General features: G+C 72.6%; 89 protein-coding genes and 4 pseudogenes (1 of these 93 running past the window's edge). 36 read left to right on the forward strand and 57 right to left on the reverse strand.

Annotated features, from left to right (window positions below; all coding sequences use genetic code 11):
- Window positions 1-37: 37 nt before the first annotated feature.
- The 4 genes from OO47_RS16255 to OO47_RS16270 all read right to left on the reverse strand — a co-directional run bounded on the left by OO47_RS16255 (window position 38) and on the right by OO47_RS16270 (window position 4,847).
- Window positions 38-1,318, reverse strand: coding sequence for an SPFH domain-containing protein (locus OO47_RS16255; protein ID WP_030211721.1), 1,281 nt, complete (start codon window positions 1,316-1,318; stop codon window positions 38-40).
- Window positions 1,319-1,428: 110 nt separating this feature from the next.
- Entirely contained in the window at window positions 1,429-3,642 is a 2,214-nt protein-coding gene (locus tag OO47_RS16260) for a hypothetical protein (RefSeq protein ID WP_030211723.1), read from the reverse strand.
- Window positions 3,643-3,884: 242 nt separating this feature from the next.
- Window positions 3,885-4,283, reverse strand: a complete 399-nt coding sequence (locus OO47_RS16265) for a hypothetical protein (protein WP_030211729.1) — start codon at window positions 4,281-4,283, stop codon at window positions 3,885-3,887.
- Window positions 4,284-4,490: 207 nt separating this feature from the next.
- Window positions 4,491-4,847, reverse strand: coding sequence for a winged helix-turn-helix transcriptional regulator (locus OO47_RS16270; RefSeq protein WP_030211731.1), 357 nt, complete (start codon window positions 4,845-4,847; stop codon window positions 4,491-4,493).
- Between the two features lie 125 nt (window positions 4,848-4,972).
- Here OO47_RS16270 and OO47_RS16275 point away from each other — a divergent pair, with 125 nt between their 5' ends.
- Window positions 4,973-5,896: an NAD(P)-dependent oxidoreductase gene (locus tag OO47_RS16275; protein ID WP_030211734.1), complete on the forward strand. Its 924-nt coding sequence runs from the start codon at window positions 4,973-4,975 to the stop codon at window positions 5,894-5,896.
- Window positions 5,897-5,955: 59 nt separating this feature from the next.
- On the opposite strand, the gene OO47_RS16280 is transcribed toward OO47_RS16275, so the two are convergent.
- The 4 genes from OO47_RS16280 to OO47_RS16295 all read right to left on the reverse strand — a co-directional run bounded on the left by OO47_RS16280 (window position 5,956) and on the right by OO47_RS16295 (window position 8,537).
- Complete coding sequence (locus OO47_RS16280) at window positions 5,956-6,513, reverse strand: hypothetical protein (RefSeq protein WP_030211736.1); 558 nt, start codon at window positions 6,511-6,513, stop codon at window positions 5,956-5,958.
- An 88-nt stretch (window positions 6,514-6,601) separates the two neighbouring features.
- Window positions 6,602-7,387, reverse strand: coding sequence for an SDR family NAD(P)-dependent oxidoreductase (locus tag OO47_RS16285; protein WP_030211738.1), 786 nt, complete (start codon window positions 7,385-7,387; stop codon window positions 6,602-6,604).
- Window positions 7,388-7,398: 11 nt separating this feature from the next.
- Entirely contained in the window at window positions 7,399-7,638 is a 240-nt protein-coding gene (locus OO47_RS16290; protein WP_030211740.1) for a DUF397 domain-containing protein, read from the reverse strand.
- Window positions 7,635-8,537 (reverse strand): helix-turn-helix domain-containing protein, encoded by a 903-nt coding sequence (locus OO47_RS16295; protein WP_030211741.1) that lies wholly within the window; start codon window positions 8,535-8,537, stop codon window positions 7,635-7,637. The genes OO47_RS16290 and OO47_RS16295 overlap by 4 nt, the downstream gene beginning before the upstream one ends.
- 106 nt (window positions 8,538-8,643) lie before the next feature.
- Here OO47_RS16295 and OO47_RS16300 point away from each other — a divergent pair, with 106 nt between their 5' ends.
- Window positions 8,644-9,111: an ATP-binding protein gene (locus tag OO47_RS16300; RefSeq protein WP_030211744.1), complete on the forward strand. Its 468-nt coding sequence runs from the start codon at window positions 8,644-8,646 to the stop codon at window positions 9,109-9,111.
- Here the strand turns inward: OO47_RS16300 and fusA are convergent.
- The 3 genes from fusA to OO47_RS16315 form a co-directional block, all read right to left on the reverse strand.
- A complete protein-coding gene (gene fusA, locus OO47_RS16305; protein WP_030211746.1) occupies window positions 9,071-11,077 on the reverse strand; it encodes an elongation factor G in 2,007 nt (668 codons plus the stop codon). The genes OO47_RS16300 and fusA overlap by 41 nt on opposite strands.
- Before the next feature lie 380 nt (window positions 11,078-11,457).
- Window positions 11,458-12,837 (reverse strand): outer membrane protein assembly factor BamB family protein, encoded by a 1,380-nt coding sequence (locus tag OO47_RS16310; protein ID WP_030211748.1) that lies wholly within the window; start codon window positions 12,835-12,837, stop codon window positions 11,458-11,460.
- A gap of 350 nt (window positions 12,838-13,187) precedes the next feature.
- On the reverse strand, window positions 13,188-13,622 hold the full coding sequence (locus OO47_RS16315; protein WP_030211750.1) for a VOC family protein: 435 nt from the start codon (window positions 13,620-13,622) through the stop codon (window positions 13,188-13,190).
- Between the two features lie 67 nt (window positions 13,623-13,689).
- Here OO47_RS16315 and OO47_RS16320 point away from each other — a divergent pair, with 67 nt between their 5' ends.
- Complete coding sequence (locus OO47_RS16320) at window positions 13,690-14,328, forward strand: nucleoside/nucleotide kinase family protein (RefSeq protein WP_030211752.1); 639 nt, start codon at window positions 13,690-13,692, stop codon at window positions 14,326-14,328.
- A 52-nt stretch (window positions 14,329-14,380) separates the two neighbouring features.
- On the opposite strand, the gene OO47_RS35045 is transcribed toward OO47_RS16320, so the two are convergent.
- Window positions 14,381-15,211 carry a hypothetical protein gene (locus OO47_RS35045; protein ID WP_234323198.1) on the reverse strand — a complete coding sequence of 277 codons (831 nt, stop codon included), beginning with the start codon at window positions 15,209-15,211 and terminating at the stop codon, window positions 14,381-14,383.
- A 129-nt stretch (window positions 15,212-15,340) separates the two neighbouring features.
- Between OO47_RS35045 and OO47_RS38765 the strand changes: the two genes are divergently transcribed.
- Window positions 15,341-15,670 (forward strand): membrane dipeptidase, encoded by a 330-nt coding sequence (locus tag OO47_RS38765; RefSeq protein ID WP_030211757.1) that lies wholly within the window; start codon window positions 15,341-15,343, stop codon window positions 15,668-15,670.
- Between the two features lie 69 nt (window positions 15,671-15,739).
- On the opposite strand, the gene OO47_RS33995 is transcribed toward OO47_RS38765, so the two are convergent.
- From OO47_RS33995 to OO47_RS37815, 7 genes are all read right to left on the reverse strand, one after another.
- The gene (locus tag OO47_RS33995; RefSeq protein ID WP_051736393.1) at window positions 15,740-16,045 is read right to left on the reverse strand and encodes a hypothetical protein; all 306 of its coding nucleotides are present in this window, start codon (window positions 16,043-16,045) and stop codon (window positions 15,740-15,742) included.
- 20 nt (window positions 16,046-16,065) lie between these two features.
- A complete protein-coding gene (locus OO47_RS16340; RefSeq protein ID WP_234323199.1) occupies window positions 16,066-16,626 on the reverse strand; it encodes a S1 RNA-binding domain-containing protein in 561 nt (186 codons plus the stop codon).
- 116 nt (window positions 16,627-16,742) lie between these two features.
- Entirely contained in the window at window positions 16,743-20,735 is a 3,993-nt protein-coding gene (locus tag OO47_RS16345) for a hypothetical protein (RefSeq protein ID WP_158708661.1), read from the reverse strand.
- 129 nt (window positions 20,736-20,864) lie between these two features.
- Window positions 20,865-21,974 (reverse strand): hypothetical protein, encoded by a 1,110-nt coding sequence (locus OO47_RS16350; RefSeq protein ID WP_051715813.1) that lies wholly within the window; start codon window positions 21,972-21,974, stop codon window positions 20,865-20,867.
- Window positions 21,971-23,596 (reverse strand): AbfB domain-containing protein, encoded by a 1,626-nt coding sequence (locus tag OO47_RS16355; RefSeq protein ID WP_106969408.1) that lies wholly within the window; start codon window positions 23,594-23,596, stop codon window positions 21,971-21,973. Before OO47_RS16355 ends, OO47_RS16350 begins: the two co-directional genes overlap by 4 nt.
- A gap of 511 nt (window positions 23,597-24,107) precedes the next feature.
- The gene (locus tag OO47_RS37810) at window positions 24,108-24,653 is read right to left on the reverse strand and encodes a helix-turn-helix domain-containing protein (protein ID WP_234323200.1); all 546 of its coding nucleotides are present in this window, start codon (window positions 24,651-24,653) and stop codon (window positions 24,108-24,110) included.
- Window positions 24,650-25,066, reverse strand: a complete 417-nt coding sequence (locus tag OO47_RS37815) for a cupin domain-containing protein (protein ID WP_234323201.1) — start codon at window positions 25,064-25,066, stop codon at window positions 24,650-24,652. Before OO47_RS37815 ends, OO47_RS37810 begins: the two co-directional genes overlap by 4 nt.
- Before the next feature lie 319 nt (window positions 25,067-25,385).
- Here OO47_RS37815 and OO47_RS16365 point away from each other — a divergent pair, with 319 nt between their 5' ends.
- On the forward strand, window positions 25,386-26,345 hold the full coding sequence (locus OO47_RS16365) for a hypothetical protein (protein ID WP_030211768.1): 960 nt from the start codon (window positions 25,386-25,388) through the stop codon (window positions 26,343-26,345).
- A 110-nt stretch (window positions 26,346-26,455) separates the two neighbouring features.
- Here OO47_RS16365 and treZ read toward each other — a convergent pair whose 3' ends face one another.
- Window positions 26,456-28,207 (reverse strand): malto-oligosyltrehalose trehalohydrolase, encoded by a 1,752-nt coding sequence (gene treZ / locus OO47_RS16370; RefSeq protein ID WP_030211770.1) that lies wholly within the window; start codon window positions 28,205-28,207, stop codon window positions 26,456-26,458.
- A gap of 187 nt (window positions 28,208-28,394) precedes the next feature.
- Between treZ and OO47_RS16375 the strand changes: the two genes are divergently transcribed.
- The 3 genes from OO47_RS16375 to OO47_RS16385 all read left to right on the forward strand — a co-directional run bounded on the left by OO47_RS16375 (window position 28,395) and on the right by OO47_RS16385 (window position 31,095).
- A complete protein-coding gene (locus OO47_RS16375; RefSeq protein ID WP_030211773.1) occupies window positions 28,395-28,943 on the forward strand; it encodes a DUF1707 and FHA domain-containing protein in 549 nt (182 codons plus the stop codon).
- A gap of 466 nt (window positions 28,944-29,409) precedes the next feature.
- Window positions 29,410-30,486, forward strand: coding sequence for a cytochrome P450 (locus OO47_RS16380; RefSeq protein ID WP_030211774.1), 1,077 nt, complete (start codon window positions 29,410-29,412; stop codon window positions 30,484-30,486).
- Window positions 30,487-30,594: 108 nt separating this feature from the next.
- Window positions 30,595-31,095 (forward strand): hypothetical protein, encoded by a 501-nt coding sequence (locus OO47_RS16385; protein WP_030211775.1) that lies wholly within the window; start codon window positions 30,595-30,597, stop codon window positions 31,093-31,095.
- Window positions 31,096-31,142: 47 nt separating this feature from the next.
- Here OO47_RS16385 and treY read toward each other — a convergent pair whose 3' ends face one another.
- Both treY and glgX read right to left on the reverse strand, forming a co-directional pair.
- Window positions 31,143-33,515: a malto-oligosyltrehalose synthase gene (treY, locus tag OO47_RS16390; protein WP_051715817.1), complete on the reverse strand. Its 2,373-nt coding sequence runs from the start codon at window positions 33,513-33,515 to the stop codon at window positions 31,143-31,145.
- A 152-nt stretch (window positions 33,516-33,667) separates the two neighbouring features.
- The gene (glgX, locus tag OO47_RS16395) at window positions 33,668-35,791 is read right to left on the reverse strand and encodes a glycogen debranching protein GlgX (protein ID WP_030211777.1); all 2,124 of its coding nucleotides are present in this window, start codon (window positions 35,789-35,791) and stop codon (window positions 33,668-33,670) included.
- 478 nt (window positions 35,792-36,269) lie between these two features.
- Between glgX and OO47_RS16400 the strand changes: the two genes are divergently transcribed.
- The gene (locus OO47_RS16400; protein WP_030211778.1) at window positions 36,270-37,592 is read left to right on the forward strand and encodes an SAV2148 family HEPN domain-containing protein; all 1,323 of its coding nucleotides are present in this window, start codon (window positions 36,270-36,272) and stop codon (window positions 37,590-37,592) included.
- A gap of 94 nt (window positions 37,593-37,686) precedes the next feature.
- Entirely contained in the window at window positions 37,687-38,412 is a 726-nt protein-coding gene (locus tag OO47_RS16405) for a 3'-5' exonuclease (protein ID WP_030211781.1), read from the forward strand.
- On the opposite strand, the gene OO47_RS16410 is transcribed toward OO47_RS16405, so the two are convergent.
- Together OO47_RS16410 and OO47_RS16415 are read right to left on the reverse strand one after the other, a co-directional pair.
- Window positions 38,409-39,236, reverse strand: coding sequence for an alpha/beta fold hydrolase (locus OO47_RS16410; RefSeq protein WP_030211784.1), 828 nt, complete (start codon window positions 39,234-39,236; stop codon window positions 38,409-38,411). The two genes, OO47_RS16405 and OO47_RS16410, sit on opposite strands and share 4 nt — an antisense overlap.
- Before the next feature lie 126 nt (window positions 39,237-39,362).
- Complete coding sequence (locus tag OO47_RS16415; protein ID WP_030211787.1) at window positions 39,363-40,220, reverse strand: phosphotransferase; 858 nt, start codon at window positions 40,218-40,220, stop codon at window positions 39,363-39,365.
- A gap of 277 nt (window positions 40,221-40,497) precedes the next feature.
- On the opposite strand from OO47_RS16415, the gene OO47_RS16420 reads away from it, so the two are divergent.
- Window positions 40,498-41,049, forward strand: a complete 552-nt coding sequence (locus OO47_RS16420) for a DUF1697 domain-containing protein (RefSeq protein ID WP_030211791.1) — start codon at window positions 40,498-40,500, stop codon at window positions 41,047-41,049.
- A 177-nt stretch (window positions 41,050-41,226) separates the two neighbouring features.
- On the opposite strand, the gene OO47_RS16425 is transcribed toward OO47_RS16420, so the two are convergent.
- Together OO47_RS16425 and OO47_RS16430 are read right to left on the reverse strand one after the other, a co-directional pair.
- Entirely contained in the window at window positions 41,227-42,006 is a 780-nt protein-coding gene (locus tag OO47_RS16425) for a bleomycin resistance protein (protein ID WP_234323202.1), read from the reverse strand.
- A gap of 76 nt (window positions 42,007-42,082) precedes the next feature.
- Entirely contained in the window at window positions 42,083-42,790 is a 708-nt protein-coding gene (locus OO47_RS16430) for a class I SAM-dependent methyltransferase (RefSeq protein ID WP_030211797.1), read from the reverse strand.
- A gap of 181 nt (window positions 42,791-42,971) precedes the next feature.
- Between OO47_RS16430 and OO47_RS16435 the strand changes: the two genes are divergently transcribed.
- Genes OO47_RS16435 through OO47_RS16450 form a run of 4 tightly spaced genes read left to right on the forward strand, consistent with a single transcriptional unit; the run spans window position 42,972 to window position 47,795 of the window.
- Window positions 42,972-44,147 carry a polyprenyl synthetase family protein gene (locus OO47_RS16435; RefSeq protein WP_078489683.1) on the forward strand — a complete coding sequence of 392 codons (1,176 nt, stop codon included), beginning with the start codon at window positions 42,972-42,974 and terminating at the stop codon, window positions 44,145-44,147.
- Window positions 44,144-45,700, forward strand: coding sequence for a phytoene desaturase family protein (crtI, locus tag OO47_RS33385; RefSeq protein ID WP_051715821.1), 1,557 nt, complete (start codon window positions 44,144-44,146; stop codon window positions 45,698-45,700). The genes OO47_RS16435 and crtI overlap by 4 nt, the downstream gene beginning before the upstream one ends.
- Window positions 45,697-46,803, forward strand: coding sequence for a phytoene/squalene synthase family protein (locus tag OO47_RS16445; protein ID WP_078489684.1), 1,107 nt, complete (start codon window positions 45,697-45,699; stop codon window positions 46,801-46,803). The genes crtI and OO47_RS16445 overlap by 4 nt, the downstream gene beginning before the upstream one ends.
- 5 nt (window positions 46,804-46,808) lie before the next feature.
- Complete coding sequence (locus OO47_RS16450) at window positions 46,809-47,795, forward strand: DUF5914 domain-containing protein (RefSeq protein WP_030211808.1); 987 nt, start codon at window positions 46,809-46,811, stop codon at window positions 47,793-47,795.
- A gap of 164 nt (window positions 47,796-47,959) precedes the next feature.
- On the opposite strand, the gene OO47_RS16455 is transcribed toward OO47_RS16450, so the two are convergent.
- From OO47_RS16455 to OO47_RS16520, 16 genes are all read right to left on the reverse strand, one after another.
- Complete coding sequence (locus OO47_RS16455) at window positions 47,960-49,561, reverse strand: FAD-dependent oxidoreductase (protein WP_033209272.1); 1,602 nt, start codon at window positions 49,559-49,561, stop codon at window positions 47,960-47,962.
- On the reverse strand, window positions 49,548-50,762 hold the full coding sequence (locus tag OO47_RS16460) for a lycopene cyclase family protein (RefSeq protein WP_030211812.1): 1,215 nt from the start codon (window positions 50,760-50,762) through the stop codon (window positions 49,548-49,550). Before OO47_RS16460 ends, OO47_RS16455 begins: the two co-directional genes overlap by 14 nt.
- Window positions 50,763-50,927: 165 nt before the next feature.
- A complete protein-coding gene (locus OO47_RS16465) occupies window positions 50,928-51,677 on the reverse strand; it encodes a sirohydrochlorin chelatase (protein WP_030211815.1) in 750 nt (249 codons plus the stop codon).
- 13 nt (window positions 51,678-51,690) lie between these two features.
- Window positions 51,691-52,578 (reverse strand): ABC transporter permease, encoded by an 888-nt coding sequence (locus OO47_RS16470; protein ID WP_030211818.1) that lies wholly within the window; start codon window positions 52,576-52,578, stop codon window positions 51,691-51,693.
- Entirely contained in the window at window positions 52,565-53,359 is a 795-nt protein-coding gene (locus tag OO47_RS16475; RefSeq protein ID WP_030211821.1) for an ABC transporter ATP-binding protein, read from the reverse strand. The genes OO47_RS16470 and OO47_RS16475 overlap by 14 nt, the downstream gene beginning before the upstream one ends.
- Window positions 53,360-53,399: 40 nt before the next feature.
- The gene (locus OO47_RS16480; protein WP_051715822.1) at window positions 53,400-54,539 is read right to left on the reverse strand and encodes an aliphatic sulfonate ABC transporter substrate-binding protein; all 1,140 of its coding nucleotides are present in this window, start codon (window positions 54,537-54,539) and stop codon (window positions 53,400-53,402) included.
- Between the two features lie 211 nt (window positions 54,540-54,750).
- Window positions 54,751-56,094: a sulfate adenylyltransferase subunit 1 gene (locus tag OO47_RS16485; RefSeq protein WP_030211833.1), complete on the reverse strand. Its 1,344-nt coding sequence runs from the start codon at window positions 56,092-56,094 to the stop codon at window positions 54,751-54,753.
- Entirely contained in the window at window positions 56,094-57,029 is a 936-nt protein-coding gene (gene cysD / locus OO47_RS16490; protein WP_030211835.1) for a sulfate adenylyltransferase subunit CysD, read from the reverse strand. The genes OO47_RS16485 and cysD overlap by 1 nt, the downstream gene beginning before the upstream one ends.
- On the reverse strand, window positions 57,026-57,607 hold the full coding sequence (gene cysC, locus OO47_RS16495) for an adenylyl-sulfate kinase (RefSeq protein ID WP_051715825.1): 582 nt from the start codon (window positions 57,605-57,607) through the stop codon (window positions 57,026-57,028). The genes cysD and cysC overlap by 4 nt, the downstream gene beginning before the upstream one ends.
- On the reverse strand, window positions 57,607-58,314 hold the full coding sequence (locus tag OO47_RS16500; protein WP_030211841.1) for a phosphoadenylyl-sulfate reductase: 708 nt from the start codon (window positions 58,312-58,314) through the stop codon (window positions 57,607-57,609). The genes cysC and OO47_RS16500 overlap by 1 nt, the downstream gene beginning before the upstream one ends.
- Window positions 58,311-58,490, reverse strand: a complete 180-nt coding sequence (locus OO47_RS35055) for a hypothetical protein (protein ID WP_030211844.1) — start codon at window positions 58,488-58,490, stop codon at window positions 58,311-58,313. The genes OO47_RS16500 and OO47_RS35055 overlap by 4 nt, the downstream gene beginning before the upstream one ends.
- Entirely contained in the window at window positions 58,487-60,184 is a 1,698-nt protein-coding gene (locus tag OO47_RS16505) for a nitrite/sulfite reductase (RefSeq protein ID WP_030211847.1), read from the reverse strand. Before OO47_RS16505 ends, OO47_RS35055 begins: the two co-directional genes overlap by 4 nt.
- A 137-nt stretch (window positions 60,185-60,321) precedes the next feature.
- Window positions 60,322-60,405: a putative leader peptide gene (locus OO47_RS38595; protein ID WP_310887545.1), complete on the reverse strand. Its 84-nt coding sequence runs from the start codon at window positions 60,403-60,405 to the stop codon at window positions 60,322-60,324.
- A gap of 173 nt (window positions 60,406-60,578) precedes the next feature.
- The gene (locus OO47_RS16510; RefSeq protein ID WP_030211850.1) at window positions 60,579-61,148 is read right to left on the reverse strand and encodes a GNAT family N-acetyltransferase; all 570 of its coding nucleotides are present in this window, start codon (window positions 61,146-61,148) and stop codon (window positions 60,579-60,581) included.
- Window positions 61,149-61,434: 286 nt separating this feature from the next.
- Window positions 61,435-62,727: a helix-turn-helix domain-containing protein gene (locus OO47_RS16515; protein WP_030211854.1), complete on the reverse strand. Its 1,293-nt coding sequence runs from the start codon at window positions 62,725-62,727 to the stop codon at window positions 61,435-61,437.
- A gap of 334 nt (window positions 62,728-63,061) precedes the next feature.
- Window positions 63,062-64,717 carry an acyl-CoA dehydrogenase family protein gene (locus OO47_RS16520; protein ID WP_030211856.1) on the reverse strand — a complete coding sequence of 552 codons (1,656 nt, stop codon included), beginning with the start codon at window positions 64,715-64,717 and terminating at the stop codon, window positions 63,062-63,064.
- Between the two features lie 17 nt (window positions 64,718-64,734).
- Here OO47_RS16520 and OO47_RS16525 point away from each other — a divergent pair, with 17 nt between their 5' ends.
- A complete protein-coding gene (locus OO47_RS16525; protein ID WP_078489686.1) occupies window positions 64,735-65,859 on the forward strand; it encodes a YihY/virulence factor BrkB family protein in 1,125 nt (374 codons plus the stop codon).
- A 613-nt stretch (window positions 65,860-66,472) separates the two neighbouring features.
- Window positions 66,473-66,925: pseudogene (gene rsgA / locus OO47_RS16530) on the forward strand (GTPase RsgA); the annotation flags it as partial.
- Between the two features lie 130 nt (window positions 66,926-67,055).
- On the opposite strand, the gene OO47_RS16535 reads toward rsgA (OO47_RS16530), so the two are convergent.
- Window positions 67,056-68,249 carry an IS110 family RNA-guided transposase gene (locus OO47_RS16535; protein ID WP_030211864.1) on the reverse strand — a complete coding sequence of 398 codons (1,194 nt, stop codon included), beginning with the start codon at window positions 68,247-68,249 and terminating at the stop codon, window positions 67,056-67,058.
- A 340-nt stretch (window positions 68,250-68,589) separates the two neighbouring features.
- Between OO47_RS16535 and OO47_RS35060 the strand changes: the two are divergent.
- A pseudogene (locus tag OO47_RS35060) lies at window positions 68,590-69,343 on the forward strand (transposase family protein).
- Between the two features lie 215 nt (window positions 69,344-69,558).
- Here OO47_RS35060 and OO47_RS36875 read toward each other — a convergent pair.
- The 3 genes from OO47_RS36875 to OO47_RS16550 form a co-directional block, all read right to left on the reverse strand.
- Window positions 69,559-70,203 carry a hypothetical protein gene (locus OO47_RS36875; protein WP_158708663.1) on the reverse strand — a complete coding sequence of 215 codons (645 nt, stop codon included), beginning with the start codon at window positions 70,201-70,203 and terminating at the stop codon, window positions 69,559-69,561.
- Window positions 70,204-70,209: 6 nt separating this feature from the next.
- Window positions 70,210-77,172 (reverse strand): polymorphic toxin-type HINT domain-containing protein, encoded by a 6,963-nt coding sequence (locus OO47_RS16545; protein ID WP_407696312.1) that lies wholly within the window; start codon window positions 77,170-77,172, stop codon window positions 70,210-70,212.
- Between the two features lie 207 nt (window positions 77,173-77,379).
- Window positions 77,380-80,829, reverse strand: coding sequence for a LamG-like jellyroll fold domain-containing protein (locus OO47_RS16550; RefSeq protein ID WP_324606516.1), 3,450 nt, complete (start codon window positions 80,827-80,829; stop codon window positions 77,380-77,382).
- 648 nt (window positions 80,830-81,477) lie between these two features.
- On the opposite strand from OO47_RS16550, the gene OO47_RS34005 reads away from it, so the two are divergent.
- The 4 genes from OO47_RS34005 (at window position 81,478) to OO47_RS16575 (ending at window position 86,437) form a co-directional block, all read left to right on the forward strand.
- The gene (locus OO47_RS34005) at window positions 81,478-82,275 is read left to right on the forward strand and encodes a DUF3592 domain-containing protein (protein WP_158708664.1); all 798 of its coding nucleotides are present in this window, start codon (window positions 81,478-81,480) and stop codon (window positions 82,273-82,275) included.
- A gap of 128 nt (window positions 82,276-82,403) precedes the next feature.
- Complete coding sequence (locus OO47_RS16565; RefSeq protein ID WP_030211873.1) at window positions 82,404-83,159, forward strand: IS5/IS1182 family transposase; 756 nt, start codon at window positions 82,404-82,406, stop codon at window positions 83,157-83,159.
- A 605-nt stretch (window positions 83,160-83,764) separates the two neighbouring features.
- Window positions 83,765-84,934, forward strand: coding sequence for a ribosome small subunit-dependent GTPase A (gene rsgA / locus OO47_RS16570; protein ID WP_030211875.1), 1,170 nt, complete (start codon window positions 83,765-83,767; stop codon window positions 84,932-84,934).
- Window positions 84,935-85,039: 105 nt separating this feature from the next.
- Entirely contained in the window at window positions 85,040-86,437 is a 1,398-nt protein-coding gene (locus tag OO47_RS16575; RefSeq protein ID WP_051715858.1) for a DNA-3-methyladenine glycosylase 2 family protein, read from the forward strand.
- A gap of 3 nt (window positions 86,438-86,440) precedes the next feature.
- Here OO47_RS16575 and OO47_RS16580 read toward each other — a convergent pair whose 3' ends face one another.
- From OO47_RS16580 to OO47_RS16590, 3 genes are all read right to left on the reverse strand, one after another.
- Window positions 86,441-86,842, reverse strand: coding sequence for a PPOX class F420-dependent oxidoreductase (locus tag OO47_RS16580; protein WP_030211879.1), 402 nt, complete (start codon window positions 86,840-86,842; stop codon window positions 86,441-86,443).
- Window positions 86,843-86,956: 114 nt separating this feature from the next.
- Complete coding sequence (locus OO47_RS16585; RefSeq protein ID WP_030211882.1) at window positions 86,957-87,439, reverse strand: DUF456 domain-containing protein; 483 nt, start codon at window positions 87,437-87,439, stop codon at window positions 86,957-86,959.
- A 249-nt stretch (window positions 87,440-87,688) separates the two neighbouring features.
- Window positions 87,689-88,672, reverse strand: a complete 984-nt coding sequence (locus OO47_RS16590; RefSeq protein WP_030211887.1) for a helix-turn-helix domain-containing protein — start codon at window positions 88,670-88,672, stop codon at window positions 87,689-87,691.
- 233 nt (window positions 88,673-88,905) lie between these two features.
- On the opposite strand from OO47_RS16590, the gene OO47_RS16595 reads away from it, so the two are divergent.
- The 4 genes from OO47_RS16595 (at window position 88,906) to OO47_RS16610 (ending at window position 96,787) form a co-directional block, all read left to right on the forward strand.
- Window positions 88,906-92,790, forward strand: a complete 3,885-nt coding sequence (locus OO47_RS16595) for a S8 family peptidase (RefSeq protein WP_037624258.1) — start codon at window positions 88,906-88,908, stop codon at window positions 92,788-92,790.
- A gap of 123 nt (window positions 92,791-92,913) precedes the next feature.
- Window positions 92,914-94,527 carry a protein phosphatase 2C domain-containing protein gene (locus OO47_RS16600; RefSeq protein WP_030211892.1) on the forward strand — a complete coding sequence of 538 codons (1,614 nt, stop codon included), beginning with the start codon at window positions 92,914-92,916 and terminating at the stop codon, window positions 94,525-94,527.
- A 27-nt stretch (window positions 94,528-94,554) separates the two neighbouring features.
- Window positions 94,555-96,297 carry a pyruvate dehydrogenase gene (locus OO47_RS16605; protein ID WP_030211895.1) on the forward strand — a complete coding sequence of 581 codons (1,743 nt, stop codon included), beginning with the start codon at window positions 94,555-94,557 and terminating at the stop codon, window positions 96,295-96,297.
- Window positions 96,298-96,382: 85 nt separating this feature from the next.
- Window positions 96,383-96,787 (forward strand): ATP-binding protein, encoded by a 405-nt coding sequence (locus tag OO47_RS16610; RefSeq protein ID WP_030211898.1) that lies wholly within the window; start codon window positions 96,383-96,385, stop codon window positions 96,785-96,787.
- A 34-nt stretch (window positions 96,788-96,821) separates the two neighbouring features.
- Here the strand turns inward: OO47_RS16610 and OO47_RS16615 are convergent, their stop codons facing one another.
- Both OO47_RS16615 and OO47_RS16620 read right to left on the reverse strand, forming a co-directional pair.
- Window positions 96,822-97,934: a DUF2637 domain-containing protein gene (locus tag OO47_RS16615; protein ID WP_030211901.1), complete on the reverse strand. Its 1,113-nt coding sequence runs from the start codon at window positions 97,932-97,934 to the stop codon at window positions 96,822-96,824.
- A gap of 194 nt (window positions 97,935-98,128) precedes the next feature.
- The gene (locus OO47_RS16620; protein ID WP_030211903.1) at window positions 98,129-98,995 is read right to left on the reverse strand and encodes a (2Fe-2S)-binding protein; all 867 of its coding nucleotides are present in this window, start codon (window positions 98,993-98,995) and stop codon (window positions 98,129-98,131) included.
- A gap of 622 nt (window positions 98,996-99,617) precedes the next feature.
- Here OO47_RS16620 and OO47_RS16625 point away from each other — a divergent pair.
- Window positions 99,618-100,292 (forward strand): annotated as a pseudogene (locus tag OO47_RS16625) (GntR family transcriptional regulator); the annotation flags it as partial.
- A gap of 65 nt (window positions 100,293-100,357) precedes the next feature.
- The gene (locus tag OO47_RS16630) at window positions 100,358-102,025 is read left to right on the forward strand and encodes a WD40 repeat domain-containing protein (protein ID WP_030211908.1); all 1,668 of its coding nucleotides are present in this window, start codon (window positions 100,358-100,360) and stop codon (window positions 102,023-102,025) included.
- Window positions 102,026-102,058: 33 nt separating this feature from the next.
- Here OO47_RS16630 and OO47_RS16635 read toward each other — a convergent pair whose 3' ends face one another.
- Both OO47_RS16635 and OO47_RS16640 read right to left on the reverse strand, forming a co-directional pair.
- Window positions 102,059-102,847 carry a hypothetical protein gene (locus OO47_RS16635; protein WP_030211911.1) on the reverse strand — a complete coding sequence of 263 codons (789 nt, stop codon included), beginning with the start codon at window positions 102,845-102,847 and terminating at the stop codon, window positions 102,059-102,061.
- 323 nt (window positions 102,848-103,170) lie between these two features.
- The gene (locus OO47_RS16640; RefSeq protein ID WP_030211915.1) at window positions 103,171-104,868 is read right to left on the reverse strand and encodes a PucR family transcriptional regulator; all 1,698 of its coding nucleotides are present in this window, start codon (window positions 104,866-104,868) and stop codon (window positions 103,171-103,173) included.
- 309 nt (window positions 104,869-105,177) lie between these two features.
- On the opposite strand from OO47_RS16640, the gene OO47_RS16645 reads away from it, so the two are divergent.
- The 6 genes and pseudogenes from OO47_RS16645 to OO47_RS37825 form a co-directional block, all read left to right on the forward strand.
- A complete protein-coding gene (locus OO47_RS16645; RefSeq protein WP_030211918.1) occupies window positions 105,178-106,068 on the forward strand; it encodes an FAD binding domain-containing protein in 891 nt (296 codons plus the stop codon).
- A 1-nt stretch (window position 106,069) separates the two neighbouring features.
- On the forward strand, window positions 106,070-106,657 hold the full coding sequence (locus OO47_RS16650; RefSeq protein ID WP_030211919.1) for a (2Fe-2S)-binding protein: 588 nt from the start codon (window positions 106,070-106,072) through the stop codon (window positions 106,655-106,657).
- A 2-nt stretch (window positions 106,658-106,659) separates the two neighbouring features.
- The gene (gene pucD / locus OO47_RS16655) at window positions 106,660-109,065 is read left to right on the forward strand and encodes a xanthine dehydrogenase subunit D (RefSeq protein WP_030211921.1); all 2,406 of its coding nucleotides are present in this window, start codon (window positions 106,660-106,662) and stop codon (window positions 109,063-109,065) included.
- A 203-nt stretch (window positions 109,066-109,268) separates the two neighbouring features.
- Window positions 109,269-110,735 (forward strand): NCS2 family permease, encoded by a 1,467-nt coding sequence (locus OO47_RS16660; protein ID WP_030211923.1) that lies wholly within the window; start codon window positions 109,269-109,271, stop codon window positions 110,733-110,735.
- A 40-nt stretch (window positions 110,736-110,775) separates the two neighbouring features.
- A complete protein-coding gene (locus OO47_RS16665; RefSeq protein WP_030211925.1) occupies window positions 110,776-111,912 on the forward strand; it encodes an XdhC family protein in 1,137 nt (378 codons plus the stop codon).
- 167 nt (window positions 111,913-112,079) lie between these two features.
- Window positions 112,080-112,379 (forward strand): annotated as a pseudogene (locus OO47_RS37825) (hydrolase); the annotation flags it as partial.
- Between the two features lie 30 nt (window positions 112,380-112,409).
- Here the strand turns inward: OO47_RS37825 and OO47_RS16670 are convergent.
- Both OO47_RS16670 and OO47_RS16675 read right to left on the reverse strand, forming a co-directional pair.
- Window positions 112,410-113,126, reverse strand: coding sequence for a restriction endonuclease (locus OO47_RS16670; RefSeq protein WP_078489688.1), 717 nt, complete (start codon window positions 113,124-113,126; stop codon window positions 112,410-112,412).
- Between the two features lie 315 nt (window positions 113,127-113,441).
- Window positions 113,442-113,615 (reverse strand): CsbD family protein, encoded by a 174-nt coding sequence (locus OO47_RS16675; RefSeq protein WP_030211931.1) that lies wholly within the window; start codon window positions 113,613-113,615, stop codon window positions 113,442-113,444.
- Between the two features lie 198 nt (window positions 113,616-113,813).
- Between OO47_RS16675 and OO47_RS16680 the strand changes: the two genes are divergently transcribed.
- Window positions 113,814-114,170, forward strand: coding sequence for a hypothetical protein (locus OO47_RS16680; protein ID WP_234323207.1), 357 nt, complete (start codon window positions 113,814-113,816; stop codon window positions 114,168-114,170).
- A 40-nt stretch (window positions 114,171-114,210) separates the two neighbouring features.
- Here the strand turns inward: OO47_RS16680 and OO47_RS38440 are convergent, their stop codons facing one another.
- Both OO47_RS38440 and OO47_RS16685 read right to left on the reverse strand, forming a co-directional pair.
- Complete coding sequence (locus tag OO47_RS38440) at window positions 114,211-114,345, reverse strand: hypothetical protein (RefSeq protein WP_267883696.1); 135 nt, start codon at window positions 114,343-114,345, stop codon at window positions 114,211-114,213.
- 62 nt (window positions 114,346-114,407) lie between these two features.
- Window positions 114,408-114,788, reverse strand: a complete 381-nt coding sequence (locus OO47_RS16685; RefSeq protein ID WP_030211937.1) for a MerR family transcriptional regulator — start codon at window positions 114,786-114,788, stop codon at window positions 114,408-114,410.
- Window positions 114,789-114,881: 93 nt separating this feature from the next.
- Between OO47_RS16685 and OO47_RS16690 the strand changes: the two genes are divergently transcribed.
- Window positions 114,882-115,343, forward strand: the beginning of a protein-coding gene (locus OO47_RS16690; protein ID WP_078489689.1) for an MFS transporter. It continues 786 nt past the right edge of the window; 462 of the gene's 1,248 nt are visible here — the first part of the coding sequence; its start codon is at window positions 114,882-114,884; its stop codon lies beyond the right edge, outside the window.

Consider the following 115,343-nt stretch of genomic DNA (forward strand, 5'->3'; position numbering starts at 1 on the left):
GGCGGGGCGGAGTGCCGTGCCCTGTGTTCCTGGTCCGTCATCGGCGCTCCCTGTCGGATCCGGGTCGGGGGGCGTCCCGCTTGACGGTGCCCCGCACCCTGCTCACCCGGGGCGCCGGCCGGTCGGCGGGCGGCGCCCCGGACGGTCCCCCGGAGGTCGCGGGGGCCGCCGCTCCCGGTCCCGCCGCTGCCCCCGGTCCCGCCGTTCCCGGTTCCGCCGCCTTTCCCGGTCCCGCCGCCGCGCCCGGGCGTGGGCCCGCACCGGCGTCCGGCAGCGGCTCGTCCTCGGGCGGCCCGGAGCGCCCGGCGGCGCGCGGCGCCGGCCCGGGGCCCCGCACGCCGGAGCGGTCCCGGTCCGTGCGCGGACTCCCGGAGACCCTGCCGCGCAGCGGTTCGCGGGGCTCCTCGGCGTCCGGCGCCGACCCGAGGGCCGGGAAGGAGTCCTCGGTACGGGCCAGCGAGCCGCGCAGGCGTCCGCGCCGGGCCGCGCCGTCGAAGAGCCCGCCGTCGCCCCCGCGCAGGACCTCCTCCAGGACGGTGCGCTCCAGCTCGGCCTGTTCGAAGGGCTCCCGGTCCGCGTCGCCGCGCTCCAGGACCAGGCGCATGATCTCGCGCCGGACCGCGTTCTTCTCGGCCTCGTTCTTCTCGATCCAGGTGAGCGCGGCCCGGGGACCCTCCCTCTCCATGATCTCGGCGATCAGGCCGTCGACGCCCTCCTCGCGGATCATGTCGAGGTGGCGTCCGCGCCGCATGCCCGAGAGCCGGGTCTCCCGTACGACGTCGCGGAACTCGCGCCCGCCGGCCAGGATCTCGTCCTCGTCGACGAGGAGTTCGACCTGGATGTTCCGCAGCCGGATCGCGTCGTCGCCGGTGAACCCGGCCACCGTCGCGTTCAGCGCCCGCTCCGCCTCGTGGAACTCGGCGATGTCGTGGTCCCGGGCCGTCTCGCGGAGCGTCTTGCGCAGGTAGCCGAAGAGCGCCCCGCTCATGTCCCGGATCCCGCGCGCCACGACCTGGGCCGGGTCGGCGACCCGGCACACCAGGTCGACCCGGCTGCGGAAGGAGAAGACGGGGTCGCGGCTGAGCAGCGGGATGTCGAGGACGAGCCGGTGCTCGGTCATGTCGACGGTGAACACCCCGGTGTACGTGCCGAAGCGCGGGGACGGGATCTCCTCCCCGCTCCGGACGGTGAGGGACGGACCGCCGTCCCGGACCAGGACGAGCGCGCGGCCCGGCCCGGGCGGCCGCACCGGTTTGGTGAGCCGCCACTTGGGCAGTGTCTCGCTGGACAGCACGGGGTCGTAGGTCTGCTGTTCCACGGGCTCCTCCTCCCTTCTCGAATGCTTCTGTCGTCCCGGACGCCCCGGTCGCGGGCCGGTGGGTGGACCGGGGCGGTCGGACCGGTCCGACCCGCCCGGGGGCGGGCGGTTCAGGTCGTACGGCCGGTCAGGCGCCGGTGCAGCCGGGCCGCGTTGCGGGACGGCCGCTCGCGGTCGTGCGCCCACTTGTCCAGCCACCACACCAGCCGTTCGTGGTGCGAGCCCGGTCTGCGGGCGACGTCCCGGAGCAGGTCGCCGAGGGCGTCGAGGGTGCCGGGGCCGCCCCGGTCGGCGTACACGTCGATCCAGTCGCGCAGCGCGAGGAGCGCGGTGTCCTGCATCGGGCGGCGGGCGAGGGCCCGCGCCCACAGCTCCCCGACGGCCCTGTGGTGCGCGGGCAGGGCGCTGAGCAGCAGCGGCACCCCCGGGACGCCGTCCGCCGGGCCCCCGGCCGTCGCCTCGTACGGCCGGGAGGCCGCGAAGAGGAAGGCGGAGAGGGACTTCACGACCATGGGGGAGAGGTCCTGCGGCTCGGACCACTCCAGATACGCGTCGAGGAGCGGACCGGCCTGCCCCTGGTGGAGGAGGTGGACGCCGCCCCAGGCCACGGAGGGCAGGGTGCCCCAGTCGTCGTCCCGGTCCAGGGCGTCGCGCAGCACGGCCACGGCCCGCCCGGGGGCGGCGCGGCCGAGGAGCCCGCCCGCCGTGTTGGCGGCGGTCCCCGCCAGGCGCCGCTGCCGCGCGGAGCTTCCGCCGCGCGCCCAGCCGTGCAGCAGCTCCCATACGGCTTCGGCCGAGTCGGCGCGGCTGCCCGCCACGCCGAGCGCGGTCGCGGCGGCCTGGCGCAGCGGCCAGGACTCCCCGGCGGCCCAGGCGGTGACGAAGCGGTGCACCGCGTAGTGGTGGTCCACCCAGACGAGCACCCCGGCGGCGACGGCGGCCCGGGCGCGCACCTCCAGGTCGCCGTGGTCGAGGAGCCGGCGCAGCCAGGCGATCAGCGGTTCGCGCCAGCCGTCGAGGCCCGTCCAGGCGTAGACGAGGACGACCTGCCCGAGCATCGGGTTGCGGAAGCGCACCCGGGGCTGTCCGAGGGCGTCGGGGTCGAGGCGGATCCACTGCTGTTCGTCGCCGAGCCGGTCCCTGAACCGCACGTCCGGCGGGGCGGGTTCGGGCGCGGTGAGGGCGGACCGGAGCTTCACGGCGGCCTCGGCGACGGTGAGGTAACCGCTGTCCTCCAGGACGGCGGCGGCGAGCGCGAACGCCACCGCCTCCGGGTTCCGGTGCCGGTCGAACCAGGTCCGCACCTGCTCGCTGGGGTCGCGCAGCGCGGCCGCGGCGGCCGCCACGTCCCGGCCGGCGGCGATGTCGGCGGCCAGCCGGACCGCGTGCCGGGCGGCGGGCATCTCCCGCAGGGCGGCGACGACCCCGCCCGCGGTGAGCCGGGCGCGGAGCGCGGCGCGCTCCTCCGGACTGCCGCCGTGGCCGAGGACCCGCCGTTCGAGGACGGCCAGGGGGTCGACGGGCGTCAGGGCGTGCGTGGCGACCGTCTCGCCGCCGTCGCCCCGCACGGCGACGGCGAGGTCCTGGCCGCCGGTGAGGACGAGGCGGCAGCCCCGGGCGCGCAGGGCGGCGACGACGGCGTGCAGGTGCCGGGGAAGCGCCTCGAAGCCCCGCGCTCCGGTGGGGCCGTCCTCGACGAGGGCCAGGTAGCCGCTGTTCTCGACGGGCGGTTCCCAGCCGGGCGCGAGGACCGCGGCGGGGTCGAGGAGCCGGTGGCAGATCCCGCCGCCCTCGGCGCCGCCCAGCACCAGCGCCTCGGCGAGCAGGTTGACCCCGGCGGCCTCGCGCCCGCTGCCGGAGGGGCCGGTCAGGACGAGGAGGTGCCGCTCGCGGAGGAGGGCGAGCGCGGAGCCGTACCCCTCGGGCTCCACGAACAGCTCGGTGTGGTCGGCCAGTTCGGTTCCGGTGAGCGGCAGTACGGAGCCGCCGTCACGGCGGGACGGACGGCCCGACCCGCCGCTGTGGAAGCCGCCGCCGAAGCTGACGGTGTCGTTGAAGAGCGCGAGCGTCCCGATCCGGGTGCCGGACGCGTCGGCGTTGAGGCGCTGCGCGATGAGGTCCGCGATGGCGCCGGCCTTCAGCGCCTCGGACCGCTCGGCGTCCTCGGCCGCGGCGCCCTCCTGGAGGGAGCGCAGCGCGTCGGACTCGCTGACGGGGCCGTCCTGCTCCGCCCCGCCCGGCCGCTCGCCCTCCGGCGCGCCGGTCGGCGCGCCCGTGGGGGCGTCGGAGGGGGACGGCGGCTCCGCGGTGGCTTCCTCGCTCATGGCACACGGTCTTCCGGGGTGGGACGACGAAGGGCGGCGCGACGGCGGCCCTTCTCCTTACGGCACTACGGGGCGGGAAGGGGCCGCGAAGGGACCCCCTTCCGGACGGGGAACGGGGTCCTCGACACGAAGGAACGGAACGAAAGAACGGAACGAAGGAACGGAACGAAGGAACGGAACGAAGGAACGGCACGAAGGAACGGCACGAGGGAACGACGTGAAAGGACGCCGCGAGGGCGCCGCTACGAGACGTTCCAGTCGCCCTTGATCTCGACCTTCTCGTTGAAGACCTGGGCGTTCTTGATCAGGGCCGCACTGACCTGCGGGCCCCCGCGACCGCCGGCCGCGACCGCCTCGTCGACCATCCGCCGGACGTCGTCCTCGAACTGCCGGTCCCGCAGCATGTGCGCCGCGAGCATCCGTTCCAGGTCCTGCTGCCGGGCCTCGTCGTCCGGCGCGTCGGCCACGCGCTCCAGCGCGGCCTCGGCGTCCGCGTCCCCGCGGAACCGCTCCCTGATCCGGGCGACGAGCCGGGCCCCGCCGGTCCAGCCGCTGCGCCCGGCCTCCTGGCCGGTGGCCTCCAGGGCACCCTTGACGACGAGCGCGACGCCCGCCGCCGCGATGGCGGTGAGTGGATCCATGTGCTCCCCCGATTGTTCTCCGCACACACGTGAGGACATTCAAGTGGTCACAGCGCGTGATGCCAGGGGTTCGGCGAACAATGACCGAAAACCGTCAACCCGGCAGGAAAGCAAGCTCCTTGTGGCCGGTTCCGTACGGCGACGGCGACGGCGACGGCGACGACGGTGAGGGGGAAGGGGTGGGGGAGAGGGAGGGGACACGCGGCCTCAGCCGACGGAGACCTTCTCGGCGCCGATCCGCCGCATCCGCTCGGTGCCCCACTCTCCCAGCGAGGTCAGGGCGGCGTTGAGCGAGACACCGTGCTCCGTCAGGGAGTACTCCACCTTCGGCGGCACCTCGGGGTACACCTCGCGGCGCACGAGCCCGTCCTCCTCCATCTCCCGCAGGTGCTGGACCAGCATCTTCTCGCTGACGCCCGGCAGACCGCGCCGCAGCTCGGCGAACCGGCGGATCCCGTGGTCGTGCAGCTCCCAGAGGATCAGCGGCTTCCACTTCCCGGAGACCACGTCCATCGCCGCGTCGATCCCGCAGAAGTAGGGACCGCGCCGTGCCGATGCCGCCATCAGCCCTCCCTCGAACCGTACTTACCCGAGGGTGAGTACCCCACTAATTAGTCCGTACTGGTCAACCCTACCGGCGACGAAGAGGATCGAGGACGAACGCGGAAGCACGAGAGGAAACCCCGAAAATGACGCCCGAAGGCAACGACAACAGCAACAGCACCGACACCGACGGCATCCGGGTGAGCGTGCTCGGACTGGGAGCGATGGGCGGCGCGCTCGCGACCGCCCTGGTGAAGGCCGGACACGAGACGACGGTCTGGAACCGGTCGCCGGAGAAGGCGGAGGGGCTCGTCGCCCTCGGCGCGCGGGCCGCCGCCACGGCCGGCGACGCGGTCCGGTCCGGAGACCTGGTGGTCGTCTGCCTCTTCGACCACGCGTCGGTCCACGAGGTGCTCGACCCGCTCGCCGGCGACCTGGCCGGGCGGACCCTGGTCAACGTGACCACGACCTCCCCCGAGCAGTCGCGCGAGCTGGCGGCCTGGGCCGGACGGGCCGGGATCACGTACCTGGACGGCGGCATCATGGCCGTACCGCAGATGATCGGCGGGCCCGGCTCCTCGGTCCTCTACAGCGGATCGGCCGACGCCTTCCGCCGGTACGAGCCGCTGCTCGACCTGTGGGGGACCAGCGCCTACTTCGGCGAGGACGCCGGCCTCGCGTCCCTGTACGACCTCGCCCTGCTCGCGGGCATGTACGTCATGTTCGCCGGGTTCGTGCAGGGCGCCGCCATGGTCGCGCCGGCCGGGGTCACGGCGAGCGATTTCGCCTCCAGGGCCGCGCCCTGGCTGACCGCGATGACCGGGGCCTTCCAGGAGTACGCGGCGGTCATCGACGGCGGCGACTACACCGTGGAGGGGCAGCAGAGCCTGGAGTTCTCCGACCTCGGCGACATCCTGGCCGCCGCCTCCGCGCAGGGCGTCGGCACCGGGCCGATCGCCATGGTGCAGGACCTGATCCGGCGACAGATCGAGGCGGGCCACGGGACGGAGGGCTTCGCCCGCATCTACGAGAGCATCAGGCGACCGGCCCAGGGGGCGCCTTCGAACTGAGTTCCTGTCGGACCGACGGCCGGGGCCAGGTGCGGGCTCCGAACGACCTCGGGGCCGGGTCAGTGCGAACCGACCGCCGCGTCCGCCCCGCGCCCCGCACAGTGCGGGCAGCGCTCGCGGCCGTCCCACGCGGACCAGCCGAAGTCGGCCGGGGTGAGGGCGGGGCCTTCCAACTCGTCGCGGACGGCCTCGCGGTAGGCCCAGACGGCTTCCAGATAGGGGTGATAGACGTCGTGGAAGGCCGGGTCCGAGATTCCGGCGCCCCCGGCGACCGCCCTCCGCAGGGCGCGGAGGTGTTCGAACATGGTCTGGCCCGCCCCCGCGATCCCGGCACTGCCGTCGAGGAAGAGGCGCTCGCGCACCTCGTAGACCCGCGCGTCCGTCAGCGCCGAACGGCTCGCCTCCTCCAGGCCGTCCCCACCGCCGTTCTGGGCGAGCCGCCGCAGCTCGGTGTGGGCCGCGCCCGCCGCCGCGATGAACTCCGTGTAGACCTCCCGGCGACGTTCCCGAAGCCCCCGTCGCTGCTCCTGTCCGGTGCGCAGGCGGTCGGCGAGCACCGTGCCCGCTATCGCGATCAGACCGCCGCCCAGCGTGGCGACCAGCGTTCCCCACTCCATGACCGTGTCCCCCGTAGGTGTTCCGGAAGCGCGCTCCCGTGCCGTCCCGTTCCGCAGATCATGCCCGACGGCCGAGGACGAAGCCCGCTCAGTGGACGGAGAGACCGCCGTCCACGAAGAGCGAGTGCCCGGTGACGTACGCGGAGGCCGCGCTCGCCAGGAAGACGGCCGCGCCCGCGAAGTCCTCCGCGAGCCCGTTGCGGCCGACCATCGTGCGGGCGGCCAGCGCGGCGACCTTCTCCGGGTCGGAGGCCAGCCGCTCGTTGAGCGGGGTCAGGACGACCCCGGGCACGAGCGTGTTGGCCGTGACCCCGTACGCGGACCACGCCTCCGCCTGCGAACGGGCCAGCGACTCAAGGCCGCCCTTGGACACCCCGTACGCCCCGCTCTGCACGAACGCGCGGTGCGCCTGCTGCGAGGTCACGTGGATGATCCGCCCGAAGCCGCGCTCGGCCATCCCCGGGCCGAACCGCTGGCCGAGCAGGAAGGGCGCCTCCAGGTTCACGGTCATCGTCGTGTCCCAGACGTCCTCGCCCAGCTCGCCCAGCGGCGGCCGCAGGTTGACGCCGGCCGAGTTCACCAGGATGTCCGGCTCCCCGAACACGGCCGCCGCCTCCTCGGCCCCGGACCTGATCCCCTCCCGGGTGCTCAGGTCCGCGCTCACCCAGGCCGCCCGGCAGCCGTCGGCCGTCAGCTCGTCCGCGGTCGCGACGAGGTCGGCCTCCTTGCGCGCGAGCACGACCACCTTCGCCCCGGCCCGCGCCAGGGCCCCGGCGATGGCCCGGCCGATACCGGAACTGCCTCCCGTGACGAGGGCGGTGCGCCCGTCGAGGGAGAAGAGGCCGGAGAGGTAGTCGGCCGGGGTCGTGCTCATGGTGGCGCCCTTCAGCTCAGCCGGGTCAGGAACGCGGTCCAGGCGGCGGGGGAGAGCGCGAGCTGCGGACCGGTGACGTTCTTGGAGTCACGGACGTGGACGGTGGAGGGGCAGGAGGCGACCTCCACGCAGTCGCCGTCACCGCTGCTGCTGTAGCTCGACTTGTGCCAGGCGAGGGCGACTTCCACGCAGTCGCCGCTGCCGCTGCTGCTGTAGCTGCTCTTGAACCAGGCAAGGTCTGTGGTGCTCATAGTGCTCCTCGGATCTCCCGCAGCAGGCTCACGGACTCCTCGAAGGACAGAGCCTGTGACCGCATCCTGGCATACCGCTTGTGCAGGATGCTGACCTCTTTGCGGTCGGCGATGAGCTGGGCGATGCGCTGTCCTTCGCAGTACGCGTACCACCTGTTCTCAGGAGTTTCCAGGAGTTGCATGGGTCCACCGAGTCCCGCGTGATGTTCCTGTGCCTGCGGCATGATCTGGAACTCGACATTGCGCCGCTCGCAGAGGTCGAGGATGTGGTCGATCTGCTCGCGCATGACCTCCGCCCCGCCCGTCCTACGGCGCAGGACGTGCTCCTCCACGATGAAGCTGTACGTCGTGTCCGGGCGGTCCGTCAGTAACTTCTTCCGCTCGATCCGGGCCGCCATCTGCGCCTTGATCTGGTCCTCGCCAAGCGCCGGGATCTGTTCGTTGAACAGGATGTTCGCGTACGCCGGTGTCTGGAGCAGCCCAGGCACCAGCCGGTTCTCGTACGTGTACAGGGACACCGCGTCCGCCTCCAGCTTGGCCCACGGTCGGAACCAGCTCGCGAGGCCCGGCTTGCGGCTCAGGTGCTTCGCCGCGCCCTTGATCGCCCCGAACGCATCGAGCACCACCTCCGCCTGGTCCACGAAGCCGGGAGGCGGGAATCGGCGTCCCTGTTCGATGGAGGCGATCGTCGGCAGCGAGTACCCCACCGTCGGTGCGAAGGCCTCCTGGGTGAGACCAGCCCGTTTGCGGAAGGCCTTGACCACTTCCCCGAACGTCCTCAAGCTGTCCGACGTCTCGGGTTCGCCCCGTCCTTGGACTCCACCCGCCGCGTCTCCCGGAACCCCGTCCGTCACCCCGGCCACCTCCCGCACCCGTGCACTCGTCTGGAACAGGTCCATCGTCACGGATGGTGACCGATACGGTCCAGAGTGTGAACCCGTACGCTGTCGCAGCGTACGGGTTTCTGAGCTGGCAACCCGCCCCGCACGACGCCACATTGGCCCCATGACCTCCCCCGTGACCCGCGAAGTGCCCGTCACCGTACGTGTGTTCGCGCAGCGTTTCAGCTCGACCCCGCGCGGCGCCCGTCTCGCCCGCCGCCTCGCCGTGCTCCAGCTGGACCGCTGGGGCGTCCCGTACGACTCCGAGACCTCCGAGACCGCCGCCCTGCTCGTCGCGGAACTCGCCGCGAACGCCGTCACCCACGGCCGGGTGCCCGGGCGCGACTGCGAGCTGACGCTCTCGTACGCACCCGGGCGGGTGCTCCGGATCGACGTCTCCGACACCCGGGGCGAGCGGCGGCCCGTCCCCGCCGAGCAGGGGTCGCTGGACGAGGGCGGGCGCGGTCTACTGCTCGTCGAGGCGCTGGCCTCGCGGTGGGCCGTGCTCGACCGCGTACCGGTCGGTAAGACCGTACGGGCCGAGCTCGACCTCAGCCCCGGGCCGGCTCGTACCCGGCCGGGCGGGTGGTGAAGGTGCCCCGGCCCTGGGTGCGGCCGCGCAGGCGGGACGCGTAGCCGAACAGCTCGGCCAGCGGCACCGTCGCCGTCACCACCGCCGTACCGCCCCGGGTCGTCTGGTCCGTGACCCGGCCCCGGCGGGCCGCGAGGTCGCCGAGGACCGCGCCGACGGACTCGGCGGGGACGGTGACGGTCACGTCGGCCACCGGCTCCAGGAGGGTCATGGCACTGGCCCGCAGCGCCTCGCGGAGGGCGAAGCGACCCGCCGTGCGGAACGCCATCTCCGAGGAGTCCTTCGGGTGCGTGGCGCCGTCCGTGAGGGTGACCCGGACGCCGGTCACCGGGTGGCCGCCGATCGGGCCCTCCAGGAGGGCGTCCCGGCAGCCGGCCTCGACCGCGCGGACGTACTCCTGCGGGACGCGACCGCCCGTGACGGTGGAGCGGAACACGAACTCCTCGTCTCCCTCCATCGGTTCGAGGTCGATGACGACGTGGGCGAACTGGCCCGCGCCGCCGTCCTGTTTGACGTGGCGGTGGAGCAGGCCGGTGACGCCCTTCGCCACCGTCTCGCGGTACGCGACCTGGGGGCGTCCGACCGCGACCTCCAGGCCCCGGTCGCGGCGCAGCTTCTCCACCGCGACCTCCAGGTGCAGTTCGCCCAGGCCGGACAGGACGGTCTGGCTGGTCTCCGGGTCGGACCGGACGACGAGCGAGGGGTCCTCCTCGGAGAGGCGGGCGAGGGCCGTGGCCAGGCGGCCGGTGTCCGTGCTGCGGCGGGCCTCGACGGCGACCGAGACGACCGGGTCGGCGGTCGTCGGGGGTTCGAGGACGACCGGCGCGGCCGGGTCGCACAGGGTGGCTCCGGCGCGGACGGACTTCGGGCCGACGACGGCGACGATGTCACCGGCGCGCGCCGAATCGACCTCCGTGGCCCGGTCCGCCTGCACGCGCAGGATGCGGGCGATCCGCTCGGTGCGTCCGCCGACGGCGTCCAGCACGGTGTCCCCCTTCCCGATCGTGCCCGCGTAGACGCGGACGTAGGTCATGCGGCCGGTGGCCGTGGCGTTCACCTTGAAGGCGAGCGCGGTGAACGGAGCCCCGGGGTCCGCCGGGACCTCGCCGCGTACGGGCGGCATGTCGGACGGGGCCGGGAGGTACGCGACGACGGCGTCGAGCAGGGGCTCGATGCCCCGGTTGCGGTAGGCCGAGCCGCAGAGCACGACCACGGCCTCCCCGGAGAGGGTGAGGTCGCGGAGCGCGCCCCGCAGGGTGGCCCCGGCCAGCTCCTCGTGGGTGAGGAACTCCTCGAAGGCGCCGGGGTGCAGCTCCGCCACGGCCTCCTCCAGGCGGCGCCGACGCTGCCGGGCCTCGTCCATGAGGTCGTCCGGGACGGGAAGCTCGGCGTACGCGCCGTCGCCGTCGGCCCACACGTGCGCCCGCATCCGGAGCAGGTCCACGACGCCGGTGAAGCCGTCCTCGCGCCCGATGGGGAGCTGGACGGGGAGCGGTACGGCCCCGAGCCGGTCGCGGATGGACTCCACGGCGGAGTCGAGGTCCGCGCCCGCCCGGTCCAGCTTGTTGACGAACGCGAGGCGCGGGACGCCGTGCCGGTCGGCCTGCCGCCACACCGTCTCGCTCTGCGGCTCGACGCCCGCGACGGCGTCGAAGACGGCCACCGCGCCGTCGAGGACGCGCAGCGAGCGCTCGACCTCGTCGGAGAAGTCGACGTGGCCGGGCGTGTCGATCAGGTTGATCCGGTGACCGGCCCAGTCGCAGCTGACCGCCGCCGCGAAGATCGTGATGCCCCGGTCGCGCTCCTGCGGGTCGAAGTCGGTCACGGTGGTGCCGTCGTGGACCTCGCCCCGCTTGTGGACGGCCCCGGTCAGGTACAGGACCCGCTCGGTGACGGTGGTCTTGCCGGCGTCGACGTGGGCCAGGATGCCGAGGTTGCGGACGGCGGTGGTCTCAGGGGTGCGCACGGTCTCGTGCCTTTCGCTGCTGCGGTGGTGGAACGGGCAGCGCGATTCCCGGACGGCGGACGCCTACGGGTTGCGGGAGGCGTACGGGGTCGTCACGGGCGGCGATGGCGGGCGCGCAGCCGCCACCGCTCGGCCGAGGAGGCGAGGATCACGTCGTACCGGGCACGGGAGGAGGACACGGCGACGGCGGCGTGGCTGCGCACGGTCTTCTCCCCTCGGACGGATGCACGAACGTCTGTCGGCGTCACCGAGCGGTGCCGCCGGGAGGTGAGTGTAGGGAGCCGGACGGGCCGTGCGACAACGGTTTTACGCGGGCCGGGACCGCGGTGCCGGGAGGCCGTTCCCGTCGCCCGGCCCCCTGCCCCGCCGCCCCGTCTCGCTCACCAGCGTTCGTACACGACGAACGGCCGGCCCGGTCCCTTGGTGTCGTAGCGGGAGACGATCAGCAGGCCGTCGCGGTCGAAGAAGCCGCCCAGCCAGCCGTCCTCCCGGTCGACGTCGACGGAGAAGGTGCGGTCGTCCAGCTCCTCGCCGGTGGCGCCGTCCAGGACGTACAGCTGTTCGGTGAAGCTGCCCCGGTCCTGCTGCAGGACGGTGACCTTGCCGTCGTGGACGGTGAGCGCCACGGCCTTGCCCCGACCGGGGTTCGCCTGCCAGACGAGGCGGCCGGTCGCGAGGTCGACGGCGACGGCCCGGGAGCTGGTGGAGGAACTGCCGAACTCGGCGACCGCGTAGAGGCGTTCGCCGTCGACGGCCACCTTGGAGGGCTTGTCGGCGACGATCTTCCCGTGCTCGCCGGAGCTCTCGATCCGGGACGTGCGCCGACCGTCCGCGCCGAAGACGAAGAAGGTGCCGGTGCCGGACCCGACGTCGTACGGGGGACGCACGGACACCACCAGCGGGTCGACGGACACGAGCGCCGTCCGACCCTGGGAGGGGGCGACCGGGCGGCGCGCGTCCAGCGGCTCGTTGTGGAGCAGCGCGCCGGTCGCCGGGTCGAGGACGGCGGCCGTCAGCTCCGTCCGGTCCTCCTTCCCGCAGTGGAGGACCGCGACGACCCTGCGCTCCGAGGCCCCGACGTCGGACGGCCGGCAGTCCTCCGGAACGGTGGCCGTCCAGCGGCGTCCGCCGGTTCGCAGATCGACGGCGCGGATCGCCCTCCGGCCGTCGGCGACCACCTCGCCCTCCCCGTCCGTCCACGTGTCGAGGACGACGGCGAGTCCGCCGCCCGCGGCCACCGCGCCGTTCACGGGGCTGCCGGCGGTGGCCTTGGCGGAGGCCTTGCGGGATCCGCTCCACAGCTCCTTCCCGGTCCTCAGGTCGAGCGCGGTGACGTCGGCGCAGCCTTCGCCCTGGGTGCCGGTGACGTTCTCCCCGTGCACCAGGAGCAGCACCGAGTCGGCGGGGTCGGACGTGGAGCAGATCTCGGACCGGCCCGGCGGCACGTACTCCCAGTGCTGCTTCCCGGTCCGCGCGCCGTAACCGGTGACCGCGTCGAAGCGGCTGCGCACCAGGACGTCGCCGACCACCCAGCTGCCGTTGCCGTGCTCGGCAGCCGCCGAGTCGGCCGGCGCCTCCCAGACGGTGTCCATCGAGTCGCCGGGCATGTTCCCGGTGATCATCAGGACGCCGGAGACGAGGCCGCCGACCAGCGCGAGCACGGCCATGATCACGACCGCCAGGCAGCCGGTCCGCCGGCCCCGGCCGGGCCGGACGCCCGGCCCCGCCGCGTTCTCCGCCCGTACGTCCGTCGTTTCCATCCCCGGCCCCCTCGTCTTCCCCGGTCGCCCGGGCCCCTGTGAAGCCCCCCGGCTCCGACGGCGGTCAGGGTAGACGATCGACGCGTTCCGGTGGTCGGGGTGACGAGCGGAGCCGTCGGGACGACGCCGACCGTGCTCCGGCCGATCCGGCCTTCGGCGTCGGCCCGGTCACCCCGGACGCCCCCCTAGGGCCTGTCCGGCGGATCATGGCCGGGGCCGCGACGCCTGGCACGGCACCTCGCCGCGTTGCCGAAACATCCCGATAGCTCCGCTATCGAGATGCTCCGGCGCCTTGCGAGGCACCGCACCAGACGCCGCGGCCCACCCGACCCTGATCCGCCGGACAGGCCCTAGGCGGGGCTCGGTACGGAGCCGGACGCGTCCGCCGGCTGGAGGAGGTCCCAGCGGTTGCCGTACAGGTCCTCGAAGACGGCGACCGAGCCGTACGGCTCGTGGCGCGGCTCCTCCAGGAACGTCACGCCCGCCGCCGTCATGCGGGCGTGGTCGCGGGCGAAGTCCTCGGTGTGGAGGAAGAAGCCGACCCGGCCGCCGGTCTGGTTGCCGATCGCGGCCTCCTCGGCCCCGTTCTTGGCGCGGGCGAGGAGCAGGCCCGCGTTCCCCAGACCGCCGACCCCGGCGGCACCGCGCGGCCGCACGACGACCCAGCGGGTGCCGTCGCCCCGGTCGGTGTCCTCGACGAGGTCGAACCCGAGGGCGTCGGTGTAGAAGGCGATGGCCTCGTCGTAGTCGCGGACGACGAGGGTCACGAGTGCGATGGACGGCATGGAGCCAAAAGTAATACGTATGGGTCTACCCGCGTCAATCGCCACGCCCGCTGCGACCATGTCCGACATGGACACGCAACAATTCGAGCGCCTCGCGGCCCGCGCGCGGGCCCTGGCGGAGCCCGGGCCCCGAGGGGCGCGACGCCGGATCCTGGGGATCGCCGGGCCGCCCGGCGCCGGGAAGTCCACGCTCGCCGCCCGGCTCGTCGACCGCCTCGGCGGGCTCGCCGTCCTCGTCCCGATGGACGGCTTCCACCTCGCGCGGGCCGAGCTGGCACGCCTCGGCCGGGCGGACAGGAAGGGCGCCCCCGACACCTTCGACGCCGCCGGGTACGCCGCGCTCCTCGCCCGGCTGCGCGCCCCCGAGCCCGGCACCACCGTCTACGCCCCCTCCTTCGAGCGCTCCCTGGAGGAGCCGGTCGCCGGGGCGGTCCCCGTCGGCCCCGACGTCCCGCTCGTCGTCACCGAGGGCAACTACCTCCTGCACGACGAGGGCGCCTGGGCCGGGGTCCTGCCCCTCCTCGACGAGGCCTGGTACCTCGACCTGGACACCCGGCTCCGCGTCCCCCGCCTGATCGACCGCCACATCCGCTTCGGCAAGGACCGCGCCCGCGCCGAACACTGGGTCCACACCTCCGACGAGGCCAACGCCCGCCTGGTCGCCCGGGGCCGGGAACGCGCCCACCTCGTCGTACCGGCGGGTTAGTCCGTCCGTCCCCGGGGCCTCCGAGGTCTTCGAGGCCTTCGACGCCGCGGCGTCAGCTCGCGGCGGGGAGATGGCCCGCCGCCACGAGCCCGGCCATCGTCCGGAGGCGCGTGAAGTAGGAAGCGCAGTACGCCGAGTCGATCAGGGGCACCGCCTTGTCGAGGTCGGCGATGCACGTCCACAGGGTGGCGACACCGTCGCCGTCGAGACCGCCGTCCAGCTCCCGCAGGACGAGGCCGCCGACGTCCGCGTCCAAGAGGGTCAGCTCCACGCCCTCGATGTCGACCCCGCGGAAACCGTCGGGGTACGGCGCGCGCCGGTGTTCCTCCCACAACCGGGCGAGCCGGCCTTCCTGCCGCACCCCGTCCGTGTCGGCGGCCGCCGCTTCCGCCAGGGCCGTCGCGGACGCTCCGGACGGTGGACGGAGCAGCAGGTGAACGGCGTCGAAGACGGCACGCACCATGGCCGCGGCCCCGGTCGGCCCGAGGGCGGCACTCGTCACGGCGCCCCGCGCGAGTCCGTCGCGCAACCGCCGGGCCCGGTCCAGCTCGGCGGCGATTCCGGCCGGGACGAGCCCCGTGTCGGCGGCCCGCTCGATCAGGTCCCGGAGCGGTTCGTCGGCGGCCAGACGTTCGGCGAGGACGCGCTCCAGGGCGAACAGGGAGTGCGCGACGGCGACGGTGGCGAACTCGTACCGGTAGGAGGAGTGCCGGATCAGCTCGCGGGACGTCTCCAGCGCGCTCATGACGTACATCGACGCGCGACCGGGCAGGACCAGGCCCGCCACGAGGGCGTCCATGCCCGCGTGGTCGGGAACGAGGCCGCGGACGCGCGGATCCAGGGCCGGAGGATGGAGCGGGCCGGGCGGCGGTGGAGGGTTCACCGGTGCAGTCTCGCCGTCCCCGGGCCCCGGAGCCATCGTATTTCCCGGGAGAGGAGGCGGAACGCCGCCGGGCCCCGGCCCGGTTGCTCCCGCACGCCCGGCCTCCGCCGCGGCCCCTAGGGTGCCGTCATGACCGACGACCAGGACCGGGAGCGCCGGATCGCCGCGCTCTGGGAGCGCATCGACGCGTACGAGCCCGCCGGCTTCCGGGCCCGCGTGGCCGGGCTGGCCGCCGAGCGGCCGGACGGGGACGCCGCCGCCCTCTTCGAGCAGGGCGCCGTCCACGCCGGTTCCTACGGCACCACCGTCGACACCCCGCACACCATCGGTCTGGAGGGCGCCTCCTGCTACCCCGACCTCATCGCGGAGCTGCTGCACCGCGACTGGTCGGAGGCCGATATCGCGGCGCTGAACTGGGGCAACGCGGCGAGAGTGGTACGGGAGACCAAGGCCCCGTAGCCCACCCGCGTACGGCGAGGGCCGCACCCCCGGATCCCGCCGGGCGGTGCGGCCCTCGACCTCTGCCGCCTAACCCTCCGCGGCCTCCCGGATGGAGCGGGCGATGGCCCGGTCACTGTCCAGGGCGCTCATCCGGACGGGGTCGCGCTCGTCGTCCAGGACGACGGCGCGGATCACCGTGCCCACGGCCGCCTCCTGGTCACCGTCCGGCCAGTTCGGGTCCTTGGCGTTGTCGATCAGCCCGGCAGTGCCGTCCGGGAGCACTACGTCCAGCCCCCAGGGGCGTGCCGCGACCACGCGGACGTCGTCCTCCTGGTGGAGGATCGAGGGCGGGACGGTACGGGAGCCGCCCAGGGCGTCACCGGCTTTCGGCATCGGCACCTCGCCGTCCGTCCTCAGCCGGCCTGGGCCTGGCGCTGCGAGAGGCTCACGGTCCGGCGCAGCCGGTCGACCGCGGTGACCACCACGGTGAGGACGGTACCGGGTGGGAAGGCGTCCTCGGAGGGGTCCACGTCAGGCGGGAGGAGTTCGCTGCGGTGGACCACGCCATGGATCCCGTCCGCCACCTCCACGATGATCCCGAAGGGCAGCACCTTGGTGACCCGTCCCCGCAGTTTCTGCCCTACGGCGGTGCGGTCGGCGAAAGCCCGGAAGGGGTCCGGCCCGGTGCGCAGCGACAGCCGGGCCTCGCCGTTCGTCGTGTCCGCCTGGAGGAACAGGCAGGAGACACGCTGCCCGACGTGCACGATCTCGGAGGCGTCTTCGAAGGAACGCCAGGAGAGTTCGGGCAGGGTGATGAACCCGACGCCGGGGAACTCCGGGTGCTCGGGGCCCTCGTCCAGCGTCACGAACACGCCGGACGACTCGATCGCGGCGATCGTGCCGGACAGGACGTCGTCCGTGCGCAGCGAGTGCAGGAACTCCCATAGCTCGGGGGTCTCGGTCGGTCCGATCACGCGATCCAGCCTCTCATCAGGGTTCTGTGGTCCCGCCGGAGGTTCCTGCGGGCCAGGGCGGGCCGAAGGGGAGCGGCGAACCATGCCGCCGCTCCCCCTTCCCGGTCCGGACGGGGTCAGCGACCGGGCGGGTAGTACTCCCCTGCCGCGGAGTCCCACCACTCCGTCCTGCTGTGGTCGATGTACGAGTTGAACTCGGCCGCCCGGCTGGTGGGGATGCGCCATTCGGTCAGGCCGGGGAAGTTGTTCTTGTTCTCCAGCGGGTACTCCAGGTCACCGAAGGCGGCGCGGAATCCGGGCTTCATCACATAGCGGTGGAACCCGTAGTCGTGGCCGTTCCCCGCGTACTGAGCGGCTCCCTCCGGCAGGTTGGCATAGTAGGCCGTGGGGTAGCTGCCGCCGTGGTTGGCCGGGTTGAGGCCGCGCTCCTCACTGGCGCGCTTCCCGGTGGCCGGAGAGCGGTAGACGACCGTCTCGGCGGTGAGGCACTCGTCGTCATCGTCCGCCTTCGCCGCGGCGGAGCGGGGTGCGAACCCCTTGGGACCGGGCTTCTTCTTTTTCTTGCCGAGGCAGTCGGGGACCTTCTTCCTGACCTTCTCGATGATCTCCTCGGCCTGCTTGAGGCGCTTCTTGGCTGCCGCGGACTTGTCGAGGAACGTGCCGATGCCGGCGATCGCCTTGGTGATCCGCGGCAGCTTGCTCGCCACCTTGACCAGCTTGCCCACCGGAATGCTGCTGATGATCGCCCACAGGCAGGTGGGGATGTCCGGGTCGTCGATGCAGTCCTTGATGTCCTGCAGGAAGAGTTCGACGAGGATCTCGCCGCCGTTCTCCAGCAGATAGTCGATCAGGTTCTGCCCGGCCAGCTCGCGGATCTCCGCCAGCTGCTCCGGCGTGATGCCGGCCTGCCGGAGCGCCTCCTGCTCCGCCTGGGACAGCGGGTCGCCGCTCGGCTGGGCCTCGGACCTGGCGGCGTTCTCACGGGCCTTGCGTTCCAGCTCACGCGCGGCCTCCTCGGCGCGTTCGGCGGCCTTCTCGGCCTCCTCCGCGTGGGCGTCGGCGTTCTTCGCCGCCTCCTCGGCCGACTTGGCGTGGGCCTCGGCGGATTCGGCGAGCCTGCCGGCGTCGGCGGCGTCCTGCTCCGCCTGGGTGGCCGCGCTCTGGGCCGTGGCGGCCTCGCGCCCGGCCAGGGCGGCGGCGCTGCTCGCGGCGTCGGCCTCCTTCTCCGCCCGGGTGGCGGCACCGCGGGCGCGCTCGGCTTCGACCTCCGCCTGGGTGGCGGTGGTACGGGCCGCGGTGGCGTCGGCGAAGGCCTGTTCGGCGGCCTGCCGGGCGAGGGCGGCGTCCGCTCTGGCCTGGGCGTCGGCCTGGTCCGCGCGGGCGGCGGCGGAGCGTGCCCTGGCGCCGTCCTCGGCGGCCTGGGCTGCGGACTTCAGCGCGGCGGCCGAGGAGCGGGCCGCGTCCGCGGAGGATCGGGCGGCGTCCGCCGCGGCCTTGAAGGCGGGCGCCACCTGGGCGTTGGCCCGGTCGGCGGTGGCCTTGGCGGCGTCGGCGGCCTTGACCGCCTCCGCGGCTCGGGCCTCGGCCTTGGCGACCTCCGCCTGGCCGGTCGCGATCGCGGCCTTGGCCACCTCGGCCGCCAGGTCGGCGCCGACGTCGGTGCCGGAGAACGGGGCGGTCAGCGCGATGGCGGTGTTGGCCGGGTCGGCGATGCCGGCGGCGGTGGAGCGGGCGGACGCGGATGCCTGGACGGCGACGGCGGCCTGGAGCTGGGCCATCGCGGCCTCGCGGGTGGCGCCGTCCGCCTCGTCCCGGGTGCGGTGGGCCGCCTGGAGGGACTGGTTGGCGCGGATGGCGGCGAGCCCGGCGAGGCGCACGGCCTCATGGGCGGCCATTCCGGCCCGGCCCTCCTGTGCGGTGGCCTCGGCGGCCTTGGAGTGGGCGCGCAGTGCGGCCGAGTGGGTGGCGGCGGCCTCCGAACGGGCCTTGTTCGCCGCGGCGTTCGCCATGGAGGCGGCCGCTTCGGCCTTGCCGGCTGCGGCGTTGGCGCGGGAGGCGTGCGCGGTGGCCTCGGTGGCGGCGGCCCGGGCCCGGGCCGCGGCGCCGGCCGCCTCGATGGCCGCGGAGCGCGAGCGGAAGGCCGCGTCGGTGGCCGCGTTCGCCGCCGAGCGGGCCGAGCCGGCCGCCTGCTTGGCGGTCGCGGCGTCGGCGCGCGCGGCGTCCGCGGCGGCCCGGGCGGCCTCGGAGCCCTCGGTGCCCCGGGTGGCCGCCTCCACCGCCTCGGTGGCCCGCAGCCGGGCCTGCTGGGCGTTGTTCTCCCGCTCGGCGGCCGCGGCGGCTTCCCGGGCCTTGCGGGCCTTGGTCTCCTCGCCCCGGGCCTTCTCGTCGGCCGTGGCGGCGATGCCCTCTTGGGTGGCGGCCCGGCCCCGGGCCTCGGAGGCCTTGGTCGCGGCCTGCTGGGCCTCAGCCCGCTTGGTGGAGGCTGTACGGGCCTCGGCGTCGGCCCGGGTACGGGCCTCGGCCGCGGCGGCCTGCTGCTGTTCCGCCCGGACGCGGGCCGCGGCGGCCAGCTCCCGCTCGCGCTCGGCGACGCCCCGCTGCTCGGCGGCGATCTTCGCCTGGTTCTGGGCCACCACCCGGGCGTCGCGGGTCTTCTGGGCGTGTGCCCAGGCGTCCTTCTCGGCCTGCTCCGCCGCGATCCGGGCCTGGCGGCCCTTGGCGGCGGCGTCGGCGGCGATCTTCGCCTGGGCCTCGGCCTGCCGGGCCATGGCGGCGGCGGCCTTGGCGTGCTCCTGGGCGTTGGTGCGCCAGGCCTCGGCCTGCTTGGCGTGCAGCTCGGCCTTGTTGGCGGCGTTGAGCCCGGCCGCGTCGGCGGCGGTGGCGTCGATGGCGTGCCGGGCGGTCTGCGCGGCACGGTGGGCGGCGTCGGCCGCGGCGGCGATGCCGATGGCGACCTGGGACCACTGGATCCCGTAGGTCAGTCCGGTCTCCACCAGGATGTCGGCCTGCACCTTGGCCTGCCCGGCGGCCACCTGCGCCTGCTTGGCGGCGGTGTCGGCGAAGCCGACCTGCCGGGCGGCGTCCTTTTTCACCTCGGTGTAGTCCGACAGCCGCTTGCCCGCCTTGTCCGCGGAAAGCATCCGGTCCGCGTCACGGGAGGCGGCGGCCGCCAGGCTCATCGCGTTGGAGGCGTTCTTCAGCGCCCGTACGGCGTCCCCGTGCACTGCGATCAGCTTGGTACGGGCCTGGGCGGCGCGGGCGGTGTCGTCGGCCAGCTTGCGCAGCCGCTCCGCCGCCTCCAGGGCCTCCTTCTGCTCCTTCTCCCGGGCGGCCCGCTCGTCGGCGTCCTTTTGCGCGGCGACCTGGTAGCCCTTGTCCAGGAACTCCGCGATGGCCTTGTCGTCACCGGTGGCGAGGGCGATCCTGGCCGCCCGCTGCACCTCGGGGCCGCCGCTGACGGCCAGCATCTCGACCCGCTTGCGGAGCTCCTGGGCCCGCTTGCGCTCGTTCTCCTCGGTGGTCTTGTCCCGCTGCCGGGCGATCTCCGCGCCGAAGGCGAGGAAGTCCGCGCGGTCCCGGGCGGTGCCCTTCAGGACCCGCTCGACCTCGGCGTTGAAGTACGGCCCGCCGGTGCCGCGCAGCGCCTCGATCTTCTTGCGGTTCTCGACATCGGCGGCGTTGCGCTTGTCCTGCGCCCGCTTGCGGGCCTCGGCCTCGCCGCGCTCCAGGAAGTCGCGGATCGCGTTGGGGTCGGTGCTCTCCAGCGCCTTCCTGGCGACCTCGCGTACCTCCTCTTCCTCGTCGAACTCCGCGTAGTCCTCGACCAGTTGCCGGTCGGCGTCGGCACTGAGCCGGGCCAGTGAGGTCATGGGCGCGCCGGGCGCCGGGGCGTCCGCCTCCGCCCGTAGCGCCGACGCGAGCAGCGCGGCGGTCGACGGTGCGACCACCGGTGCCTCGGGTGCCGCGGCCTGGGCCGGGGTGGTCAACCCGCCCAGCACCGCCGCGGCCACCACCGCCGAGACGGCCTTGGCGGCTGCCCGCAGCCATCCGGCCTGTCGTCCCCCGGTCTCGGCCCGTCTTCCGGCACCTGGCCGGAGTTTCCCCCTCATGGGAGCGTCCCTTTCCTTCTGAATGGATGAAGAAGAACGGGTGCTCCGGCCCGGTGTACGGTCCGGAGCACCCGGTGTGCGGCGGCCAGCCGACCCTCGGCGGAACGGCCGCTCCCGGCGCGGCGGCGGTCAGCCCGCCACCCGGGTCCCGCCCTCGCGGGCCTGGCGGAGGATGTCCTGCCAGAAAGCGGCGGAGCCGACGGCGTCCTGCTCCTCCCGGGACCAGGACCGCTCGTTCTCGCCCGCGGGGTCCGCCATGCGCTTCCACAACTCGTCCGCCGAGCCCCGCGCCAGGGCCTGCACGCCCCGCCAGGTCTCCGCCTGCCGCCCGGCCCGGGCCTGCTCCGCCAGCCACGCCGTCTCGGCGCCCTGCGCGTGCGCGGCCACGGCCTGCCAGGCGCGTTCGGCCTCCGCGCGGGCCGCGGCGGCGTCCAAGGCGCCGCGCAGCGCCTCCTCGGCGTCCACCGCGGCCCTGAGCAGCAGCGTCAGCGTCCGGTGGCGCAGCGCCTCGGACTCCGCGGTCCGCAGCCGGTGCCCCTCCAGGTCCAGCGCCCCGCCACTCACCCAGCCGAACCCGTAGAACTCGCGGACGTCCTCGTCCCCGGCGCCCGGCCGCAGCGCCCACTGGGCCGCCACCCGCACCTGCTCGCCCGGGTCGTGTGCGGCGAGCCCGGCGACGAACTCGCGGTCCTTCGCCCGTACGGCCTGCTGCTCGGTGGCCGCCGCCTCCCGGGCGCTCCGGTCCTTGGCCTGCGCCTGGGCGTAGCCGCTCTTCACGAAGGCGGCCCGGTCGGCGTCCGTACCCTTCAGCGCCTTCTCCGCGCCCGCGCGGGTGGCCGGGGCGAAGGAGGCGGGGTGGGTCGCCACCACGCGCTCGCAGAACTGCCGGTTGCGGGTACGGGTGTCCCGCAGCCGCTGTTTGGCGAGGTCGTACCCCCCGCCCGGTGCCAGCCACTCGGCGATCGCGGCGTCCCCGCGGGTGCTGCGCAGCGCGTTCCACGCCGAGGTCCGCAGCTCGGCCGGCAGTCCCGACAGGGCGATCCGCCGCACCTGCTCGCGCGCCCCGGCCGCCGCCGCGGCCAGCGCCGCCCGCGCCGCGTCGGCGGGTACGTCCGACTCGCTCGCCGCCGCCACCGGCGTACGCGGGAGGCCCCGGCCGTGGGCCGGGCCCACCACCGCCACCGGCAGCACCACCGCGGCGAGGACCGCGCAGGCGGCCGCCCTCGTCCGGGTGCTCACGGCGCCAGGGGAGGGGTGACCTCCCAGGCCGGGTAGGCGGCCAGTAGGTCGCGCCACTCGCCGTACCAGCCGGCGGTGAACAGCTCGTTCCGTGCGTTCACCTTCACCTGGTGGTGCTTCTTGGTGCCTTCCCAGAGGAACCAGGCCGCCGAGGTCTTTCCGGGCACCCAGCCCTGGAGGCCAGGGCACCAGGTGGCGCTGTTCTCGAACGCCGCGGTGTTGTTGTTCGCTCCCAGGACGACCAGGCCCTCGTCCGTGGTGCCCTTGAGGTAGTGGCCGGACTTGTTCGCGGCCTCGAACGAGAAGCAGCCGGCCTTCCCCGACAGCGCCGGCAGCACCAGCCAGGTGGCGGCCCCGCGCAGCGGGATGTTCTGCGGGGACACCGGACCGACGGTGGCCGCCGCGCCGTTGACCCCCGAGTGGTACACCGGCAGCCACTTCTCCGCCGGGCTGCTCTGCACCCGCAGTGACAGCGACTGGCGCCGGGCCCGCCGCTGGCCGGCCTCCGAGAGGAACTCCGCGACCTGCACGTCACCGGCCGCCAGCGCCTTCTCCGCCGACGAGACCAGATGCGGGTTGAACGGGCTCTTCTTCGCGGTGTCCAGGATCTGCCGGGCCAGCACCCGGTTGGCCTCCGCCAGCTTCTCCCGCCGGGCCGCGTCGTCGCGCTTGTAGGCCGCGTCGGCGCCGGTGTAGAGGAAGTCCAGCCAGTCCACGGCCTTGGTGCTGAGCACCGCCTTCTGGGCGGCCCGGTACAGCTCGGAGTCCTTCAGGTCCGCCGGCGCCAGGCGCAGCATCTCGCGGATGAAGTCGTCGTCGCTCATGTCGAGCAGGCTCTGGGAGATCGGGATACGGAACAGCGCGGCCACGTTCTTGCGCGCGGCCTGGTTCCTGCGGAGCTCCGCCTCCTTGCGGTTCTTCTCCTCCAGCTCCTCCAGCTCCTTGGCCACGTCCTTCTTGTGGGCCTCGCGCGCGCCGTTGACGATGAACTCCCGCCAGGCCGCCGCGTCCGCCAGCAGCGCCCGCGTCGCCGCCGCGCGCACCTCGGGACCGGAGGCCTCGTGCCGCAGGATCGCGCGGATGAAGTTGTCGTCGCTGAGCCCCAGCAGCTCCGGGGTGCTCGGGATGCCGATGGCCAGCAGCGCCTGCTGCCGGGCCAGCCGCGCCGCCCGCTCGGCCTCGGCCTTGTCCCGCTCACGCTGCTTGTCCTGCTGGTGCGCCTCGTGGATGCCGGTGACGATGAACGCCACATGGTCCGCGTCCGCGGTGCTCGCCACGGCCTTCTCGGCCGCCGTGCGCACCGAGTCCAGCCGCTCCCCGGCCTCGTTCGCCTTCCGCCACAGCGCGTGGATGAAGTCGCTGTCGGACAGCAGCAGTACGTCCGCGGTGGGGTCCAGACCCACCACCGCCGCCGCGTTCACCCGCTGGGTCTCGTCGGTGCCGATGGTGCCGGCGTCCACCGCCGCCCGCACCGACCGGTCCGCGGCCGCCGGCGCGGCCGGCACCGGCGCGGCGGACACGGTGCTCTGGCCGCTCACCGCGAGGACGGCGGCAACGGCAGTGGTGGCCACGGCGCCGCGCCGCACGGTGGTGCGGACCTGGCGTGGAGCGTTTCTTCGCATGCGAATCTCTCTTTTCTTTGTTCCGTACTGAATTCCTTCAGAAGGCGCACGAGGGCATGGCAAGGCGGCGGCTCGGCACAATTCCGGAAACCGGCAGCCCGGCGAGACGCTCGGGCATGGCGAGCGTCGGGCGTGCGGGTGTGAGGACGGTGTCGGGCTCGTGCGCGACGGCGCGGGAGAGCCCTGATCAGACGTGTATGACCAGGGCCTACGGCGCGGTGAGCGCGCTCCTCGGCAGCCTGGCCCGTGGACGAAGATCCCCCGATGAATTCCGCAACTCGATTCCCCCGAAAATGCGCCCCCCTACAGGAGGGTGGTTCAGACGGCAGGGCGAATGGGCCCCGCGTTCATGCCGCGTAGATGGTCATTCGACGCAGTCGCCGTGACCCTATCAAGATCGGTGATCTCCGGTGGGCGAATATCGGCCACTCTTGTCCGCGAACCCGATGGCGGGCACCCGCGGTCGATACGGGCGGACGTCCGTACCCCCGCCCCGGGCGCCGCCGCCAGTTCAGGCCGCTGCCGACGCGTTCCGCTCGCTCGCCCACTTCCGCCAGTCGCGCGGGGACTGCCCGTACTCCTTGCGGAAGGCCCGGCTGAAGTGGCTCGGGCTCACAAAGCCCCGGCGCCGGGCGACCGCCGCCACACCGTCCCGGGCGGCGGCGGGCTCCAGCAGTTCCTGGCGGCAGCGCCTGAGCCGCTCCGCGCGGATCCGTCGGCCCACTGACGACTCCTCGGCGCGGAACAGCACATGCAGATAGCGGACCGAGATGAAGTGCGCGGCGGCGATGGCGGCCGGCGACAGTTCGGGGTCGCCGAGGTGGCGGACGATGCGGTCCTTCACCCGGACGAGCAGGGCCACGGCCCGGTCGGGCGCCTGCGGGGCGAACCGCCCGCACCACTCGTCGATCAGCATCGCAAGCAGATCCGGCGCCGTCCTGTCCAACTGGTGGCCCACCGCCTCCTCCGACTCGGCCGCGGACCGCCCCAGTCGGGAGAGACAGGACGCCACCAGCCGGTGGCAGCCGTCCGTGCGGGCGAACGCGGTCGCGGTCACCGCCCGCAGGTCCCCGTCCCGTACCCGGAGGTCGGCCCGGGGAACTGGAGGAACAGGAAGCGGAAGGGGCACCGCAGTTCCTCGCGGAACGGCCGCGAGGGGTCGGAGAGCGACAACTCCCCGGGCCCGATCCGCGACTGCCGGCCGTCCCGGTCCTTGAGCGCCGCACCCCGCTGCTGGAGGCTGAGGACGAGGAAGTCGTCACCGTTCCGGGCGATGAGCCGACGGTTGCGCGTCACCGCCTGCGGCCCCGCCTCGACCCGGGACACCTGTACGGGGCCGAGTTGCCGGGTGACGATGCGCCCGGGGGACGGGGCCGCCTCCAGGAACCGCACATCGAGCGGGACGAACGCCCGGGACACCACCTCGTGCCAGAGCTCGGCGAAAGCAGGATCAGGCGACTCGGGGGACACTGTTCCTCCGGTCGTTCCGGAGCGATAGACGACCACATCGGCTCCGGGACCCACCAGGAACGACCACAGGCACAAGCACGGGAAGAAGTACGGGAAGACGTGCGGGGACAAGCACAGGGTTGATCAGGACCCGAACCGTTTCTGATCAGTACAACCGCTCCCTCGCCCACTACGCCCGCGCGCTCCTCACCGCCCCCGACGGCGCCTGAGCGGCCGGTACGGCGAATCCGCCGGAGCGGCGGCCGAGTTGACCCGCCCGTAAGAGGGCCGACACCCGCACTCGCTACCCTGGACCGACGGCGACGGAAGGCGGGCGGACGTGGGCTGGCTGCGGCGGGGACCCAGGCGGGACGGCGAGGACGCGCCGAGGGATCCCGAGTTCGCGTACTTCTCCCGGAACGAGGCCGCGCTCTTCCGCGGCCGGGTCCGGGAGACCTTCGCCGAACTCGGCCTGGAGGTCACCGTCTACGCGGACCACGTCATCGACGACCGGGGGCGCCGCTTCGGCCTCACCAACCTCGCCGCCGTCTGCCACCAGGACCGGCGCGGCCCCCGCGTCTGGCCCGGCCTGATCCGCCGCCACGTCGAACTGGTCGTCCGGGCCATGGACGGCCCCTCCGCGCTCGACACCCTGCCGCCCGAGCGCATCCGCTCCCAGCTCTACCCCCGGGTCGTCAACGGCGACGGCCTCGACGCCGGCTCCTTCGGCTACGCCAGGACCGTCGCCCCCGGCCTGTACGAGATCCTGGCCCTCGACCTGCCCGAGAGCGTCATGATGCTCACCGACGACGCCCTCGCCCGGCTCGGCAGCCACGCCCAGCTCCGCGACCGGGCCCTGCGCAACCTGCGCGGCCTCCCCGTCGAGGGACACGAGACCGTCCGCGACGCCGACGGCATGTGCTTCGAGGTCGTCCTCGGCGACTCCTTCTACACCGCGAGCCGCGTCCTCGACCTCGACGGGGTCGCCCGTCGCGTCACCGGCCTGCCGCTCGGCGAGCACGGCGCCCTGGTCGCCCTGCCCTTCCGGCACCAGCTCGCCTTCCACCCCATCCGGGACACCTCCATCATCCCGGCCCTCGGCGCGATGGCCTCCTTCGCCGCCACCGGCTACGAGGACACCCCGGGCGCCATCAGCCCGTACGTCTTCTGGTGGCGCGACGGCACCCTCACCCAGCTCAGCGAGCACGACGAGGAGCGCGGCGACCTGCGGATCGTCGTCGGCGACGACTTCCAGGAGCTCCTGGAACGGCTCATCGCCCAGGGCCCCGACCGCCGCTGACCGGTCGCGGCCCGGGCCCCCGCCGGGCGGGACGCCGTACGTCCGGGGCGCGCCGCTTCGACGACGCCCCGCACGGGACGGCGGTCGTGGAGCGACCGGGACGGCGGGAATCAGCCGTCCGACAGGACCACCGCCGACTCCGCCGGCACCCGCAGGACCCCGTCCTCCGCCGGCGGGTCGACCGGCTCCCACGACGCCAGGACCCGGTCCCGGCCGTTGGAGCCGAGCGGGATCACCGCCGGCTCCTTGCCCAGGTTCACCGCCACCCGCAGGTCCCCGCGCCGGAAGACCAGCCAGCGGTCCTCCTCGTCGTACGCGACCTTCACGCCCCCCAGGTCCGGGTCCGTCAGGTCCGGCAGGGTGCGGCGCAGCGCGATCAGCTCCCGGTGCCAGGCGAGCAGCCGCCTGTGCGGATCCTCCTCGCGCTCGGACCGGTCCAGGACCGAGCGGTCCCGGGTGGCCCGGTCCTGCGGGTCGGGCACCTCGTTCTCGTCCCAGCCGTGCTCCGCGAACTCCCGCCGCCGCCCCCGCCGCACGGCCTCCGCGAGCTCCGGGTCGGTGTGGTCGGTGAAGTACTGCCAGGGGGTCGTCGCCCCCCACTCCTCGCCCATGAACAGCATCGGCACCGAAGGCCCGGTCAGGACCAGGGCCGCCGCGCAGGCGAGCAGACCGGGGGAGACCGAGGCCGAGAGACGGTCCCCGAGGGCCCGGTTGCCGATCTGGTCGTGCGTCTGCGCGTACCCCAGGAAGCGGTGGGCGGGGGTCCGCTCCCGGTCCACCGGCCGCCCGTGGTGGCGGCCCCGGAAGCTGGAGTACGTGCCGTCGTGGAAGAAGACGTGCGTCAGCGTCTTGGCCAGCGCCGCGATCGGGGCCCGCGCGAAGTCGGCGTAGTAGCCCTGGGACTCGCCGGTCAGGGCGGTGTGCAGGGCGTGGTGGAAGTCGTCGTTCCACTGGGCGTGGAGCCCGACCCCGCCGAGCGTGCGCGGGGTCGTCGTGCGCGGGTCGCCCATGTCGGACTCGGCGATCAGGAAGTGCTGGCGGCCCTGCTCCCGCGCCAGCTCGTCCACGGCCGCCGACAGCTCCTCCAGGAACGTCAGCGCCCGCGTGTCCGCGAGCGCGTGCACCGCGTCCAGCCGCAGTCCGTCGATCCGGTAGTCCCGCAGCCAGGCCAGCGCGCTCCCCAGGAAGTACGCCCGCACCTCGTCCGAACCGGCCGCGTCCAGGTTCACCGCCGCGCCCCACGGGGTGTGGTGGGTGTCCGTGAAGTACGGCCCGAAGGCGGGCAGGTAGTTGCCGGACGGGCCCAGGTGGTTGTGGACCACGTCGAGGACCACGCCCATCCCGAGCCCGTGGGCCGTGTCCACGAACCGCTTCAGGGCCTCGGGACCGCCGTACGGCTCGTGCACCGCCCACGGCGCCACCCCGTCGTACCCCCAGCCCCACGTCCCGGGGAACGGGCACAGCGGCATCAGCTCCACATGGGTGATGCCGAGGCCCGCCAGCTCACCGAGGCGTCCGGCCGCCGCGTCGAGCGTGCCCTCGGGGGTGAAGGTGCCGACGTGCAGCTCGTACAGGACGGCCCCGCGCAGCCGCAGCGCCGGGGCCTCGTTCCGCCAGGCGTACGCGGAGTGGTCGACGACCGCGCTCCGGCCGTCGGGCCCGTCGGGCAGCCGGCGGGAGCGCGGGTCGGGCAGCACGGGGCCGTCGTCCACGGCGAAGCCGTACCGGTCGCCGTCCCCGGCGGGCACCACGCCCGTCCACCAGCCGTCCCGCTCGGCGTCCCGCTCCAGGGGGTGGCCGGTGCCGTTCAGCTCCAGCGTCACCCGGTCACGTGCGTTCGGCGCCCACACCTCGAAGAGCACGGGAATCCCCTCGTCGTCTGAAGTCTTCCGACTTTCTTGAAGTCGTCGGAGCCGGTCGGCCGTGCCGGTGGCCGCGACCGGTCACCGCGACCATCCTGGCAGCCGGGACCCCCGCGTGCCCGGTGCATCTCCTGCGCGGCGGGGCCCTTCTGGACACTTCGGGCCCGCCGGACCGACAATCTCGGGTGTGACGACCCCTTTCGAGCTTCCGGCGAACTCCCCTCGGCTGACCGACGCCGAGCGGGACCGCGCGCTGGTGCTGCTCCGTGAGGGCGCCGCCCAGGGCCGCCTCTCGCACGACACCTTCCTCTACCGGATGGAGCGCGCGCTCCAGGCCCGCCGGCCCGACGAGCTCGACCTGCTCGTCGCCGATCTGAGGACCGAGGGGACCTGGACCCGGCGCGTGGTGGGCGTGGTGGAGCGGATGTCCGCGTTCACGGCGAAGCTCGGGCGCGCCTGGCACGCGGAGCGGCTGCCGAAGCTGCTCCTTCCGCGCCCCGGCCCGCACCCGCTGCGGATAGGGCGCGACCCGGTCAACGGACTGCGGCTCAGCCACGAGACCGCCTCCCGGCTGCACGCCGAACTCTCGCTCCAGGGCGGGATGTGGGTGCTGCGCGACCTCGGTTCGACGAACGGCACCACCGTCAACGGGCGCCGGGTCACCGGCGCGGTGGTGGTGCGCCCCGGGGACGTGGTCGGTTTCGGGCAGATGGCGTTCCGCCTCTCCCACGACTGAGCCCTCCCCGACCCCTCCGGGCCCTCCGGAGGTTCACCCGTTCGGCGGTGCATGGGTGGGCGGCGGGAAGCCCCGGATGGTGGGCTGGACCGGACGCGCGCCACGTTCTCCGGCCCGCGGCACCCACCGCCGACCGACAGGGGGCGTGATGACCGCCGAACCGACCCGAGGCATACGCGACGACCGGCCGGAGGGCCGGAGCACCCCCGACGAGCGGCCGGAAGGCCGGAGCGCCCCCGACCACGGACCGGAAGGCCCGGGGATCCGCGACGACCGGCCGGAAGACCGGAGCACCCCCGACCGCCGGCCGGAGGGCCCGGGCATCCGCGACGACCGGCCGGAAGACCGGAGCACCCCCGACCACGGACCGGAAGGCCCGGGCATCCGCGACGGCCGGCCGGAAGACCGGAGCGCCCCCGGCCGGCGGCCCGAAAGGTCCGGCGGGGCCTGGACCCGGCTGCCGGCCATGAGCCCGGCCGCCCCCTCGGCGGCCGCCTCCTCGGCACCGGGGCCGGACCGCGCCACCTCCCCCGTACGGACCGCCCGGGGCGCCGCGCCCCTCCCCGGCCGCGTGCGCACCGCGCCCGTACCGGCCACCGGCGACTCCGCCCGCACCGGCGGCGCCGGCGGGCGGACCGTCGCGCCGAGCCCCCTCGACCCCGGCGCTTCGCAGGACCCGCACGGCATCCACCGCAGGCTCCGCGAGGAGTTCCCGCTGACCTACGACCCGCTGCTGCGGGCCTGGGTCCTCAGCCGGTACGCCGACGTGGCCACGGCCCTCACCGACGGCCGCTTCACCCACGGCCACCGCCCCGGCGACCCGCCGTGCGCCCGCGCCCACGTCGACGTCGACACGGCCGCGCTGCGGTCCGCCACCGAGCGCACCGCACACGTCCTCGCCCGCCGGATCGCCGAGCGGCCGCAGGCCGACCTGGTCGCCGACTTCTGCCACTGGCTGCCCGCCGGCACCGTCGCCGCCGCCGTCGGCGTCCCCTACCGGGACATGATGCGGCTGGTCCGGGGCCGGGCGGCCGGGGCCCTCGCCGGGGAGTGCGGCACCCAGATCGCCGTACGGGAGAAGGCGCTCGCCTCCTTCCTCGGCAACGTCCTCTCCGACCCCGACCAGGTCGCCGCCCTCCGCGACGCGCCCGCCGCGCTCGTGGCCCGCGCCTGGACCGAGTCGCTGCGCCGCGATCCGCCCGTGCAGATCGCGGTCCGCCGCACCGCCGCCGAGGTCCCGGTGAGCGGCGGCACCATCCCGGCGGGCTCGTCCGTCGCGCTGCTCGTCGGCTCGGCCGGCCGGGACCCGGAGCGCTTCCGGGACCCCGACCGCTTCGACCCGCTCCGCGACGACCCGGGCCAGCTCACCTACGGCCCCGGTTTCTGCCCGGCCGTCCTCCTGGCCGGCATCGAGGCCGAGTACGCCCTGCGGGCCCTCTTCGCGGAGATGCCCCGGCTGCGCCTCGCCGACGGCTTCCGGCCCACCGCCGCCGGGCTCATCACTCGCGCCCCGCGCACCCTGATCGTCCGCCCCGGGGGCTGAACCCGAGGCCGGGCCCGAGGCTGCGGCGCGACCCCGTCGCCACTGCTAGGGTGTCGTGCGCTCGTCAACCGAGCCATATTTGATACCACTTTCAACGGGGTTTGAAACATGAATAAGCGTCATATCCGCGCGCTCGCCGTCTTCGGCATCGCCGTCGTCGCCCTGACCGGTGCCCGCGGCTCGGGCGGTGGCGGCTGCGACAACCACAGCAGCTCCGGCTCCAGCAGCTCCAGCAGCTCCAGTGGCGGCAGCGGCACCCACCACGACAACGACGACAACGGCAGCACCTCCGGCGGTTCCGTGCCCGGCGGTTCCAGCAGCGCGAACCAGGCCCTGCGCGACATCACCATCGACAAGTGCGCGTACGACGCGGCGACCAAGAACCTCACCGCGAAGATCACCATCAAGAACGACGGCGTGCTCGACTACGACTACGACGTCACGCTGAAGTTCAAGGGCACCTCCGCGGTCTCCGCCACCGCGACCACCACCGACGTCGCGGTCGCGGCGGGCGCCTCCAAGAGCGTCGACGTGGCCACCGCGTACCCCGGCACCGGCGACGGTTCCGAGTACACCAAGTGCGAGGTCACGCGGGCCAGCCGCTCCTGACCCACGGAAGGGGGGCGGGGACGCGATCCGCCCCCGCCCCCCTTCCGTCATCCCGCCTCGTCCGCGATCCGGGCGAGCAGCGCCACCGGCCGCTCCTCGAAGAGCTCCGCCAGCTTCAGCTCCGTCGCCGGGCCGCCGGTGAACTCCCGCACCCCGCCCAGGGCGTCGGCCCAGCGGCCCTCCGGCAGGACCAGCTCCGTGTCCTGCCAGCCGCCCGCCTCCGCGAGCCGCAGCGGGAGCCGGGTCACGGCCGTCACCACTTCGCCCCCGCGCGCGAAGGCCAGGCAGTGGGCGGCGGCCGGCCCCTCGGCCGCCAGCGGCACGTACGCCCCGCCCGGCCCGAAGGCCCCCGGGCGCTCGCGCCGCAGCCGCAGCGCCGCCCGGACCAGGGCCGTCCGGTCGTCGTCCGGACCGGCCGCGAACGGCGCCCGGTTGTCCGGGTCCACGAGCGCCCGGTACTCCCGCTCCGTGTTCTGGTACAGCTCCGGCACCCCCGGCATCGTCAGCTGCGCGAGCAGCGCGCCCAGCGCGTGCGCCCGGATGTGCGGCTCCAGGGCGAAGGCCGCCTCCGAGGCCGCCCGGAGCGGGATCCGGCCGGGCCCGGCCGCCGCGAACTCGGCCACCGCCCGCTCGTACTCCTCGTCCGGCTCGGTCCAGCTGGTCCTGAGCCCCGCCTCCCGCACGGACTTGAGGAGCGCGGGCACCAGCCGGTCCGCGTCCGGGGTGCCGAGGCCGAAGGCCGTCTGCCACGCCGTCCACGCCAGGTGCTGGTCGGGCGCGGGCACCCCCGCGACCTCCTCCAGGAGCTCCGCCCACACCTCCGGGCACTGGGCCAGGACCGCGATCGCGGCCCGCACGTCCGCGCTCCGCTTGGTGTCGTGCGTCGACAGGACCGTGCCCGTGGCCGGCCAGTCCCGGGCGATCCGCAGGCAGTACGCGTGGAACTCCTCCACCGGCACCGCCGGGCGCCCCGCGTCCCCGCCCACCTCGTTGGCCGAGAGCAGCGGCGTGTACCGGTAGAAGGCCGTGTCCTCCACGGACTTGGCCCGCAGCGCCGAGGAGGTCTGCGCGAACCGGGCCCGGAACGCCCGGTGCTCGGGCCCGTCGCCCCGCAGGCCGAGCGCCAGGTCCCGTACGAGGTCGACCGCCGACGCCTCCTCCTCCACCGCGAACGCGGCCTTCGCGCCGCGCGCCGCCTCCGGGGTGATCACCTCCTCGCCGCCGGTCCGGTACGTCCGGTAGACCGGGACCCGGACGAGCAGTTCCCGGATCGCGGTGCGCAGCGCCCAGGGCGCGTGGTCCCGCAGGTCCGGGTCGGCGGCGCAGATCCGCTCCGCGATCCGGGTCAGCGCGGCCGTCTCGGCGGCCAGGTCGTGCCCGACCACCTCGTACGCGGCGCGCCGCTCGGTCGCCTCCCAGCGGCCGCCCCGGTCGGCGGCCTTGCCGACGTACCCCCGGTACAGCTCGGCGAGCGTGTCGGCGCCCACGGGATCGGTGAAGACCCCGTCGAGCCGCCGCAGCGCGTCGTACCCCGTGGTGCCCGCCACCGGCCAGGCCCCGGGCAGCTCCTCCGTACCGGTGAGGATCTTCTCCACCACCGTCCAGCAGCGCCCGCCGGTCGCCTCCGCCAGGTCCTCCAGATAGCCCTGCGGGTCCGCGAGGCCGTCCGGGTGGTCGATGCGCAGCCCCTCGACCACCCCGTCCGCGACCAGCTCCAGGATCTTGGCGTGGGTGGCCTCGAAGACCCCGGGCTCCTCCACCCGCACCCCGATGAGGTCGGAGACGGTGAAGAAGCGCCGGTAGTTGAGCTCGGTGCGGGCGAGCCGCCACCAGGCGAGCCGGTACCACTGGGCGTCCAGCAGCTCGTCCGGCGGCAGCCCCTCCGTGCCGGGGCGCAGCGGGAACTCCTGCCCGTCCAGGCGCAGCACCCCGCCGGAGACCCGGAACCGGTCCCGCACCTCCGGGAGCCGCGCGGGCAGCACCGGGAGCAGCAGCCGGCCGTCCCCGGCCCGCCAGTCCACGTCGAACCAGCGGGCGTACGGCGAGTCCGGGCCGTCGCGGAGCACGGCGCGCAGCGCGTGGTTGTGGACGGGGGAGGCCGCCATGTGGTTGGGCACCAGGTCCACGACCAGGCCGAGCCCGTGCGCCCGGGCGGTCGCGGCCAGGGCCCGCAGCCCCTCCTCGCCGCCCAGCTCGGCCCGTACGGACCGGTGGTCGGTGACGTCGTAGCCGTGGGTCGAACCGGGCACCGCCTCCAGGACGGGGGAGAGGTGCAGATGGGAGACCCCGAGACCGGCCAGGTGCGGCACGGCGCGCTCGGCGGCCGCGAACGGGAAGTCCGGCTGGAGCTGGAGCCGGTAGGTGGCGGTCGGCAGGGCGGTGAGGCACGAGAGCGGGGGACGGGCCGGAAAGGAGGTCATGCGAACGTACGTACCCGGCTGGAGGGCTTCTCTGTCATCGCCTCCGCGTCCATCCGTGCCCACCGCCCGGGATTCCCCCGAAAGGATGACGCCGAACGGCCCCGCCGGGTGACCGGCGGGGCCGTGGTCCTCACGCGGTGCTCAAACGGTGCTCAGGCCGGCCGGCGCAGCACCGTCAGGCTGAGCGGCGCGAGCGTCACCCGCTCGCCGCCCGCCAGCTCCGGCCCCTCGTGCGGCGGCATGCCCTGCGGGTCGGAGGTGTCCACGACCATGCGCCAGTAGTGGCCGTGGCTGTCGGGCACCGAGAACTCCAGCTCCTTCGAGGAGGCGTTGAACATCAGCAGGAAGGAGTCGTCGGCGATCCGCTCGCCCTGCGTGCCCGGCTCCGAGATCGCGTTCCCGTTGAGGAAGACGGTCAGCGCCTGGGCGTGCGCCGCCTGCCAGTCCCGGGAGGTCATCTCCTCGCCCTCGGGCGTGAACCAGGCGATGTCGGTCAGCTCGTCGTGGGTGCCCTCGACCGGCCGCCCGTGGAAGAAGCGCCGCCGCCGGAAGACGGGGTGCTCGCGGCGCAGCCGCACCATCGCCCGGGTGAAGCGGAGCAGCGTGGCCTCGGCCTCGCTGTTCTCCTTGGGCCACCGGACCCAGGACACCTCGTTGTCCTGGCAGTACGCGTTGTTGTTGCCGCCCTGCGTCCGCCCGAACTCGTCGCCGTGGCTGAGCATCGGCACGCCCTGCGACAGCATCAGGGTGGCGAGGAAGTTGCGCATCTGGCGGGCGCGCAGCTCGTTGATCCCGACGTCCTCGGTCTCGCCCTCCGCTCCGCAGTTCCACGAGCGGTTGTGGCTCTCGCCGTCCCGGTTCCCCTCGCCGTTCGCCTCGTTGTGCTTCTCGTTGTAGGAGACGAGGTCGCGCAGGGTGAAGCCGTCGTGGCAGGTCACGAAGTTGACCGAGGCGAGCGGCCGCCGCCCGTCGTCCTGGTACAGGTCGGAGGAGCCGGTCAGCCGGGAGGCGAACTCCGCGAGGGTGCGCGGCTCGCCCCGCCACAGGTCCCGCACGCAGTCCCGGTACTTGCCGTTCCACTCGGTCCACAGCGGCGGGAAGTTCCCCACCTGGTAGCCGCCCTCGCCCACGTCCCACGGCTCGGCGATCAGCTTCACCTGGCTCACCACCGGGTCCTGCTGCACCAGGTCGAAGAAGGACGAGAGCCGGTCCACCTCGTGGAACTGGCGGGCCAGGGTGGCCGCCAGGTCGAAGCGGAAGCCGTCCACGTGCATCTCGGTCACCCAGTACCGCAGGCTGTCCATGATCATCTGGAGCACGTGCGGGGACCGCATGAGCAGCGAGTTCCCGGTGCCGGTGGTGTCGAAGTAGTGCGCGGGCGCGTCGTCCACGAGCCGGTAGTACGAGGGGTTGTCCAGGCCCCGGAAGGAGAGGGTCGGGCCCAGGTGGTTGCCCTCGGCGGTGTGGTTGTAGACCACGTCGAGGATGACCTCGATGCCCGCCTGGTGCAGGGCCCGGACCGCCGACTTGAACTCCAGGACCTGCTGGCCCCGGTCGCCCCAGGACGCGTACGCGTTGTGCGGGGCGAAGAAGCCGATCGTGTTGTAGCCCCAGTAGTTCGAGAGGCCCGCGTCCGCGAGCCGGTGGTCGTTCACGAACTGGTGGACGGGCATCAGTTCGAGCGCCGTCACCCCCAGCTCCTTCAGGTGCCCGATCACCGACGGGTGCGCCAGGCCCGCGTACGTGCCCCGCAGCTCCTCGGGGAGGTCCGGGTGCAGCATCGTCAGGCCCTTCACGTGGGCCTCGTAGATGACCGTGTGGTGGTACTCGGTGCGCGGGCGCCGGTCGTCGCCCCAGTCGAAGTACGGGTTGACCACGACCGAGGCCATCGTGTGCGGGCCGGAGTCGAGGTCGTTGCGCGCGTCCGGCTTCCCGAACGGGTAGCCGTACACCGCCTCGCTCCACTCGATCCGCCCCGACATCGCGCGCGCGTAGGGGTCGAGCAGCAGCTTCGCCGGGTTGCAGCGCAGCCCCTGCTCCGGGGCGTACGGGCCGTGCACCCGGAACCCGTACCGCTGTCCGGGCATCACGCCCGGCAGATAGGCGTGCCGCACGAACGCGTCGGTCTCGCGCAGCTCCACCGCCGTCTCCGAGCCGTCGTCGTGGAGCAGACACAGCTCGATCCTGTGGGCGGCCTCCGAGAAGACCGCGAAGTTGGTTCCCGCACCGTCGTAGGTGGCGCCCAAGGGGTACGCCTGTCCCGGCCAGACCTGCATGGATACGACTATTCCTCTTCTGTCCGGGTTCTTCTGGATGGTCTTCGGCCAGATCCTGCCCGAAAGAGCGGCCGGCTCCTAGGACTTCGCCGTGTCCTACCGGGTGACCGCCGACCGGAGGGGGACGGGGGAGGAAATGTGTGCGAAACGACGTACCGCCGCTCGGGGGAACGGGCAACTCGGGAGACTCCGGACGGACCGCCTCCGGAGTCAACATCGGGTTCCGCCGCGTCGCCCCGCGCGGGGTCCGCCGGCCGGCCCCGGTCCACCGGCGGACCCCGCCGGCGCCCGGGGGCGCAACCGCTATGAATCAGCTCACTCCACCCGATCTCGCCCCACGGAACGAGCGCTTCCGGCTTGGCAGTTGAGGAAGGAGGCCGACGATCCTGCTGCATCGCCTCCCGCTCCCGGAGTACCCTTCCTTGATCGTTGTCGGAGTGGTCGAAACGAGCGTCCAGGAGCAGAAGGCGGTGCGCGGGTGAGCTCGGGAGGTCTGGAGCTGCCCCCAGGGGACGCGGGTCGGGACGGAGGTCCGGCCGGCCCCGCCGAGGCGCCGCCCGGGGCGGCCGCGCCCCCGGGGGCCGGCGCGCCGCCGGGCGCGGGCACGCCCCCGGGCGCCGGTGCGCCGCCCGGCACGGTGGCCGTGACCAGGCCGGTCGAGATAGGGGTCGAGCTCGACTGGGACGCCGAGGCCTGGAGCGAGGTCCGCACCCGGGCCCAGCGCGCCGGCCGCGCCTACATCTGGCTGAATCTCGTCGAACAGCGCCTGCGGGCCGTCGTCGCCGCCGTCCTGCGGCCCGTCTACGAACCGGTCCACGGCGAGGAGTGGGTGGTCGCCGCCGCCGGACCGGCCGGCCAGGAGTGGGTGCAGCGCGCGGTCGCCGTGCGCGAGGTCTCGCGGCGCAAGGGCTACCTCCTCGACCCGGCCGACGACAACGTGCTGAGCTTCCTCACCCTCCCGCAGCTCCGCGAGCTGATGGTGCAGCACTGGCCCTGCTTCGAGCCCTACTTCGACGACCGGCGCGAGGTCGAGCTCGCCCTGGACGAGCTGGAGGTCACGCGCAACGTGGTCTCCCGCAACCGGGCCCTCTCGCTGACCGTCCTCGCCCAGTCCGAGCGCGCCTCCGCCCGCATCCTGGAGATCCTCGGCAGCGGGGCCGGGGTCCCGTCCGCCGACCGGCTGCCCGTGGACGCCGTCGAGGACCTCGTCGGCGACCGGTACGCGGACGTGGTGCAGGTCCACCCCGACCGGGTCCGGCTCCAGCGGCAGCTGCCCGCCGAGGACCTCTTCGGCGGGGCCCGCCGCCTCGACGCCACCGGCATAGGCCTGAACCTGCTCGTGCAGAACTTCTCCGGGCGCCGCATGGTGCGCCTCGCCGAGTCCGGCTGCCGGACCCGGCTCCTCTTCCTCAACCCCGCGAGCAGCGCGGTCAAGCGCCGCGAGCGGGAGCTCGGCCTGAAGAAGGGCGAACTGAGCCGCTCGGTCGAGATGAACATCCTGCACATGCGCCGGGTCCGCTCCAAGCTCCGCGACCCCGGCGCCTTCCAGATCCACGTCTTCGACGAGACCCCCCGCTTCACCGCCTACCTGGTGGACGGCGACGGCCCCGACGGGGTCGGCGTCGTCCAGTCCTACCTGCGCCGCGCCCGGGGCATGGAGGCCCCCGTCCTCGTGCTGCGCGGCGGCGGCCGGAACGTGGTCCGCCACGACCGGCACGCCCGCGACGGGGACCACGGGCTGTTCGAGACGTACCGGGAGGAGTTCGAGTCGGTCTGGCTCGACTCCCGGCCCGTCTCCTGACCTCCCCGGGCGGAGAAGGGGGACCCGGGGCGGTTGTCAGTGCGGCGTGCGAGGGTGGTCAGTACCACGGGGGAGATCACGTAAGGAGGACCCGATGGCTTGGCACGGCGAGACGCTGGTCGGCTTCGACCTGGAGACGACCGGCACCGACCCGATGGAGGCCCGCATCGTGACGGCCTCGGTCGTGGAGGTGGACGGCGGGGGGACCGTCGCCCGGCGGCGGGACTGGCTCGCCGACCCGGGGGTCGGCATCCCCGACCAGGCCGCCGCGATCCACGGCATCACCACCGAGCGCGCGGCGGCCGAGGGCCGGCCGGTGCGCGAGGTGGCCGACGAGATCGCGAAGGCCCTCACGGAGTACTGGGAGGACGGCGTCCCGGTCGTCGCGTACAACGCCTCGTTCGACCTCACCCTCCTCGCCGCCGAGCTGCGCCGCCACGGGCTGCCCTCGATGGAGGAGCGGCTGGGCGGGACCGGGATCGGCCCGGTGGTCGACCCCTACACCATCGACCGCGCCGTCGACCGCTACCGGCGCGGCAAGCGGACCCTGGAGGCGGTCTGCGGCGAGTACGGCGTCGTCCTCGAATCCGCCCACGAGGCCGCGGCCGACGCGCTCGCCGCCGTCCGGGTCGCCGTCGCGATAGCCGAGCGGCACCGGCGGGTGGCCGACCTCGACCCGGCCGAGCTGCACGCGCGCCAGATCGACTGGTACCGCGCCTGGGCCGAGGACTTCCAGGCCTTCCTGCGCCGCAAGGGCGACGCGGAGGCGGTGGTCGACGCGGCGTGGCCCCTGCGCGACGCGGTGGTGCCGGCGCGCTAGTTCTCCTTGAGGAAGGAGAGCAGCAGCTCGTTCACCTTCTCCGGGCGGTCGAGCTGGAGCCAGTGGCCCGCGTCCTCGACCCGCTCGTAGCGCCAGTCCCCGGCGACGTGCTCGCCCGTGCGGGACATCGAGCGCTCGGTGAGGAAGCGGTCGCCCGTCGACCAGACGCCCAGCACCGGAACGGCCTCCGGAAGCGGCGGCGCCGACCTGTCCGCGCCGAACAGGACCTCCGGCGGCAGCCCCGCCCGGTAGATGTTCAGCGCGGCCGTCAGGGCGCCCGGCGCCCGCAGCGGCTCGATCACGGACTCCGCGTCCGGGTGCTCGGCCAGCATCTCGCGCAACCGGGCGAAGTCGTTCCGCGCGAGCCAGTCCTCGGCCACCCCGGCGAGCTGGAACAGCAGCATGTACCAGGAGCGCTGCCGCTGCTCCCAGCCCGCCTCCAGGTTCGCCGTCAGGTGCCCCACCGACAGCAGGCTCAGGCTCCGCACCCGGTCCGTCACCGCGTGGGCGAGGCCCTGGGCGACGCCCGAGCCCCAGTCGTGGCCGACCAGGTGGAAGCGGTCCACGTCGAGCCGGGCGAGGAGTTCGAGCAGGTCGCCGACGTGCTTCGCCGGGTGGTACGCCTCCGGGCCGCCCTCCGGCCGGTCCGACGCGCCGAAGCCCCGCAGGGTGGGGGCCACGCACCGGAAACCCGCCGAGGTCAGGGCCGGGACCTGATGGCGCCACAGGTGGTGGCTGTCGGGAAATCCGTGCACGAGGAGGACGGCCGGCCCCTCACCGCTCACCTCGACGTCCAGCGTGACCTCCGGCAGCTCCACCCGCATCGCGACTCTCCGTTCCCGGCACCCGGTTCGACGGGGCCATGATGGCAGAACGGACGGGGCGTCAGGACGGGCGGGCCGTCAGGGCGGGCGGGGCCGTCGGGGCCGGGCGCTGGAACGGTCCCGGCGTCAGAACGGGTACCAGCGCACCTCGGGGTCGCCGTCCCGCAGCGAGGCCACCCGCCGCCCGAACTCGGCCAGGGCCTTCGGGTTCGACGGCGCGTGCTGCGCCACCCACGCGCAGCTCGCGGTCTCCCGCGCCCCGCGCAGCACCGCGCACCCCTCCCACTCCCGCACGTCCCAGCCGTACGCCTCCGTGAAGGCGTCGTACGCGGCCGGGTCGAGGCCGTACCGGTCCCGGGAGAGGGCCAGGACGACGAGGTCGTGCTCGCGCAGGTCCGAGGAGAAGGTCTCCAGGTCGACCAGGACCGGACCGTCCGGACCGACGTGGACGTTCCGGGGCAGCGCGTCCCCGTGGATCGGACCCGGCGCCAGGCGCGGGGTCAGGGCGGCGGCAGCCGGGGCGAAGGAGTCGCGCCGCTCGCGCAGGAAGGCCGCGTCCGCCGGGTCGATCGCGTCCCCCGCGAGCCGCAGCCACCGCTCGACCCCGCCCAGCAGCTCGCGGCGGGGGAGCGCGAAGCCCTCCGGCTCCGGCAGGGCGTGGACCCGCCGGAGGAGCGGGGCGAGGTCCCGGGGCTCGGACGGCCGGACCGCCGCGGGCAGCCGGTGCCAGAGGGTGACCGGGTGGCCCGCCACCAGCCGGGGCTCCTCCTCCGCCGCCCGCACGGCCGGGACGCCGGCCTCCGCGAGCCAGGCGGCGAGCGCCAGCTCGCGCTCCGCCCGGCCGAGCAGCTCGGCGTCCCGGCCGACCTTGACCACCAGATCGCCCACGGCGAAGACCGCGTTCTCCCCGAGTGCGAGGAGCTCGGCCTCCCCGGTCGGCAGCCCCGCCCCGTCCAGGACCTCCCGGGCCCGCGCCTCGTCCATCGACCTCTCCCTCACCTGTGCGTTCGCGTCGAAGTCTCGCACCCGCCCCGCGCGTCCGCCCGGGCGCCCGCCCGCTATCGACGCGAATGGGCGGTTCGCGGGCGGCCCGCCCTTACGAAACCTTGTTGAAAAAGTCACAGTAGGGTGAAGGCCCTTCTCCCGCTCCCCTCCATCGGCCAGTGTTCGAACCGGCCACCGTGCCGCCCCCCACGAGGCGCGGTGGCCTCTTTGTGCCCGGCGGTGTCCGGACCGCGCCCGGGCCCGTAGGTTGGGGGGCATGATCCAGACGTACGCGGCGCTGCTCCGGGGCATCAACGTGAGCGGGCACCGGAAGGTCCCCATGGCGGAGCTCCGCGCCCTCCTCGAAGGCCTCGGCCACCGGGACGTCCGCACCCACCTCCAGAGCGGGAACGCCGTCTTCGCCACGGACACGGGCGCCTCGGAGGACGAACTCACGGCCGCGCTCGAAGCCGCGGTCGAGGACCGGTTCGGGTTCCGCGTGGACTGCCTCGTCCGGGACGGCGCCTACCTCGCCGCCGTCGCCGACGCCTGCCCGTTCCCCACCGCCGGGATCGAGGGCAAGCAGCTCCACGCCTTCTACTTCTCGGGTCCTCCCGACGCGGAACGCTTCGCCGCGATCGACCAGGAGGCCTACCACCCGGAGGCCTTCGCCCTCGGTGACCGGGTCCTCTACCTGTACGTCCCCGACGGCCTCGGCAGGTCCCGGCTTGGGGACGTCGTCTCCCGGCCCTCCCTCTCCAAGGGGCTGGTGGTCACCGCCCGCAACTGGAACACGGTCCTCAAACTGGTGGAGATGACCCGGGGGTGACGGGGAAGCGGCCCACTCCGGAGGCCCGCCAACGGACCACGGAGGAGGGTCGACCGCCGCCCGGATGCGGCGCCGTGACCGCCACCGGTCAGGAGCACGCCGGTACCGACGGCACCGCCGCCCCGTGCCGCACCGCCGTCGACTTCCCCTCCGGCCCCGCCTGCCCCTCCGCCCGGATCACCTCCCGCCGGATCCTTGAGGACGAGCGCCACCGGGGCCTCGGCTTCTCCTGGTGTCGCCAGTGCTCCTCCGGCCCCGGCCCTGCAGTTGCCCGAGGAGTTCGAGGTCGTCGTGCGCGGAGGACCGTTCCTCCGCGGTGAGGTGGACCGCGGCGGCCTCGGCGAGCGCGGACGCCGCCATCTCCTCGTCGCCGAGACGGGTGGCGACGTCGGCGCGCAGCACGAGCAGGCGGAGCAGCTGCACGGGCGTGGGCCGCTCGTCCCGCAGGCGCAGCGCCCGGTCGACGATCTTCGCGGCGCCCGTCAGGTCCTCCTTGGAGTCGGCGAGGAGGGAGGCGTGGTGCAGGGCCCGGGCGAAGGTCTCCTCGGGGGCGGGGCGGTGGTGCTGGTCGTCGCTCGTCCGCTGTCCGACGCGGATGCAGTTGCCGCCCGGATCGGTCATGAGGAACTGCCGCACGCCGTGCGACGTGTCCTTCGGCGGCCCGATCCGCGGCAGCCCGCGGTTCGGCACGCGTCCGTACGCCGCCTTCAGCCGGGCCCGGAAGGCCTCGTACAGCCCGTCGACGTCATCGGTCCGGACGACGCACGTGCTGAACGACTCGGCCGGCTCGTAGTGCTTCATCCCGAAGAAGTGGAGCTCCATGCCGCCGCGCCGGACGACCGCGTACGGGTTGGGACTCCTCTGCTGGAAGGTCACCTCGAAACCGAGGACCGCATAGAAGTCGAGGACGGGTTGCAGGGTCCGGCACGGCAGGATCGGAATCGTCGTCTCGTTCACGCCGGCCACTCTAGTCAAATTTGAACAGAAGGGTGAGGGGTGCGCCGGAGACGCGCTCGCGGCGACCGGGCGCCCCTCAGGGCGCGACCCCGGTGAACGTGTGCGTGATGCCCGTCTGCCAGCCCGGCTGCGGAAGCGCCCGCACGTGCGTGAAGCCCGCGCGGCGCAGCCGGGCGGCGAAGGCGGGTGCCGTGTCGAAGTCGAGGACGCTGTGCCACAGGTGCCGGTAGAGCGCCCCGTCCCCGTGGCGGCGGCCCCACGGCAGGACGACCGCGCCCATCACCGCCGACCACGCCGCCCGGTCGACGGCCCTGCCGCCGAGGGCGTACTCGTGGACGACCAGGCGCCCGCCCGGCCGCAGGACCTCCCGGACCCGGGCGAGGACCCCGTCGGGATCCGCGACGTTGCGGAACAGGTACGCGGCGAAGACCGCGTCGTACGGGCCGCGCACCCCCGCCTCCGCCATGCCCTCCACGGACGCGTGCACGAAGGAGACCCCCGGCGGCCACGGCTTGTCCCGCGCCCGGCCGAGCATCCCGGCGGACGCGTCGACCCCGGTGACGGACGCCCGGGGCGCGGCCCGGAGCAGCGCCCGCGTCGACGCCCCCGTACCGCAGCCGAGATCGAGCACCGACCACCCCCGGCCGCCGTCGGGCAGGGCCAGGCGGCGGGCGGAGCGCAGCAGGTGCCGGTGGTAGCCGGGGCTCGCCGAGGTCATCCGGTCGTAGGTCCGCGAGGCGCGGTCGAAGGCGTGGGCGAGGTCGGCGTCGCGCAGCAAGGTCATGAACCGCTCCTCCGTCATGGGCTCCCGCACCGGGTCCCGCCCGAAGTGTCACCCGGCGCGGGGCGGGCGGGGGCGATGATTGGGCCGGGCGGCCCAAGAAACGATGCATCCGATGTCCCCGGCGGTACTGAATGACCCGTGAGGACGAAGAGATGCCGCCCGGCGAGCGAGGGGTGAACCGATGCGCGTGCCCGATCCACCGCAGGTAGACGAGGGGGTGCCGGCCGCCGTCGAGGAGCACCTCGCCGCCGTTCTCCGGCAGCGGGTGGCCGACGCGGCGGACGCCGACCCGGACTTCGCCTCCGACATCGCCGACCGGGTCGCCGCCTTCGCCCTGGGCGGCGGGCGGCGGCTGCGCGCCGAGTTCCTGTGGTGGGCGATGCGCGGCAGCGGCGGCGGGGCGCGCGAGACACCGGCGGCCCTGGGGGTCGCGGTGGCCCTCGAACTCGTCCAGACGTGCGCCCTGATCCACGACGACGTGATGGACGGCTCGCCCCTGCGCAGGGGCCGCCCCGCCGTGCACGTGCAGCTCGACGCGCGGTTCGGCACGGGGGAGCGCGCACTGCCCTGCGGCACGTTCGGCGGCGCCGCCGCCGTCCTCGCCGGAGACCTGGCCCTCGCCTGGGCCGACGACGCCTTCGCCGAGTCCGTCGCCGGGCTGCCGTCGGCGCCCCGGGCCGCCGGGGTCTGGCGGGTGATGCGCACGGAGATGGTCGCGGGCCAGTACCTCGACCTGCGCGCCCAGGCCACGGGCGACGGCTCGACCGACCGGGCGGCGCGCACGGCCGTCCTCAAGACGGCCCTCTACTCGATGGGGCACCCCCTGGCCCTGGGCGCCACGCTGGCCGGGGCGCCCGAGGGCACGGTCCGCGCGCTCCGCGAGGCCGGGCGGTCCGCCGGGCTCGCCTTCCAGCTCCACGACGACGTACGGGGCGCCTTCGGCGACCCGGCGGCCACCGGGAAGCCGGTCGGCGAGGACATCCGGGAGGGCAAGGCCACGTACCTCCTGGCCGTCGCGCGGGAGCGGTGCGCCGAGCTGGGGGACCGGGCGGGGCTCCGGCTCCTGGGGCGGATCACCGGCGGAGCCCGTACGTCGGAGGAGGACGTGGACCGCGTCCTCGACCTGCTCGTCTCCTGCGGGGCCCGCGACCGGGTCGCCCGGCGGGTCGAGGAGCTGTGCGCCCGGGGCGCGGGGACGGTGGCGCGCGCCGGGCTCGCCCGGGAGGCGGCGGACCGGATCGGGGCGCTCTTCGGGGCGGCCTGCGGACTGGAACCGGGACGCGGCACCGCGCCGCCCGAACCACCCGCACCACTCGTACCGCCCACCCTGCCCGTCCTGATCGGGGAGGCCCGATGAGGACGATCAAGGGACCGACGGACCACGTCGTCGTGGTGGGCGCGGGACTCTCCGGGCTCGCCGCCGCCCTCCACCTCCTCGGCGCCGGACGCCGGGTGACCGTCGTCGAGCGCGACCCGCTCCCGGGCGGCCGCGCCGGCCGCCTCGACCTCGGCGGCTACCGGACGGACACCGGACCGACCGTCCTCACCATGCCCGACCTCCTCGACGAGGCGTTCCGGGCGGTCGGGGACTCCCTGCGCGAACGGGTCGACCTCGTCCCCCTCCACCCCGCCTACCGGGGCCTGTTCGCCGACGGCACCCGCATCGACGTGCACACCGACGCCGACGCCATGGAGGCGGAGGTGGCCGCCTTCGCCGGCCCCCGCGAGGCCGCGGGATACCGCCGGCTGCGCCGCTGGCTGGAGGAGCTGTACGCGCTCCAGAAGCGCCGCTTCATCGACGCCAACTTCGACTCGCCCCTCCAGCTCCTCCACCCCGACCTCGCCCGGCTCGCCGCCGTCGGCGGCTTCGGCCGGCTCGACCGGGCCGTGGGCCGCTTCCTGTCGGACGAGCGGCTGCGGCGCGTCTTCTCCTTCCAGGCCCTGTACGCGGGCGTGGCGCCCTCCCGGGCCCTGGCCGCCTACGCCGTGATCGCCTACATGGACACGGTCGCCGGGGTGTACTTCCCGCGCGGCGGCATGCACGCCGTACCGGCCGCCATGGCGGACGCGGTGGTGCGGGCCGGCGGCACCGTCCGGTACGACGAGCCGGTCACCGCGCTCGAACGCCGGGGCGAGCGCGTCACCGCCGTCCTCACCGAACACGGACGGATCCCCTGCGACGCGGTCGTCCTCACGCCGGACCTGCCCGTCACCCACGGCCTCCTCGGCCGCGCGCCCCGCCGCCCCGTCGGGCTGCGGTACTCCCCGAGCGCGGTCGTGATCCACGCGGGAACGGACCGCACCTGGCCCGAACTCGCCCACCACACGATCTCCTTCGGGAAGGAGTGGGAGGGCACCTTCCGCGAACTGATCGACCGGGGGCGCCTGATGAGCGACCCCTCGCTGCTCGTCACCCGCCCCACGGCCACCGATCCGACCCTGGCCCCGCCCGGCCGCCACCTGCACTACGTCCTCGCCCCCTGCCCGAACACCCGCGTCGGACCGGACGCCGCCCACTGGGGCGAACTCGGCCCGCGCTACCGCGACGCGCTCGTCCGCGAGCTCGAACGCCGGGGCCTGGAGGGGTTCGGCGACGCGATCGAGGAGGAGAGCCTGGTGACCCCCGCGGACTGGACGGCACAGGGGCACGCCGCCGGCACCCCCTTCTCCGCCGCCCACACCTTCGCCCAGACCGGCCCCTTCCGGCCCCGGAACCTGGTGCGGGGCACGGCCAACGCCGTTCTCGCCGGCTGCGGCACCACCCCCGGCGTCGGCGTCCCCACCGTGCTCCTCTCCGGGAAGCTCGCGGCGGCCCGGATCACCGGCGGCCCCGCCCGCCCCGGCCGTCGCCCCGCCCCACCGGCGGCGGACCGGAGCCGGGTGCCCGGAGCGAGCGGGGCCGCGCGATGACGGCCCGCGAACTGGACGCGGCCGGCATCACCGACCCGCGCCTGCGGGCCGCGTACACCGTCTGCCGGCGCCTCAACGCCCGCCACGGCAGGACGTACTTCCTCGCCACCCGCCTCCTGCCCGTCGACCGGCGCGCGGCCGTCCACGCCCTCTACGGCTTCGCCCGGCACGCCGACGACATCGTCGACGACCTGGGCACCGACGCCACCACGGAGGAGCGCGCCGCCGCCCTGGACGTCCTGGAGAGCCAGTGGCGGCACGCCGTCCAGGGCGGGGAGGTCCGCGAACCGGTGGTCATGGCGGCGGCCGACGCCCGCGCCCGCCACCACATCCCCGAGCGGCACTTCACCGACTTCCTGACGTCGATGCGCAGCGACCTGACGGTCGAGCGGTACCCGACGTACGCCGACCTCCACGCCTACATGCACGGCTCGGCGGCCGTCATCGGGCTCCAGATGGTCCCCGTCCTCGGCACCGTCGTCCCCCGCGCGGAGGCCGAGCCGTACGCGGCGGCCCTCGGCCGGGCCTTCCAGCTCACCAACTTCCTCCGGGACGTGGGCGAGGACCTCGACCGGGGGCGGGTCTACCTGCCCCTGGACCTCCTCGCCGCGTACGGGGTCGACCCCGACCTGCTGATGTGGAGCAGGATGACCGGCTGCCGGGACGCCCGGATCACCGACGCGCTGCGGGCCGCCGCCGCCCTGACCCGGGGCGTCTACCGCGAGGCGGAACCCGGCATCGCCCGGCTCTCCCCCGTCTCGGCGCCCTGCGTCCGCACCGCCTTCGTGCTGTACCGCGACATCCTGACGGCCATCGAGCGCGACGGGTACGCGGCGGTGCACCGCCGGGCGGTCGTCGGCCGCCGCCGCCGGGCGGCCGTGGCGGGGCGCGGGCTGGTGGCCGCCCTCGCCGCCCGCACCCTGCCGGGCGGGTCCCGCACCGTCCCCGCCGTGCCGACCCCGTCGCGCACGGACTCCGCCACGACGTGGGCGAGGAGCGGGGCCGAACTCGACCGGACCGCACGCACGACGGAGACGACGCGTACCGCGGAACCGACGCGCACCACGGGCACGACGGAGACTCCAGGGGGCGGCGAGCGGTGAGTGCGATGCGGAGGCCCGAGATCCCGCTGCGGCTGCGCCGGAACGCCGTCGCCTGGGAGCGGCAGCGGCCGACCTGGCGGGACGCCAAACCGGCCCTGATCGCCGAGGCCCTGGACCGCGCCCGGGCCCGCCCCTCGGGCAACTGGTTCGTCGTCGGCGCCAGCCGCGACCTCCGCGACGACCGGCCGCTCGGGCGGACCGTGGCGGGCACCGAGCTGGTCCTGTGGCGCGACGCGGACGGGACGCCCCACGCGGGCCCGGGCGCCTGCCCGCACCTGGGCGCGCCGCTCAAGGACAGCGTCGTGCGGTGCGGGACGCTGATCTGCCACTGGCACGGACTCCCCCTGGACGGCGGCCCCTTCGCGGGCTGGGCGCCGTGGCCCGTGCACGACGACGGACTGCTGCTCTGGGTCAGGCTGGACCGGGTGGGCGGCGAGACCCCGACGGAGCGGCCCTTCGTGCCCGGGCGTCCCGCGGCGGACGGAGCGGTCGGCGCCGTCTACACGGGCGTGGGGACGTGCGAGCCGGAGGACGTCGTCGCCAACCGGCTCGACCCCTGGCACGGCGCCTGGCTCCACCCGTACTCCTTCGTCGACCTGGAGGTGCTGCGGACCCCGACGGAGGAGGACGACGCGCTGGAGGTGGAGGTGTCGTTCAAGGTGGCCGGACGGGTCGTGGTGCCCGTCCGGGCCGTGTTCACCGCGCCGGACCCGAGGACGGTCGTCATGCGGATCACGGCGGGCGAGGGGACGGGCTCGGTGGTCGAGACGCACGCCACCCCCCTCACCCCGGCGGGCGCCCGGCGCCCCCGCACCGCCGTCGTGGAGGCCGTCGTCGCCGGCTCGGACCGGCGGGGGTTCGCCCTGGCCCGGCTTGCGGCCCCGCTCCTCCGCCCGGCGATGCGGGCGGCGGCGGGCCGCCTGTGGCGCGACGACCTGGCGTACGCGGAACGGCGCTGGTCGCTGCGGGCGCGGGGGCTGTTCCCGGGCTGACGGCGGGGGCGCTCCCGGGTCTACGGGGGCGCCGTTCCCGATGAGGGCCGCTCCCGGGCCGACGGGGGTGTCCTTCCGGACGGGGGCCGCTCCCGGGCCGACGGGCGCGCCGTTCCAGGGCCGGCGTACGGCCGTGGTCCGGCGCCCCCGTCACCATGCCCCGTTCAGTACTCCCCGTACGCCCGCGCCATCGCCCTCAGCACCGCCGACCGCCCCCGCCGCGGCACCGTCCACAGCGTCTGCCCCCGCAGGCCCCAGCGCCGCAGATGCGCGTCGGCGGCCAGGAAGCCCGTCGTGGCGGCCCGCTCCATCAGGGCCACCGGGAGATCGGTGCGGACCAGGTCACCGGCGACGGTGACGGTGGGGTCCGGGGTGTCGACGGCGGGCCGGTCCGCGTGGCTCCCGACGGCGAAGAGCGGGCAGTCCTGCCGCCATTCGTCGCGCCGGTCGACGATCCGCGCGGCCGCCGTCTCCGGGTACACGCGGTGCAGCCGCTCGACCAGCTCCCGCGCGACCGGTTCCGGACCCGCCGCCGCGTCCGCCGCGTAGGCGTGGAGCTCGACCACGGAGCCGCCGGTCTTCCCGGCCCAGCGGGCGGCCTCGCCCTCCCACCGGTCGAGGACGCTGATGTTGTCCAGCGGGCCGTGGCCTCCGGTCCCGAGGAAGCCGGGCCGGCCCGGGGCGACGGGACGGTCCAGCCAGAGCCGGGTCACCAGGAACGGCGGGGCCGTGCGCAGGGCGGCGACCCGGGTGCGCCAGGCCTCGTCGCACAGCGTGGGCGAGGCCGCCGCGACGGATCGGAGCCCGGCGGTGTCGAGCGCCAGGACGAGCGCGTCGAACCGCTCCGTACCGCTCGGGCCGTGCACCAGGTGGCCCCCGCCCGACGCGCTCTCGACCCCGGCGACGGGGGCGCCGGCGCGGATGTCGACGCCGTGGCCCTCCAGATAGCGGGCCAGGGGCTCCCAGAGGGCCTGCGGATAGGGCTCGTCGGGCACGTCGAAGAGCAGCCCCTCGGAGGAGCCCAGGAAGTAGATGTGGAACATCAGGGCGAGTTCGGCCGCCGACAGCTCCCCGGGGTCGGCGAAGAAGCTGCGGGAGAAGACCTCGAAGGCGAGGTGCCGGGCCTTCTCCGGGAAGCGGATCCGGTCGAGCAGTTCCCGGGCGCTCATGCCGTCGTACCGGTCGTGGACGCCGGGCAGGCGCACGTCCAGGAGCGGCAGCGCCGCCCGGGGGTTCATCCGGGCCAGGTCCCGCACGCCGAAGCTGGGGCTGAGCGCGGCGAAGCCCAGGGCGCTCCACGGCGGTGTACGGGGGACGCGCGCGAAACTGTCGTACAGGCCCGAGCCGTGCAGCAGGGGGTAGTCGGGCAGCGGCCGCAGCCGCTCCAGGCCCGGATCGACCCGCCTCAGCAGCCCGCGCAGGTTGTAGTACTGCCGGAAGAAGGCGTGGAAGCCGCGGCTCATCGTCGCGGCCGAGCCGTCCGCCAGCTCCACGGGCCAGCCGGCGAGCCGCCCGCCGAGCGACGCCTCGCGCTCGTACAGGGTGACGCGTACCCCGCGCTCCGCGAGGAGGGTCGCGGCGGCGATGCCCGCGATCCCGCCCCCGACGACGGCGCAGCGCGGCCCGTCCCGGTCCGCCCGGTCCCGCCCGGGGTGCGCGGGCAGGACGACCGCCCGGCGGTCGCGGCCGCGGCGCGGGGCCGGGGCCCGCTCGGAGGCCCGTCCCGGGAAGCTCCTTGGTACGGGGGGAAGTTCAGAGCCGTTCATCGGGGGCCTCCAGGTGCGGTCCCGGGCGGGCGCGCCGGGGGAGTAGGGGGACTTCGGCCGCCGTGCGGAGCATGGCGGGGACGGGCGTGCGCAGCCCGATGGAGAACTCCTCGGCCGGGCCGGTGGCACCGTCCAGGAAGCGGAGCAGCCGCTCGCAGGGGACGCGGGCGAAGAGGCCGGCGAAGAAGGCCGGGCCGTCGATCCGGCCCGTGTCGAGGCCCCGCAGCAGGACGGAGTCCATGGCCAGCGCCCGGGAGGAGTACGCGGGCGGGGGCACCGGGCGCCGGCCCCGGTGCACGGCGTCCGCGACGGCCCGGGCCTGCCGCTGGATCGCCGCGAAGGCGTATCCGGTGGAGGGCCGGACGGCCCCGCCCGCCGCCCCGATCCGGAAGACGTGCCGCCCGGCCCTGCGGGGGTGGCGCCCGTCGCTCATCGGGATGACGCCCTGCTCGGTGCCGAGCACCCGGAAGGGCCCGAGCCGCAGCACGTCCCGGGTGTACCGGTCCAGGGCCCGGTCGTAGGCGGCGGTCGTCAGCGGGGCCCGGTCGAACTCGGTGTACTCGACGAGGGCCTCGTACGGGCTGACCGGGAGGACGTACCCGAAGGAGAGGCCGTGCGCGGGCTGGGGCGTGCGGAAGTCCATCAGCTCGACGGCGTCCGGCGCGAACACCGGCCGCCCGGTCCGTACGAACCAGCCCCGGAAGTGCTGGAGCAGCACGGTCCGGGCGGGCGGCGCGACGGCGGGCGGCCGGGAGTCGAAGACCCAGCGGGCCGGGAGCCGCGAGACGGTCCCCCCGGCCGTGCGGCAGACCACGACGGCGCCGTCCGGCCCGTCGGCGACCTCCTCCACGACGGCCTCGACCCGGCGCAGCGCGGAGAGCCGCGGCCGCAGGCCCCGCTCGAAGTCCCCGGAGCGCAGCATCTTGTACCGCAGGCCGCCCAGGGACCGCACGGGGCCGGACCCGTCGGGCCCCCGCACCCGCAGCCCGCCCCAGCTCGCGGTCAGGAGGGAGTCGTACGCGCCCGGCCCGGCCTCCCAGAAGCACCAGGTCCGCTCCGGGGGCCGCAACGGCCCCGGCGGAGCCTCCACGAGGGTGACGCGGGGGACGGGGACGCCGTCCGGGGGCGAGAGCAGCCGCCACGCGAGGGACAGCCCGGCCGCGCCGCCCCCGACGACGACCACCTCGGCGCCGGTGTCCATGGACGCCCGTCACCTCCCTCACCTCGCCTCGGAAGCGTTCCCGGTGGATGTACCCGGGAACGCGGGGCGACGCGCGGCCCCGTGCTGCATTCGGCCCATCCGGGGGCCGCGGATGCAGCGGATACGGGGGAGTGCGGGGAGTACGGGGGAGGGGTGCCGGGAGGGTCAGACGGCCGCCGCCGCCACCCGCTCGGCCGCCCGGGCCGCCCCGTCGTAGCGGGCGAGCAGCAGCCGGGCCAGCTCGGGAGAGGGGCCCAGGACGTCCGCCAGGACGTCCGCCTCCGCCGCGCCCGCGGCGATCCGGTCCGGGAGGCGGCCCGGCGCGATCACGTACGGGGCGACCGCCACCCGCCGGACGCCCGGCTCGGCGCGCAGGGCCCGTACGGCGTCCTCCGTGGGCGGAAGGGATGCGGAGGCGAACGCGGGCCGCACGGAGCACCAACCGGTGCGCCGCAGCTCCCGCGCCGTTTCTGCGATCACCGCGATCGCCTCCGGGTCGGTGGAGCCCGCCGAGGCCAGGACGACCCCGGTCGCGCTCTTGTCGCCGGGCGCGAGCCCGGCCTCGTACAGCCGCCGTTCCACCGCCGCGATCAGCAGCGACGACGGGCCCAGGACCTCCGCCTGCCGGATCCGCAGCGGGGCGGGGGCCTGCCGCAGGACGGCCGGCACGTCCGCCTTCGCGTGGAAGGCCCGGGTCAGGAGCAGCGGCAGCGCCACCACGTCCCGTACCCCCTCGGCGGCGAGCCGGTCCAGGACCCCCGTCACCGACGGCAGGTTGAAGTCCAGGAACGCCGTCTCCACGCGCAGCCCCGGCCGCAGCGCACCGGCCCGGCGCACCAGCGCCTGGACGGTGGCCGCGTGCCGCGGGTCGCGGCTGCCGTGGGCGATCACGAGGAGGACAGGGAGGTGGTTCACGGGAGTCCAGAGCTCACTTCACCAGCAGGCCGCGGCTGCGGAGCACCCACCGCTCCAGCGGGCTGAAGATCAGCAGGTCGATCGCGATGCCGACGATCAGGATCAGCAGGATCGCCAGGAACACGCCGGGCAGGTCGATGTTGTTGCGGCCGTTCTCCAGGAGCTGGCCCAGGCCGAGGCCCAGGTCCGGCGAGGAGGCGATGATCTCCGCGGCCATCAGCGAGCGCCAGGAGAACGCCCAGCCCTGCTTCAGGCCCGCCAGGTAGCCGGGCAGCGCGGCCGGCAGGACCACGTGCCAGGTGCCCTTGAGGCCGGTGGCGCCCATGGTGCGGCCGGCCCGCAGGAACAGCGGCGGGACCTGGTCCACGCCGGACACCAGGCCGTTGGCGATGGACGGGACGGCACCGAGCAGGATGACGGTGTACATCATCGCGTCGTTCAGGCCGAACCAGAGCACGGCCGGCGGCACCCACGCCACCGAGGGCAGCGACTGCAGACCGGACAGGATCGGGCCGATCGCGGCGCGCACGAACTTCACCCGGGCCACCAGCAGGCCCAGCGGGGTGCCGATGGCCAGGGCCAGCAGGAAGCCCGCCAGGCCCCGGGACACGCTGGTCCAGATGACCTCCAGGAGGGTGCCCTGGAGCCACATGTCGGCCAGACCGTCCCACACCGCGGACGGCGCGGGCAGCTTGGTCTCCTCGGTGACCTTCGCCGAGACGAGGACCTGCCAGACGACGAGGACCAGGGTGACGGCGAGGGTCGGCGGGAGGACCTTCTTGACGAGGACCTCGCGGACCGGGGCGCGGCGGATCTCGACCGCGTCCAGGGCGTCGAGCCCGGCCTCCAGGCCGGCGAGGTCGTCCGCCTTGGCCTTCGGGGCGGTGTCAGTGCTGGCCATGGCGGCGGATCTCCCCACGCAGGTGTTCAGTGATCTCGACGGACAGCTCGGCCACGTCCGCGTCCTCGATGCGGCGCGGCTGCGGGATGTCCACGGTCCACTCCTTGGCCACCCGGCCGGGCCGGGAGGAGAGCAGGACCACGCGCTGGGCGAGGCGCACGGCCTCGCGCACGTTGTGGGTGACGAAGAGGACGGACAGGTTCGTCTCCTCCCAGATGCGGGTGAGCTCGCCGTGCAGCACGTCCCGCGTGATGGCGTCCAGGGCCGCGAACGGCTCGTCCATCAGGAGCAGCTGGCTGTCCTGGGCGAGCGCCCGGGCGAGGGCCACCCGCTGCCGCATGCCGCCGGACAGCTCGTGCACCCGCTTGCCGTACGCGCCGCCGAGCCGGACCAGTTCGAGCAGCCGCTCGGCCTCCGGCCTGCGCTCCGCCCGGGGCACCCCGCGCAGCCGCAGGGCGAGTTCGATGTTCTTGCCCGCGGTCAGCCACGGGAAGAGGGCGTGCTCCTGGAACATCAGGGCCGGCCGGCCGCCCGGGGTCGCGATGGACCCCTGGGTCGGCCGGTCGAGCCCCGCGACCAGGTTGAGCAGGGTGGACTTGCCGCACCCCGAGGCCCCCAGGATGGTGACGAACTCGCCGGGCGCGACGTCGAGACTGACGTCGTCCAGGACGAGCTGGGTACCGGCCGGGCCGGGGAAGGACTTCGAGACGTGCTCGATCCGGGCGGCGTGCGTCTGCTCCGCCGCGATGCCCTCGGCCGCCTTGGCGAGCGTGGTGGCCATGGTCGTCACCTCCTGGGGTTCGTGGATTCGCCGGCGCGGGTTACTTGGCGCCGAGGCCGGCGTCGGAGACCTCGGGCTTGCCGGCGGCCTTCAGCACCTTGTTGAGGAGCGTCAGGTCGTAGATGCCGGCCAGGTCGGGCTGCTTGATGAGCCCGGCCTTGACGGCCCACTCGGACTGGGTCTTCAGCGTCGAGGCCAGCGGGTCGTCGGTGATCGCGATGCTGGGCCACGCCGGGTCGATGACCTTGGCGTCCAGGGCCTTGCCGCTGAGGCTCTTCAGGGCCGCGTTGGCGGACTCCTTCGCCTTCTCCGGGTTGGCGTTGATCCACTCGTTGGTCTTCACCGTCCCCTTGAGAACGGCCTCGACCACGTCCGGGTGCTCCGAGAGGAACTTCTGCGACACGATGACGTTCGTGATCACGAACTTCTTGTCGGGCCACAGGGCGGTCTCGTCCAGGAGGACGGAACCGCCCTGGGAGACCAGCTTGGACGCGGTCGGCTCGGGGACCCACGCGCCGTCGATCGAGCCGGACTTGAAGGCGTCCGGGGTGACCTTGTTGTCCGTGCGGACAACCGAGACGTCGCCCTTGCCGGACTCCGGGTCGACCTTCCAGCCCTTCTCGGAGATCCAGTTGAGGAGCGCGACGTCCTGCGTGTTGCCCTTCTGCGGGGTGGCGATCCTCTTGCCCTTGAGGTCGTCCAGGGTCTTGATCCTGTCCGGGTTCACGACCAGCTTCACGCCGCCGGAGGCGGAGCCGGAGACGATCCGCAGGTTCTTGCCCTTGGACTTGACGTACGCGTTGATGGAGGGCGAGGGGCCGATGAAGCCGATGTCGAGGGAGCCGCCGTTGAGCGCCTCGATCTCCGACGGGCCCGCGTTGAAGGTCTGGGGCTTCAGCACCGTGCCGCCCAGCTCCTTCTGGATCAGACCGTCCTGGACGCCGATCAGCGCGGTGGCGTGCGTCAGGTTCGGGAAGTAGCCGATCCGCACCTCGGAGGCGGAGAGCTTCTTCGCGTCGGCCGCGACGGGCGCCTTCTTGTCGGCGGACTCGTCCTTCGTGGCCTGCGAGCCGTAGCCGCAGGAGGCGAGCGCGCCGATCAGCAGGGGCAGGGCTGCGGCGGCGACGACGCCGCTGCGCAGCGGCTTACGGGTGGTGCGGGAGTTTCCGGTGGCAGACACGCGGGGCTTTCCTCTCGGCACGTGGTCTCATGACGCACGTCTTCGGCGGTGGAGCGGAGGCGGGTACGGCTCGTGGGGGGTGTGGGCGCGCATGCGGTGCGCGTACGTCATCGCGCACATCGCGCCACCCCTCCCTGGCCGCTGCCGAGAGTGCCGCTGCCGACGCGGCCCCCCTCCTTCGCGAAGGTCGAGTAGACGTCGGGGAGCATGTCTAGAAGTCCCATCCGTCCTCGTCCTCGGCCGCCGCGACGGCCTTGGCGGTGGCGAAGGACTCGCCCGCCATGCCGGCCGCGAGCGTGGTGCCGTCCGCCGGGTCGATCAGCAGGAACGAACCGGTGCGGCGGGAGTCCGCGTACGCGTCGAGCGCCAGCGGCTCGGCGGTGCGGACCACGACCCGGCCGATGTCGTTGGCGACCAGCTGCCCGGGGGCCGGGTGCTGGGAAAGGTCGTCCAGGGTCAGCCGCGAGGGGATGTCCTTGACGATCGCCTTGACCGTGCGGGTGGTGTGCTTGAGCAGGACCCGCTGGCCGACCGCGAGCGGCCGGTCCGCCACGTGGCAGACGGTCGCCTCGACGTCCTGGCTGGTGGCCGGGGCGTCACCGGTCGGGGCGAGCAGGTCGCCGCGCGAGATGTCGATGTCGTCCGCGAGCCGGATCGTCACCGACTGCGGCGCCCACGCGATGTCGACGGCCTCGCCGAGCGCGTCGATCGCCGTGATCGTGGAGGTCTTCCCGGACGGCAGTACGGTGACCTCCTCGCCGACCCGGAAGGCGCCGGCGGCGATCTGCCCGGCGTAGCCCCGGTAGTCGGGGTGCTCGGCGGTCTGCGGCCGGATCACGTACTGCACGGGGAACCGGGCGTGGCAGGCCGTCAGGTCGTGGCTGACCGGGACCGTCTCCAGGTGCTCCAGGACGGTGGGGCCGCCGTACCAGTCCATGTTCGCGGACGGCTCCACGACGTTGTCGCCGGCGAGCGCCGAGATCGGGATCGCCGTGATCTCCGGGACGCCCAGCTCCTTGGCGTACGTGGTGAACTCCTCGGCGATGGCGGCGAAGACGGGCTCCGCGTAGTCGACGAGGTCCATCTTGTTCACGGCCAGGACCACGTGCGGGACGCGGAGCAGGGCGGCGACGGCGGCGTGCCGGCGGGTCTGCTCCACGACGCCGTTGCGCGCGTCGACCAGGACCACGGCCAGCTCGGCGGTGGAGGCGCCGGTGACCATGTTCCGGGTGTACTGCACGTGCCCGGGGGTGTCGGCGAGGATGAACCGGCGCCGGGGCGTGGCGAAGTAGCGGTAGGCCACGTCGATCGTGATGCCCTGCTCCCGCTCGGCCCGCAGGCCGTCGGTGAGCAGCGCCAGGTCGGGCGCCTCCTGGCCGCGGGAGCGCGAGGCGTGCTCCACGGCCTCCAGCTGGTCCGCGAGGACCGACTTGGAGTCGTGCAGGAGCCGGCCCACCAGGGTGGACTTGCCGTCGTCGACGGAACCGGCGGTCGCGAAGCGCAGCAGGGTGGTGGCCGCCGTCAGGTCGGCCGGCTGCTCGGTGGACGTGCTCATCAGAAGTATCCTTCGCGCTTGCGGTCTTCCATCGCGGCCTCGGACAGCTTGTCGTCGGCCCGGGTGGCGCCCCGCTCGGTGAGCCGGGAGGCGGCGATCTCCGCGATCACCGCGTCGAGCGTGGTGGCGTCGGAGTCGACGGCGCCGGTGCAGGACATGTCGCCGACGGTCCGGTAGCGGATCAGCCGGGTCTCGACCGGCTCGGTCTCCTTCGGGCCGCCCCACTCGCCCGCCGTCAGCCACATGCCGTTGCGGGCGAACACCTCGCGCTCGTGCGCGAAGTAGATCTCCGGCAGCTCGATCCCCTCGCGCTGGATGTACTGCCAGACGTCCAGCTCGGTCCAGTTGGACAGCGGGAAGACGCGGACGTGCTCGCCGGGGGCGTGCCGGCCGTTGTAGAGCTGCCACAGCTCGGGGCGCTGGCGGCGCGGGTCCCACTGCGAGAACTCGTCGCGCAGGGAGAAGACGCGCTCCTTGGCGCGGGCCTTCTCCTCGTCGCGCCGCCCGCCGCCGAAGACGGCGTCGAACCGGTGCTCCTGGATGGCCTCGGTCAGCGGCACGGTCTGCAGCGGGTTGCGGGTGCCGTCGGGGCGCTCGCGGAGCTTCCCGGCGTCGATGTACTCCTGCACGGAGGCCACGTGCAGCCGCAGGCCGTGCTCGGCGACCGTGCGGTCGCGGTACTCGATGACCTCGGGGAAGTTGTGCCCGGTGTCGACGTGGAGCAGCGCGAACGGCACCGGAGCCGGCGCGAACGCCTTCAGCGCCAGGTGCAGCATGACGATGGAGTCCTTGCCGCCGGAGAACAGGATCACCGGCCGCTCGAACTCGCCCGCCACCTCGCGGAAGATGTGCACCGCCTCGGACTCCAGGGAGTCCAGGTGCGACAGCGCGAACGAGCCGTCGGTCGTGTCGTGGACGTGGGCGACAGTGGTCACAGCAGACCCTTCTCGGTGAGCAGCGCGTGGAGCTGCGCCGCGGACTCCTGCACGGTCTGGTTCTGGGACTCGATCCGCAGGTCGGGCGCCTCGGGGGCCTCGTACGGGTCGTCGACCCCGGTGAGGCCGCTGATCTCGCCCGCCGCCTGCTTGGCGTACAGGCCCTTCACGTCGCGGACGGAGCAGACCTCGACGGGGGTGGCCACGTGCACCTCGACGAAGGCGGTGCCCTCGGCGTGGTGGCGCTTGCGGACGGCCTCGCGGCTGTCGGCGTACGGGGCGATGACCGGGACCAGGACCTTCACGCCGTGCGAGGCGAGCAGTTCGGCGACGAAGCCGATCCGCTGCACGTTGGTGTGCCGGTCCTCGCGGGTGAAGCCGAGGCCCGCCGAGAGGAACTCGCGGATCTCGTCGCCGTCGAGGACCTCGACGCGGTGGCCCTCGTCGCGCAGCCGTCCGGCCAGCTCGTACGCGATCGTCGTCTTGCCGGCGCTCGGCAGGCCGGTGAGCCAGATGGTGGCACCGGTCACGTGGTTCTCCCGGGAGGTCTGTGAAGGGGGGCGGGGGGTCGTGGTCATCAGCCGTGCAGCCCGCACTCGGTCTTGGCGCGGCCCGCCCAGCGTCCGGCGCGGGCGTCCTCGCCCTCCAGGACCCGGCGGGTGCAGGGGGCGCAGCCGACGGAGGCGTACCCGTCCATCAGGAGCGGGTTGGTGAGGACGCCGTGCTCCGCCACGTACGCGTCGACGTCGTCCTGGGTCCAGCGGGCGATGGGCGAGACCTTGACCTTGCCGCGCTTCTCGTCCCAGCCGACGACCGGGGTGTTCGCCCGGGTCGGGGACTCGTCGCGGCGCAGGCCGGTGGCCCACGCGCGGTACGGGGTCAGGCCCTCTTCGAGCGGGGCGACCTTGCGCAGCGCGCAGCACCGGTCGGGGTCGCGGTCGTACAGCTTCGGACCGTACTCGGCGTCCTGCTCGGCCACGGTCCGGCGCGGCGTCAGGGTGATCACGTTGACGTCCATGACGGCGTCCACGGCGTCGCGGGTGCCGATGGTCTCCTCGAAGTGGTAGCCCGTGTCGAGGAAGACGACGTCCACGCCGGGGCGGACCCGGGAGGCGAGGTGGGCGACGACCGCGTCCTCCATGGAGGAGGTGACGCAGAAGCGCTCGCCGAAGGCGTCGACGGCCCAGCGGAGGATCTCCGTCGCGGGGGCGTCCTCCAGCTCGCGGCCGGCCCGTTCGGCGAGTGCCTTGAGGTCGGCCGCGGTGGCGTCCTGAGCGATCGTCATATCTCTTCCCTTCCAGAAGGGTCGCCCGAAGTCGCCGGGGCCAGCAGCCCCAGGAACTTCAACTGGAAGGCCCGGCTGCACGCGGCGCATTCCCAGGCGCCGTGACCCCGCTCGTTGGGACGCAGGTCCTCGTCGCCGCAGTAGGGGCAGAAGAACGGTGCGGCACGCTCGCTCACGACAGCGCCTCCTCGGAGGCCCGCGCCGCCCAGGTCGCGAAGCGCTCGCCAGTTTCGCGCTCCGCCTGGAAGCGCTTGAGGACCCGCTCCACGTAGTCGGGGAGCTCGGCCGCGGTGACCTTGAGACCGCGTACCTTGCGGCCGAAACCGGCCTCCAGACCGAGCGCGCCGCCCAGGTGCACCTGGTAGCCCTCGACGCGGTTGCCCTCGTCGTCCAGGACCAGCTGGCCCTTGAGGCCGATGTCCGCGACCTGGATGCGGGCGCAGGCGTTCGGGCAGCCGTTGATGTTGATGGTCAGCGGCTCGTCGAACTCCGGGATCCGGCGCTCCAGTTCGTCGATGAGCGAGGAGCCGCGGCCCTTCGTCTCGACGATCGCCAGCTTGCAGAACTCGATGCCGGTGCAGGCCATCGTGCCGCGCCGGAAGGGCGAGGGGGTGACCCGCAGGTCGAGCGCCTCCAGGGCGGCGACCAGCGAGTCGACCTGCGCCTCCTCGATGTCGAGGACGAGCATCTTCTGCTCGGCGGTGGTGCGGACCCGGCCGGAGCCGTGCGCCTCGGCGACCTCGGCGATCTTCGTCAGGGTGGCGCCGTCGACGCGGCCGACGCGGGGCGCGAAGCCGACGTAGAAGCGGCCGTCCTTCTGCCGGTGCACGCCGACGTGGTCGCGCCAGCGGCCCGCGGGCTGCTCGGGGGCCGGGCCGTCCGTCAGCTTCCGCTTGAGGTACTCGTCCTCCAGGACCCGGCGGAACTTCTCCGGGCCCCAGTCGGCGACGAGGAACTTCAGGCGGGCGCGGTTGCGCAGCCGGCGGTAGCCGTAGTCGCGGAAGATCGAGATGACGCCCTCGTACACGTCGGGCACCTCGTCGAGGGAGACCCAGGTGCCGAGGCGGACGCCGAGCTTGGGGTTGGTGGAGAGGCCGCCGCCGACCCACACGTCGAAGCCGGGGCCGTGCTCCGGGTGGCGCACGCCGACGAAGGCGATGTCGTTGATCTCGTGCGCCACGTCGAGCAGCGGCGAGCCGGAGACCGCCGACTTGAACTTGCGGGGCAGGTTGGAGAAGTCCTTGTTGCCGACGATCCGCCGCTGGATCTCGTCGATGGCGGGGGTGCCGTCGATGATCTCGTCGGCGGCGATGCCGGCGACGGGGGAGCCGAGGATGACGCGCGGGGTGTCGCCGCAGGCCTCGGTGGTGGACAGGCCGACCGCCTCCAGGCGGTTCCAGATCTCGGGGACGTCCTCGATGCGGATCCAGTGGTACTGGACGTTCTGCCGGTCCGTGATGTCGGCGGTGCCCCGGGCGAACTCCTCGGAGATCTCGCCGACGACCCGCAGCTGCTCGGTGGTCAGCCGGCCGCCGTCGATGCGGACCCGGAGCATGAAGTACTCGTCGTCCAGCTCCTCCGGCTCCAGGACGCCGGTCTTGGTGCCGTCCAGGCCCTGCTTGCGCTGGGTGTAGAGGCCCCACCAGCGCATGCGCCCGCGCAGGTCGTTGGGGTCGATGGAGTCGAACCCGCGCTTCGAGTAGACCGTCTCAATGCGTGTCCGCACATTGAGACCGTCGTCGTCCTTCTTGAACTGCTCATTGCCGTTGAGGGGGGTGAAGTGCCCCACGGCCCACTGACCCTCGCCACGGTGACGCCCGACCTTGCGGCGGGCGGCGGCGGGGGTGGGGTTTTCCGGGGTGGCGGCCATGGCGTTTCGTCCTTCGGGACTGCGAGAGGGCGGCTCTGACCTGCACACTCGCGCTCGGGTCAGAGGGTGGCGCGGCAGTGCGCAGCAGGGTGGGGCAGAGTCGGGTGGAAAGGGTGATCGCGGCGGTGCTGGTTCTCTCAGCGCGCCGGACAGATGGCGCTGGACATGCGGCCGAGGTCGACGTGCCGCCGACTCACCAAGGCAATTCCAGTTCCAGGCATGGCGGAAGCGTGTCACGGGACTTTGGAACCAGTCCAGCATCGTCCAGGATATGGACATTGTCGTCTCGGACAGCGAGACAATGTGTTCTGGGTCACGAACGGGGGGCCGGGAGGGGCCTCGCGTGTCCCCTCCTCCCGGACCCCCTCCGCCGACCGGCCTCGGGCGGCCGGCCTCAGGCGTGCGCGCCGGGCCACGGGCCGGGCGTCTCGGTCTCCTCGACCTGTTCCACCTTGGTGTCGAACAGCCGGAAGCCGCGCCGCTCGTAGTTGGCCATGGCGTGCGGGCCGTCGAGCGAGCAGGTGTGCAGCCAGACGCGGCTCGTGGCCTCCCGCCCGGGCCAGCGGTCGGCCAGGTCCCAGGCGCGGGCCGTCGCGTACGACAGGAGGTGTCCGCCGATCCGGCGCCCCCGGAAGGCCGGGATCAGGCCGAAGTAGACGATCTCCACGACGCCGTCGGCCTGGGCCTCCAGCTCCACGTATCCGGCCGGCGTCCCCTTCTCGTACGCCACCCAGATCTCGGAGCCCGGCTTCTCCACGATCTCCTGCCACTGCTTGTACGTCAGGGACAGGCGGTCGGACCAGCGGATGTCGCCGCCGACGGCGGTGTAGAGGAAGCGGCTGAACTCCGCCGACGGCACCTCGGCGCGCCGGATCGCCACGTCGCCGCCCTCCGGCGGGGCGGCGGGGCGCAGGTCGGACGGGGAGGTCTGTTCGAGGGACCAGGTGGTGAGAGTGATGCTCATGGGGCCATCGCATCATGCGGAGCGCGGGATTCCCAGGGCGGCCCCGGGGGAGGGGGAGGCCCGGGGGAGACGATTGTCCGCATGGTGGACAGGGAGGGGTGCCGCACGGGACGGGGCCCGTGACACCGGAGGCCGGGGACCCGGCCCGTACCGCCGGCCGCGCGGGCTGTCCCACCGCCCCGGCCCGTACCGCCGGCTGTCCCGTCACCCCGGCCCGTACCGCGGGCTGTCCCGTCACCCCGGCCCGTACCGCGGGCTGTCCCGTCACCCCGGCCCGTACCGCCGGCTACCCCGTCACCCCGGCCCGTACCGCCGGTGCCGTCGAGTGCGGCAGCAGGTCCGCGGGCGACTCCGGGCGCAGGACCTCCACCACCACCTCCTCGCGGAAGCGGTACGGGCGGTGCGCCAGGACCCCCGCCAGGGTCCGGCGCACCCGGGACATCTCGGCCCGCACGGTCACCGTCCTCGTGCGGTCCCCGAACACGTCCTCCGCCAGCTCCGCCGCCGTCCGCCCGTCCCGGTGCAGCGCCAGGACGTAGAGGAGCTCGGCGTGCCGGGGGCTGAGCTCCTGCTGCCAGCCGCCCGCGGGGCCCGAGACGGACACCGTCCAGCGGCGCGGCCGGCTCAGGTCGAGGACCACCCGCTGCGGGGCCTCCGCGCCCGCCTCCCCGGTCCCGGCCTCCTCCTCGACCCGCAGCAGCCAGCCGCCCGGCAGCGGCTCCACCGCGCAGGTCCCCAGCGACGGCAGCCAGACCCGGCCGGCGCGGAAGGACCTGGGCAGCGGGACCCGGTCCACCGGCGCGAGCCCGGTCACCGCCGCCGTCCAGCCGTACGCGTCCACCGCGACGGCCCGGCCGCCCACCCGGCACAGGATCGGCGCGGCGACCGCCCGCAGCCGCTCGACCGACCGGCGGTGCCGCTCCCGCATCTCGGCCTCGGCGAGCTGTGCCACCGAGTCGACCAGGGCCAGCATCGCCGGGTGGAGGGTGGACGCGGGGCCGCTCACGTCGAGGATGCCCAGGAGCCGCCGGTCGCGCGGGTCGCGTACGGGCGCGGCGGCACAGGTCCAGTTGTGCAGGGTGTGCAGGTAGTGCTCGGCGGAGTGGACCTGCACCGCCCGGCCCAGGGCGAGCGCCGTGCCGACCGCGTTGGTGCCGGTCGTGCGCTCCGTCCAGGCCGCGCCCTCCTCCAGGCAGATGCCGTTCGCCCGCCGCAGCACCCCGGAGTTCCCCTGGCGCCACAGCACCCGGCCGTGCTCGTCGGTGACGACCATGATCTGGAGGGAGGCGTCGGCGATGTCGGCGAGACCGCCGGTCAGCGTCTGCATGACCTCGGCCAGGAGCGTGGTCCTGCGCCGCTCCTCCAGCTCGTCGCGGTGGAGCAGCACGGTGCTCGTGCCCTGGTCGGGGTCGAGACCGAGCCGGACCATCCGCCGCCAGGACGCGTCGATGACCGGACGGGGCGCGATCGGCGGCGTCCGGCCCGCCAGCGTCTCCTCGCGCACCCGGTGCAGCAGCCTGGTGGCCCGGGCGGTGTCCATGGCGGCCAGCCGCCCCATGTCGAGCTGCGTGTTCTTCATCGGTCTCTCCCAGCCACCCGGGGTGCTGTATCGGTTCTGCACGGGGCAGACGACCGGAGTTCCGCGCGAGGGCGGACGTCCGGAGCGCCGATGCCCATCGTGCCGCCCGGGAGCGTCCGGCGAGGCCCGGTTCGGGTAATCCTGCAACCCTTTGCAACTCTCGCCCTCGCCCGCCCTCCTGGGCGAGCCTTGGACGAGCGGCGGGTGGTGCCGTGTCGGCGCAGCACCACCCCCGCTTTTCCGCGTGTACGGGTGCAGGGGCACGCCCGCACCCGCCCGACACCTGCCCACGTACACGTACACGTACGGGTACAGGCACAGCCGGGCGCGACGCCTACACCTCCACCCGCGCCCGCTCCACCACCGCCCCCAGGTCCAGGGTGTGCGGCAGCGTGCCGAAGGCCGCGCCGCCGTCGCCGCCGAGCCGCGCCGCGCAGAACGCGTCCGCGACCTCCGGCGGGGCCCACCGCACGAGCAGCGCCCCCTGGAGCACCAGGGCCATCCGCTCCACGAGCCGCCGCGCCCGCGCCTCGATCCCGTTCAGGTCGGCCAGTTCGGCGAGCAGGTCCCGCACCGCCCGGTCGAAGCGGTGGTCCGCGCCCCGCGCCGCCCCGACCTCCCGCAGGAACGCGTCGAGCGAGAGCGGCTCGGTCCGCAGCACCCGCACCACGTCCAGGGCCTGGACGTTCCCGGAGCCCTCCCAGACCGAGTTGAGCGGGGACTCCCGCAGCAGCCGGGGCATCCCGGACTCCTCCACGTACCCGTTGCCGCCCAGGCACTCCAGGGCCTCGGTCACCACCGGCGTACACCGCTTGGTCACCCAGTACTTCGCCACCGGCACCGCGATCCGCAGCAGCGCCCGCTCCCGGTCGGCGTCCGCCCCGCCGTCCTCGGCCGCGTCGTACGCCGCCGCGAGCCGCATCCCCAGGACCGTCGCCGCCTCCGACTCCAGGGCGAGGTCCGCGAGCACGTTCCGCATCAGCGGCTTCTCGGCCAGCGGCCCGCCGAACGCGCTCCGGTACGAGCAGTGGTGGACGGCCTGCGCCACCGCCTGCCGCATCAGCGCCGCCGAGCCGAGCACGCAGTCGAGCCGGGTCGCCGCCACCATGCCCATGATGGAGCGGATGCCACGCCCCTCCTCGCCGATCCGGCGCGCCCACGTCGTCCCGTCGAACTCGACCTCGGCCGAGGCGTTCGAACGGTTGCCCAGCTTGTCCTTCAGGCGCTGGATCGCGAAGGCGTTGCGCGAGCCGTCCGGGAGCACCCGTGGCAGCAGGAAGCACGTCAGGCCCGCCGGGGCCTGCGCCAGGACCAGGAAGGCGTCCGACATGGGCGCCGAGCAGAACCACTTGTGCCCGGTCAGGACGTACTCGCCCGCCGCCGCCAGCGGACGCGCCCCGGTCGTGTTCGCCCGGACGTCGCTGCCGCCCTGCTTCTCCGTCATCGCCATCCCGAGCAGGGCGCCCGGCTTCTCCGCGACGGGCAGCAGCGCCCGCTCGTACACGTGCGAGCGGGCCGCCGGCTCCCAGACCCCGGCGAGCTCCGGCTCGATCCGCAGCGCGGGCACGGCGGCGTGCGTCATCGACAGGGGGCAGCCGTGCCCCGCCTCCGCCTGCGTCGCCACCAGGAACCCGGCGGCCCGCCGCACGTGCCCGCCCGGCCGGTCCCACGCGTCCGTCAGACCGGCCGATACGGAACGCCCCAGGAGCCGGTGCCAGGCGGGGTGGAAGTGGACCTCGTCCACCCGGTGGCCGTAGCGGTCGTGGGTCCGCAGCCGGGGCGGGTTCTCGTTCGCCTGCTCGCCCCACTCCCGCACCTGCTCCGAGCCCGTCGCCCGGCCGAGCAGCGCCAGCGACTCCCGGGCCTCCTCCAGGAGCCCCGGATCGAGGTGCCGCTCGACCGCCTCGACCAGGGCACGATCGCCCGTGAAGACGTCGTACCCCACCAGGGGAGGGGGCTGATTGGTCACTGTGTGGGTGGTCCGCGCCATACGGATACGGTAAGCAGGTGCAGGCAGCAAGAGAAACACCCGAACGGCCAGAGCGGCGGCCCTGGAGCAGGCTCCACCGCGCCCGCGTCCTCTACCGCAACGTCTCGAAGCGGAAGATGGTCTGGCTGCTCCTCAAGGACACCGTCAACTCGTGCATCGAGTACCGGATCCTCGGTCTCGCCGCCGAAGCGGCGTTCTTCACCCTGCTGTCCCTGCCGCCCCTGCTCCTCGGCCTGATCGCCCTCCTGGGCTACGCCGACGACTGGACGAACACCGACACCGTCACCAGCATCCAGGAGAACATCCTCCGCGCCGCCGGGACGGTCCTCTCCGACCGGGGCGTCGAGGAGATCGCGAAACCGGTCCTGGACGACGTCACCCGGGGCAAACGGCCCGACCTGATCTCCCTGGGCTTCGCCATCGCCCTCTGGTCCGGTTCGCGCGCGGTGAACGTCTTCATCGACACCATCACCGTCATGTACGGCCTCGACGGCCACCGCGGCATCGTGAAGACCAGACTCCTGGCCTTCCTCCTCTACCTGGTGGCCCTGGTCATCGGCGCCGTCGTCCTGCCGCTCGCCGTCGTGGGCCCCGACCGGGTCGTCGAACTGATCCCCTGGGGAACGGAGGTCGTCTCCGTCCTGTACTGGCCGGCCGTCATCCTCCTCTCCATCGCCTTCCTCACCACGCTCTACCACGTGTCCGTGCCCGTCAGGTCGCCGTGGATCGAGGACATCCCCGGCGCCCTCGTCGCGCTCGCCATGTGGGCCCTCGGCAGCTTCCTGCTGCGGATCTACCTCACCAGCCAGGTCGAGGGCCCCACCATCTACGGCTCCCTCGCCGCCCCCATCGCCGTCCTCCTCTGGATCGGCGTCTCCGCCTTCGCCGTCCTCGTCGGCGCCGCCGTCAACGCCGCCATCGACCGCGTCTGGCCCTCCGTCGCCACCGCCGCGGCCCGCGAGGCCAACGAACGCGCCCGCGCCGTCCAGGCGGCGGAACTCGTCGCCCGCGTCCGCGCCGAGGCCGACGAGGTCGACGAGGACGACCCGGACATGCCCTCCGAGTTCCCCGAACGCTGGTCGAGGTTCCTCCCCCCGGACGACGTGAAGTCCCGCCTCCACTCGGGCTGGGAGAAGGACTGACTGAGGGGAGGCCACGAGGAATGTACGAGGAGCGCCCGGCCCTCCTCACGGGAGCCGCCCTGTGGACCGCCGGGACCGAACTGAGTGCGGCTCTGTGCCGAGCACGTCGAGCCGCGGGCCGGGTCCGTCCCGTTCTTCCCGTCGGTGCTACGACGTTGATCACCCTCCACCGTGAAGACGAGGTCGGATTCGATCTCGAAGTCGGCCGTCCGAAGCGGTTGGGGCACAAGCCCTTCCACTCGTCCGCACCGCCTTCGTGCCGTCCGGTCGGTTGCGGTCGATCACGGCACCCGTCGCTCCCACGTTTCACGCCCCGGCCCTGAGAGTGGTCCCGCGGTCGGCAGGTGGGGCGTCGGTGAGACCGCTCGTTTAATTCAGTGGTGCCGTATGGGAAGGCGGGTTGTGGTTCTGGCCGTTCGTTCCCAGAGGACGGCAACAGGTCTGTCGAGAAGTCGAGAAGAAGCCGGAGGTGAGGACATTGATGACTGTCACGGTGACGGGCTCTGCCCGCATTCAGGAGTTCATCGTTCCCACCCCTGTGGCCTCCGGCTGACACCCACTCGATCCGCGCGCTCGGAGCGCGCCGCCGGGGCCGCCCTTCGAAGGGTTCCCCTTGTCTTTCCCGCTTTCCTCCCGCACCTCCGACTCCTCCCTCCTCGTCGCCCACGGCTGGGACGAGGGCTGGGCCACCGCCTTCGAGCCGTACGCCGCGCAGGGGCTCGTCCCCGGGCGGGTCGTCCGGGTCGACCGGGGGCAGTGCGACGTCGCCACCGCCGCCGGGACCGTCCGGGCCGACACGGCGTTCGTGACCCCGCACGACCCGCTCCGGGTCGTGTGCACCGGGGACTGGGCCGCCGTCGACCCCGAGGGCGCCGGCGATCCCCTGTACGTGCGGGCGTGCCTGCCGCGCCGTACCGCCTTCGCGCGTTCCACGTCCTCCAAGCGGTCCGAGGGGCAGATCCTCGCCGCCAACGTCGACCACGCCGTCATCGCCGTCTCGCTCGCCGTCGAACTCGACCTCGGCCGGATCGAACGCTTCCTCGCCCTCGCCTGGGAGAGCGCGAGTAATACGCAACAGTGTTCACCTGCACAGATGTAGTTCGGAGCGGCCAGATCCGTTCTCTCAACGGCACAGGAGCCTCGTATGTTGCGGGACTTCAGCCCGTCACCCGATCAGTGATTCCTAATGTCGCCTGTCAAGCCGAGAGGGTCGTCAGTGGCGCGAGCTCGTAGCACCGTCCGTCGCGGAGGAGGGCCCAGAGGACGTTGACCCGGCGGCGGGCGAGGGCGAGGACGGCTTGGGTGTGGTGCTTGCCCTCAGCTTGTTTGCGATCGTAGAACCGGCGTGACTTGTTGCTCCGTCGGATGCTGAACAGCGCGGAGGTGTAGAGGACGCGCTGAAGCCTTCGATTGTAGCGTTGCGGCCGTCGCAGGTTGCCGCTGATCATTCCGGAGCCACGCGGGACCGGCGCGATGCCGCCGAAACCGACAAGACGGTCGGCGGTCCCGAAGATGGACATGTCGCCACCGGTGGCGGCCAGAAACTCGGCACCGAGGATGATGCCGAGGCCAGGCATGCTGGTAATCACCTCGAAGTGCCGGTGGCCGCGAAACCGGGCCTCAATGAGCTTGTCGACCTTGGCGATCTGTTCGTTGAGGGCCGACACCTCCTTGGCCAGGGTGTGCACCATCTGCGCGGCCAGCTTCTCGCCGGGCAGACTGGTGTGCTGGCGTTCGGCCGCTTCGACCGTGGTCTCGGCGAGCTGGTTCGCGCGGAGAACCTTGCGGTTGCGCAGCCAAGTCTCCAGGCGTCTGGCGCCGAGCCGGCGGATCGCTGCGGGGGTCTGGTAGCCGGTCAGCAGGGTCAGCGGACCCTTGTTGGTGAGGTCCAGGGCCCGTTCCAGGCCGGGGAAGATCCCGGTCAGCTGGGCCCGGAGCCGGTTGACGGTGTGGGTGCGGTCGGCGACCAGGTTCATGCGCCGACTGGTGAGGGTCTTGAGGTCGGTGACGGTTTCATCGTTGGGGTGCAAGGGGTGCAGATCGCGGCGGATGCGGGTCTGGTCGGCGATAATGGCGGCGTCCTTGGCGTCGGTCTTGCCTTCGCCGCGGTAGCTCTCGGAGGCGCGGTGGATGGCGCGGCCGGAGATGTAGTGCACCAGCTGGACGTGGTTGAGGAGGATGCCTATGACCAGGGCGGCTCCGCCGTCGGCCAGGTCGATTCCCCAAGTTACCTTGTCACCCAGGGCCATGACATCGGTGGTGAGCTCGAGAAGTTCGGGCTCGTCATTGGCGATGCGCCGCGACAGCAGCCGGCGGCCACTCTCATCGACCGCGACGCAGTGGTGGTGGGTCTTGCCTGCGTCGATGCCGGCCCAGATCGCGGCCGTCATGCCTCCGTGCGGTGGGGTGTGCTGGGTGCCTCCTGACGGACGACCTCGCTGTCGATTTCCTACGGAGCGATCATTCGCAATTCCTAATTGGCAGCCGAGTCGTCGTGGGGCGCCGGGCAGCCAATCACTGGAAGCCACAAGCGGCAGAGCTTTTTGAACCACACCCGGCACTCCTGGATGGGAGAACCATACGAAGGATTCGCCCTGCCCCGGTGTATAACATAGGGAGCCTTTTCCAAGCTGGCTGTGCTGAACGCTAGTTGGACAGCCCTGCGTAACGATGGAGCTCCTGTTAGACGGGTTCTCGACCAAGATTACCCGTGTCCGCCAGGAGCTTCGCGTGCTTGTCTACCCGTCCTCGATTGATCTGTCCAGCCGCACCTTGCGGTTCCTGACCGGACAACTGAAGGCCAGGCGGCATGACATTGGGAAGCGGTGGCTACACCTTCCGCCTGCGACAGGCCCTGTTCGCCCTGGCCCACCTGCGGTGCGGTGACACCTACGTCCAACTGGCCGCCGGGTTCGGCATCGGGATCGCGACCGTCTACCGCTACATATGTGAAGCCGTCGAGGCCCTGGCCATCCTCGCCCCGCCCCTGGCCGAGGCGATGCGGACGATCCGGGAGAAGGCGTTCGTCATCCTCGGCGGCGCCCTGCCGCCGATCGACCGGATCGCCGCCGACACCCCCTACTACTCCGGGAAACACAAACGCCACGGCATGAACGTGCAGGTCCTCACCGATCCGTTCGGACGGCTGCTCTAGGCTTTGTCGGCTCTACCCGGCTCGACTCACGACCTGACCGCCGCGCGATACCACGGGATCATCGAAGCCCTCACCGAAGTAGGACTCAGATGCTGGGCGGACAAGGCGTATCAAGGCGCCGGCGGACCCGCCCGCGTACCGTTCCGAGGTCGCCGGCTCAAGTGGTGGAAGCGCCGCCACAACACTACCCACGCCAAGATCCGTTGTCTCGGCGAGCAGGTCATGGCCACCCTCAAGGGCTGGCGCCTCCTGCGGAAGCTCCGCTGCAGCACTAACCGAATCACCGACGTGGTGAAGGCCGTCCTCGTCCTACACCACGCATCAACGTGAGGTTGGAAAACGCTCACGGAACCAACAGAGCCCACGGCTGTCGGCAGTGTCGAGTGGAATCAACACCGCCAGCGACCGAGGGCTCTGCCACGTCACCACCCTAGCTGGCCAGGCCTTATATCCTTTCAGAGGCGAGACGGAAAAGGTTCCTTTTCGGTCCCCTGAGGGAGAATCACCAGGCAGCCGTCAAGGATGACTGCGTTGGAGACTAATTCCTACTTCTGTCGAACTAGCCATTCGATACCAGTCGGCGAGTTGAGGGAAGCGATCGATTCTCTCGAACTGGCACCCACGGTAATCGAAAATGAATCCGGAGTCCACTTGCTAGGCCCCGCATCCGCGACCATTCCGTCTGCGATATAGAAGGCCCATCCGGGAGAAGGCCACATCGAATCCGTAAATGAAACCTTTCGAAAATTCGAGAGGACTTCATTCGCGGCTTCGGCGGAAGCGTTTGATGACCACTGCGTGAATGGAGCATACTCGACCGCTTCGCTGAATGAGTGCCAAAGAAGCATCTCACTCCAATCCGCATTAAGTCGCCGCCACGGCTCGTCATCCTTCGCTTCAAAGATGAAGGATGGCTCGGTCAAGTCGAAAGACCATGCCCATCCGCCCTGATCCATTAGGAAGATGAACTTTCCTTCTTCTTCCAAAATCTCGGAAGGAGGGATTAGCCGCTTCACTCCCTCGACCGGAATTTCCCACCGAGAGGTGATTTCATACCACTTTTTCAGCCCGGCCGGGATCCAGTCAAACTCAGGGCCGATTTCCTTCGCGCTCGACTTGGCCGGACCGAACCACGACGATAGGAACGAATCCATCTCGATTTCCGCCGGACTCAAAGCATCCGCTTCCATGGGTAATCAATCCCACCAATCTCGACTGAGGTACGTCTCTCCGTACACTTCTCCCTCTTTCCTGTAGTAGACAGTAAGTGACGACTTGGATGGAAGCATATCTGGAACCGTAGAACTGCACATGCTACACGTCCAGTTACCCGTGTGGTAGAGAGTACCTTCCTTCAGGCCTTTCTCCCGCATGATGACAGCAACCTGGGCCTCGAGATGGTCGCCGTTCTTAGTTGCGCCCGGTGGCGGCGCATACCCCTTCGGAAGGTTGCGCTCACCTGAGATCAATTTGACTGGGGAGTGATTATCCCAAGATTCGGAATGGGGATAGAAGGCCCCCCCGATAGATTGCCTCTTATGAGTCAGCGACTGGATAGCCGCCTCAGCAGCCTTAAATCCTTCGGCATGGCACGTGTTGTGCACCAGGACTGGCGTCCTGCCGGCCAGCACGTAGTACGTGTGCAGATCGTCAACGGTGAAGTTGTACGTCTTCACGTACTTGGTGAATGGAACGTTTCTGTTGACGGCAACAGTCTCGCCCTTGTCGGTGAGCAGGGTCATGCCCGGCTTCAGGTCCTTCGCAGCAATCCAGGCGTGCTGCGAGGCTGACCAGAAGGGGTGCTCAGCTGTTGCCGTGAGGTTCTCCGTGCCGTCGGGGGTGGCGATGGAGAGTGTGTTGAGGTGCTTGGTTTCCTCTGTGCGGATCAGTTGAGTGACGGGGCGAGCGCCCGTTTCTCCGGTTTCGGGATCAGTCGCGAGAACCTCGTCGCCGATCTCGACGTCCTGGATCTCCTTCGTGCTGCCGTCGCCCATGAGGACGAGCGTGCCGGCGAGGAAGTACTGGCCACCGGTCAGCGGGGTTGACTTGCGCGGGGTTGTTCCTGCGCCTCCGCCAGCGCGGCCGTGCGCAATCATTTCCCCGATGAAGCCCGGTACTTGGTACCAGTCGGACGTCGAGTCCACGCCTTGCTCAAGGACCCACTGGTCGAAACTTGCACCGTAGTCGCAGCCTGGGGCACCGGCTCCGCCATTCCAGCAATCGGAGTCGCCTAGCACCCCGAAGAGGGATGCTGTGTGCGCGCCGATGCTGACTGTGCCCCAGAATGCTTCGCTGAAAGGATTCGACCAGGAGAGGTCGTAGTTTTTCGTAGGGGCAGTTCCACCGCCACCGCCACCGCCACTGCCGCTTCCGCCGCCACCTCCACTGCCGGAGCTAGCTGTTCCAGATGCCTCTCCTGCCCCGGCGGTGACGGTTCCAACGTCGGTGCTGTCGCCTTCAGAGGGCTTCTGCACGTCTCCTGGGACTGCGCCCGTGAGTTCTGGTGCGGTTGGGATGCAGGAGTTTCCGTAGGCTCCGCAAACCTCTCTGAGACCGGTGGGGTCCGAGGACGTGGTGGGATGTTGATTGGCGTAACTGTAGCCGTTGAGAGATTGGTGCTGGTCGGTTGAGAGGATGGGGTCAACGCTGATGAACTGACCGATTTTTGGGTCATATTGGCGCGCGCCGATGTGTGTCAGGCCCGTGGATGCGTCGGCGGTCTTGTTGAGGAAGCCCTTGTCTGTGGGCCAGGTGCCGACCGCTCCGCCACGCTTTGCCCCGAACGGGGTCATGTAGCGCTTGGTGGGCCTCTGCGTGGTGTCCGAGGTGACAGCCAGGCTTTGGGTGCCGTGGCGATCGCCCGCGAGGAACTGGAGCTGAGTCGTTCCGGTCTCGTTCGTGCGGACGGCGATCGGGGTGCCGTCGGCGGTGTAGCTGCGTTGTGCCCAGGTGGTGCCGTTGTCGCGGCGGTGGAGTTCTGTCGCACCGACGTACAGGACGCGTTCGCCGGCCTTGGCATTACGGATCAGCAGAGCGCCGTCAGCGTCGTACACGTAATCGGTCGACTTGGTGCTTTCCGTGAGCGTCGCGAGCTGGCCTTCGGGCGACCAGGTCAGAGTCTGCTGCGTGGTGTCACCGGGGCGCTTGGTGGTGTTGCCCGTGGTGTCGTAGTCGTAGACCTTGTCCTTGGTGGGGTCGGCGGCGGTGCCGCATGTGGTGCGTGGGGTGGTGTATCGCAGTGCGTGCGGCTGCTTGGCCGGGTCGTAGCAGTATGTTGTGGTCGTGTTGCCTGTGGAGAGGTGCTGTGTCTCCGTCTTGCGCTGACCGGCGGTGTTGTAGGTGTACGACGTCCAGTACGGGGCGGGGCCGTCTAGGGCGCTGGCGTTGCGCGGATCGCCGCAGTTCTGGGAGGCCGGGGTCCAGGCTTCGGTCAGGCGGCTGTGCCCGTCGTAGGCGAAGCACTGGGTTTCGGCCTTGGTGGTGCCGCCGAGGGTCGTGGGGTCTGCGATGGAGGTGACGTTGCCGGCCTGGTCGTAGGTGTAGGTGAGGTGCTGCAGCATGTACGGGTGTGTCTGGTCCGTGACATGGCTGAGGGTCAGGCGATCTGTTCCTTCCTCATACCCGTTGGTGATGTAGACGTTGCGGTCACCCGTGCCGCCCTTGCCGAGGGTGAGCTGCAGGACCTGGCCGGTCTCGGAGTAGTCGGCCTGCTGCAGGTAGCCGTTGAGGCCCTTCACAGACGTGAGCTGGCCCAGGGCTCCGTAGCCGTACCCGATGACCTCGCTCGCCAGACCGCCCAGAGCGGGCTCGCTGGTGCTGCCCACAGTCCCGTCGATGCGGTAGGTGGACTGATAGGTGAGTTTCCCGCCCGGCACGGACGGGGTGATCGGGTCCATGGCGGGGAGGGTCAGCTCGGTCGTCGCGGGCCGGTTGAGGACGTCGTATGCCGTGACCGATTTGGTGTACGCCTTGCCGGTCTTGCCTCCGACGTAGCGGGTTGAGGTGGCGGGAAGACCCTTGAGGGGGGTGTCGTAGGTGCGGCTCGTCAAAAGCGTGGCGTCCGATGCCATGTCCGACCAGGTGTTGGTCGGACGGCCGAGAACGTCGTATCCGGTGACGACCGTGGAACTTCCGGTCATCACCTTCACCGGCCGGTCAAGGCCGTCGTACTCAGTACGGGTCGTACCCTTATCAGGGTCCTCCGTGGTCTTCTGCCGACCGTACTGGTCGTAGATGTACTTCCACACGGCGCCGTCCGGCCCCGTGATCTTCGACTGCTTTCCGTCACGGGTGTACTCGAACTTCGTTGAGGTGTATGAACTTCCGAGCGTTGCCCCGTACTCGGCGTCCGCCGGGTTCGGTCCCGCGTACGCGCGGGTCTCGGTCGTCCGGCCGAGGGCGTCGGTGATCGTACGAGTGGCGGAGCCGCCGTCGAGCGCGGTGGTGGCGGTGGAGTCGCCGGTGTAGGTGGTGCTGGTAGTCCACTTCAGCGTGCCCTTGACGTATAGGGCATTGGATGTGGGCCGCCCTGCACCGTCGAAGACCGTCTCGGTCTGCTTCGGTGCTCCTCCATACATCGCCCGCGCGTACTTCGAGACCGGTGCGTTCGTGTCGAAGACGTCGGAGTAGGTGGCGTAGATGCTTCCCAAGGTGTTGTAGCGGGTGTCCGTCAGCAGGCGCCCGCCCTGGGGGGTTGGGGTCTGTGTCTGAAGCGGTCGCAGTAGCGAGTCGTAGATCGCGTAGCTCGTGTTGTACGTTTCGCCGTCGGCCTTGAGGCTTGCCGTCGAGACCCAGGACTCTGTGGTGTTGCTCAGCGAGTACCTGTACTGGGTGTTGGGCGACTGTGTGCTGCGGTTGCGGTTTGGCAACCACACGTCGGTCAGGCGGCCCATTGCGTCGTAGGCGAGCTCGGTCTTCTTCAGGTTTGCGTCGTAGGTGCGCTGGGCGAGGCCGCGCCGCGGGTCGAGGTAGCTGGTGACCTTGTGGGCCAGGGGATTGGTGACGGTCGTTCTCGTCAGCGGACCTGAATCCACGGGCGAGTACGCCGTAGTCATGGTGCTTCCTTGGGCGTCGGTGACCGTGGTGGGCCGACCGAGAATGTCGTAGGCGGTGACGCTGGTCTTCTGCCACGTTACAGCTCCGCCGGTGCCGTATGCGGAGGCGCGTCCGGTCCATGTGGGGCGACCCTTGACCGGCTTCATCGTCGTGGACCAGGCGATGTTGTCGTAGGAGATTGCCGTGTCGGCCATGACGTTGGAGCGCGTGCCGTCGGCCGCGGAGAGCTGGAGGTCGGCTTCGGTGTAGTTGCAGTCGAGGCCCACGGTGCGCACACGCGAGACGAGGTTGGTCAGTCCTGCGTCCACATTGCGGGCATACCAGGTCTCTGTGCAGACCTCGTCGCCCTGTTTGTCTTCGTCGCCCAGGTCGACAGCCTTGGTGGGCATGCCGTAGTCGTCGAACGAGATGGTCGACGTGGCACGTGAGCGCCAAGAGTTGGATGCGGTGAGGTACGTGTAGGACGTCGTGCGCTGGGTGCGGACGAAGCGGGAGACGTGGTCGCCGGCGTCGGGAACAGCGGTTTGGCGTGCGGTTTCGCGCGACCAGGGCCGGTTAGCTATCGCAGAGATCGGAGTTGTGCCGTCGTAGGTCACCTGCTCGCGCAGTGTTCCCGCGTAGTAATCAGAGTCCGGCACCGAGATGATTCCGACTGCTGGCTGTGTGAGCGGGGCGATCGACACGGACTTGGTCGTGCCGTTCTTGTTTCTGTCACCGTTCATGCCCTGCATGTACAGCGACACTGTCTTGGTCCGGTTAACGCCGGTTTTGACCGCGCCCTTATAGACGGTGACCTCACGGTAGCCGCGCCAGTCCGACCAGGTCCGCTCGTTCTTCGGCGTGAACGGGTCATCGTTGTAGTGCCAGGCAGCGCCGCTGTAGACGTACTGGTTCTCGACGGGCTCGTTCCAGCCTGCCAGGTCGGACGTCAAAACACCGATCACACGGTACTTGTGGAACCAGTCGACCGATGCCGTGGAACTGCCATTGATGTTCCAGTACTGCGGATAGCAGTTCCGGGTGTTGGTGTCCTCGGCGGCGGTGAGAACCTGGCTGCGTACGCACTCCGCAGGGGACATCTCCACGGTGGTGATGCCGCCGGTCTCGGAGACGATCGTGCGGATCCGAGGGCGGGTCAGAGGCAGGATGTGGTCGGTGTCGTCATCCACTCGGTTCGGACGCATGTCGTAGGTGAAGACCACCGGGTCCGACTTGATGGCGGTCGTCCCGGCCTTTGCGGTCCGTGTGATCGACTTCAGTGTGAGGACGTGGTCGGAGGTGTCACCGATGTCGCCTCCGTCCTGGTACTCCTGAACGAGGTCCCAACTGTCGACCGCGTCGTAGGTGCCTGTGGCCGTGTTCCACGAGTGAGTGTCAATGCCGGTCAGCCGCTTGCGAGTGAAGAACGACGGCGACTGGGACAGACACTCGGTGGAGCCACTGGCGCAGATGGCGTCGAAGGGCACGTCCGGCCAGGTCTCAGCCGTCTCCTTCGTCAGCGACGAGCATGCTCCCTCCGTGCAGCGCTCGGCGTAGCCGAAGGTCACTTTGGCGTCTGCGTCGTCCGTGAACAGGGCACCCTTGCGAAGGCCGTACTTGATCTCCTTCAGGTATCCGCCGCGTACGTATTCGGCATCGGCCTTTGTGGCCTTGTTCTTCTTGTAGTAGTTCTTCTCTGCCGTGTACCAGTAAGTAGTGGCGTTCCCGTGGGTGTCCTCGACGTAGTCGAGGTTCCAGCGCCAGGCCTGCTTCGCCGACCGTTCGGCGAACGTGGCACCCGCGTCATGGCCGGGCTCACCGACGTCGTCGCCGAATACGGGCGTGGTCCAGGTGGAATTGGTGCGCTCGGTGGTAGCACCGTCGAGTTTGTCACGGCCGAACACGTACTTCGTTCCGTCGCCGGTGATGACGGTCCAGTACTCGCCGTTGTCATCGTTGTTGTCGGCGCCGGTGGAACGGGTCACCTTCGACGCGTCGTCGTTCTCCAGCTTCCACTCACTTGTGGCGGCGCTCGGGTTGGTTGCGTCGGCCTTCACCAGGCGGGACGACTTGCCGTTCAGCACGATCCGTGCGTTGTCGTACTTCCAGCAGCGGTCGAACACATCCGTGTGTCCGTCTTTGTCGCAAATGCCATATGAGCGTTCGATGTAGGACTCGGTGAGGGAGAACCCTTCGCCGATGGTGGTTCCCTGGTTATTGGTGGTCGCGGTGCGCCCATCGATGCTGCCAGAGTCGTAGCCCAGGCTGAGGGACGGAATCGGGCCTGCGGCTGCAGGCGGGAGAGTGAGACCGTACGACCAGGTGAACGAGCCGGAGCTGCCTCCGGCGGACCACGAGGACGAGGCTGAAAGCGGTGTCGCGCTGTAGTCGCCGGTGCCGTTCGCCGCTGCGCCATTGGCGCCGGCTGCGGTCAGGGCCATGACTGTCACGCCAGAGGTCGAGGACCCGAGCTGGGGTTCGACACCCTCTCCGTCGGCGCTCTGGGCGAGAGGGACGCGGGAAATGACGGTCTGGTTCTTCGGGTCGTTGCGCGAAGGAAGGGGGGTTTGGGTCCGGCACTCGGCCTTCTGTGGCGTAGTCAGGGAGCACGTCGGGAGTTGCACTAGCCGGAGTCGGCCAGCCCAGCCGCCTCCGATAGCGGACGCGAAACCGCCGTAGCCGATGCTCACCTCGGCCCCGCCGGCTCGTTCTGCCTCGGCAGTCAGCACAACTCCGGATATTCCGAGTTGGTCTGCGGCCTTCTGGTCCAGCACCGTGACCGTCGCATGACCGCCCGCCTGGAGAGCGTTCCTGGCGCCGAAGCGAGCGAGGGTGACAGGTAGGCCACCGGGTGCGATCTTGGTGCGCCCGGCCGTTAGTGCGACATCGGCACTGCCGGCCGCGGGCCAGGCCGGTCGCAGTTGCTCGGCCCGGGCGCGCATCACCTGGGTCGTGCTCTCCTGCAGTTCCTTCGCAACCTGTTCCCGGGCCTTTTTGGCGCCCGGACCCGAGCCCTCATGGATCTTGCCGACTCGAGGCTTGGGCACGTCCGGTCGGTCCAGGCCGCCTGTGCCTTCGGCAGCTACAGGGGTAAGGCCGATCGGGATCGACAGCGCCAGGGCCAGAGGCACGATGACGAGCGCTCTGCGGCGTCTACGCCGCGGCCTTCCCTCTTGCGTACTTGTTCTGCCTATTACGGGTTTCACAGATATTCTCCCCACCCCTTCGAACCGCGGATTGATAGAAGCCATGGGCTCCTTGCCCTGGCTTGAAGAGCAGGAGTGGGCGGCACCAGGCACACGGTGCCGCCCACTCCTTGCCTAGCTGTGCCGTCAGGAACCGATCAGCGCGTCGATCTGGGTCTCGTTGTGTACAGCTCCCGACCACACCCGTATGTCGGATACGCGGGCTGCGAGGAAGTGCTTCCAGGTTCCGGTGGACAGTCCCTTGGCGATCGTGAGCTCTCCGGTGCCGAGTTTGGCCGTGAACGTCTTCGGAACAGCGTCGAGTTCCGTGCCGACGCGGAGTGAGATCGTGGCGGCCTGGGCGTCATAGACCCCGGTTAGGCGGACAGGGGTATCCAGTTCGGACTCTTTTTCGGACCGGACCGAAGAGAAGGTGCCATCCGCGTTGAGCCGTCCGAAGTGCCAGTAACCTACCGGCACTTCTTTCTCGACCATGTCCTTCGTTCCATCCGGGAGCGTGATCTCGACAAGGTCCAGCTTGGTTTCAGCGGCTTGGTACCACAAACCCCAGGCTGAGCCGTCCGCGGTGCGCTGTCCGAGAACCTGGCCGACATAGCCCATGCTCTTCGCGTTGATCTCGGTTTTGTCCAGAGCCACCTGCGTCGTCACCGTGAACGACCCCGTGTCATCGACCAACGGGCCCTTGTACGTGGCAGCGCCGTCGACGCCGTCGAAGACGATGTCTTCACCAGCCACCGTGGCGCCGCCCGTCAATGTCAGAGCCTTGCCGTAGCCGGATGTTGTGTCGGAGACAGTCGTTCCGGAGGCTCCGGAAGCGGACCAGTCGGCCACCAATTCGGCCGCGTTGAAGCCGCCTGGCAGGAGGGCCCGGGCTTCGTCAAGGATCTCTGACTCGTCCAAGGCGTTCTGCCATACGGTGACTTCGTCAATCGATCCCTTCCAGTGGTCGTAGTACGCACCGTGCCACCAGACGCGGCCGATCTGGAACTTTCCCGTGGACGCCCACGACGGGGCAACCTTGTCCGTTCCTTGCAACTCGCCGTTGACGTAGAGTCTGATCTCCGTTGCAGGAGCGTCGTAGACGGCTGTGAGGTGAGTCCATACGCCAAGGGTGGCGGGTTGCTTGGACTGCACCAACTGGCTTGTGATGTTGCCATCGGCGGCGTCCTTCGGCGACGTGCGCATCTCCCACTTTTTCGACTCCGAGCGGTACCCGAGATAGAAGGCGCTGTACCAGCCACCGGCCATCATGCCGTCCTGTCCCAGTGCCGTACGGTTCCCGCTACCGTCCTCCAACCTGACCCAAGCAGAAATCGTGTAGGAGGAGCTAGTCGTCACAATGGGCCCAGCAGTGGAGGCATAGCCGGTGGTGCCGCCGAGTGAAAGACCCCTGTCCACCACCTGCGGATCCAGAACTGCCCCCTCCTTGTCATGGGTGATCACTCCACGGCGGCCGCGGTTGTCGCGAGTCACGGCCCCGTACAGGGTCGCGTGGGACATGCCCCCGTCCGGTGCATCGTCGAGAGCTGCGCCGGATGTCTCCGTGAACTGCCATCGGCCGACAGGATCCGCACCTTTGGCCACCTTGAAATCGAACGCTGCCTGGGTGCCCCATCGTCCCAGCGGGTCCTCGGCTCGGACGAACAGTGTGTACGTACCGGCCGCAGGTGGCTTGATCGTCGCCGTCACACTTGAACCCGACAGCTCAGCCCAGTAACCGTTGGAGAGACGGTAGTGGTACGACACGATGGTGTCGCCGCTGGCAGGCTTGAAGGAAACCGTCCCAGGTACACCGGGGGCACCGTAGAAGGGGCAATCGTCGGGGTCAGAGCATGGTTTGTAAGGGTTTCCGAAAGTAATAATGGGCGCCTTCGGTGCTGTCGGGTCGACCTTGAAGTAGCACCAGATCGGGTATCCCGAGGCAGATGCCTGAACGTTGGCGTCGGTGAATACCTGGGTGGCTGCCGAGTACCGGTAGAGGCGCCCCTCGACCAGCTTCGTGGGCCACATTGCTGTGGTCTTCCAGTTGTCCGGAACGGTGCTCGTACTCGGACTGGCTATCCCCATCCCAGACCATGTCCCGTCAGCAGCTTTCGACTCAAGGCGCATCCACGTCCTCAGCTTGGCCTGAGATTCGCCGCCAGGAGCGGTCTGCGGGGTCGCAGTGAAGGTGGGCTGCGGATTATCCATCACTGTCGGGTCAGCGGCGTTGGTGTCGCATATGCGGCTGCTGCCGCTCACAATTCCGACGTTGGTCGGTGGGGCTGGCTTGGCGACATACAGCACACGCAGGACAGCATCATTTCTGAAACGCTTCCACGCAGAGGCGTCGGTCTCATTCCCCGCCCGGATCTCCAAGGTCAGCCGCGAGAACTTACCTGCTGCAAAAGCCTGCACAGTCGGCGTGAGGTTCTCGTTCGGCTCCTGAGGGTTGTCGTTGAACTCGATAGGAGCGTCCGGAGAGTCCGGATCACACAGTGATCCACGTCCGGCCGAGACCCACAGGTCGACCATCCAGTCGAGCTCAGCAGGCCGACTCGCCCAAGTTGTGGCCGAGGAGATGTTGTTCGTCCGGACCAGGTCGACCTGTCGCGGATCGCACTGGAACGACCACGGTTCTGTGACCGCGAACGTGGCGTCCAGTACCTGCTTGCCCTTGAGTTGGTCGGGAGCAAACTCGAAGTACAGACGCTGAACGTAACCAGGTCCACAGTAGTAGCCGTTCCAGCTACCACATTTACCCACACCTTGACCCCGGTTGTCGTCACCGTTGCCCCACCCGTAGGACTCATAACCGTCGCTGCGAAGCTGCGTCCGCTCCGATTCGCCCCATGTGACTGTTGGGTCGATGAACACCGGGTAGTCCTCGGATGCGGTACTGCTTAGCATCCCGGCGTCCGGAACAACAGTGAGCGCAGTTGCCTTGACGTCGACGTCCATGCGGGCGACGTTGTCCCCCTGCCCCGGCTGCAAACCGGTACCGGAAGGCGCCTGCTCAGACGGGTCAGCAGAATCCGACGGCGCGCCATTCGCCGCTACGGCAGCCTGCCGCACCAGTTGTGGTGCCAAGTCAGGCGCATCATCAACTTTCCCGGCCGAGTCCCACATCCGAGCCGGCGGAGCACGGAAGACAGTGGCCCCGCTGCCGTCGACTGCAGCAAGACTCCCGGCAGCACCTTCCCGAACAGTCAGGGCATGTGCCTTCAGACCAAAAGTGAGCTCCTTGAGTGCCGGGTTCGCCGCTGCTGCCGGCGTCTTGACCACCAGTACTTGCTGGAAGCTCTCAACTGTTGCGGTCAGCCTCAGGTCGACGTCAGGCAGCACATCACGGTAGACCGCGTTCGCTCCGTCGACTTCAGGAACTGGCAGATCGCCCGGCCAATCGAGCTCAAGCGAACGACCACGATCGGCGATCTCGACCAGCGGGGCAGCGTCGCCGCCCCCAGAGAACGACATCACCGCAGACGCGGCTTTGGGGCCAATCGATCCGTCCTCACGCCTCTCCAGCGTCGGGTCCGGTACCTGCCAGCCACCACCGGGTTTCGCCACGCGCACCGGCACCGTGTGCTGTTCCAACGTGAAAGTGAACCCGTCGGAGTTCGCGAACACGCTTGCTCGCTCGGAGCGCTTGCTCTCGACCTCGACACGTTGGCCGGACTCCTTGGCCGTCTTCAGAGCGAGGTCCGCCTCGCCAAGAACGGGCGAATCAACGGTTGGCGCGGCTGCCCGTGCTGCAGGAGACGGAACCACCATCCCCATAGCCAAAGCGGACAAGACGACTCCCGCGCTCCAGGCACGTTGATACGCCCGGTGTCTCTTCACAATCCCCACCCCTGCTTAACATAACGCTCACAGTAGGTGGGTCACCCAACGCTCTGATCAATGGCAGGTCAAGGCGCGTTCAGTGAATATGGCAAGTTGAGCGAGGAACGTAGCAGTCCGGCACCCCGTATCAGGTCGAACTCGTACATTGAGCATTTTTCAACCTGCTCCTGGTGTCAGCCAGTTGTGCCGGAAACGTGGTGAAGCCCCGCCTCGCCGTCCCCGTCGCCCCCTGCGCCTCAGCGCAGGGGGCTTCGTCGTTTCCAGGCCCGCCGCGGCTCGCCCGTCCGGGTGCTCGCATGTGTGGGGCCGGTACGGCGCTGAGGGGCGTGACGCCCTGCGGTAGGTTGACGCCGGTGTGACGGCAGTCGGGCCGTGGCCGGTTGGCAGGGGATGAAGACGATGGTCTCTGCACAGATCTTGATCGGCGGCGATGGTGCCGAGACCGTGCTCGATGACGGCGGTCTCCGGATCGTCGACAGCCGCACCCGCACGGAGATCCCCCTCGCGGTGGTCCAGGAGGCCCGTACCGACGGCGGACACCACGTCGAAATCGTGCTCAGCGACAGCGCCGTGCACTGCGTGGACGCCGGGAACCCGACGGCCGCCACCACCTTCGTCGCCGCTCTGACCGCCGCACTCCCCGCACAGCGGGATCCCGCCGGTAGCGCCCGCATCACGGTCACGCAGCTGGCGTCGCCAGAGGACGCGGAGAAGCCGGCGAAGGATCCGAAGTACCTGCGCCGGATCATCATCATGATCGCTCTCGCCGCCGCCTACCTCGGCTACGTGATCTGGGTCGGCGCCGGCCAAGGGGCAGAGGTCATCGCCCCCATCGTCGCGACCGTCCCGCTCCTCTTCGGACTCGGCCTGATGCTTGTCGGCGGGCAGAGGACGCTGCTTCATGTCGTACTCAAGCGGCGCGGGGTCACCGTGCCCGCCACCCTGGACTTCAAGACGACGGACGGGGCGGCCTGGTACAAGTTCACCGACGCCGACGGCGCCGAGCGGACCGCGCGGAGCAAGCACGTCGGACCGGTGGCCCGCGCCACGTACGACCCGGAGAACCCTGCCGACCAGCTCGCCGTCGAGATCTCGGGAAAGAAGCACCTGTTCTCGGCCGGGATGTGGGTCCTCGGTTCGCTGCCGCCACTGGCCGGCGGCATCGCCCTCGCCCTGACCCCGTTCACGATCGGCTGAGCGGCGCGGCCACGGAGCCGTTTCCAACCCGGCGGCCTTGGCAGCGTGTTGGACGGATCTGCAGAACGTCGAAGCTCCTGGTAGACGGGTTCTCGACCAAGATCGCCCGCAGCCACCAGGAGCCTCGCGTGCTTGTCTACCCGTCATCGATCGACCTGTCCAGTCGCACTCTGCGGTATTTGACCGGACACCTCGCTGTGCGTCGAAGGGAGATCGGGACCCGATGGCGGCTTCTGACCGCCGGTCGTCAATCTCTGCTCGCCCTGGCCCATCTGCGATGCGGCGACACCTACGCCCGGCTCGCCGCCGGGTTCGGTATCGGCATCGCGACCGCATACCGCTACATACGCGAGGCCGTCGACGTGCTGGCCGCGCTCGTGCCGACCCTGGCCGATGCGATGCGCATCGCGCGGACCAAGGCGTTCGTGATCCTGGATGGCACTCTGCTGTCGATCGACCGGATCGCCGCCGACACCCCGTACTACTCAGGCAAACACAAGCGGCACGGCATGAACATCCAAGTCCTCACCGACCCGTTCGGCCGCCTGTTGTGGGCCTCGCCCGCGTTGCCCGGCTCCACCCACGACCTGACCGCCGCCCGCACTCACGGGATCGTCGAAGCACTCACCGACGCCGACCTCAAGTGCTGGGCCGACAAGGCATACCAGGTTGCCGCCAGCTCCACCCGGGTGCCCTTCCGCGGCCGTCGCCTCAAGCGGTGGCAGCGCCGCCACAACAGCACACACGCCAAGATCCGCTGCCTCGGCGAGCAGGCCATGGCCACTCTGAAGGACTGGCGTCTCCTACGGAAGCTCCGCTGCAGCACCAACCGCATCACAGCGATCGTTCAGGCCGTCCTCGTCCTTCACCACGCGTCAGCGTAGGTTGGAAAAGGCTCATTGCCTCTCTGGATGCAACCTGGCGTGCGTGGAGGACGCATCGGGTTCCGGCTGTCGGACTTCCCGAGCTGGGAGCGATCTTCCTCTTGTCGGCGTATCGGAACTCGCTGCCGAGCTGCCGGTGTTGGCTGCCGCCCTGGACACGGCTGCTGTTTCGGTCGGGGGTGTACTCCGGTACGGACTGGTGGGATTCACCATGCGCTCCGGGAACACGGTGAGCTACAGGCGGCCGATAGTTGAGGCTGGCAAGCCCCAGGGGCTCGCCCAGGACCCTGTACGACTTGCCGCGTGACGCTGATCCGCTGGTTGTCGGTGTCGTGCAGGTGAGGGCCCGAATTTAATCGGTGGTGTCGCGTCCTGGGGTGGGGCTATGGTTCTGCTCGTTCCAAGGCGCGGCTGTGTCGTTGCCCAGGGCACGGTGTTGGTTCGTTGAGAAGAAGCAGGAGGTGAGGACATTGATGACTGTCACGGTGACGGGCTCTGCCCGCATTCAGGAGTTCATCGTTCCCACCCCTGTGGTCTCCGGCTGACACCCACTCGATCCGCGCGCTCGGAGCGCGCCGCCGGGGCCACCCTTTGAAGGGTTCCCCTTGTTCAACGCTCCGCTCCACCCGTCTTCCCTCTCCGCTGTCCAGCACCCGCTCGCCGTCTACGGCTGGGACGAGGGCTGGGAGGCCGAGTTCGCCCCGTACGCCGCCCAGGGGCTCGTTCCTGGGCGGGTCGTCCGGGTCGATCGCGGTCAGTGTGATGTGGCCACCCCTGACGGTGTCGTTCGTGCCGATACCGCGTTCGTCGTTCTTCATGACCCGATGAAGGTCGTGTGCACGGGGGACTGGGTCGCCGTCGACCCCGAGGGCGGTGATCCGCGGTACGCGCGGACGATCCTGCCTCGGCGGACCGCCTTCGTCCGGTCGACGTCGTCCAAGCGGTCCGAGGGCCAGGTGCTGGCCACTAACATCGATCACATCGTCATCTGTGTGTCGCTCGCGGTCGAACTCGACCTCGGGCGGATCGAACGGTTCCTCGCGCTCGCGATGTCCAGTTCGAGCGGTGAGGCACTGCTGCGTACGCCAGCGGACTCCTGGGAGTCCGGCGCCCAGCCGATCGTCGTCCTCACCAAGGCGGACCTCGTCCCCGACCCCGTCGGTCTCTCCTACCTCGTCGAGGACGTCGAGACCGTCGCCCCCGGCGTGCAGGTGCTGCCCCTCAGCTCGGTCACGGGCGAGGGGACCGACGTGCTCTCCGCCGTGCTGGCGGGCGGTACGACCGTACTGCTCGGAGTCTCCGGCGCCGGCAAGTCCACCCTCGCCAACGCCCTCGTCGGCGAGGACGTCATGGCCGTCCAGGCCGCCCGCGACGTCGACGGCAAGGGCCGGCACACCACCACGACCCGCAACCTCTTCGTCCTGCCGGGCGGGGGCGTCCTCATCGACACCCCCGGCCTGCGCGGCGTCGGACTCTGGGACGCCGAGGCCGGCGTCGGCCAGGTCTTCTCCGAGATCGAGGAACTGGCCCGGGACTGCCGCTTCCACGACTGCGCCCACGAGGCGGAGCCGGGCTGCGCCGTGGCGGCCGCCATCGAGGACGGCACCCTGCCCGTCCGCCGCCTGGAGAGCTTCCGCAAGCTCATGCGCGAGAACCAGCGCCTCGTCGCCAAGACCGACGCCCGTCTCCGCGGCGAGATCCGCAGGGACTGGAAGCGCGCGATGGCCGCCGGCCGTGCCGCCGTCGAGTTCAAGCGCAACGGGCGTCTGCGGTAGCCCGTACGCGGCAGCGGTCCGTATGGGCGGGGGCGTACGGCTCCGGGGAACGTGGTGTCCGAAAACCGCGAGCCCCGGGCCGTCCGCCCCCGCACACTGGAGACCGTGAGGGACGACGACACCCGCTACGAGGCGGTCAGCAGCAGGGACGCGCGGTTCGACGGAGAGTTCTTCTTCGCCGTCCGGACCACCGGCATCTACTGCCGCCCCAGCTGCCCCGCCGTCACCCCCAAGCGGCGGAACGTCGCCTTCTTCCCGACCGCCGCCGCCGCCCAGGGCCACGGCTTCCGGGCCTGCCGCCGCTGCCGCCCGGACGCCGTGCCCGGCTCCGCCGAGTGGAACGTACGGGCCGACGTCGTCGGACGCGCCGTGCGCCTGATCGGCGACGGCGTCGTCGACCGCGAGGGCGTCCCCGGCCTCGCCGGACGCCTCGGCTACAGCACCCGGCAGGTCCAGCGCCAGCTCACCGCCGAACTCGGCGCAGGACCCGTCGCCCTCGCCCGCGCCCAGCGGGCCCACACCGCCCGGCTGCTGCTCCAGACCACCGGACTCCCCGTCACCGAGATCGCCTTCGCGGCCGGCTTCGCCAGCGTCCGCCAGTTCAACGACACGATCCGCGCCGTCTACGCCCGCACCCCCACCGCCCTGCGCGCCGAGGCCGGGACCGGCGCGGGAGCCCGTACCGCCCTCGCCGCCGGGGTGCCGCTGCGGCTCGCCCACCGGGGGCCGTACGCCGCCGGCGAGGTCTTCGACCTGCTCGCCGCCGAGGCCGTGTCCCGCGTCGAGGAGGTCACGGGCGCCCCCGGCGCCCGCACCTACCGGCGCACCCTCCGCCTCCCGTACGGCACCGGGATCGTCTCCGTGGACGAGCGCTCCGCCGGGCGCTGGCTGGACGCCCGCATCCACCTCACCGAGCTGCGCGACCTGACCACCGCCGTGCACCGCCTCCGTCGCCTCTTCGACCTGGACGCCGACCCGTACGCCGTCGCGGAACGCCTCGGGGCCGCGCCCGGCCTCGCCGCCGAGGTGGCCGCCCGGCCCGGTGTGCGCTCCCCGGGCACGGCCGAGCCCGAGGAGTTCGCGCTGCGGACCCTCCTCGGCGCCGAGGAGTCCGCCCGGGCCGTCGAGGAGCACGGCACCCCCCTGGCCACCGCCTGCGGCGCCCTCACCCACCTCTTCCCCGCGCCCCGGCACCTGACCGGCCACCCCGTCGCGGGGCCGCTGGCCCGCGCGCTCGCCGACGGAGCCGTACGCCTCGATCCCGGCGCCGACCGCGACGAGGCCGAGCGCGCGCTGCTCGCCGTCCCCGGAGTGACCCCCGGGGCCGCCGCCCTGATCCGGATGCGGGCCCTCGGGGACCCCGACGTGTTCCCGGGGGCCGGCCCCGATGCCGCCCTGGCGGAAGGGCCGGGCGGCCCGGAGGCCGAGGCGTGGCGGCCCTGGCGCTCGTACGCCGCCCGCTACCTCGGGGTTCCCGTCACCCCGGGCCCCCGCCCCGCGTGATCCTCAGGAGCCCGCTCCCCGGGGGTCCTCAAGGCCCCAGCTGTGGATCCGGTGCGGGCGGATCCGGACGACCTCCTCGCTGAAGTGCGGCCCCAGGCCGTGCGGACCCACCAGCAGCTCCGCCTCGCCGCGGATCTCGACGCCCCGCACCCGCCAGGGGCGGACGCTCACCACGTCGTCCACGACCAGGGCCACCTTCGGGTTCTCCCGCAGGTTGCGCCACTTCTTCGTACGGCCCATCGCGAACCCGCCGATCAGGACGGTGCCGTCCTCCTGCGGGAAGAACCCCACCGGGTTGGCCTGCGGCTGCCCGGACGGGTCGACGGTCGCCATCCGGCCGAGCCGCCCCCGGTCCTCCGTGAGGTAGGTCCACTCCGTCTCGCTAAAACCCTCGAAATTCCTCATGGGTCCAGGGTCGCGCCGATCCCGGCCCGGCGGATCGGCGGCGGGACCGACACCGCCTCCGCCTCCGGGACCAGGACCGCCGGCCTCGGGCCTCCGACCCCGGTCCCGCGGGCCTCAGCCCCAGAGCACCGCCCCCGCCCACGCCCCCACGATCAGCAGACAGGCGAACAGCTCCACGAGCACGCTCGTGCCGGCCGCCCGCATCACCGTCCGGGTCGCCGCCCTGGCCTGCCCGTGGCCGCCCAGGCGGAGCCGTTCCGCGAGGTAGATCCCGCCGATGAAACCCGGCACCGCGCCGACCACCGGCACCAGGACGAAGCCCAGGAGCGCGCCCACCCCGGCGTACGCCACCATCCGGCGCGTGATGCCGACCCCCCGGAACCGGCGCGCCGGCAGCTGCCAGACGATCACCTGGGTGAGGAGCAGCAGCCCGGTCGAGGAGGCGAGCAGGAGCCAGGCGAGGTCCGTCCGCTCGTGCAGCGACCACCAGAGCATCGCCGCCCACACCAGCCACGTTCCCGGCACGCCGGGCGCCAGGACCCCGAACAGGCCGAGCAGCATCACCGTCGCGACCATCAGGAGCTGCCACACACCCACGCTGCCCAGCCTGCACGACACCGCGGATTCCCGCAGGTCGCGACGGGCGGACGGGGGACGTGGGCGGCGGGCGGCGGGGGGCGGCGGCGCACGGGTTGTGCGGGGCATACAAGGTGTACGGGGCGTACAGGGTGCACGAGGTGTACAGGGTGCACGAGGAGTACAGGGTGCATGAGGTGTACGGGGACCATGGGGCGTACGAGTTGTGCGTGGCATACGGGGCGGGCCCGCCCCGGCCACGGGCCCGCCTCACCTCCGCGCGACCCACCCCTTCTCGTACGCGTGCCACCCCAGCTGCAGCCGGGTCGAGACCCCCGACAGCTCCATCAGCCCCTTCACCCGCCGCTGCACCGTCCGCAGCCCCAGGTCCAGCTGCTTCGCCACGCTCGCGTCCGTCATCCCGGCCAGCAGCAGGGAGAGGATCTCCAGGTCCACCGCGTCCGGGCCCGGCGCCTCGTCCTCGGTGATCTGCGCGCCCGCCCCCAGCCGCAGCGGCAGCGCGTCCCGCCACACCGACTCGAAGAGCCCCATCAGCGACTCCAGGAGCCCGCTCGCGTGCACCACGATCGCCGCCGGCTCCACGCCCCGCCCGGTCAGCGGCACCATCGCCAGGGACCGGTCGGCGACCACCAGCTTCGTGGGCACCCGGTCCGCGACCCGGATGAGCTCCTCGCGGCCGAGCGCCGCCGACAGCTCCATCAGCCCCGTCGGCAGGGACAGCACCTCGCGCTCGATCACCACCCGGTAGCGCACCCCGCGCCCGGCCGCCTGCTCCTCCGCGTCGTTCTCCAGGCCGGAGACCGCGATCGGCTTGCCCGTCACCAGGGCGCAGACCTCCTCCGTCGCGCCCAGCTGGAGCTGGAGGAAGCGGTGGGTCACCGCGCTCGCCCCGGTCACCACCTCCACCAGGTCGTGCACGGCCGCCTCCGCCGCCTCCGCCCGGTACTCCTCGGCGAGCAGCGCCGCCGCCAGCTCCGCCTGCTCCAGCTCGTGGCGCTGCTGGGTGAGCAGCGCGCCCAGCGCCACCCCGGGCGGGGCCGCGACCCACCGCCCGGTGCGGGCCGAGGACTGGGCGGCGAGCCCCTGCGACTCCAGGCGGCGCAGCGCCCGCTCGGTCTCCCGCTCGGGCAGGGCGAGCCGATGGGCGAGGTCCGTGACCTCGGCCGCGCCCAGTGCGACCAGAGCGCGGTACGCCGATTCCTGGCGCTCGTCGAGTCCTATCGCTCCCAGCATGGATGCCCCACCCCTCGCCGCACCTCCGCCGGGCGTCCCGCGTCTTCCGGGGACGTTCACCGGAGGCTTTCGTTCCGTTGGTGACCTGGCGGGAAACGGCCACGGCGTATTCCCGCCGGGCTCATCATCCCTGCACCGCCCTCACCTCTGCCAATGTGGCGCCACCGCAGCACCAACAGCCTCCGGGAACGGGCGACTTGCACCGCCGTGCCCGGAATCAGATGGGGAGAGCGATGCGTCCGATTTCGCGTACGGTCCTGGGGGCGGCGACCGCCGCCGTCCTGGCCGCCACCGCGGTCGCGCCGTCCGTGGCGAACGAGCCACGGGACGGCACGGCCGGCAAGCGACCCCTGGTCGGCGGTGAGGCCTCGGCCCGCACCGGGGCACGGACCGCCACGGTGACCCTGGTCACCGGCGACCGCGTCCTGGTCACCCGCGACGCCGCGGGCAACCCGGCAGCCGCGGCCCTGCCCCGCGAGGACGGGACGGTCCCCTTCGTCCAGACCCGCCGCACCGGCCAGGACCTGTACGTCTACCCGGAGACCGCCACCGCCGCGCTCGCCGCCGGACGCGTCGACGAGGAGCTCTTCAACGTCACCGGCCTGATCCGCCAGGGCTACGACGACGCCGCCACCACAGCCCTCCCCCTCATCGCGGTCTACGGCTCCGACGTCGCCCGCTCCGTCCCCCTCGCCCCGCGCGGGGCCCGGCGCGGCCAGGTCCTCAAGGTCGTCGACGGGGTCGCCCTCCAGGCCGAGAAGAAGACCGCGGCCACCTTCTGGGCCGAGGTCGGCCTGTCCGGCGCCGACGCCCCGAAGGCCCGCACCGCCTCCGGCACGAAGACCGCCTCCGGCACGAAGACCGCCTCCGGCACGAAGACCGCCTCCGGCACGAAGACCACCTCCGGCACGAAGACCACCTCCGGCACGAAGACCGCCTCCGGCATCGAGAAGCTCTGGCTCGACCGCAAGGTCGGGGCCACCCTGGAGCGCTCCACGAAGCAGGTCCACGCCCCCGAGGCCTGGGCCGCCGGCTACGACGGCAAGGGCACCAGGGTCGCCGTCCTCGACACCGGCGCCGACGCCGACCACCCCGACCTCAAGGGCCGCGTCGTCGCCTCGGAGAACTTCACCGACTCCGACACCGCCGGCGACCGCCAGGGCCACGGCACCCACACCCTCTCCACCGTCGGCGGCTCCGGCGCCGCGAGCGGCGGCAGGAAGAAGGGCGTCGCGCCCGGCGCGGAACTCCTCAACGGCAAGGTCCTCGACGACTCCGGCTCCGGCGCGATCTCCTGGATCATCGCCGGCATGGAGTGGGCCGTCGCCCAGGGCGCCGACGTCGTCTCCATGAGCCTCGGCAGCCCCGTCCCCACCGACTGCACCGACCCGATGAGCACCGCCGCCGAGGAACTCGCCCGGAACGAGGGCACCCTCTTCGTCGTCGCCGCCGGAAACACGGGCCCCTCCCTCAACACGGTCTCCTCGCCCGGCTGCGCGCCCGGCGTCCTCACCGTCGGCGCCACCGACCGCGACGACTCCACCGCGTACTTCTCCAGCCGCGGCCCGACGCTCGTGAACCACACCCTCAAGCCGGAGATCGCCGCGCCCGGCGTCGCCATCTCCGCCGCCGCCGCGGGCGGCCGGGGCGTGTACGCCTACCAGTCCATGTCCGGTACGTCGATGGCCACCCCGCACGTCGCGGGCGCCGCCGCCATCGTCAAGCAGCGCCACCCCGACTGGACCGCCCAGCAGATCAAGGCCGCGCTCGTCGCCTCGGCCGAGAGCGACGTCCCCGGCGATGTCCGCGAGGTCGGCGGCGGCCGTCTCGACGTCAAGGCCGCGATCGACCAGAAGGTCCTCGGCGCCCCCGCCGTCCAGGGCGGCACCTTCCACTGGCCGCAGGACAGGACCGACCGCACCATCGTCTCCGTCCCGTACACCAACACCTCCGGCGCCCCCGTCACCCTGAACCTCTCCGTGGAGAAGGTCACCGGCAACGACGGCTCCCGCGTACGGAGTTCGGTCGCCCGCCTCGGCAAGCGGACCGTCACCGTCCCCGCCGGCGCCACCGTGAAGGTCCCGCTGGAGCTCGACCCCGCCGCCCGCCTGGACCGCGCCCAGTACGGCGACGTCACCGGCCGCGTGATCGCCACCGGCAAGGGAGGCGTCCACGTCTCCACCCCGTTCTCCCTCCACGTCGAGCCGGAGACCGTCACCCTCCGCGTCAAGCTGATCGACCGCCTCGGCGAGCCCGCCTCCGGCGCCTCCTCCCTCGACGTCATCGGCACCGACGACGCCACCGGCGAGCGCCGCTTCAACGAGGGCGCCACCGACCAGGTCTTCCGCCTGCGCCCCGGCAGCTACTTCCTCTCCTCCTACGTCACCACGCCCGACCCGGGCGAGGGCGCGACGCTGAACGACTCGCTCAGCTACCTCGGCCGCCCGCAGCTGGAGCTGAACAAGGACACCACCGTCGTCCTCGACGCACGCAAGGCCCACAAGCTCTCCGTGCGGACCGACAAGGACACCGAACTCCGCGGCGCCACCCTCGCGTTCGCCCGCTCCTGGGACGACACCTGGACACACGCCAGCACCGCCGCCGGACCGCGCACCCTCCGCGCGTACTACGCCTCGGTCGAAGGCCGCGCCGACGACGGAGACTTCGAGTTCGGCAGCTACTGGCGGGCCGCCGCCCCGCAGATCACCTCGCTGCGCACCACCGACGGCCTGACCCTGCACCCGCTCACCGGCTCGATCGCCTCCGACAACCTCGACGGCACCGGCTCCGCCCGCCTCGTCGACGCCGGGACCGGCACCCCCGACGAGCTGAAGGCCGCCGACGTCAAGGGCCGCGTCGCCCTCGTCCGGCTCCCCGACGACAGCAACCAGGCGAGCACCCTCGCCCGCGACGCCAAGGCCGCCGGAGCCGTCGCCGTCGTCGCGCACCACACGGCCCCCGGCCGCTGGTACCCCGGCGGGGGCTTCATGGGCAACGGCCTCCCCGTCCTCTCCGTCCCCTCCACCGAGGCCGCCGCGCTCCTGAGAAAGCTGGCCGCCGGCCCGGTCACCCTCGCCTGGAAGGCCACCGCGAAGAGCCCGTACGTCTACAACCTGGCGTTTCCCGAGACCGGCACGATCCGCTCCGGCAAGGAGTACCGGGTCCGCGACCGCGACCTGGGCCGCACGGAGTCCGCGTACGGCTCCGCCGGTACCGCCGCCGACTTCCTCGACAGCCCCGCCGCGTACCGCCCCGACGGCACCCGCGTCTTCTTCGGCTCCCTCGAATCGGTCCCCGTGCCCGGCACCCGCACCGAGTACTACTCGACCGGCGACACCGCCTGGGAGCAGCTGATCGGCAGCAACTTCCCCTTCGGCGAACTCATGGTCGGCACCCGTCACGCCTACGAGCCGGGGGAGAGGCGCACCGAGCGCTGGTACGACGGCGTCCTCGCCCCCACCGCCCCGCGCGACGCCACCGGGAAGCCGGTCCTCGTCTCCGAGCGCCAGGGCAACCTCATCGGCTTCGCCGCCGCCATGTGGGGCGACGCCACCCACCACGCCGAGCCCGGCTCCTTCGGCGACATCGGCAACCTCCGCCTCCACCGGAACGGCGAACTCCTCGGCGAGACCGGCTGGCCGTTCGGCGTCTTCGAGGTACCGGCCGAAGCCGGGACGTACAGGCTCGAACAGAACACCATGAAGATCGGCAGCAAGGTGTGGGCCCGCTCCACCTCCGTCAACTCGGTGTGGGAATTCACCTCCAAGCTTGACGAGAACGTCTATTCTCAGGGCATCCCGATTCTCTTCCCCCGGTACGACCTTCCGGAGGACGGCCTCAAGACCCTCGCCGCGACAGACGGCCAGCACATCGGCCTCACCGCGACGGGACACGCGGGCTACACCCCCGCGGCGCTCACCTCGGCCAGGCTCTCGTACTCCTACGACGGCGGTACGACCTGGACCGAAGCGCGGGTCTCCCAGCAGGGCGGCCGCTGGACCGCGACCGTGAACCACGCGGGCGCGACCGGCGAGCAGGTCACCCTGAGGACCGAACTGACGGACGCCAGGGGCAACTCCGTCACCCAGACCGTGGTCCGCGCTTACGACGTGCGCTGACCACGCCGGTCCGCCGGGCGTCCTTCCCGTGGGGGGTGGGGTCGCCCGGTGGACCACCCATTCGTCGCAACGCTTTTTCCGATGTGCCGTTTTCGGGCCCCTCGCGCGGTGGACAATAAGGGCATGACTCAGCAGGGGGACAGCTGGTGGGACAAGCTCTACGACGAGTCGGCGCCGGACACGGGCCCGACGGCCTCGGGTGACACGCTCGACGACCGCTTCGACACGGCGGCCCGCGCCACGACGGGCCCACCGGGCGGGGCGCCGGCCGACACGACGGTCCCGCCCGACGCGAAGAGCCCGACCCGCCCGGCGGGCCCGGGCCCCCGGGCCGCGGCACCGGCTCCAGCGCCGAAGAGCACCGCCCCGGAGCCCGTGCCACCACCCGTACCGACCGCGCCGCCCGCACCACCCGTACCGACCACACCACCCGCACCACCAGCACCGGTCGCCCCACCCACGCCGGTCGCGGCCCCCGAGCCGCCCGCTCCCGCACCGCACGCTCCCGGCCCGCCCGTTCCCGGGCGGGCCCCCTGGGAGGCCGCCGAGACCGGGCCGCGGACCTTCCCCGCCCCGCCGGTCGAAGCGCCCACCGTCCAGGTGCCGGTGCCTCCCGACCCGCCGGGGCAGGACCCGGACCCGGAACCGGAACCGGGGGAGGAGAAGGAACGGGACCCGGAGAAGGAGCAGGCGTCGGCCCGCACCGACCACGCCCCGACCGTCCAGGTCCCCGTCCCCCGCCCCCGTACCGGCTTCGTCGGCAGCAGACCGCCCACCTACGACCCCGAGCCCACCGCCCTGCCCGTCGCCCGCCCCGGCGAACTCGCCGACGTGGTCGCGGACACCGTCCTCGACGGCGCCCGGTACGGCACCTGCACGCTGCGCGCCGCCTCCGTGCGCGGCGACTCGGCCCGCTTCCGGGGCGAGCCCCGCCGCGACGCCCTCCTCACCGCCCGCTTCGGCCACGACGAGGCCGCGCTCGTCCTCGTCGCCGTCGCCGCCGGCTCCCGCGCCGCCGAGGACGCCCACCTCGCCGCCGCCGACGCCTGCCGGTGGATCGCGGAGGCCGTCTGCCGCAGCCACAACCGGCTCTCCGAGGACATCAGGTCCGGCCGTCGCGGCGACCTCAAGTCCGGACTGCACCGGCTCACCGACCGCACGTACGGCAAGCTGCGCGCCCGCGCCGCCGAGCGGGACCTCGCCCCCGACGAGTACACCGCCTCCCTCCGCTGCCTCCTCCTGCCCGCCGACCCCGGCTGCCGCACCCGGGTCTTCTTCGGCATCGGCGGCGGCGGGCTCTTCCGGCTCCGCGACGGCGCCTGGCAGGACATCGAGCCGCTGCTGCCCGAGCGGGCCGCCGTCACGGGCGCCCCCGTCGTCGGCTTCGGCTCCCCGCCGGCCACCCCGGCCACCCCCGAGGCGACCGAGGAGGGCGACCGGCTCACCATGGACCTCGGCATCACGACCGCGCCGGGGCCGCTCGTGGAGGAGCCCGTGCCGCCGCCCGCCGAGCCGTTCCGCTTCCGCGCCTCCGTCGCCCGTCCCGGTGACACCCTGCTGCTCGCCTCGCCCGGCCTCGCCGAGCCGATGCGCGGCGAACCGGACCTCGCCCGCGAGCTCGCCGACCGCTGGGCCGGCGCGGAGCCGCCCGGTCTCGCCGCCTTCCTCGCCGACACCCAGCTGAGGGTGACCGGTTACGCCGATGACCGTACGGGGGTGGCCGTCTGGGAGGCGTGATCCACCGGGCCGTGTGTTGATGGGACCATGGCCAAGCAGAACGTAGCGGAGCAGTTCGTCGACATCCTCGTGCGCGCGGGCGTGAAACGCCTCTACGGCGTGGTCGGCGACAGTCTGAACCCGGTGGTCGACGCGATCCGCCGCACCAAGGGCATCGACTGGATCCACGTCCGGCACGAGGAGGTCGCCGCCTTCGCCGCGGGCGCCGAGGCCCAGATCACCGGGGGCCTCGCCGCCTGCGCGGGCTCCTGCGGGCCGGGCAACCTGCACCTCATCAACGGCCTGTACGACGCCCACCGCTCCATGGCCCCGGTCCTGGCCCTCGCCTCGCACATCCCGTCCAGCGAGATCGGCCTCTCCTACTTCCAGGAGACCCACCCCGACCAGCTGTTCCGCGAGTGCAGCCACTACAGCGAGCTGATCTCCAGCCCGAAGCAGATGCCCCGGCTGCTCCACACGGCGATCCAGCACGCCGTCGGCCGCGGCGGCGTCAGCGTCGTCTCGCTGCCCGGCGACGTCGCCGACCAGCCGGCCCCGGAGAAGGCCGTGGAGTCCGCGCTCGTCACCACCCGGCCCACCGTCCGCCCCGGGGACGCCGAGGTCGACGCCCTGGTCCGGATGATCGACGCCGCCGACCGGGTGACGCTCTTCTGCGGCAGCGGCACCGCCGGGGCGCACGCCGAGGTGATGCAGTTCGCCGAGCGGGTCAAGGCGCCGGTCGGCCACGCCCTGCGGGGCAAGGAGTGGATCCAGTACTCGAATCCGTACGACGTCGGCATGAGCGGGCTGCTCGGGTACGGCGCCGCCTACGAGGCCACCCACGAGTGCGACCTGCTGATCCTGCTCGGCACCGACTTCCCGTACAACGCCTTCCTGCCCGACGACGTCAAGATTGTCCAGGTGGACGTCAGGGCCGAGCACCTCGGGCGCCGCTCCCGGCTCGACCTCGCCGTCTGGGGCGACGTCCGGGAGACCCTGCGCTGCGTGATCCCCCGGGTCCGGGCCAAGAAGGACCGCCGCTTCCTCGACAAGATGCTCAAGAAGCACGCCGACGCCCTCGAAGGGGTCGTCAAGGCCTACACCCGCAAGGTCGAGAAGCACGTCCCCGTCCACCCCGAGTACGTCGCCTCCGTGATCGACGAACTCGCCGACGAGGACGCCGTCTTCACCGTCGACACCGGCATGTGCAACGTCTGGGCGGCCCGCTACCTCACGCCCAACGGGCGGCGCAGGATCATCGGCTCGTTCAGCCACGGCTCGATGGCGAACGCGCTCCCGCAGGCGATCGGCGCCCAGTTCACCGACCTGAACCGGCAGGTCGTCTCGCTCTCGGGCGACGGCGGGTTCTCCATGCTCATGGGCGACTTCCTCACCCTCGTGCAGTACGACCTGCCCGTGAAGGTCGTCGTCTTCAACAACTCCTCGCTCGGCATGGTCGAGCTGGAAATGATGGTCGCCGGCCTGCCCTCGTACGGGACGACGAACAAGAACCCGGACTTCGCCGCCATCGCCCGCGCCGCCGGCGCCCACGGCATCCGGGTCGAGAAGCCCAAGCAGCTCGCGGGCGCCCTCAAGGAGGCCTTCAGGCACAAGGGCCCGGCCCTGGTGGACGTCGTCACCGACCCCAACGCGCTCTCCATCCCGCCCAAGATCAAGGCGGACATGGTGACCGGCTTCGCGCTCTCCGCCAGCAAGATCGTCCTGGACGGGGGCGTCGGGAAGATGCTCCAGATGGCGCGTTCCAACCTGCGGAACGTGCCCAGGCCCTGACCCTCCGCCACGACCCATGTGTGCCGACGGTCCTGTGGGGCATTCATCCCCGTGAGCCTGTTCGACGCGACCACGGGTGGGGGACATGACCGGGGAGTCACGACAGCCGACTCAACTGCTCAGAAAGGTGGGCTGCGCGGATCTCACGGCCGTACCGGAAGTACGGCACGCCTTACGCGAACTGCTGCGGAAGTGGGGCGGTCCTGGCGCCTCCGACGTGGCCGAACTCCTCACCAGCGAGCTGGTGACCAACGCCCTGGTGCACACCGACCACGGGGCCGTCGTGACCGCGACGGTCGTCCCCGAGCAGCTGAGGGTCGAGGTCCGCGACTTCGTCCCCGGCCTGGACGCGCCGCACGCGCTGCCCGACGACGACCGTACGAACGGCCGGGGGCTCGTCCTCGTCCAGGCCCTGGCCGACTCCTGGGGAGTCGAGGACCAGGGGGTGGGCAAGGTGGTGTGGTTCGAACTGAACGGCGGGGCCGCCTGAGGGGGCGACCCCGCCGTTCTCCGTACTTCCTCGCTCAGCCGAACTGCTGCTCCAGGTCCTTGAGCTTGCGCTCCAGGGAGTCGAGACGGGGCAGCGCCTGGGTGTCGTCCTCGGCGGTGAGGTCCACCGTCCGGGAGTCTCCCGTCCGGGGCTCATCGCCCCTCACGGCTTGCAGGGACGGCCGGGGGCGAAGGGGCAGCTGTCCGGGGTCCGCTATGGCGGGCTCCACGACGGGTGCCTGGACGGCGCCCGTCGTGGAGCCCGACCCGGAGACCTGGGCGGGCGCCGAGCCCGGGGCGGCCGTGGCGTTCAGCGCCGCCATCTCGACCTGGCGGCCGCCGCCGCGGCCGATCCCGAAGGAACGGTGCTGGCGGTTGATCGCCTTGAGCCGGGCCCGGTCCAGCTTCACCTGGTCCCGCCTGCGGATCCGGTTCTGCTCCTTCTCCCTGCGGTCCTCCCGGACCTCGTCGACCGCCTCGTCCAGGGTCCGCACGCCCTCCAGGAGCATCAGGGACCAGGCCGCGAAGGTCTCCCGGGGAGCCCTCAGCCAGCGGACGATCCGGATCTGCGGCAGCGGACGGGGCACGAGGCCCTGTTCGCGCAGCGCGGCCCGGCGGGTCTGCTTCAGCGCCCGGTCGAAGAGGACCGCCGCCGAGAGGGACATGCCCGCGAAGAAGTGCGGGGCCCCGTCGTGGCCGAAGCCCCTGGGCGCGTGCACCCAGTTGAACCAGGCCGCCGCGCCCGCGAACAGCCAGACGAGCAGGCGCGAGCCGAGGGCCGCGTCGCCGTGGCTGGCCTCGCGGACGGCGAGCACCGAGCAGAACATGGCGGCGCCGTCGAGGCCGAAGGGCACCAGGTACTCCCAGCCGCCGGAGAGGCTGAGGTTCTGGCGGCCGAAGCCCACGAGCCCGTGGAAGGAGAGCGCGGCCGCGACGGCCGCACAGCAGAACAGCAGGCCGTACGAGGCGAATCCGTAGACCGCCTCCTTGCGCCTGCGGCGCTCCTCGCTGCGTTCCCAGGAGTCCTCGGCCGGGGCCTGGTCACCGGCGCGCTTCCCGCGCGCGAGCACCGCCACCGCCGTCAGGACTCCGGCGACCATCACGCCGCCCGGGAGCAGCCAGTCCAGCGATATGTCGGTCAGTCTCATGCGGTGTCCCTTGCATCGCGGTAGGGCGTTCGGTCGCCCATACTGACCGACCCCGCGCGATGCTCACGCCGTTTCGGGGCAAGAGCACGCCATCGGGGTGCGGGGCCATACGAATAGGGGCGATCTGGTCGAACGCCCTTGCAAGGGAAGGGAGTTGTGTTCGATTGACGTCACCCTTCCGGGTGGTGTGATCGTCAGGCGGCCGCGGTCAGCCGCTGGACCCGGTCGGCGTCGCAGGTGCGCGGGCAGGTGACGCAGGTGTCCTCGGGGCGCAGCGTGTAGAAGAAGCAGCAGGTGGCCCGGTCCCGGGTGGTCAGCGGGGCGCCGTCCGGCCCCTCGGCGCCGGGCAGCTCCCGGAAGCCCGCGGCCCCCGCGTACGGCTTGTACGGCTTGGCGGTGCCCGGCATGAGGAGTTCCAGCTCCTCCGTCGCGCGCCGCTCCTCGCCGAGCAGGGTGCCGACGTACCAGAGGCCCTCGACGATCTCGTCCGTCGCCATCCCCCACAGGGCCCGGCGGCCGCGCCGCATCCGGGAGCCGAAGCCGTCGAGGACCGCCTCGAAGTGTTCGGCGAGCGAGGAGCGCACCTCGGCCCGCAGTGCCTCCTCGTCGGCGACGACCCGGGCGCCGGGCAGGGCCGCGGCGGGGTCGTCCGGCAGGCAGGCGAACTCCTCGATCCGGACCGCCATGCGGCCGAGGGCGCGCTGGAAGGCCACGTTCCGGACGGGCAGGCGGGGGACCCGGCGGTGCAGGAACCAGGGGACGGTGACCAGGAGGCAGGCGGGCCAGGCGTAGCGGTGCAGCCCGAAGCCGGCGACGACGTCGGGACGGGCCCGGGTGCCGTAGTCGCGCAGCACCTGCTCGTCGTCCCAGGCCAGGAAGGCGTCCAGCTCGGCTCCGCCGGCCGCGAGCGCCTCGGCGCCGACCCAGCCCTCGCCGCGCGGCAGGAGTGCGCCCGGGGCGTGTTCCTCTATGCGCAGGTACGAGAAGACCTCGGCGAGGCGGGCGTAGGAGGCCGCGACGGGCGAGGCGGGCGGGGCGGACAACAGGGCGGGGACGGTCATGCGGACCACCGAATCGCGATCGTTGGCAGGTAAGGCTTACCTTACCCGATTCGATCGGCTGTCTCACCACCAGCACACCGTTCCGACCTGCGAGGCGTCTCTCACACCCCTGACGGCGGCTCGTTCGCCTATGGTGCACAGAGGTCCCGCGCGACGCGAGCCGGGACCGGCACGAGGCCCCAGGAGGACCCGGGTGGAGCAGGGAGCGGCGCGCGAGCGGACGACGGAGACCCCGTCCCCGGCCTCGCCCCCCGCCGACGCCGCGCACGACCGGCCGACGGCCCCGGCCGGGCCCGCGCGACCCTCCCGCGTACCGGACCAGGCCCGGAGCCCGGAACCGGGCCGGGACCAGGACGCGGATCGCGAGCGCGAAGCGGCCGCCCCGGTCCCGCGCCCGGACCGGGGACGCGACACGGAGCCGCGCCCGGACCGGCGCCCCGGCCGGGACCGGGCCACGGCCCCGGACCCGGCACGGACCGCGGAGCCACGTCCGGGCCGGCACCCGAAGCAGGGCGCGACCCCGCACCCCGGGCGGCGCCCGGGGCGGGGTCGGGGCACGGCCCCGGGTCGGAGCGCGGACCCGCGCCCCGGGCAGGGGCGAGACGCGGTCCCGGAGGTTCCGGACGCGCGGGGCGAGCACACCCACGGTGAGGCGGTCGGGCTCGTGCCCCGGCCCGTGCGGCGGCACTCGGTCCGGGGGCAGATCCTCGAAGCGCTCCGCACCGCCCTCGTCGGGGGCGAACTGGTCCCCGGCGAGGTGTACTCCGCGCCCGCCCTCGCCGAGCGCTTCGGCGTCTCCGCGACCCCCGTCCGCGAGGCCATGCAGCGCCTGGCCGTCGAGGGCGCCGTCGAGGTCGTGCCGAACCGCGGCTTCCGCGTCGCCGAGCGCACCCCCCGCGAACTGGCCGAGCTGGCCGAGATCCGCGCGCTCATCGAGGTCCCCGTCATGCTGCGGCTCGCCCGCACCGTCCCCGCCGCCCGCTGGGCCGAGCTGCGCCCGCTGGCCGAGGCCACCGCGACCGCCGCCGCCCGGGGCGACCGCGCCCACTACGCCGAGGCCGACCGCGCCTTCCACCGGGCCGTCCTCTCCCTCGCCGGGAACCAGCAGCTCCTCGCCGTCGCCGACGACCTCCACCGCCGCTCCCAGTGGCCCCTGATCAGCGCCCCCACCCTCCGCCACGGCGTCCTCGTCGCCGACGCCGCCGAGCACACCGCCCTGCTCGACGCCCTGATCGCCCAGGACCTGACGGTCGTCCGGGCCCTGGTGCGGGAGCACTTCACCGGATCGGAGTGCTGAGCGCCCGGGACGACTAAGGTCATGGGCGTCAGCCGCTCGCACCGTGCCGTCCGTGAGGTGTCCCCATGCCGTCCGCGACCCCGTCCCCGGCCTGGGACGGACGCCGGCCCGCCACCGGTACGGAGCCCGGGGCCGCGGCCCTGCTCGGCTGGCTCACCGACCCCGACGCGCCCCGGCTCTGCCTCGTCACCGGCGCCCCCGGCAGCGGCAAGACCGCCCTGCTCGGCTGGCTCGCCGCGCACGGCCCGCGCTCCGGCCGCACCCGCCGCCGCCCCGCCCGGGTCCTCGTCCCGCTGGCCGGACAGAGCGCCCTCGGCGCGGCCTGGACCGTCGCCGACCGCCTCGGCGTGGTCGCCGGAACCCCGGGCGACCTCGTCGACGCCCTCGCCACCAGCGAGGCGCGCCCCACCGGCCGGGCCGTCCTCCTCCTCACGGACCTGCACGCCGCCGCCGAACCCGACGCGCTCGCCCGGCTGGTCACGGAACTCGCCGGGGTGGGCCGGATCCGCCTCGTGGTCGAGGCCCGCGACGACACCCCCGCCCTCGCCGCCCTGCGCGCCGGCCGCCGGGCCGCCGTCGTGGACCTCGACCGCGACGGCGGCCCCCTCGACCCGCCCGAGGAGCCCGCCCGGCCGCTGCCGGACCTCTCCGACCCGGCGGCCGTCTGCGCCGCCGACCCGCTGCTCGTCACCACGGCGTACGTCACCGGCTCCGCCCCGGCCGGCGTGCCCGGCACCCTCGACGGGCCCGAGCCGTCCGGCCGCCCCGGCGAGACCACCACCGACGACCACGGCGGGCTGCGCACCGCCTGGATGCGGGCCGGGCAGTCCCTCTGCCGGGCCCAACCCCCGGCGGACCGGGCCCTGGTGCTGCTCGCCGCGCTCGGCGACGGGGCCGACCCGCGGCTGCGCCCCGCCCTCGCGGAGCTCGCCGCCGCCGCGCCCTGGCGGCTCCGCTGGGCCCGCCACCGGGGCGACCTGACCCCGCCCTGGCCGGGACCCGTCACCGTCCTCGGCTCGGCGGGCGGCCCGCTGGAGGGCACCCTGCTCGTGGGCGACCGCACCGGCACCGTACGCCTGCTGCACGAGGCCGACGCGACCTCCGCCGGGCGCCTGGCGCACACCGTCCCCGGCCGGCCCACCGCCCTCGCGCCCGCGCCGGACGGCACGGTGCTGATCCTGGACGACCGGGGCCGACTGCACACCGTACGGGGGACGGCGCCCCGGCCCCCGTACCTGGAGCGCCTCACCGAGGCGGTCTCCGCGACCCTCGCCCGCCACCCCGGCACGGCCCTCGCGGCGATCGGCGGGTCGGTGGTGGTGGGGGACCGGCTCGGCTCCGTGCACGCCTTCGGCCTCACCGGACTCCACCAGGCGGCCTCCCACAGCGGCCGGGTCACGGCGGTCGCGGCGGTGGAGTCCGAGACCCCCTTCGTCTGCTCGGGCGGCGCCGACGGGACCGTACGGCTCTGGACCCCGGGCCGCGATCCGCGCCCCGAACCCCTCGCCGAGCGCCGCTCGCCGGTGGTCTCCCTGCACGCCGCGGAGACCCCGAACGGCCCCCTGGTCGCCGCGGCCTGGGGCGACGGCCTCGTGGAGCTGCACCGGCCGGAGGGCGGTCCGAAGCTCTCCTTCCGGCCGGGGCCCCCGGTCCGCGCCGTCGCCGTCACCGGCTCCGGGTCCCTCCTCGTCGGCACCGACGAGAGCCTGCTCTGCCTCGCGGCGAAGGAGTGACGTGACGTCAGAACTCCTCGGTGCGAAGGCCTTTCAGGTGGCCGGGTGGGGAGTGAGCTGGGCCGCCAGCCAGGTGGGCACCCCGCCGAGCAGCCGGAACAGGCGCCTCGCCTCCGCCCGCAGCCGCCCGGCCTCCGGCTCCGTCTCCGTGGTGGCCAGGGCCGTGAGGGCCGGAGCCGTACCGACCAGGTAGCCCAACTCCTCGCGGATCCGCAGCGATTCGGCGAAGCCGTGTCTCGCCTCCGCCAACTCGCCCTCCCGCAGGGCCAGTCCGGCGAGGTGACGCCAGGTGGAGGAGAGCAGCAGCGCATCGCCCTGGGCGGCCGCCCCCGCGTGCGCCCTGCGGTACGCGGCGCGGGCCGCCTGCGGGGAGTCGCCGAGGTTCTGGGCGACCAGGCCGCGCCGGAAGTCGAGCAGCGGCCGGCCCTCGGCGGCGGGGGCGATCAGCGCCGCCGCCCGGCCCAGCGCCATCCGGGCCTCGTCGGCCCGGTCGCGGACCCCGAGCAGGGTGGACGCGTAGGCGAGGTAACCGCGTTCGCAGGCGGCGGCCCCGCGCTCCTCGTCGGTGCGGGCGACCGCCTCGGCCGCCCGCAGCGCCTCCTCGGCGTCGGCCCAGCCCTTCTCGGTGTAGAGGCAGCGCTCGATGAGCAGCGCGGCCCGTTCGAGCGCGGCGGCCGGTTCGGCGGCGCGCGGCGCGAGCAGCGCGGCCGCGTCCGTCCAGCAGCCCCGGGAGCGGAGACGCCAGACGGCCGTCTCCACGGGGGTCTCCTTGCCGTGGGCGAGGGACGGATCTTCGCCATCCCTTGATTCGGAACCAGACATGGCGGTATCCGCCACATTGCCCTCCCCGAGCGCGCCATCGAGCTGTTGAGTAGACCCGCATCTCAGCACGAAGGGGCATTCCCGGCCAAGGGGTCGGGTGAAAGATTTCACAAAGGGGCGATCGGTGGGGTGACCACCCTTCGGAGGGCCCCCGACGGTCCGTCAGATCGCCGCCGGGCCCGGGATCGGGCCCCGGCGCGACCCGTCGGCCGATCCGGCCGACGGGCCCCCACCAGGCCGTACGCCACTCCTTCGGACTCCTCCGGAGGAGTGAATTTCCGGATGCTTTTCCGGGTCTTCGCCGAAGGCGTGGACGCGGCGCCTCAGCTCATCCGCAGCGCCAGGAAGAAGTCGAGCTTGTCCTCCAGGCGGGACAGGTCGCGGCCGGTGAGCTGCTCGATCCGGCCCACCCGGTACCGCAGCGTGTTCACGTGCAGGTGGAGCCGGGAGGCGCAGCGCGTCCAGGAGCCGTCGCAGTCCAGGAACGCCTCCAGGGTCGGGATCAGCTCCGCCCGGTGGCGCCGGTCGTAGTCCCGCAGCGGGTCGAGCAGCCGGGCGGTGAACGCCCGGCGGACGTCGTCCGGCACGAACGGCAGCAGCAGCACGTGCGAGGCCAGCTCGTGGTGCCCGGCCGCGCAGACCCGGCCCGGCCGGGCCGCGGCGACCCGGCGGGCGTGCCTGGCCTCCTCCAGGGCCCCGCGCAGGCCCTCCGCCGAGTGCACGGCCGCGCTGACGCCCAGGGTCAGGCGCCCGTCGTCGGCGAGACCGGCGGAGAGCGGGGCCCGTACGGCGGCGAGCAGCGCGTCCGCGTGCAGGCCGGAGGCGGGGGCGCCGTCCTCGTCCTCGCTCTCCGGCAGCGGCCCGGCGGCCAGCGGCACCAGGGCGATCGCCTCGTCCCCGCTGTGCGCGACGGCGATGCGGTCGGCGGACTCGGCGCCGACGGCCGCCGGGTCCACGAGGATCTCCTCCAGGAGCGCCTGCGCGACCGGGCCGCCGTCCACCGGGGTCCCCTGACCGGCCTCCTGCTCCCAGTCCACCCGGGCCACGACCACCTGCCAGTGCGGGGCCGTGCCGAGCCCGGGCAGCAGCACCGGGGCGGCCACCCGCAGCCGGGCCGCAATCTCGGCGGGCGCGGCGCCCGTCTGCACCAGCTCCAGGACCTCCTGGGCCAGCCGGCGCCGTACCGTACGGGCCGCGTCGCGCCGGTCCCGCTCGACCGCGATCAGCTGGGTCACGCCCTGGAGCAGGTCGAGCCGGGCGGCCGGCCAGTCCCCGGCGTCCGCCTCGACGGCGAGCAGCCAGTCCGAGAGGACCGTCTCGCGCACGTCCCGGACGGCGGGGGCGGCACCCCGGCCGGTGTTGCGGATGGGGAAGAGCGAGTACGTCGTGCCGCCGCCGGAGACCCGGTGCGGGCCGCGCCGGCCGGTCCGGACGGCGGCCAGGTGCTCTCCGGCCAGGGAGGCGGCGAGCCTGCCGTCCAGGGGCTCTCCGGCGCCCGCGATCCGGCGGCCGGTGGGGGAGAGGACCCAGGCCCGCAGGTCCAGGTCGGAGCCGAGCAGGTCGAGCACGACCTCGGGGCCGCCGCCCGCTGGGCCGGAGGTCATCAGGCGCCGGTGCCGGTCCACGACGGCGGCCAGGTCCCCGGCCCGCTCGCCGGACACCTGTCGAACAACGTGCTCGGTGATCGTCGCGAACGCAACGGATTCGTTGACCGCGAAGAGCGGCAGCCGGTGGCGCGAACACGCCTGTACGAGATCGTCGGGGATGTCCCCGAGCTCCGCCTCGCCCGCCGCGAGCGCCGCCACCCCGGCCGAGGCCAGGATCCGGACGAAGGGCTCGGCGTCCTCGGGCTCCCGCAGCCAGGCGAGACCGGTCAGCACCAGCTCCCCGCCGGACAGGTAACGGCTGGGGTCCTTGAGGTCCGTCGTCATCACGCCCCGGACGGTGCGGTCCAGCTCGTCGTCGCCGCCGAGCAGGCGCAGCCCCAGAGCGTCGTTCTCCAGCAGTGCGCGCAGCCGCATGATGTCGCCGCCGTCCTTCTCGTCAGTGGTCGTGGTTGTCGCGTTGTCGACGCTCGGTGGTGCCACGGTTTCCATGGGGAAACGGTGAGGTTTCCGTTCTCCGTCTTTCGTTCGAATCTACAAGACGACAGTGGGCACCAGCCAACTCCTTCATGTTTTCGGTGACTGCACCCGGGCGATCGTGGCCTTGTGTACTAGGCCACACACCGCGTGAACAGCACATGAACAAGTCGAGGGCCGGCCGTCTTCCCGGGCCCATCCGCACCGCACTGATCATCCGATCACCAGAATCACTAGAAGAGAGCCACCATGGACTTCCTTCGCCCCGCCAGCTGGGAGGAGGCGCTCGCCGCCAAGGCCGAGCACCCCACGGCCGTGCCCATCGCGGGCGGTACCGACGTCATGGTCGAGATCAACTTCGACCACCGGCGTCCCGAGTACCTCCTGGACCTGAACCGTATCGAGCTGCTGAGCGAGTGGGAGGTCGGCGAGGAGAACGTCCGGCTCGGCGCCTCCGTCCCGTACACCCGGATCATGGAGAACCTGCGGGCCGAGCTGCCCGGCCTGGCGCTCGCCTCGCACACGGTGGCCTCCCCGCAGATCCGCAACCGCGGCGGCGTCGGCGGCAACCTCGGCACCGCCTCGCCGGCCGGCGACGCCCACCCGGCCCTGCTCGCCGCGGGCGCCGAGGTCGAGGTCGAGTCGGTGCGCGGCAGCCGCTTCATCCCGATCGACGCCTTCTACACGGGCGTGAAGCGCAACGCGCTGGAGCCCGACGAGCTCATCAAGACCGTCCACATCAAGAAGGCGGACGGCCCCCAGCAGTACTCCAAGGTCGGCACCCGCAACGCGATGGTCATCGCCGTCTGCGCCTTCGGTCTCGCGCTCCACCCGGAGACCCGGACCGTGCGCACCGGCATCGGCTCCGCCGCGCCGACCCCGATCCGCGCCAAGGAGGCCGAGGCCTTCCTGAACGCGGCCCTGGAGGAGGGCGGCTTCTGGGACAACGGCAAGATCATCACCCCGTCGATCGCGAAGCAGTTCGCCGACCTCTGCTCGGGCGCCGCGAACCCGATCGACGACGTCCGGGGCACCGCGAAGTACCGCCGCCACGCCGTCGGCATCATGGCCCGCCGCCAGCTCGGCTGGGTCTGGGAGCAGTACCGCGGCACCGGCCGCACGCTTGAGGGAGCTGCATAACATGCGCGTCAATTTCACGGTCAACGGACGTCCGCAGGAGGCCGACGACGTCTGGGAGGGCGAGTCCCTCCTCTACGTCCTGCGCGAGCGGATGGGCCTGCCCGGCTCCAAGAACGCCTGCGAGCAGGGCGAGTGCGGTTCCTGCACGGTCCGCCTCGACGGCGTCCCCGTCTGTTCCTGCCTCGTCGCCGCCGGCCAGGTCGAGGGCCGCGACGTCGTCACCGTCGAGGGCCTCGCCGAGTACGCCAAGGAGCGCACGGAGCACGGCTCCTGCGGCACCGGCGCCTGCGGCACCCCGCTCGACGCCGCCAAGAAGTGGCAGGCCAAGCCCACGCAGGACTCCCAGACCGGCGAGGGCGTCGAACTGAGCCCGATCCAGCAGGCGTTCATCGACGCCGGCGCCGTCCAGTGCGGCTTCTGCACCCCCGGTCTGCTGATCGCCGCCGACGAGCTCCTGGAGCGGCAGAGCGACCCGTCCGACCAGGACATCCGCGAAGCCCTCTCCGGCAACCTGTGCCGCTGCACGGGCTACGAGAAGATCCTCGACGCGGTCCGCCTCGCGGCCGCCCGCCAGGGAGAGGCGGTCTGACCATGGCGCAGAACACCCGTACCGTCCCCGCCGGTACGCCCACCAACGTCACCCAGAACCACACCAAGGGCGGCATCGGCGAGTCCACGCTCCGCCCCGACGGCACCCTCAAGGTCACCGGCGAGTTCGCGTACTCCTCGGACATGTGGCACGAGGACATGCTCTGGGGCCAGACCCTCCGCTCCACCGTCGCCCACGCCGAGATCGTCTCCATCGACGTCTCCGAGGCCCTGGCGATGTCCGGCGTGTACGCCGTCCTCACCTACGACGACCTGCCGGCCGAGACGAAGAACTACGGCCTGGAGATCCAGGACACCCCCGTCCTCGCCCACGGCCGCGTACGCCACCACGGCGAGCCGGTCGCCCTGATCGCCGCCGACCACCCGGAGACGGCCCGCCGCGCCGCCGCCAAGGTGAGGATCGAGTACAAGGAGCTGCCCCTCGTCACCGACGAGGCCTCCGCGCTCGCCCCCGACGCGCCCCTCATCCACGAGGGCCGCGACGACCACCACGCCGGACACGTCCCGCACCCCAACATCGTGCACCGCCAGCCGATCGTCCGCGGAAACGTGGAGGAGGCCCGCAAGCGGGCCGACGTGATCGTCGAGGGCGAGTACGTCTTCGGCATGCAGGACCAGGCCTTCCTCGGACCCGAGTCCGGCCTCGCCGTGCCCGCCGAGGACGGCGGCGTCGACCTGTACGTCGCCACCCAGTGGCTCCACTCCGACCTGCGCCAGATCGCGCCCGTCCTCGGCCTGCCCGAGGAGAAGGTCCGCATGACGCTCTCCGGCGTCGGCGGCGCCTTCGGCGGCCGCGAGGACCTGTCGATGCAGATCCACGCCTGCCTCCTGGCGCTCCGCACCGGCAAGCCGGTCAAGATCGTCTACAACCGCTTCGAGTCCTTCTTCGGCCACGTGCACCGCCACCCGGCGAAGCTCCACTACGAGCACGGCGCCACCAAGGACGGCAAGCTCACCCACCTCAAGGCCCGGATCGTCCTCGACGGCGGCGCCTACGCCTCGGCCTCCCCGGCCGTCGTCGGCAACGCCTCCTCGCTCGGCGCCGGCCCGTACGTGGTCGACGACGTCGAGATCGAGGCCGTCGCCCTCTACACCAACAACCCGCCCTGCGGCGCGATGCGCGGCTTCGGCGCGGTCCAGGCGTGCTTCGCGTACGAGGCGCAGATGGACAAGCTCGCGGCGAAGCTGGGCATGGACCCGGTCGAGTTCCGGCAGATCAACGCCATGGAACAGGGCACGCTCATGCCCACGGGACAGGTCGTCGACTCGCCCGCCCCGGTCGCCGAGCTGCTCCGCCGGGTCAAGGCCCGCCCGATGCCGCCCGAGCGCCAGTGGGAGTCGGCCGGCGAGGGCGCGGACGTCCGCGCGCTGCCCGGCGGCCTCTCCAACACCACGCACGGCGAGGGCGTCGTCCGCGGCGTCGGCTACGCCGTCGGCATCAAGAACGTCGGCTTCTCCGAGGGCTTCGACGACTACTCGACCGCCCGCGTGGTCCTCCAGGTCATCAACGGCGAGCCCGTCGCCATGGTCCACACGGCCATGGCGGAGGTCGGCCAGGGCGGCGTCACCGTGCACGCCCAGATCGCCCGCACCGAGCTCGGCGTCACCCAGGTGACCATCCACCCGGCCGACACCCAGGTCGGCTCCGCCGGCTCCACGTCCGCCTCCCGGCAGACGTACATGACCGGCGGCGCGGTGAAGAACACCTGCGAGGCCGTCCGCGAGAAGGTCCTGGAGATCGGCCGCCGCAAGAACGGCTCCTACCACCCCGCCTGGGCGACCGCCGAACTCCTCCTGGAGGGCGGCAAGGTCGTCACCGACGGCGGCGAGGTCCTCGCGACCCTCGCCGACGTCCTGGAGGGCGAGGACCCGATCGACCTGGAGCTGGAGTTCCGGCACCGCCCGACCGTCCCCTTCGACCTGGTCACCGGCCAGGGCGACGGCCACGTCCAGTACACCTTCGCCGCCCACCGCGCGGTCGTCGAGGTGGACACCGAGCTCGGCCTCGTCAAGGTCGTCGAGCTCGCCACCGCCCAGGACGTCGGCAAGGCGCTCAACATGCTCTCCGTCGTCGGCCAGATCCAGGGTGGCACCACCCAGGGCCTGGGCGTCGCGGTGATGGAAGAGATCATCGTGGACCCGAAGACCGCGAAGGTGCGCAACCCCTCCTTCACGGACTACCTGATCCCGACGATCCTCGACACGCCGACCATCCCGGTCGACGTGCTCGAACTCGCCGACCCCAACGCGCCGTACGGCCTGCGGGGACTCGGCGAGGCCCCGACCCTGTCGTCCACCCCGGCCGTCCTCGCGGCGATCCGGAACGCGACGGGCCTGGAGCTCAACAAGACGCCGGTCCGCCCCGAGGCGCTCACCGGCACCCTGTAGGACCCTCCGGGCGGTACGGCCCGTCCCGGGAACGTCACCCTCCCCGCCCGTACCGCCCGGAGCCCCCACGCACCACCCCGTTCGTCTCGGGCCGTCCCCCGGGTCGTGCAGCCACGCAGCATCCCAAATCCCGCGGCTTCAGCCGGACCAGAACCCTTCGAAGTCCGACGCGGGTGCCCCTTTGAACCTTGGGAGTAGGCCCCATGACCCAGTCGTCAGTGGAGCCCAAGACCAGCGCCGATGACGCGGGCTCCGGCTCGCGCAACCCCGCCGGCAGGTCTTGGCTCGACCGGTACTTTCACATCTCGGAGAGAGGATCCACCGTCGCGACGGAGGTCCGCGGCGGCGTCACCACCTTCATGGCGATGGCGTACATCCTCCTGCTCAACCCCCTGATCCTCAGCGGCAAGGACGTCGACGGCAATCTGCTCGGCCAGCCGGCGCTCATCACCGCCACCGCCCTCGCCGCGGCCGCGACGACCCTCCTCATGGGCTTCTGGGGCAAGGTCCCGCTCGCCCTCGCCGCCGGTCTGAGCGTCTCCGGCGTCATGGCCTCGCAGGTCGTCCCCGTCATGACCTGGCCGCAGGCCATGGGCATGTCCGTGGCGTACGGCGCGGTGATCTGCCTCCTGGTGGTCACCGGCCTCCGCGAGATGATCATGAACGCGATCCCGCTCGCCCTGAAGCACGCCATCACCATCGGCATAGGGCTCTTCATCGCGATCATCGGCTTCGTGAAGGCCGGCTTCGTCCACGAGAACCCCGCCCCGGGCGGCGGCCCCGTCTCCCTCGGCCCGGCCGGTGAACTCCAGGGCTGGCCCGTCCTGATCTTCGCCGTCACCCTGCTCCTGATCTTCGCCCTCCAGGCCCGCAACGTCCCCGGCGCCATCCTCATCGGCATCGTCGTCGGCACGGTCGTCGCGGTGGTCCTCAACGCGATCGCCGACATACCCGCCAAGGCCTGGTTCTCCGGCCCGCCGGAGCTCGACGGCAGCGCGGTCTCCGCCCCCGACTTCTCCCTCATCGGGGACGTGTCCTTCAGCGGCTGGGGCGACGTCGGCTACATCACGATCACCATGATCGTCTTCACCCTGGTGCTCGCCGGCTTCTTCGACGCCATGGCCACCATCCTGGGCGTCGGCACCGAGGCCAAGCTCGCCGACGACAAGGGCCGCATGCCCGGCCTCTCCAAGGCCCTCTTCATCGACGGCGCGGGCGGCATCATCGGCGGCGGCGCCGGAGCCTCGGGCCAGACGGTCTTCGTCGAGTCCGCCACCGGCGTCGGCGAGGGCGCCCGCACCGGCCTGGCCTCCGTGGTCACCGGCGGCTTCTTCGCCCTCTGCCTCTTCTTCACCCCGCTCACCGCGATCGTGCCGCAGGAGGTCGCCGCCGCGGCCCTGGTCGTCATCGGCTCGATGATGATGCAGAACGCCAAGCACGTGGACTGGAGCGACCGCTCCGTGGCGATCCCGGTCTTCCTCACCGTGGTCCTGATGCCGTTCACGTACACCATCACCACCGGTGTCGCCGCCGGTGTCATCTCCTACGCGGTGATCAAGACCGCCCAGGGGAAGGCGCGGGAGGTCGGGGCCTTCATGTGGGGCCTGACCGCGATCTTCGTCGTGTACTTCGCCATCCATCCGATCGAGAGCTGGCTCGGCGTCGGCTGACGCCCCCGCCGCCCTCCCCGCACCCCCAAGGAGAACCGAGATGCTGGACATCGCCGAAGAGCTGCACCGGTGGGTCGAGCAGGGACGCGACTTCGCCGTCGCCACCGTGGTGGCGGTCGGCGGCAGCGCGCCCCGGCAGCCGGGCGCCGCACTCGCCGTCGACGGCGAGGGCACGGCGATCGGATCGGTCTCCGGGGGGTGCGTGGAGGGCGCGGTCTACGACCTCTGCGTCCAGGCCCTCGAGGACGGCCGGACCGTCGTCGAGCGCTTCGGCTACAGCGACGAGGACGCCTTCGCCGTCGGCCTGACCTGCGGCGGGATCATCGACATCCTCGTCACCCCGGTCCGCGGCGGGGTCTTCCCCGCCGCGCTCGCCGCCGCCGTCGCGGGCGAGGCGGCGGCCCTCGCCCGGATCGTCTCCGGCCCCGACGACCTGCTCGGCGAGGCCCTCCTGGTCCGCCCCGACGGCTCGTACGAGGGGAGGCTCGGCGGCCACCCCGAGCTGGACCGCACCGCCGCCGGCGAGGCCCGCGCGATGCTCGACGCGGGCCGCACCGGCACCGTGGAGATCGGCGAGGACGGCAGCCGCTGCGGACAGCCCCTGACCCTCCTGGTCGAGTCCTCCGTCCCCGCCCCCCGCATGATCGTCTTCGGGGCCATCGACTTCGCCGCCGCGCTCGTCCGGGTCGGCAAGTTCCTCGGCTACCACGTCACCGTCTGCGACGCCCGGCCCGTCTTCGCGACCCCGGCCCGCTTCCCCGAGGCCGACGAGGTCGTCGTGGAATGGCCCCACCGCTACCTGGAGTCCACCGAGGTCGACGGCCGGACCGTGCTCTGCGTCCTCACCCACGACGCCAAGTTCGACGTCCCCCTCCTCCGGGTCGCCCTGCGGCTCCCCGTCGCCTACGTCGGCGCGATGGGCTCCCGCCGCACCCACCTGGACCGCAACGAGCGGCTGCGCGAGGTCGGCGTCACCGAGATCGAGCTCGCCCGGCTGCGCTCCCCGATCGGCCTGGACCTCGGCGCCCGCACGCCGGAGGAGACCGCCCTCTCGATCGGCGCCGAGATCGTCGCCCACCGGCGCGGTGGTACCGGCGCCTCCCTCACCGGCGCCCACACCCCGATCCACCACGACGGACCCCGGGGGCCGCTGGGCCGGATAGGGTCCGTGGCCTGACCCGAGGGCTCGCCCGCGGGCCGCCGGCGGAGGTCCGCTCCCGGAGCCTGCCGGCGCCCCCGGGCGGCGAAACGCCCCTCGGGCCGTCCGGTCCGGGCGACAAGGCGCCGCCCCCCGGGCCGTCCGGTCCGGGCGGCGAGACCGCTCCCCGGGCGGGCCGGCCCGGACCGTCGTCGCCGGCGCAGATGCGGCGCACCGTCCCGGTCGTCTCCCAGGAGGGGAAGGTGATCGACTACGGCCTCGGCCTGTACCCGATGGAGGCTCCCCCGGGCAGGACGTCTTCTGGGGGCACGGAGGCACGGTCTGGGGGCGGGGGAGCGCCGGCCGTGATCCGTGCCGACGGCAAGCGGCGGACGGCGGTCGCGGTGAACACGCAGCGGTGGAACGGGTTCGGCTCCTCCAGCAGGCCGCGGCCCCGTCCCGTCGACGACGCGCTCGCGGCCCTCCACCGCGTGGCGACGTACGGCTCCGGCCCCGCGACGGACGCCCCTCCGCGATCAGGCCGGATCGACCGGGAGCGCCTCCCACGGAGGAGGCGCGAGCCTGTCCGTCCAGGCGGCCAGGGCCTCGCCGTCCACGCAGACTATCCCGCACGTGGCGGCGTACTCGGCGGCCGGCGCGGTGAAGGAACTGGTGGTCACGACCACGGCCACGTCGGCCCCGTGGACGGTGAAGCAGGTGCCGCCGAACCGCTGGAGGTCCTGGGAGCCCACGCGGTGGTCCTCCGCGTACTGCTTGCACTGGAGCACCACGCGCCGCCCGTCCACGCTCGTCGCGATCACGTCGGCGCCCAGGTCGCCCGCGCCGCCGACCACCTCCACCGGGGTGCAGCCGTCCCGCGCGCAGAGCGCGGCGACCGTGTGCTCGAAGCCGTCCGGGTCCACCGCCGTGTGGTCCAGCGCCTCCGTCCCGACGTCGGGGACGTCCGGGACCGGAGCGGCGGCGACGGTGCGCGGCGCCTCACGCCTCCGGACGGGCGCCGCGCCCCTCCTGAGCAGCGCGAGGCCGACGGCCAGCGCCCCGAGGGCGGCGAGCGCCACCAGGAGGGCGGCCGGCGCACCGGAACCACTGTCCCCGGCCGCCTCGGCGGTCTTGAAGAAGAGGGCGAGACCGCCGACGCACGCCCCCGCGAGCCCGATCGCGAGCACCAGATCGCGCCCGATCGCCGCGGGGCCGCGCCGGACCGGCCCCCTGTCCTCCCCGATGGATCCCATACGGGCCCCTCCCTCCCTCACGCACGACCTCGTCCTGTACGGCCCCGCCTGTACGACCTCACCCGTACGCTCGGCTCGTACCGCGCCCGTACGACCTCATCCGTACGACCTCATCCGTACGACCACCTCGTACTGTGCCCGCACGACCTCGCCGTACGGCCGGCTCGTGGCTACGCGCCCGTACGACTCCCCGCGTACGACCCCACCTTCACGAACCGCCCGTGCGGCCCCTCGCGCACGGCCCACCCGGCTCCGCACGCGCCGCGCCCCCGACCCGCGAGGGGCCGGGGGCCGCGGCACGTGCCGACCCGGGGGTCAGCGCTTGAAGGCGTCCTTCGTCCTCTCCTTGGCCTCCCGGGCGTCGCCCTTGGCGCGCTCGGCGCGGCCCTCGCCGGCCATCCGCTCGTTGCCGAGCGCACGGCCCGTGTTCTCCTTGACGGCGCCCTTGATCTGCTCGCCCTTGGCCTTCATCTTCTCGTTGCCCGACATGTCGGCTCCTCTCCGAGAACCTGGAAAACCGTTGCCTTGGTGGAATGCCGCATAACCGCGAACCGGCCCCCGAAACGGGGTCGGGGGTTCCGGCCCGCGATAATCGGCCCGGGCCACGCGTGCGCGTGCGTGCGGCCCGACCACCCCGAGGACGAAGGGCCGACGATGCTGAAAGAGGGCCGGCGAGTGAGGCTGGCGGTGGACCTCAGGCTGGCCGGAGAGGTCGTCCCGGCGGGCGGACCTCCGGCGGAGCCGGGCGCCGGGGCCGGGTTCCTGGCCCTGGCGGCGGGCGTCGAGGGAACCGTCGAGCGGGTGGACGAGGACCGTACGCAGAGCCCGGAGGCACGCGAGTACGAACGGCTCAAGTCCCTCCTGGACGACTTCGGCCCCCAGATGCCCCCGGCCAGCAGGCGGCAGCTCGAAGAGCAGGTCGCCGCCCTGGAACCCGCCTGGACCGCCTACCTGGAGCGGAGGCTCCGCACGACCGTCCGCGTCCGTTTCGACAACGGCTTCGTGGTCGACGACGCGCCCGGGGACCTCTTCCTCCCCGCCTGATCGGGGCGCCCGGTCAGCGGAGGGTTCCCGCGACGCCCGGTCAGCGGACGGTTTCCGCGACGCCCGTCGAGAGGACCGCGTGACGCCACCGGTCGAGTTCGCGTCGCACCAGGTCCGGTTTCGTCTCGACCAGCGCCCGAACGGCCTCGTCGGAGGTCTCCTCGATCGCGCCCACCAGGCCGAGCCCGCGCGCGAGGCCGTCACCCGGCTGCGGTTGCGGCGGGAGCCGGGCGGGCCTCAGGCGGCCGGCTCGGCCGGGGCCGCCTTCCGGACGTCCGCGAGGTACGCGGTCATGGCGTCCCGGTTGCGGGTCAGCTGCTCGATCCGCTGCGACATGCGCGCGCACTCCAGCTCCAGGAGAGCGATCGTCTCCGGCGTCGGGTTCGGGATGTCGATGCGCCCGGGAGGCCCGAGGCAGGGCAGGATCCTGCGGATCGTCTGCGTCGAGAGACCCGCGTCGAGCAGCCCGCGCACCTGCTGGACGCGGTCCACGCAGGGCTCGGGATAGTCGCGGTAGCCGTTGGCGCACCGCCGGGAGGCGATCAGCTCCTGCTCCTCGTAGTACCGCAGCATCCGGCGGGAGACCCCGGTGCGTTCCGACAGCTCCCCGATGCGCACGGCCCTGGTCCTCCCCACGTCCCCGCGACGCTTCCGCGCTTTTCCGGATCCCGCTTGACCTTCACATCAATGGAAGGGTTCGAGCATGCTGCCATGTCGAGCACAGACCTGACCAGAGGGCCCTCGCACGGCCCCGCGTCCTCCCCGCGACGAGACGAAAATCCTTCCCCGCCGGGGAAGTTGAACCTGCCGGCGCTGCTCGCCCTGGCGACCGCCGTGTTCCTCACGAGCCTCACCGAGACGCTGCCCGCCGGGCTGCTGCCCGCGATGGGCGGCGACCTGGGCGTCAGCGAGTCCGCCACCGGCCAGACGGTGACGGTCTACGCCCTCGGCACCGTCCTCACCGCCGTCCCGCTCTCCGCCGCGACCGCCGGATGGCGTCGTCGCCGGCTCCTGCTGACCGCGATGGCCGGCTTCGCCGCCGCCAACACCGTGACGGCGCTCTCCACCTCGTACCCGCTGACGATGACGGCCCGGTTCGCCGCGGGGGTCGCGGCGGGTCTCGCGTGGGCGCTGCTCGCCGGCTACGCCCGGCGGACGGCCCCCGCACACCTC

Origin of the sequence: Streptomyces bikiniensis (assembly GCF_000716625.1) — a bacterium.
Lineage (GTDB): Bacteria > Actinomycetota > Actinomycetes > Streptomycetales > Streptomycetaceae > Streptomyces > Streptomyces bikiniensis.

Coding starts and splice junctions, on each gene's coding strand:
- OO47_RS16260 (WP_030211723.1), bottom strand. CDS start 3,642: ATGAGCGAGGAAGCCACCGCGGAGCCGCCGTCCCCCTCCGACGCCCCC.
- OO47_RS16265 (WP_030211729.1), bottom strand. CDS start 4,283: ATGGATCCACTCACCGCCATCGCGGCGGCGGGCGTCGCGCTCGTCGTC.
- OO47_RS16270 (WP_030211731.1), bottom strand. CDS start 4,847: ATGGCGGCATCGGCACGGCGCGGTCCCTACTTCTGCGGGATCGACGCG.
- OO47_RS16275 (WP_030211734.1), top strand. CDS start 4,973: ATGACGCCCGAAGGCAACGACAACAGCAACAGCACCGACACCGACGGC.
- OO47_RS16280 (WP_030211736.1), bottom strand. CDS start 6,513: ATGGAGTGGGGAACGCTGGTCGCCACGCTGGGCGGCGGTCTGATCGCG.
- OO47_RS16285 (WP_030211738.1), bottom strand. CDS start 7,387: ATGAGCACGACCCCGGCCGACTACCTCTCCGGCCTCTTCTCCCTCGAC.
- OO47_RS16290 (WP_030211740.1), bottom strand. CDS start 7,638: ATGAGCACCACAGACCTTGCCTGGTTCAAGAGCAGCTACAGCAGCAGC.
- OO47_RS16295 (WP_030211741.1), bottom strand. CDS start 8,537: ATGGACCTGTTCCAGACGAGTGCACGGGTGCGGGAGGTGGCCGGGGTG.
- OO47_RS16300 (WP_030211744.1), top strand. CDS start 8,644: ATGACCTCCCCCGTGACCCGCGAAGTGCCCGTCACCGTACGTGTGTTC.
- OO47_RS16310 (WP_030211748.1), bottom strand. CDS start 12,837: ATGGAAACGACGGACGTACGGGCGGAGAACGCGGCGGGGCCGGGCGTC.
- OO47_RS16315 (WP_030211750.1), bottom strand. CDS start 13,622: ATGCCGTCCATCGCACTCGTGACCCTCGTCGTCCGCGACTACGACGAG.
- OO47_RS16320 (WP_030211752.1), top strand. CDS start 13,690: ATGGACACGCAACAATTCGAGCGCCTCGCGGCCCGCGCGCGGGCCCTG.
- OO47_RS38765 (WP_030211757.1), top strand. CDS start 15,341: ATGACCGACGACCAGGACCGGGAGCGCCGGATCGCCGCGCTCTGGGAG.
- OO47_RS33995 (WP_051736393.1), bottom strand. CDS start 16,045: ATGCCGAAAGCCGGTGACGCCCTGGGCGGCTCCCGTACCGTCCCGCCC.
- OO47_RS16345 (WP_158708661.1), bottom strand. CDS start 20,735: ATGAGGGGGAAACTCCGGCCAGGTGCCGGAAGACGGGCCGAGACCGGG.
- OO47_RS16355 (WP_106969408.1), bottom strand. CDS start 23,596: ATGCGAAGAAACGCTCCACGCCAGGTCCGCACCACCGTGCGGCGCGGC.
- OO47_RS16380 (WP_030211774.1), top strand. CDS start 29,410: ATGAGCCCGGCCGCCCCCTCGGCGGCCGCCTCCTCGGCACCGGGGCCG.
- OO47_RS16385 (WP_030211775.1), top strand. CDS start 30,595: ATGAATAAGCGTCATATCCGCGCGCTCGCCGTCTTCGGCATCGCCGTC.
- treY (WP_051715817.1), bottom strand. CDS start 33,515: ATGACCTCCTTTCCGGCCCGTCCCCCGCTCTCGTGCCTCACCGCCCTG.
- glgX (WP_030211777.1), bottom strand. CDS start 35,791: ATGCAGGTCTGGCCGGGACAGGCGTACCCCTTGGGCGCCACCTACGAC.
- OO47_RS16405 (WP_030211781.1), top strand. CDS start 37,687: ATGGCTTGGCACGGCGAGACGCTGGTCGGCTTCGACCTGGAGACGACC.
- OO47_RS16410 (WP_030211784.1), bottom strand. CDS start 39,236: ATGCGGGTGGAGCTGCCGGAGGTCACGCTGGACGTCGAGGTGAGCGGT.
- OO47_RS16415 (WP_030211787.1), bottom strand. CDS start 40,220: ATGGACGAGGCGCGGGCCCGGGAGGTCCTGGACGGGGCGGGGCTGCCG.
- OO47_RS16420 (WP_030211791.1), top strand. CDS start 40,498: ATGATCCAGACGTACGCGGCGCTGCTCCGGGGCATCAACGTGAGCGGG.
- OO47_RS16430 (WP_030211797.1), bottom strand. CDS start 42,790: ATGACCTTGCTGCGCGACGCCGACCTCGCCCACGCCTTCGACCGCGCC.
- OO47_RS16435 (WP_078489683.1), top strand. CDS start 42,972: ATGCGCGTGCCCGATCCACCGCAGGTAGACGAGGGGGTGCCGGCCGCC.
- crtI (WP_051715821.1), top strand. CDS start 44,144: ATGAGGACGATCAAGGGACCGACGGACCACGTCGTCGTGGTGGGCGCG.
- OO47_RS16445 (WP_078489684.1), top strand. CDS start 45,697: ATGACGGCCCGCGAACTGGACGCGGCCGGCATCACCGACCCGCGCCTG.
- OO47_RS16450 (WP_030211808.1), top strand. CDS start 46,809: ATGCGGAGGCCCGAGATCCCGCTGCGGCTGCGCCGGAACGCCGTCGCC.
- OO47_RS16455 (WP_033209272.1), bottom strand. CDS start 49,561: ATGAACGGCTCTGAACTTCCCCCCGTACCAAGGAGCTTCCCGGGACGG.
- OO47_RS16460 (WP_030211812.1), bottom strand. CDS start 50,762: ATGGACACCGGCGCCGAGGTGGTCGTCGTCGGGGGCGGCGCGGCCGGG.
- OO47_RS16470 (WP_030211818.1), bottom strand. CDS start 52,578: ATGGCCAGCACTGACACCGCCCCGAAGGCCAAGGCGGACGACCTCGCC.
- OO47_RS16475 (WP_030211821.1), bottom strand. CDS start 53,359: ATGGCCACCACGCTCGCCAAGGCGGCCGAGGGCATCGCGGCGGAGCAG.
- OO47_RS16485 (WP_030211833.1), bottom strand. CDS start 56,094: ATGAGCACGTCCACCGAGCAGCCGGCCGACCTGACGGCGGCCACCACC.
- cysC (WP_051715825.1), bottom strand. CDS start 57,607: ATGACCACGACCCCCCGCCCCCCTTCACAGACCTCCCGGGAGAACCAC.
- OO47_RS16500 (WP_030211841.1), bottom strand. CDS start 58,314: ATGACGATCGCTCAGGACGCCACCGCGGCCGACCTCAAGGCACTCGCC.
- OO47_RS16505 (WP_030211847.1), bottom strand. CDS start 60,184: ATGGCCGCCACCCCGGAAAACCCCACCCCCGCCGCCGCCCGCCGCAAG.
- OO47_RS38595 (WP_310887545.1), bottom strand. CDS start 60,405: ATGCCTGGAACTGGAATTGCCTTGGTGAGTCGGCGGCACGTCGACCTC.
- OO47_RS16510 (WP_030211850.1), bottom strand. CDS start 61,148: ATGAGCATCACTCTCACCACCTGGTCCCTCGAACAGACCTCCCCGTCC.
- OO47_RS16515 (WP_030211854.1), bottom strand. CDS start 62,727: ATGAAGAACACGCAGCTCGACATGGGGCGGCTGGCCGCCATGGACACC.
- OO47_RS16520 (WP_030211856.1), bottom strand. CDS start 64,717: ATGGCGCGGACCACCCACACAGTGACCAATCAGCCCCCTCCCCTGGTG.
- OO47_RS16535 (WP_030211864.1), bottom strand. CDS start 68,249: ATGACGGCCGCGATCTGGGCCGGCATCGACGCAGGCAAGACCCACCAC.
- OO47_RS36875 (WP_158708663.1), bottom strand. CDS start 70,203: ATGGAAGCGGATGCTTTGAGTCCGGCGGAAATCGAGATGGATTCGTTC.
- OO47_RS34005 (WP_158708664.1), top strand. CDS start 81,478: ATGGTCTCTGCACAGATCTTGATCGGCGGCGATGGTGCCGAGACCGTG.
- OO47_RS16580 (WP_030211879.1), bottom strand. CDS start 86,842: ATGAGGAATTTCGAGGGTTTTAGCGAGACGGAGTGGACCTACCTCACG.
- OO47_RS16590 (WP_030211887.1), bottom strand. CDS start 88,672: ATGCTGGGAGCGATAGGACTCGACGAGCGCCAGGAATCGGCGTACCGC.
- OO47_RS16595 (WP_037624258.1), top strand. CDS start 88,906: ATGCGTCCGATTTCGCGTACGGTCCTGGGGGCGGCGACCGCCGCCGTC.
- OO47_RS16600 (WP_030211892.1), top strand. CDS start 92,914: ATGACTCAGCAGGGGGACAGCTGGTGGGACAAGCTCTACGACGAGTCG.
- OO47_RS16605 (WP_030211895.1), top strand. CDS start 94,555: ATGGCCAAGCAGAACGTAGCGGAGCAGTTCGTCGACATCCTCGTGCGC.
- OO47_RS16610 (WP_030211898.1), top strand. CDS start 96,383: ATGACCGGGGAGTCACGACAGCCGACTCAACTGCTCAGAAAGGTGGGC.
- OO47_RS16615 (WP_030211901.1), bottom strand. CDS start 97,934: ATGAGACTGACCGACATATCGCTGGACTGGCTGCTCCCGGGCGGCGTG.
- OO47_RS16620 (WP_030211903.1), bottom strand. CDS start 98,995: ATGACCGTCCCCGCCCTGTTGTCCGCCCCGCCCGCCTCGCCCGTCGCG.
- OO47_RS16630 (WP_030211908.1), top strand. CDS start 100,358: ATGCCGTCCGCGACCCCGTCCCCGGCCTGGGACGGACGCCGGCCCGCC.
- OO47_RS16635 (WP_030211911.1), bottom strand. CDS start 102,847: ATGTCTGGTTCCGAATCAAGGGATGGCGAAGATCCGTCCCTCGCCCAC.
- OO47_RS16640 (WP_030211915.1), bottom strand. CDS start 104,868: ATGCGGCTGCGCGCACTGCTGGAGAACGACGCTCTGGGGCTGCGCCTG.
- OO47_RS16645 (WP_030211918.1), top strand. CDS start 105,178: ATGGACTTCCTTCGCCCCGCCAGCTGGGAGGAGGCGCTCGCCGCCAAG.
- OO47_RS16650 (WP_030211919.1), top strand. CDS start 106,070: ATGCGCGTCAATTTCACGGTCAACGGACGTCCGCAGGAGGCCGACGAC.
- pucD (WP_030211921.1), top strand. CDS start 106,660: ATGGCGCAGAACACCCGTACCGTCCCCGCCGGTACGCCCACCAACGTC.
- OO47_RS16660 (WP_030211923.1), top strand. CDS start 109,269: ATGACCCAGTCGTCAGTGGAGCCCAAGACCAGCGCCGATGACGCGGGC.
- OO47_RS16665 (WP_030211925.1), top strand. CDS start 110,776: ATGCTGGACATCGCCGAAGAGCTGCACCGGTGGGTCGAGCAGGGACGC.
- OO47_RS16670 (WP_078489688.1), bottom strand. CDS start 113,126: ATGGGATCCATCGGGGAGGACAGGGGGCCGGTCCGGCGCGGCCCCGCG.
- OO47_RS16675 (WP_030211931.1), bottom strand. CDS start 113,615: ATGTCGGGCAACGAGAAGATGAAGGCCAAGGGCGAGCAGATCAAGGGC.